Origin of the sequence: Shuttleworthella satelles DSM 14600 (genome assembly GCF_000160115.1) — a bacterium.
In the GTDB taxonomy this organism is placed as follows: domain Bacteria; phylum Bacillota; class Clostridia; order Lachnospirales; family Lachnospiraceae; genus Shuttleworthia; species Shuttleworthia satelles.
In genome coordinates this window covers 173,014-288,356 of sequence record NZ_GG665867.1, presented here as the reverse complement: position 1 = coordinate 288,356, position 115,343 = coordinate 173,014, and the positions used below count along the sequence as shown (strand labels likewise).

Genomic DNA, 115,343 nt, shown 5'->3' with positions numbered 1-115,343 from the left:
TGTATCAAGAATGGAATAAAGAGCAATTTGAAGATTTTATTGAGGAATATGGCTTTTCAGTAGTTGAAATGAAATTTGTATATGGAGGTCTGGCGCCGATTGGTGTGATGATTGCTCGAAGAAGCTTTTGATAAGCCGGAGGTGAAACAGCTTCCGAAGAAGAAAGAACTGTTGAAGGGGCGATGGGACTTATCCGGTAAAGATTCTTTCGTCCCATCAAATCGCCTGTTCCAACGCATTAGGGAGGCTTTGGAAATCTTGTATCTACGACAGACAAAACTGATATCGTGAGAGGATCGATACAATTTAACGATTTCCCTCTCAGGGGTGTCGCATAGGTTTTAGGAGTGTCGGTTTTACAGACCGGCTATTTTTTGAAAAACATGTAATAAAACTATTGACAAGTTTGCACCGGGTTGCTATAGTGCACTTATAATGATAAATATTACAAGTGCAAAAACGAATTTCACAAGGAGGATTTCATCATGAAGATCGCAGTAGTAGCAGCAAACGGCAGAGTGGCAGGAAAGGTTATCACCGAGGCGGTGAACAGAGGTTTCGAGGTTACGGCTTTCGGCCGCAAGGAGAACAACACCGATGCGAAGGATTATGTTCAGAAGGACTTGTTTGATCTGACCGCAGAGGATTTGAAGGGCTTTGACGCAGTGGTTGATGCATTCGGAGTATGGACGGAGGATACCCTTTCCCAGCACAGCACTTCTCTTGCGCACCTTTGTGACATCCTTTCCGGTACGGATACCCGTCTTCTCATTGTTGGCGGCGCGGGCAGCCTTTATGTTAATCCCGAACATACCGCGCAGGTTTCTGACGGTCCTGATTTCCCGGATGCGTTCAAGCCTCTGGCGGCGGCTATGGCGAAGGCTCTCACCGAGCTTCGTGAGCGTAAGGATGTGAAGTGGACATATATCAGCCCTGCTGGAGATTTCCAGGCTGACGGCGAACGCGGCGGTAAGTACATTCTTGGCGGCGAGGAGCTTACGCTTAACAGCAAGGGTGAGAGCATCATCAGCTATGCGGATTATGCCATTGCCATGATTGACGAGATCGAGAAAGGCAATCATATCCAGCAGAGAATCAGCGTGGTAAGGGAATAATGACACCGAAGCTTGTAATGTCTGCATGGACATCTTTCTTGTAACGATTTATATTACAAGCAGGAGGAATGGGCAATGCAGATTACAAGTAAATTCACGATAGCGGTTCATATTATTACTGCCATCGATTATTTCAAAGACAGCGAAAAAGTCACGAGCAACTTCCTCGCGGGAAGTGTTGGAGCGAATCCCGTCATTGTAAGAAATGTGATGGGAAACCTTAAGGAGTCCGGCATCATCGAAATCAGTCAGGGCAAGAGCGGCATCAGCCTTGCGAAAGGCCTTGACGAGATTACATTTTATGATGTGTATAAGGCTGTAGACTGTGTAGACGGCGAGGGACTTTTCCGTTTCCACGAGAATCCGAATATCAAGTGTCCCGTTGGCAGGAATATTCATCTGGCTATGGATGAAAAACTGCAGCGGGTACAGGATACGATGGAAAATGAACTGCGCCATATCACGATTGCCGATGTTGCGGCGGATATAAAAAAGGAAGTCGACTCCGCCGATTGATTTAACATCAGGCGCAAGACAAAACGGCGGGCTGTTGTCGGAATGACGATAGCCCGCTTTTTGGGTAAAGAGGTGTTGCAGATGGATACGAAGGAATATCTGGAATATATTGTAAAGGTCATCCACACAACCGTTGTTGCAACAGCTGATGATGAGGGACTGCCTGTTACGGCAGCCATCGATATGATGGATGCGGATGAGAGCGGTCTGTATTTTCTGACAGCGAAAGGCAAGGGTTTTTATGATCGCCTGGTCAAGCGGCAGTATCTTGCGCTGACCGCTATGAAGGGAAAGGGCACTATGTCCAGCGTGGCGGTATCCATTCGCGGCAAGGTGCGTGAACTTGGGAACGAAAGGATGCCCGAATTGTTTGAGAAGAATCCCTATATGAAAGAAATCTATCCGACAGAAGAATCCATGCGGGCACTGACGGTTTTTCAGATTTATGAAGGAACCGGCGAGTGGTTCAACCTGTCGAAGAAACCGATAGAAAGAGCTTCCTTTACCTTTGGCGGAGCAGAGAAAAAAGCGAAGGGTTATTTCATTACTGATGCCTGTATCGGCTGCGGAAGCTGTGCGGCAGTCTGTCCGCAGAATTGCATCGTGACAGACAGTATTCCCTATATTATCGAACAGGAACATTGCCTGCATTGTGGGAACTGCCTGACAGCCTGCCCTGTCGGTGCGGTGGAAAGAAGGTAACCACATGAATGAGAGAATGACGCAGGATCAGCGGCTTGACTACCTGGTAGAAGAATTCAAAGCTGATTCCGATGAATATAAAGACTTGCAGACACCGAACGATGAGAACGGGAAACGGCGAGTTCTCCGTTCGCTGATGAATATCCGTATGCCAAGAAAGATGGACGAATCTGTCCTCCGTGTTCAGGACGATTATCTGAAGGAACGCATCTATGAAAACGGGATCGTGGAGCTTTCGGACGTTCCTGTGATACGGGACGGGCTTTCCATCTGGCAAGGAGATATTACACGGCTTGCCGTGGATGCTATTGTAAACGCTGCCAATTCGCAGATGCTCGGCTGTTTCTATCCGTGTCATACCTGCATCGACAACTGCATCCACACCTTTGCCGGTGTGCAGCTTCGAGCTGAGTGCAACCGTCAGATGAATCTGCTGCGGGAAAGATGCGGCAGAGATTATGAGCAGCCTACCGCTGTTCCGATGCTGACGCCAGGCTATAATCTTCCGGCAAAAAAGGTCGTACATATTGTGGGACCTATCGTTCAGTATAGACTGATGCCGGAATTGGAAAAAGACCTTGCAGACTGCTATCGGAACACACTGGATATGTGTATGGAAAACGGTCTTGCAAGCGTGGCTTTTTGCTGCATCTCCACGGGCGTATTTCATTTCCCGAATAAGCGGGCTGCGGAGATTGCGGTACAAACAGTGACAGACTGGATGAAGGAGCATCCCGGATACATGGAAAGGGTGATCTTTAATGTCTTTAAGGACGAGGACAAAAAATACTATGAAGAACTTGTATGATGAAATGCCTAACGGATATCTGGAGAGCATTCAGAAGGGACTCGCCGCAGTAAGGTGCTTCAGCAGGCATATGGCTTTAGGAACAGGGACAAAGGAAGAAAGAATTGCAAGGCTGAAACAGGAAATCAAAACGGTGGACGCTGTCGTGATCGGATCCGGCGCGGGGCTTTCCACGTCTGCGGGACTCACCTATAGTGGGGAGCGGTTTGAAAGATACTTCTTTGACTTTGCAAGGAAGTACGGTATCCGCGACATCTACTCCGGCGGTTTCTATCCCTTCCCCGATGATGATACACGCTGGGCATGGTGGGCAAGGCACATCTATTTCAACCGTTTTATTGAACCGCCTAAGCCCGTGTATCAGGAGCTTCTTGCGCTTGTGAAAGATAAAGACTGGTTCTCCATTACCACAAATGTGGATCATCAGTTCCAGAGAGCGGGGTTTGATAAAAAGCGTCTCTTCTATACGCAGGGAGACTACGGACTTTTTCAAACCGCGGACGGCAGGAACGGCAAGACCTATGACAATGAGGAATGGACAATGAAAGCGATGGCGGCACAGGGGTTTGTGAAAGATGGGGACAACGTGTTCCAGGTGCCGGAGGACGGAAAGATAACCATGCGTATCCCGGCAGAGCTTATACCGAAAAGCCCGGAGGACGGCTCGGATGTTACAATGAATCTCCGCGCCGATGATTCCTTTGCGGAAGATGAGGGATGGCACAGTGCGTCTGCGGCATATTCCGACTTTCTGCGCAGGCACGAAAATCTTCATGTGCTTTATCTTGAACTTGGTGTGGGAGCCAATACGCCTGTCATTGTGAAATATCCGTTCTGGCAGATGACGCTGGCAAACAAAAACGCGGTGTACGCCTGTGTCAATTACGGAGAGGCGTTTTGTCCCGGCGAGATCGCGGACAGGAGCATATGCATTGATGGGGATATTGGAGAAGTGCTGAAAGCATTACTGTAAAGCAAAATAAAACTCCCGGCCATCGGCACAATACCGATGATCGGGAGTTTGCTTTGGGTCAGGATCAGGCTTTGATTTCCTGACCGTTTTTGAAGGTGAAGCGGATGTCGTATTCGCTGTAAACGGTGGCGTAGTCCACCAGCCCATGCCAGCTGTCCACGGTGTTGCGGGCAAAGCGGCTGACCGATTTTGTGATAATCAGGTCAATCTGGCCGTCCAGCGCATCTGCGACCATCTGCTTAAAGCCCTCGCGCTTTTTGGTGCTGGTGCCAGTGATGCTTTCGTCGGTATACATGTGGACAAACTGCCAATCGTCGCGGCTCTGTATGTATTGCTTCTTGGTGATGTGCGAGAAAATGGAACCACGCAGAATTATCTGATTCAGCACAGCGCTGGCTCAGGCAAAACAAATAAAATCCGTCCTACAGGCAGCAAAGGCCAAAAATCCATTGGATATGGAGCATATCAAGCTGGCCTTACAAGGCTATAACTTTGGCGGAGGGTATATCACTTGGGCAGTAGACAAGTATGGAGGATACTCTTATAGCAATGCCGTGGAATTTTCTACCATGCAGGCAGCAAAGCTTGGATGGGAGCGATACGGTGATACTCAGTATGTCAGCCATGTGCTTCGCTACTACCCTTATGGCCGTGCATTTACGACAGGAGGCGATACAGCAATCGTCGAGGTGGCATTATCACAGGTGGGAAATGTAGGCGGACAGCCTTACTGGTCATGGTACGGATTTTCCGAGCATGTGGATTGGTGCGCCTGCTTTGTGTCGTGGAGTGCAGAGCAATGCGGCTATATCGACTCCGGGATCTTGCCTAAGTTTGCGCTATGCACCTCTGGGGAGGCGTGGTTCAAGGAGAAAGGACAATGGGCAGATAGAACCTATGAGCCGAAAGCCGGAGATATTATCTTCTTCGATTGGGACGGAAACGGCGTGACAACCCATGTGGGTATCGTCCAAAAATGCGAAGACGGAACGGTCTATACGGTAGAAGGCAACTCCGGAGATGAATGTCGGACGAGAAGCTATCCCGTTGGGGGAAAAGCGATTTACAGATATGGTTTGCCGAGGTATTAAATGAGGTAAAAGTATGAGCGTTGGCTTGACAGGGACTAAGACGTATTTTGCAGAAATTTTAAAAAGAGGGAGTTACTTGCATAAGGTAGGCAACCCCCTCTCCGTATGTGTTGAGCACTTTTGGCAGTGTCTACGAAAATAGTGGCGGAGTCTTCATTATGGAGTACAATGTTCTTTTTTCAGAGTAGTAATATGCGGATGGGAATTGAGATCCTTGTTCATTTGTTAACAATAACATTTGATGTGTGCTTATGCATGATGATGTACATCCGAGCAAGACAATGTGCATTATGACTAAAAAATAATAAATTTTAAAAAAATTATTACATATTACACAAATGAGAGTACAATAAATTTAAGTTGAGGATAGTCACACACACGGAGGGAGGAAAAAGATATGCTTATTAAACTAGAAGTTAATGAAAATACTAGCAAAGATGAAGAAGAACTTAAGGTTAATGGATACATTGGTGGATGTTGGTCAGACTGTCAGGTGTATTTTGCTAACAGAAGCGCTGGAGATGGCTGTAGCTGAGACTGGACGGCTCATAAAGCTATAGAATGGTTACAATGCCTATCAAATTCTAGGCGCGAAATACCAATGTCTGATATAGGAAGGGAGACAGAAAGAAAAAAATACAAAGAATGAGCCAGTAATAGACGGAATATCAATCCATAGAGGGTAATCCCGTGTAGGAGTTTAGTTGACACTCTAATTATGGATAGAAAGAACGAATTCAGTGAGGATCTCTGTAGGCAACGATGCTTCTGGTAAACATAGGGGTGTAGTTGCCGTAGAGGGCTGGGGATAAACAAGGCCATGTAGAACAGAAAGGAAGACGTTCTATTTCGTGTATCCTTCAGTCACTATTTCAGTACTTGACTTAACCAATTAATATGAGGCGGAATATGAAAGATGGATAGTAAAGGCAAAATAATTATACATCGGGTAATATGTATCTTAACAATTTTTCCGGTTGTAGTCACTGTATGTTTGCTACCATTCATTGGTAGTAAAATCCCTGTACATTACGATGCATTAGGAAATATTAATCGATGGGGGAGTAAATACGAACTATTATTGTATCCAATTGTTATAATTGCTTTTGGCTATTTTATACGTGTAATGATAAATTTGAGTTATAGGTATTTAGGAAAAACAAAAGTTGAAAAATTTTTACTCTCTCTTATTATCATAATTTCAGTTCTAGTGATTATATTAGTAGATTATGATTGTCTTAGATTCTTATATAAAGGATTTAGCAAGGGAAACTGAGGTTAATATTCTTAGCTGAAGTGAAAAGTTTATTTCCACTCTGAAAAGCCCCCGAGGGGGTGCGGACAAAAACCTAGACACCATAATACCCTTGTGAGAACAGATGAGGTACACCAAGGAGCAGATTATCGTCGCACTGACATTATATAGTGCAACGGGCTCGGCAAATACGGTCGCACAAACACTAGGATATCCTTCAAATCCAATGCTTTATCACTGGGTTGAAAAGTATCCGGAATATTTATCTAAGCCGCATGTTCGACACCATAATTTACAGGGAGCAGCTTAGGGTTGTAAATCCTTGAGGAAAATCTGTCAACTATTATTGACAACATCAATACGATATAGAGAGCCAGGATGCCTGTAGTACCCTTTTTGTGTGCGCAGCTTACCGTAAAGCTCGCAAGCGGAAATAGATTACGGCAGTGATAGTCACGAATCCATTTCAACGCTTTCTCTGTGTGGGCACTGGGATAAGGTGTTTTCAGGGCGATATTTTTATAGTTTGTTTATATTTGTTTTTGGAAGCTTATCGACTTAAACACAATTTGAACACGAAATCCAACTAACATAAATACTGTCAAATGAAACCGACATTCATTTCGACATTAATCTTTTTCATAACTCCCTTTTCGTAAGTCCCCGTTCCCCGGGGACTTATTCTTTGTTCGGCTTTATTACAAGCTTTATAGCACGCAGCGCCCGCTGGCGTTGTTACCGCCGTCAACGGCAAATAGATATTGATTGCCGCATAAGCCTTATTCTCAAAGTGTGTGGTTTCTGATAATTTACCTCATTTCTTTTTTCCCAAACTGGGTAACCGCCAAAACGAAACACAGAACAAACATTACAACCGCACATGGCAGGAAGGGAAGCATCTCAAAAGCAGCAGCGCCGGATGTTTCTGCCGTAAAGTCATAGAGCAAGCAAGATACAAGATAACCACTGTAACAATACGGGTAAACAATCCACAGCGGCGTGTTCGCAACCAATACGCCAGGAATAATAAGTAACAAATTCAATCCCACAGAAAGAATCGGCTTTTCAAACAGTACAGTAATTGCCCACATAGCTGCAATGCTCGGCAGCATTGTCAGAAACAAGCCCAGGCACCGTTGCAGCAGATAGAGGATTGGTAAGGCCTCTGTCACTCCCATTGTCCGTGTTGCAAGCATCCCGGCAATTAGGAAAACGACAAGAAAGACCACTACTTCCATGAACAGATAAAATACCAGCACGCAGAACTTGGCAATGGAAAGCGCATATCGGCTGATTGGCAAAGCCAGCATTTTCAGAATACCATTATTTCCAGTTTCCCGACCTGCAATCATCACACAGACAACGATCATACTGAGTGGTAACAGATAATACGCATAAAGCAGTGTACTTTGAATGAACATGGCAGACCATGCATTTGTAGATTCCGGGGTAAAATGGTGGCTTAGGCTTGCAACACCGGTTGTAACCACTAGCAGAGGTGCAATAAAGATCAGGGGTACGATCTTTGATCGTTTTACTTTTATAAACTCGATTTTGAGTAAATCACAAAAGCTCATTTTCTCAGTCCTCCTACTCGTAGCGTCTATACTTCGCCAACCACAAACCCATGGCAAGGAAAAGTAGTGTTTCCGCCAAAGCGACAAGTGTAACCGTCGGATCAGGCTGGGCGCTCATGGCTACCGCCGGTTTGAGAATGACCACAAAAGGATGTAGCAACAGAAGAGTCAGATCGGAATTTGCAAGAGCCATACCGCTTAAAAACCCGGCGATACCAATGCCAAGCGGCACCCACATATTTTCGAAACGCGAGGAAACCAACAGCATAAATGACAACACCGGCATGGATGTGATAAAAGAATATCCGGCAAAGCAAAGCAAGGCACTCATTTTAAATGTTCCGTCCGGCAGATCCACCATGCCGATTCGTGCAAGCGTCAAGTTTTGCAGCACGATTGCAAGCAAAAACATAATCGTCAGAAGTAAAAATTTGCATAGATACATTGTCGGGACACTTACAGGAAGCATATACATCTTCCTGACAGCATTTCCCTTAAACTCCATGTTGTAGATTATGCAGGCAGCAACAACGATACCGAACAGATTCAAAACCAGAATCATGCCGTAAAGCTGGGTCAGCAGGACATCCATCGGAGCCAGCGGAAGATTTAGAAGTGCCTCTTTCCGCACAAGGAAATTAACAAACGCGTAGAGGGCTCCCAAAACACCAACAGCCAGCAGGACAGGAATCACGCCGGTACGCTTTTCTTTCCGAAGTTCGATTGCCAGAATTTTCATAATCTAGCCCTCCGTTTTCTCTCTGTATTGTCCTTTTCAACGATAGAAAGGAAAACATCTTCCAAATTGTCCGCAGTGAAACCGGATTGCAGGGCATATTGACGCAGATCATTCATACTTCCCTCAAACAAAAGTCGTCCGTGGTTTAGAATACCAATATCATCCGCAATTAATTCGATTTCAGACAACATATGGGACGAGATCAGCACCGTACAGTTATAAAGACTGGGCAAGGATTTTACCAGATTGCGGATTTCGTGAATACCGGACGGATCAAGACCGTTGGTGGGTTCATCCAGAATCAGGATTGGCGGGCGCCCCAGAAGTGCTCCGGCAAGACCCAAACGCTGTTTCATACCAAGTGAATATTTTTTGGCCAGCCGGTCACCGAATTCGGTCAACCCTACCAGGTCCAGGGCATCCTCCACATCGGTTTTCGACAAGTCTAAAATGCGGCGAATAATATCGAGATTTTCCCGACCGGTCAGATTTGCATAGAAGGACGGCGCTTCAATGAAAGAACCGATTTCTTTGAGAATGCTAATCCGATCAGCCGGAAACTGCTTATTATCAATGGTAAAGTTGCCCTTTGTCGGTGCCGTCAGGCCCAGCAGCATTTTCATAGTTGTGGATTTTCCCGCGCCATTGGGACCAAGGAAACCATAAATACTGCCCTTGCGAATATGGAGTGAAACATTGTTGACCGAAGTAAAATTCTTATACTTCTTTGTCAACTGTTCCGTTGTCATGATATAGTCCATAGAAATATCTCCTTTCGATGCTTTTATGGTTTTATGGTATAACTGCAACCTGACATCTACATTCTCCCGTCCTTACTTTTACCTTACTTTTTAAGGGATGAGACCGCAGAATATACGCCGATGATATAATGAAAATCAGGGAATCAGATTGGAGAAAACGCTATGGACAATTCCTTTTTGCACACTAAGAGGCTCCTGTTGGTAGATGATGAACAGGAGTTATTGAAGATGCTAACAGATATATTGAAAGATGCAGGATTTGAAACTATTTTTACGGCTGCGTCTGTCAAAGAGGCTATTTTAATCGCAAAAAAAGAAAATCCTGATTTCATTGTTCTGGATGTCATGCTGCCGGATGGAGACGGCTTTTCTTTGATGCAGCAGCTTCGTACGATTAGTAATGTACCGATCATTTTCCTGACAGCAAAAGACGAGGCAACAGATAAATTATCGGGCTTGGGTCTTGGTGCAGATGATTATATTTCAAAGCCTTTTTTGCCGCAGGAATTATTGCTGCGTATCTATGCGGTACTGCGTCGCGCCTATAAAGAGGATGCGCCGCTGCTTGTTTTAGATGGATGTACGATTGATTTTAGCCGGGCCGAAGTTCATAAGGGCAGCGAAATTATTTCCTTAACTGCCAAAGAACACACCTTACTCGAAACACTTGCCCACAATGAAGGAAAGATTGTTACCGTGGATGCGCTTTGTGAAGCGCTATGGGGAGATAATCCCTTTGGCTATGAAAACAGCCTTAATGCTCATATCCGGCGCGTCCGGGAAAAGATCGAAACCGACCCGTCAAAGCCTGTGTCCCTGATAACGATTAAAGGGTTGGGTTACAAATTGACAGCAAGAAAGTGATGTTATGAGATCATTTGCAAATTATATATCGAAACACCTCATATCTTTTGCCGCCTTTATCTTGATATTGCTGTTGCTTAACGCAGTAATATTCACTTTGACATTTCAAAAGATGGTGACCGAGGATTATGGAGATTCATCGCCGCAATCCATGTTGAAAATGACTGCTGCTGCCGCCACGCCGGAACAAGTGTCGGAAAATGCGCTGCAAAAGCTCCGGCAGAATCATATTTGGGCGCTTTATCTAAACGCAGATGGAAAATGTTATTGGTCGATTGATCTGCCCGATGAAGTACCGAAAAGCTATACCATCCAAGATGTTGCACTGTTTTCAAAAGGATATATTGAGGATTACCCGGTTTTTGTCTGGAACACCGATGACGGGCTGCTGATATTGGGGTATCCAAAAGACAGTTATACAAAACTTACCAGCAATTATTATTCTATTGCTATACTCAGGCGATTCCCTGTCTTTGCCTTGGGAATGTTTGCATTGGATGTTCTATGTCTCTTTTTGGCCTATTATTTTTCTAAACGTAAAATCATTCGCAGCACCGAACCGATTGTGTCTGCTATAGAAACTCTAGCGGACGGAAAAACAGTTTCCCTTCACATCAGCGGCGAACTATCGGAAATTGCCAGTAGCGTGACCAAGGCTTCTTCTATTTTGAACAGACAAAATGAGGCACGCGCAAACTGGATCAGCGGTATTTCTCACGACATCCGCACACCTCTCTCCATGATTATGGGGTATGCGGGCCGCATTGCAGAAAATGAAACTGCCAGCAGGACCATTCGGGAACAGGCAGAAATCGTACGGAAACAAAGCGTAAAGATCAAAGAGCTGGTAAGGGATTTGAATTTAGTATCGCAGTTGGAATATGAAATGCAACCGCTTCATAAAGAAGAAATTCGCTTATCCAAATTACTGCGCTCCTATGTAGCTGACTTGTTGAATACAGGAGTTGCCGACAGCTATCATATTAGAATTGAGATTACTCCTGATTCCGAAAATACGGTATTAAAATGTGATACCAGATTGATTTTACGAGCTGTGAACAACCTTGTTCAGAACAGCATGAAATACAATCCGCAGGGCTGTGAAATCTGCCTTTCTCTTGCAATATCCAACAATAAACTTATCCTGGCGGTTACAGATAACGGAATAGGAATGTCTGCGGAAAAACTGCAGGAGATGGAAGAAAAGCCTCATTATATGAAAAGCACAGATGAACGACTTGATTTGAGGCATGGACTTGGGCTGCTGATTGTCCAACAGATCGCCGAAGCCCATCAAGGAGATTTTGCGATTGTATCTGTTTTCCCACACGGGTGCAGAGCAACATTGACTTTCCCCTCCTCATGAAAAACAAGCCCAAAGAAGTATCTGTTTTCCTGCAAATATCCTTGTATTTCAAACGATTTGAGGGTCAGTTCCCAAAGTTTACAGGTAAATTTACAGGACTCTGTGTTACTCTTATTCATATCAAAGCAATATCTGTGAGAGATCATTTCATCGTTTATGAAAACTGAAGTTTTTATGGAGGAAATTTTATATCATATAGGAAATCATATCGGAACAATGAGGCAGATTAGAAATGAGGTGAAGAGTGGCGAAACTTTACGCAAGCAGAAGTCCAGAGGTCTCTGAGAGGGAGAGACGCAACGGAGAACGTTCCAGGCGAATTGCAAGCCAGGGAATGGTGCTCCTGGAGAATAACGGTACCCTTCCTCTGCGGGAGGCATCTGGGAATATCGCTCTCTATGGCAATGGAGCGCGGCGCACGATTAAGGGAGGAACCGGATCCGGCGATGTCAACAGCCGTGAGATCGTCAACGTTGAGATGGGACTGGAGGATGCCGGTTATCAGGTTGTCACGAAGGAGTGGATTGATCGCGACTGTCAGAATGTGGCAGGTGCGCTGCGCCAGTATCAGGAGAAAATCATTGCCAATCTGCGCGGGAATGGTCAGAGCGCAATTATGGATATTTTCACGAATCCTTTTATTGAGCCGGCAATTGTGTCTGTTGAGGATGACGATATCAAGACGGATTTGACAGATACGGCCATATTTGTCCTCTCAAGGAATTCAGGAGAGGGAGCGGATCGCCGGCTTGATCCGGGACAATATTATCTCTTCGAAGAGGAGGTTGAGGCCCTGAAGAAGCTGGCCGTCGCATATGAGAATCTGATATTGGTTCTTAATGTAGGCGGTGTCATTGATATGAAGGAAATCAAGTCTATTCCGGGGATAGATGCGGTTCTCCTTATGTCCCAGGCCGGCAACTATGGGGGGTATGCTCTGGCCGATGTCCTGACCGGCAAGGAAACACCCTCTGGTCATCTGACCACAAGCTGGCCGGTCAATTATGAAGATACGCCGATTGCGGACAGCTTCAGCTATCGGAATGGAGATCTGGATGATGAGTACTACACCGAGGGAATTTACGTGGGTTATCGGTACTATGACAGTTTTAATGTGACCCCGCAATATCCCTTTGGCTATGGTAAGTCCTATACAAAGTTCCGGCTGGAGGCAAATGACATCGAGCTTGATGGAGATAGCATTCGCCTGCAGGTAAGAATAATCAATGCGGGAGATCGCTATGCGGGCAGGGGCCTGGCGCAGGTCTATGTTTCCGCGCCTGCCGGAAGGCTGGAGAAGCCCTACCAGGAGTTGAAGGGCTATGCCAAATCCGCTCTTTTAGAGCCAGGCGCTTATCAGGATCTGTCTATCGAGATCCCAACCAGATCGCTGGCCTCTTATGATGAGGAGAAGGCCGCCTGGATCCTGGAGCCCGGGGATTATCTGATCCGCCTTGGTCAGCACTCCAGAGACAGCCGGGTTGTCGCAAGAATTCACCTGGGTCGGGAAGTAGTTACGGAACAGCTGTCCAATCGCCTGCCTCTGGATTGCCGAATGCAGGAGCTGTCCAGAACAGGTGTCAGGCCCTATTCCTATCCTGATGAGGAGGCTGAGATTGCCAATGCCCTGGTTCTGGAGCTTATGGCAGAGGAGATAGCCAGCCGCAGGGTGACTTATTCCAAACCACCGAAGGAGATTCCCCTGCGCGCAGCCCGGACAGAGCGGTTGACTTTAAAACAGGTGAGAGAGGGGCAGATTTGTCTGGAGGATTTCCTCGGGCAGCTGCGTCCGGAGGAATTGGCCGCCCTTTGCGTCGGAAGTCAGCGAGGACAGTTTGGCGCCTCAGGTCCTCAGATCGGCGCATCATCGACTGCGGTTGCCGGCGCGGCCGGGGATACGACATCTCTTCTGATTGATGATTGCGGAGTCCGCAATCTGGTGACTGCGGATGGGCCGGCAGGACTTCGCCTGTCCAGCAGCTTCAAGGCAGATACGAAGGGGAATGTCCTGACCTCCGGTATGGCAATCCCAGGCTTTGAGTTTCTGGAGACTCTGGCTCCCAAGCCAGAGATACCCGCTGACGCGATAGACTACTATCAATACACGACGGCGATTCCCATCGCGACGCTCCTGGCACAGACCTGGGATCTGCATCTGATTGAAGAGGCAGGCGATATTGTGGGTGAGGAGATGGAGGAGCTGGGCGTCGACCTCTGGCTTGCTCCCGGCATGAATATTCATCGCTCTCCCCTCTGCGGTCGAAATTTCGAATATTATTCAGAGGACCCGCTGATCACCGGGAAATGCGCTGCGGCCGATACCCTGGGCGTGCAGAGACATAAGAGCGCAGGTACGACGATCAAGCATTTTGCCTTTAACAATCAGGAGGATAATCGAAATCATGTCAACTCTCATGTCAGTGAGAGGGCTGCTCGCGAGATCTACCTCAGGGGCTTTCAAATTGCGGTCGAGACTGCACACCCCTGTTCGATTATGACCTCCTATAACCTGATCAATGGGGAGCATACGGCGAACAGCTACGATCTTCTGACGGCCATTGCTCGAGATGAGTGGGGATTTGACGGAATCATCATGACGGACTGGGGGACGACAGGCAGTATGGGGCAGTTGGATCCCAGCGGTAATTCCAGCGAGAGAAAGTATGGCGATTCCTATGCGTCAGGCTGTGTCAAGGCTGGAAATGACCTGACCATGCCTGGCAGTCAGGAGGATGTCGACGATATTTTGAATGCCCTTGGAAAGAAGGAGGGGGAAGTTCCCTATCCTTTGACGCTGGCGGAACTGCAGAGAGCCGCGGGCAATATGCTGAAGCTGATTCTGCGTATGGACCGGCCGATGTAATCTGGGCAGACTTCCCGTCTATAGCCCCCTTCTCCTTCTCGCGGCAGTGCTTACAGGCGGTCTGGTTGCGAAGAAGAGAAGACAGGCAAGATAAGAGAGTATGTAAATATGTAAAGTCGCAAAAAGAGAATTTAGTTGTGATCAGAAAGAGCGTTTGAGTCGTTTGACTTAAGCGCTCTATTTTTTGGCCAGGGAGTATTCGCTTTAAGGTTCATTTAAGGGCGGGCGTCTAGTCTATGTACAAGTCAATTCGGATCGCGCGATGACGGATGAAGAAATATGAGGAGCGACCAGCTCATATCATACTGACTCCGGAGCGCGGGAAGAGGGCGAGACTTGGAAAGGAGGACGCTATGGATGACTATTTCATCTTGATCCCGGCCTATGAGCCGGACGATAGGCTCTTGGAACTTGTGGAGGAGCTGCGGGGCAGAAGCGGCTCTTTGGAGGCAAATCTGCATGTGCTTGTTGTGGATGACGGAAGCAGGAGGCCGGAAGCCCAGGCAGTCTTTCGCCGTCTTGAGGAACTGGCCGGCCAGGCTGGACCGGACTCCGATTCTATGCCTGAGACGGGTGAGAACAGGACAAAGACGGGATTTCGCCTGATGCTCCTTCGGCATCCGCAGAATCGAGGAAAGGGAGCTGCTCTTCGCACAGGTCTTGCCTATTTGAGACGGCTGGTTGAGAAGCCCGGCGTTGTGGTCTTAATGGACGCGGATGGACAGCACAGACCGGACGATGCTCTGCATCTGGCTCACCGCTGCCTGTATGGGGCCAACGGACTCTATCTGGGGAGCCGACATTTTTCCGGGGAAATCCCACTGCGCAGTAAGCTGGGAAACCGGTTGACCTGTCAGGTCTTTGCTCTGGTGACGGGGCAGAAGGTCTCGGACACGCAGACAGGACTGCGGGCCTTCTGTACGGCCTACATTCCGAAAATGTGCAAGATCGGCGGAGAGCGGTATGAGTACGAGATGCGCATGCTCTTAGAATTTGCCGGAGATCGGATCCCCATTTATGAGATCCCGATCGAGACAATCTATGAGAACAATAATGCCGGCAGTCACTTCCACGCGGTGAGGGACTCCATTCGCATCTACAGGGTGATTTTCGAGCAGATCATCTCCTTTGCCGGAGTTTCTCTCGCGTCCTTTGGACTGGACTATCTGCTCTATGCCCTGATGACATTGATGATTCCTGTCGTCGGGGCTAACGTCCTGGCCCGTCTGATCAGCGCGGCCTTCAATTACAGTCTGAACCGGAAGCTCGTTTTCCATCATCGGGGCAGGCTGGGAAGAAGTCTCAGCCGCTATGCGTTGACGGCTGTCCTGGTGCTTTGCGCTGACACATGTCTGGTCTATGGGCTGACCGCGCTTGGGCTGGGGGCACTGACCGCCAAGCTGATCGCGGAACCGACCATCTTTATCCTCAGCTATCTGGTCCAGAAGAACTTTGTATTTGTGAGAAAGGAGGTGCCCTATGTGGCCTGAGAAGAAAAAAATGGAGGATGAATTTCAGGAGGGCAGAGAAGGTAAGAATCCCGGATCAGGGACTCAGAAGAAATCAGACGGCGGAAAGGGCCGGGGACTGGCAGGAAGAAGATTTCGTATCGCTTCGACGGCCCTTTTGATCGCCTTCAGCAGCTACTTCCTCCTGGATACCTTTGTCCTGGCCCGTTCCTATGCCGCGTCCAGTCAGAGCTCTCTCAGCAGCTCGGAATTCGCCAGTCTGAAATCGTCAGGCAGCTCCGGGAGCTCTTCATCCTCCTCAGGGAGTTCAAAGAGCAGCTCCAGTCAGACGACCGGGACCTTGACGGAGGGGAGCAGCGGAAGCGGAGTGTATGCTGACGCGACGGTTGTAGGGACTTATTCGGACGACAATGTGACCATTACGGTATACCGCTTCTATGAGAACAGCACCTATATCTATGTGGCGGATGTTCAGGTCAGCTCAGCGGAATACATCAAGAGCGCCTTCGCCCAGGGGACCTACGGAAAGAACGTGACAGCCAAGACATCCAGCATCGCTGACAGCGTCGGAGCGATCCTCGCGATTAATGGCGACTACTACGGGGCCCAGGAATCCGGCTATGTGGTCCGCAACGGCACTGTCTACCGGTCGACAGCTGACAGTGACGACCAGGTTCTGGCCATTGGGACGGATGGATCCATGAAGGTGGTTAATGCCTCCGACGCGACAGCGCAGGAGCTGGTCGATCAGGGGGCCTGGCAGGTCTATAGCTTTGGACCGGGTCTGATTCAGGACGGCAAAGTCACTGTGACGGCCAATTCCGAGGTGGGCAAGGCCATGGCCTCCAACCCGAGAACCGCGATCGGCCAGGTCGGACAGGGTCACTATGTCTTTGTGGTCTCCGACGGGCGCAGCAGCGAGAGCCAGGGACTATCCCTCTATCAACTGGCCCAGTTCATGAAATCGCTGGGAGCCACAACAGCTTATAATCTGGACGGCGGAGGATCCTCCACCATGGTCTTCCAGGGTAAGGTAATCAACAATCCCACAACAACGGGACACGGAACGAGTGAGAGGAGTGTGAGCGACATTGTCTACATCGGAAGCTAAGAAAAGAAGCAGAAACTATGGACTTATGACCGGATTTATCCTGGCCTTCGGACTGATTTACGAGTGTTTCAGCTATGGAGTGTATGCCCCGACCATGTATTTGGCCTTCCTGATTCCCCTTTTGGGAGGTCTGCTTCCAAGCCTGATTCTCTGGTCCGGGATCAAGGGTCATCGCAGAGGCCGAATCGGAGCTGATCCCGGAGAAGACGCGGATGCGGGGACAATGGCCGGCTTGAGGCAAAAAGGAGACCATGGCGTCGGAAGGGCGATTTCTTCCCTGACCAGAAGTATCTGGGACGCCGCGGTACTGACTCTGACCCTGGGAAGCCTTATGAGCGGAGTCCTTGCTATTTACGGGACAAGCAACCGCCTTATTCTGGCATACTGGCTGGCCGCAGGCGGATTGACAGCACTGGCTCTTTTCTCTCTCGCCCGGGATCTGAGGGCAAAGAAAACCCCGGATGTCTCCCTGTCTCTGTCGAGAGCCTACTCCCCGAATCCGGGCCGGGCAGACAAAAGGGATCCCGCGAACCTGGAATACGTCTGGGAACAGGCGGATTGACTTTGCCCAATCGATTGATTAGAATGGGTTCTATTCACAAAACATTCATAAATGCAATTGATTGGAAGTTCTATGAGAGAAATAAAGCAGGAGCCAAAGAAGGAGAAGAGGAAGAAGTCGGGAATTGTCTATAACATCCTGATCGCTGTCTGTTTCCTGGTAATCGTATATTCAGGGGGGAGGATCCTCCTGACGCTGAAGGATTATCATGACTCGGAGCAGGTGTACCAGAACGCCAGGGGCGCGGTCACTGTGGCGGATTCATCGAAAGGGCAGGCCAAGGAGTGGTATCAGCAGGTGATGGTCGACTTCCCCGAGCTGCTCAAGCAGAATGACACGGTCAAGGCCTGGATCTATATGGAGAATAATGACCACGTCAATTATCCGGTGCTTTACAAGGAGAATGATGATAATTACTGGCTGCGAAAGTCCATGGACGGCAAGTACGCGATTGCCGGCTCCATCTTCCTGGAGGGGAAGAATCGGCCGAACTTCGAGGACTACCACTCCCTGGTCTACGGGCACCAGATGAATAACAAGACCATGTTCGGGAGTCTGAGCGACTACAAGGATGATCCGAATTATTACCAGGATCATCAGTATTTTCAGATTATCCGGGGAGATGTGGTCTACCGCTATCAGGTCTTTGCGTGGTCCGACCAGAACGAGGACAGCGATGTCTATGCTGTCTTTAAGGACAAGGGAGAGGATTACGCCAACCATCTGAAGCTTCTAGAGAAGGACGCCATGACTAAGACGGACGTGCAGGTCAGTGCGGATGATAAGGTGGTGACCCTGTCTACCTGCTCTAAGACGTCTGACCGCTTCATTGTCAGCGGCAAGCGGGTGGCCGCCTATGTATACGCGTCCGGACAATTGTTAGATGAAGCGCAGGCCAATGCCTACGAGAGCCAAAATCCCTGATGGCTGGCCAGACACCTCTGTGTCGTGGCTTTAAAATTGAATAGGAAGCCAGGGGCTGTGAGAATTGCGCGAACGCGTTTTTCACGGTCCCTTTTTCTTGTGTCCCGGAGGAAATGATGTCTATAATAGACAGTAAATCAGCGGAGGACAGCCTGCCGGGAAAGCATATCAGACAAGGCCAGGGGCTGTACAGACCGGGCGGGGGTTTGGAGGCAGCAGGCCAGAAGCCTGGCGCGGAAGATGGAAGGTTGGAGGCAGCAGGCGGGGGTTTGACATCAGCCTGGAATCCTGGAATATCGTGAGGCTTATTATGAAGGCGAGATTCATACAGTTTTGGAAGAAGCACAGGAAATTGCTTGTTTTTCTGATCATCGTTTTAGCTCTGGTCATCGCTGCCATCGTCCGCGCGCAGTTCGGTAAGAAGGCAGCAGATAAGGAGCCGAAGACAGAGACGATTTCCAGGCGGACGATCGTCAAGTCGGTCACGGGAAGCGGCAAGGTGACCTCTGTGCAGAGTCAGGATCTGACCAGTGATCTTCTGGCCAGCCCGATCAAGACCGTAAATGTCAAGGTGGGGGACCGGGTCAGGGCCGGTCAGCTGATCGCGCAGATGGATACCAGCCGCCTGGAGGCCAGCCGCGACAGTCTGAAGGAGCAGATCCGGTCTGCCCGTCAGGCACAGAAGGAGACGGAGACACAGCTGGCTCAGCAGGCAGCCCAGGCGGCCCAGGCGAAGCAGAGCCAGCTGCAGGGAATCGAGGAGAAGCTGGAGGAGGTCAGGAGCAGAGAAGACCAGGCAGAGAAGAGTCTGAGCCAGGCCCAGGACAAGCTGAAGCGGGATTTGGAGACAGGAAGCGGAGCGGACGCGGCCACGCTGGCGGCAGACCGGGTCCGGGTTGAGCAGAGCCAGGCTGCCCTGACGGCTCTTCAGGCACAGGAAACAGCGCTGCAGGCTCAGTTGGAGGCTCTTGAAAATGCACCGTCTGCCGACTTGTCCTCTCTGGGGAATGCCGGATCCTCTGTCACAGAGTCAAGTATATCAAGCTTGCAGAATCAGCTGGATCAACTGCAGCAGCAGATTGACAAGGGCGCGATACGAGCCTCTATGGACGGACTGGTGACGCAGGTGAAGGCGGAAGCGGGCAAGACCTACAGCGGCGGCACCATTGCCAGGATCGAAGACGACTCCTCCTTCCAGATTTTAGCAACGGTCGCGGAGGCGGATATCCCCGATGTTCAGGCGGGGATGGCGGTCAAGGTCAAGACGGGCGCGACTGGGGAGGCGGAACTGGACGGCAATGTGACGGCGGTCGCCCCGGCGGCCGGATCTTCCTCCTCCGGGACAGGACTTGGTGGGCTAGGCTCGATCGGAGGACTGGATCTGGGAAGTCTCAGTGGCCTGGGAGATCTTGCGGGAGCTTCTTCCGGATCTTCCTCCTCCGGTTTTACAGTGACAATTGCCCTTCCTGCCGGAAATGATCGCCTGCGCCTGGGGATGAATGCGGATGTCAGCATTATCACCTCTTCGGCGCCTGACGCCCTCAGCGTCCCCTTTGAATCCGTGCAGAAGGCGGAAGACGGTAGCTCCTTCATTGAGATTGTCGAGCACAAGAAGACAGGAGAGAGCGGGGATAAAAAGCAGGAGGAGATCAGCGTCAGACGGATCGCGGTCACGACAGGTCTGGAGGGCACCTACTATACCCAGATTGTCTCTGATCAGGTTCAGGAGGGGATGCAGGTCGTGGTTCCGGAGACAAAGAGTGACAATTCCGTCAATCAGCTGCTCAACTCCATGGGGGCAGGCGGAGGAGTAAACTGATGGGAGAGGTCATCCGCTTAGAGCACATTGTAAAGAGATTCTACCTGGGCCAGCCCAATGAGCTGGAGATTCTGCACGATATCAATTTCTCTGTACAGGAGGGAGAATTTGTCTCCATTGTCGGGCCCTCCGGATCCGGCAAGTCTACACTCATGAATCTGATTGGGGTCTTAGACCGGCCCACAGAGGGGCGGTATTTTCTGGACGGGATCGATCTGAGCCGGGTTACGGACAACGAGCTGTCCGATATCCGCAACAAGAAGATCGGCTTCGTCTTTCAGACCTACAATCTGATCGCCAAGACAAATGCCCAGAAGAATGTGGAGCTTCCCATGCTCTATGCCGGACTGGGACGGAGCGAGCGCAGAGCCCGGGCCAGGGAGCTTCTGGAGATGGTGGAGATGACAGACCGGGCCAGGCATTTGCCCGAGGAGCTGTCCGGCGGACAAAAACAGAGGGTGGCGATTGCCCGGGCCATGGCCAACGATCCAGCCATTATTCTGGCGGATGAACCCACCGGAGCTCTTGATACCAAGACCGGACGTCTGGTCATGGATCTGTTTCACAGGCTGCACAGGGAGCAGGGCAAGACCATTATCCTGATCACCCACTCCCCGGAGCTGGCGGCGGAAACCGATCGGATCATCGCGATTCGCGACGGTCAGATCATGGATCAGGGAGGGAGAGACTGATGCTCCTGGGAGAGAATATCCAGCTGGCATTTGCCAGTCTTAAGGCCAACAAGATACGAGCCTTCCTTACCATGCTCGGAATTATCATCGGAATCTCGGCTGTCATCGCCATTTTCACCGTGGGAAATTCCCTGACGCTCTCCATATCCGACAATATGCAGAGCGCGGGCGCCAACGACATCTATGTCAATGTCATGCCGCGCTCAGAGGAGAAGGGGGAGAGAGATCCCAGGCAGGCGGTGGATGGGATCCGCTTTGCCGGCCGGCAGACAAGAGAGAGCATGCAGGAGAGCGATTACATCAGCGACGCCATGGTCAAGGGACTGGTCGACTACCTGGGGGACAGGGTCCGGGCCGTCGTGGTCTGGGGACAGAGCGGGAATGTAAAGCTGAGTCAGAAGACGGGCAGACAGAGCGCGGACGTCAATCTTTTGGGGGTAAATGCCGGGTTTTTCTTAAATCATCCGAACAGTATCCAGGCCGGGCGAATGTTCTCGGCCGAGGATTTTACCAATCAACGCCGCGTAGCCCTGATCGCAAAGGAGACGGCGGAAAAGATGTTTGGCGACAGGATACAGGACGCTTTGAACCAGGAGATTGAGATGTCCCTGGACGGTAAGACTTACGGCGTTACGATCGTGGGAGTCTATCAGAGCGAGAGCAGAAACGCGGCGACACAGACGGCCTTCGCGGGTTCCTCTTTCTATATACCGATCGGAACCTACAATCAGATGGTGGGCAAGACGGGCGGTCGCTACCGCATGATTCAGGTTATCGCGGCGACGGGGCATGCCGGTCAGCAGATGGATCAGAAGCAGAACCAGGAGGAGCTGACTGCGGCAATTGATACGTATTTTAAGCCCTACTATCGGAACAATCCGAATTACCAGGCCAAAGCGGTCACCTTCGGCGGTCTGGTCAACATGCTGATGACTATGCTTGGGACGATTACGACAGCCATTTCCATTATTGCGGGAATTGCCCTTCTGGTGGGAGGCATTGGAGTCATGAATATCATGCTGGTCTCCGTCGCGGAGCGAACCAGGGAAATCGGGACCCGCAAGGCCCTGGGAGCCAGGAATTCCTCTATCCGGGCTCAGTTTATCGTAGAAGCCACGATCATCTGTCTGATCGGAGGCCTGATCGGGGTCATTCTGGGAATCACCCTGGGCGTAGCGGCCTCTCAGCTTCTGGGCTATCCGGCCAGGCCGTCCCTGGGAGGGATTTTGATCGCCCTGGGATTTTCCATGGGAATCGGAATCTTCTTCGGGTATTTTCCCGCCAGCAAGGCAGCCAGGATGAATCCGATCGATGCCCTCAGATACGAGTGAGAATTCCCCGGCGGGAACAGGCAGGCAAGGTGATGGCCGGACTTGCTGGCCACAGGATCGATGAGAGCATCCCTGCGGTAGAGACAGGAAAGATACTGACCGCCCTTGTTGCCCATCGGGTCAATGAGAGAATCTCCGACAGGGTAAGCAGATAGAGGCAGTTTCTGTCAGATCACAGAGAAGGCAAAGACGGTTCGGCTGTGCACAGGCTGTCCCGCGTAGATCAGAGGAGAGGTGAAGCTCTCGACATTGATGGCATTGGGGAAGTACTGGGTCTCAAGGCAGACCCCGCCCTGCCTGGGATAGTGACAGCCGCCCTTGCCGATTTCACTTTCATCGATGTAGTTGCCGGTGTAGAACTGGATTCCGGGCAGGTCGCTTGAGACGGTCATCCGGCGGCCGGAGACGGGATCCAAGAGAGTGGCCACGGGGCGAACCTGGCCATTGCAGTCTCGCAGAATCCAGTTGTGGTCATATCCGCCCGCATATTTCAGCTGATCATAATCAGCTTTCAAATCCCGGCCGATGGGCTTTGGCACGCGAAAGTCCATGGGACTGTCCTCGACGGAACGGATCTGTCCGTCGGGGATGGAAGCGGCGTCAGCATAGGTGAAAGAGTCGGATGAAATCTGCAGCAGCTGATCGAAGACCTGACCGGAATTGTGGCCGGCCAGATTGAAGTAGCTGTGGTTGGTCGGATTAAAGAGAGAAGTGCGATCGCAAATGCCCTCGTAGTCGATGATCAAGCGGTTGTCCTCGCTCAGCTGATAGGAAACGGTCAGGGTCAGATTGCCGGGGAAACCAAGGTCCATATGAGGGCTTGTGATGGCAAATGAGATGGAATTCTCACCGGCCTCTGCCAGCTGCCAGACGCGGTGGTGAAAAGAGTCGGAGCCGGAGTGCAGATTATTGACGCCGTCATTTGCCTCCAGCTGATAGCGCCTTCCCTCCAGCTCAAAGGCTGCTTGGCCGATCCGGTTGGCGTTTGGGCCGACAGTGGCGCCAAAACAGGCGAAATTGCGGAAGTAAGATTCCAGATCCCGGTAGCCCAGGACGATGTCCGCTGTCTCTCCCCTGCGGTCCGGAACATCCAGCTCCAGCAGGACAGCCCCCAGATTCATGAATTTGGCGCGCAGACCCTTCCCGTTGGAAATCGTCCAAATTCTCACTTCCTCTCCATGGGGACCTCTGCCCCAGATCTCTGACTCAGTCATTTTCCCCTCCTCGAACTTTGATTCATCGACCCCCACAGACTTTTTGCTACCGGCTCATTTTCGGTCGACCCTGCCTTTTTATATCGTCCGGCCGGCTGTCCTTTGGCAGTGCGTTTGATTCTATTTTAAAAAGAAGCTGGGCGGGCGGCAAGAGGAGAATCCATCGACGGAAAAGGATACAGTCGCCATATGAAAGGATCGACGCCGGGTCAGGGGAAATACGCAGGGTTTCGTCGATCAGGAAAACGCAGGCTTTTGCCGGTCAGGAAAAAGTTGCTTATATTGAGGGTAGAAGGTAAAATACGGGCTATGAGTGAGATTAAAAATAATGAACAACTGCATAGAGTCGGGAGTTCTGAGCACAGGAGCCCTGAGCACAGGAACCCCAAGCCCAACAAGCCCAAAAAGAAGAAGCGCAGAGTCTGGCGTGTGGTTCGTCTGATTCTTCTCATCCTCCTGATCATGATTGCGTTCGCCGCGATCTACCTGGTAGCGGGAGGCTACGCGAGTAAAATCATAGCCATGCACGACGAGGCGGTTCAGCTGGTGGCCAATTCCTCGGAGGAGACCTTCGAGGCCTCCCGATCCAGCTTTGTCTACGACAAGGACGGAAATGAACTGGCGGAGCTGGGGGGCAAGAAGAAGATTCAGTATGTGACCAGCGATAAGATGCCCAAGCAGGTCAAGGAGGCTTTTGTCGCCATTGAGGACAAGAGCTTCTACAGGCATCCCGGCGTCAGCCTCAAGGGAATTGCCCGCGCGGCTCTTGCCATGGTCAGAAACCACAAGGTCTCAGGGGGCGGATCCACGATTACCCAGCAGCTGGCGAGAACGGTCTTTCTGACCCAGGATAAGACCTGGGAGCGCAAGGTGGAGGAGATCTTTGTTGCCCTGGAAATGGAGAAGAAATACTCCAAGGACCAGATCCTCAATTTCTACATCAATAATGTCTATTTCATGAATGGTTTCTACGGCATCGGCACCGCGTCCCAGGGCTATTTCAGCAAGGATATCGGCGAGCTGAGCCTGGCGGAGATCACTTATCTGTGCGCCATTCCCAATCGCCCGAGCTATTATGATCCGATCAATCACCCTGAGAACACGGTCGTGAGGCAGACTCTGATTCTCAAGAACATGCTCAAGGACAAGAAGATCAGCCAGGAGGAGTATGATCAGGCCACCGGGCAGCAGATCGCCCTGAATCTGTCCCAGGATCAGAAGGAGTTCCATAATTATGAGACAACATTCGCCGAGTACTCCGCCGTGCGGGCTTTGATGACGGCGGACGGATTTGACTTCCAGTATCAGTTCAACAGCGATGATGAGCGCAAGGCCTATGAGGACAAGTACGGCAAGGAGTACGACAGCTACGCCTCCGAACTCTACACAGGCGGCTATAAGATCTACACCAGTCTGGACGCGAATTTACAGCAGGCCCTCCAGACCGCAGTGGACAAGAACATGAGCAAGCTGAGCGAGACGACGGATAAGGGCATATATGCGGCCCAGTCCGCGGGGACTGTCATTGATAACACGACCGGGAATGTGGTTGCTATTGTCGGCGGCCGAAGCCAGGATAACATCACGACCTACACGCTGAACCGCGCCTATCGCTCCTACCGTCAGCCCGGTTCTTCCATCAAGCCCATTTTGGTCTATACGCCGGCGCTTGAGACCGGAAAGTATACGCCCGACACCCGCGTGCAGGACGCCCCCATTACCAATGGACCTCAGAACTACGGCAATTCCTATATGGGCAATGTCACATTGACCCAGGCCGTGGCCTATTCGCTGAATACGGTTGCCTGGAAGGTCTTTAAGGATGTCAAGCCGGCCAAGGGCCTGCAGTATCTCTACAAGATGCATTTCGCGGAGATATCCAAGAACGATGAGAATCTGGCGGCGGGGATCGGCGGACTGACGAACGGGGTCACAACCGTAGAGATGGCCTCGGCATACGCGGCGCTTGAGAATGACGGCAAATACCGTGAGCCGACCTGCATCGATCATATTGACGACAAGAATGGCAACACCATTTACAGGAACAACCACGGGGAGACACAGATCTATAAGTCGGATGCCGCTCATCAGATGATCACTATGATGAAGGCGGTCCTGGATTACGGAACCGGCGCAGGTCTGAAGCTGAATAACCAGGTGGCCGCGGCCAAGTCAGGAACGACCAACGACTATAAGGACGGCTGGTTCTGCGGCTTCACACCCTATTACACCACGGCGATCTGGACCGGCTATGATACGCCCAGGTCCATGCAGAATCTGACCGGGGCCAATTACCCGGGACGGATCTGGAGGGACTTCATGACCGCGGCCCACAAGAAGCTGACTTACAAGAACTTCTCCTGGGAGACATCGAAGACGTCTTCTGACAGCAAGTCCAGCGGAAGCAGTTCAAGTCAGGAGACTGATGGGCAGAAGGAGGATAAGAAGAATTCCGCGGACAGCAACAGCAAGTCTCAGACGGATTCCACCGGGCAGGAGTCGCCCGCGTCGGAGGACAGCTCTTCGTCCAGCAGTTCAAAGGGGAAATCTTCAGAGTCAAACAGCACGAACCAGAGAGGCGGGGGCGAAACGGACAGTCCCGCCAGTCCGTCCAGCGGTCATTGACAAAATAGCCTCTGACAGCGGTTGTTGATGGAATACCTCCCCCTTGCTATTTGGGGGAGGATTTGTTATTATTCAAGGGCTGATTTCCCAAGGAGGAAATCATCGGCGTGTGGCTCAGCTTGGTAGAGCGCTACGTTCGGGACGTAGAGGTCGCAGGTTCAAATCCTGTCACGCCGACTGCTGTTAAGGAAGAGGAGTTTCGGAGGGGATCCGGAGCTCTTTTCTTATTCATGGAGATGGAATGCTCGCGGCGCGACCGCTTCATTGTCCGTGAGGATAATGCGCCTGCCTGACGTCTGTGGGCCTGTATGCGGCAGAGATTTTGGAGAGAGACCTGGAAGATGGTGTCAGGCGCAGGGAGCTTCAGGAAAAGCGGATATCATATTCGCCAGACAGAGAGTGGGAGGAGAGATGCGGATACTGCTCTTCGCGGCCCTGTGGCCGGAGGTCAGAGGACTGGTTCGAATGATGGGAATGCGCGCAAGGCAAAGCCAACTGCCATATCGCCAGTATCAGGATGAGAGGGGGGAAGTCCTTTTGACCCTGACCGGACCGGGGCCGGTGGCTGTGGCGGCAGCAGTCGGCGCTGTCCTGGCTGTGCACGGCCCAGCTTCGCTTGTCCTGGTCGGAAGCGCGGCGGGGAAGATGACCGGGCAATATGTCGGTCCCTATCGGGTCAACCGACTGATCGACGCGGACGGGAGAAGGAGCTTCTACCCGGACCTGATCTATCCTTATGCCTTCCCCCTGCCGGAGGCTGCTCTGTACAGCCGATCCAGGATCTGGACTCCGGAAGAAATCAGGACGGTTTGTGGCCAAAAAGAGGGCCTGAGCGGGGAAAGCCCTGCGGAACGAGGACCAAATAGAGGAGCTGGCGTCTCGCTCTTTGACATGGAGGGGGCGGCCTTTTTTCAGGCAGCCAACAGCTACCTGGGGCCTCAGCAAATTCATATTCTGAAGATGGTCTCTGACAGGGGACAGGCAGAGGGAGAGAGGATGACCGCGCAGCTCCTGGAGACTCGCATGCGAAGCGGGCTTTCGCAGATAGAGACCTATCTGAGGGCCCTGATGAAGGAGGCCCGGGAGGAAGAAGAGACAGCAGATCGGATGGCAGCTGTCCTGCCCGGTCAGGAGGAGCTTGTCAGAAGAGCCGGTGACCTCTGCTGCTCCGCCAGCATGAAAGAGCAATTGAAGCAGCTTTTGACCTATGCCGGTCTGGCGGGAAAGGACTGGAGAGGCCGCCTTAAGCAAATGGAGGTAAAGGAGAAGCTTCCCGCGGCGGACCGGCGACAGGGCAAGCTTCTCCTGAGGGAGCTTGCAGACTGGGTGATGCGGGATGAGTGAGCAGTTTCGCCATATTTACATCGAAAAAAGGGCTCTGGACTGGCCGAGAACCGGACAGATCCTGAGGCATTTTCCCGGGGCCGAACAGATCCTGATTGACCACTATAAGGATGTCTTCAATCGCAGGCGGCAGGATGTTGGTCTGCAGATCAATCACCGGAGTCTGATTCTGGCTGTCCGCCAGGGGGAGGCGGTATACCCGGGGGCGCCGGTCTGCCAGAGCTTCGGAAGGAGTCATTTTTATTACGCGTCTTCCGTCATGAACTGCCCCTTCAACTGTGAGTACTGTTATCTCAAGGGAATGTACCCCTCCGGGAATATCGTTATCTTCGTCAATCTGGAGGAGATTATGGAGGAGGTGGACCGGCTTTTGACAGAGCATCCGGTCTACCTCTGCGTCTCCTACGACACGGATCTGCTGGCGCTGGAGGCGGTGACAGGGTATGTCTCTGCCTGGGCCGATTTCGCGGCTGATCGGCCGGGCTTAAGCCTTGAGGTTCGGACCAAGGCGGCTCTGCTCTCGGGCTGGGATCACTACCGGGGGCGAAAGGATCTGATCTTCGCCTGGACCCTGTCCCCGGAGACCTATATCAGACAGATGGAGATGGGGGCTGCCAGCCTGACTGCCCGGCTCAAGAGCGTCCGGGCTGCTGTCGAGGCCGGCGCGACTGTCCGGCTGGCCCTGGACCCCATGATCTTTCAGCCCGGCTGGAAAAAGGCCTACGCAGACCTGGTGGACCGGATTTTTACAGACCTGTCTCCCGGACAGATCATGGACGTCAGCATAGGGAGCTTTCGCGTCTCCGCGGATTACTTAAAGCGATTGCGCCGCAATCAGCCCCTTGCCGCCAGTGTGCAGTTTCCCTTTGTGACAGAGGGAGGCTACTGTCACTATCCGGCCCCTCTCCTGGAAGAGATGGAGAGCTTCCTGCGGGAGAAATTGCTGGCCTACGTGGAGGACAAGCAGATCTTCTCCTGGGAGGAGGGCTTGACGCAGGCAAGGCCGATTGACGGCAGTCATACAGGGGAGTAAACTGCAAGGAAGTCAATTTGAAACAATGAAACACCCAGGGAGCATCCAAAATGAACATCAGACAATGGATCAAACCGACCTTCACCCAGGGAGGATTTGGTCTGGAAGAAGAAAATCAGCGGGTGACTCCGGAGGGATTCCTGGCACAGACGGATCATCCCTTTGGGGATGATCCGGTTCTGGACCGGGATTTTTGCGAGAGCCAGCTGGAGATCATTACCGGGGTACACCATAATCCCCGGGAGCTGGTCAAGGCGCTAGGGGACAAGCGGCGGGAGGTAGCCCGCTTTCTGGCGGGGCAAAACACACCGGAGCTGCTCTGGCCCTTCTCCAACCCTCCCTGCCTGCGCTCAGAGAAGGATATCCGAATCGCGCAGTTCGTGGGAGAGAAAGCGGAGAAAACCGTCTATCGCAACTATCTGGCGGGCAAGTACGGCAGAAAGAAGCAGTCTCTGTGCGGCATCCACTTCAACTTCTCCTATCCACAGGCTTTCCTGGACTGCCTGAGGGAAGAGGGCGTCTCTGCGGATCAGATCTACCTGAACCTGGCGGAGAAGCTGCTGGCTTATTCCTGGCTGATTGTCGCCCTGACGGCGGCCTCCCCCCTGATGGATGCTTCCTTCGAAGGTGGAAAGCCGGGGGAGATTCTGGCCGGCATATATTCCTCCTACCGCTGCTCGGACAGGGGCTACTGGAATGAGTTTGAACCCGTCCTGGACTTCGACGCAATCCCGAATTATCTGGACTCCATGAACTACTATGTGGAGACCGGCAAACTCTATTCCGCGGCGGAGCTCTACTATCCGGTCCGCCTGAAGCCAAAGGGCACCAATGCCCTGGATAAGCTCCGGGAAGGCGTGAACCATATCGAGCTGCGCATGCTGGATATCAATCCCCTGCGGGATGAGGGGATTGACCCCTCGGATCTGGAGTTTTTGACTTTGCTCCTGCTCTATCTGACTGCCAGGCCCAAGATGGATCTGTCTGTCATGCGTCAGAGGCGGGCCATGCGGAATATGAAGCAGGCGGCATCCTATCCCCTGGAAAAGGTGTCCCTCTTCTGGACGGACGGGCAGATGCACCCTCTGCCTGAGCTGGCGCTGGAAATCCTTGCGGATATGGAGAATGTGCTGGGAGCTCATGAGGCGATCAGCCGGCAGATCGATAAGATTAAAGATCCCGACAGGTGTTATGCCAGTCAGATTCTGGATCGCTATGGAGAGGACTATATCGGCGGAGGACTGGCCCGGGCGCGCGAACTGGCGGGGATAAGCGAAGGAGATCTGAGACAGAAGGGCAGAAAGTAACAGAAGGCAGGAAAGAAGCGTAAGAGACAGATAAAATCTGAGATAAAAGGATGCGGCTGTGTCCGAAAATAACCGGAGAAAAGGAGATTCAATGACGAAAATTGATTTGATTACCGGGTTCTTAGGCTCCGGAAAGACGACCTTTCTGCGGCATTACGCCAGGTATCTGATAAATCGGGGAATGAATATCGCGATCCTGGAGAATGACTTTGGAGCCATCAATGTGGATCGCATGCTCTTATCCGATCTGGAGGGAGAGTCCTGTGATGTGGAAATGGTTCTGGGAGATAAGGACTATGAGACCCATCAGAGACGCTTTAAGACCAAACTCATCACGCTCGGTATGCTGGGCTATGACCGGGTTCTTGTGGAGCCGTCGGGTATTTATGACGTGGATGAGTTCTTCGACACCCTCCAGGAGGAGCCGCTCAATCGCTGGTATCAGATAGGAAGCGTTATTTCTATCCTGGATGCTCATCTGCCGGAGAACACGGATGAGGAGACCGACTATCTTCTGGTATCGCAGCTGGCCAATGCCGGAAAGGTGGTGTTATCCAAGAGCCAGGAGGTGGATGAGAAATCTTTTTCCCGGACAGTGGACCATATAAACCGTGCCTTAGAGCATTTTCACTGTGACCGGCGGCTGACGCTGGGCGAGATAGAGACCAAACCGTGGGATCAGCTTACAGACGCTGATCTGGAGGGGATCTGTCGGGCAGGTTATCAGAGAGCGGACCACCTCAAGCTGCCTGTCAGCCGGGAAGACCAGTATGACCAGCTCTTCTATATGAATGTAGAGGCGACAAGAGAGGAACTGGCGGAGGACCTGCGGCAGATCTTCGCGGATCCCGCTTGTGGCCATGTGATCCGGGTGAAGGGCTATTTGAATTTGCGCGCGGATGGCAGAGGGCGTGGGGAAACAAATCATGCCGAGGAAGAGGTCAAGCGAGCCGGTCAGGCCGGCTGGCTTAAGGTCAATGCCACTGCGGATGGAATCGAGCTGAGTGACAGCGCGCAGGGACAGGAGGTTCTGATCGTGATCGGAGAGGGCCTGGATCAAAATCATATTGGCGGGTACTTTCATTACGCGTTCGGGACAGACAAGACGCAGTAAAAATGGAGGAGCCTTGTGCCACTCTGGTCAAATATGGCCACCCTGAAATTGTAGAAAAAACGGCACTGTAAGGAAGTTAAAGGAGCAAATATGAAGTACAAGGCGGCAATCTTTGATATGGACGGAACTGTACTAAACACGCTGGATGACCTGGTGACTGCCCTCAACTGGGCTCTGGAGCAGAGCGGCCATCGCCACGATTATCAGGGCAATATGGTTCGGCAGTTCTTTGGCTCCGGTGTTAATGTGGCCATTCAGAGGGCTTTAGCCTATGAGAAGGGTATGCCGGAGGAGGATCTGGTCAGGATAGGAACCCCGGGCTTTGAGAGTGTTGAGGGAGTATCTGATCAGGAAGTGGAGGAGATCGCGACGATTTATAAGCCCTTCTATGCCGAGCACGCCAACGACAAGACCGGCCCCTACCCCGGAATTCTGGATCTTCTGAAGACCCTTCGCGCGAAGAAGATTCCCACGGCTGTGGTATCCAACAAGCCTGATGAAGCGGTCAGAATTCTGGCCGAGGAGGTCTTCGCCGGCCTTTTTGATACCTGTATCGGCGAGCAGGATGGCATCCCGAGAAAACCGGCCCGGGATATGACCGATCTCGTCCTGAAGCGGCTGAACGTTGTCCCCGAGGAGGCGGTCTATATCGGTGATTCCGAGGTGGATATGCAGACGGCAGCCAATGGAGGAATGGACTGTATCAGTGTTGACTGGGGATTTCGCAGCCATTCTTTTCTGGAGGAGAGAGGGGCAGGTCCCATTGTCTCTGACGCAGGGGCGTTGGAGGCAGAGATCCTGAGGAGCTAATGGCCGGCAAAATGAAATGCTGCAGATATAGGCTGCGGGATCCGATTGTCCGGCAGAAAAGCTTTATGCTGCGAGCCGTAGGTACTTATAAAAAAGCGGGAGAGACAGAGAAAATCAGACAAAGAAATGACTGAAAAGCAGAGCAATATTGGTAAATCATTCCAAAGTTGAGCTACTATAATAAGCGCATAACAAGCAATCACAGACGTGCTTTGCAGATATTCTGTTGTGAATAGAAGAAAGACCTCATTTCATGGCAACCGGCAGAGGCAGAGTTCAATACCATGCAGAATGGTAGAGGAATTTCGGTACTCACCCCAAGGGGGCTGGCCGATTTTGCAGTGCCAGACAAATTCTGCTGGATGTCTTAGCGAAAGAGGAGTGAAAGTGCTAAAATGACAATTGATTTTTGTGATTTTTCGCGAGGAGGATCGCGGCATTGGGAATGGGATTTCCCGGAAGCTCTGCTGCGTGAGTTTGGTAAGGGAGTCTGCAATGGCCCAGGAGTTAGTTGAGAAATTACAGGTACAAAAGGCGTTTACCATCCCGATCTTCGGGGGGATTGATATCTATGAATCGCTCCTGATCACATGGGTGGTTATGGCTATTCTGATCGTTCTGTCCCTGTGGCTGACCAGTCACATGTCCGTGGAGCATCCGTCCAAAAAGCAGCTCTTCGTCGAGAGCGCGGTGACCTGGCTGGACAATTTCGTCAAGGGGATGCTGGGCGAGGGAGCAGCGGAATACTCTACCTATCTGGAGACCATTCTTCTCTATATCGGTCTCTCCAATATCATCGGACTGCTGGGGCTTAAGCCGCCCACCAAGGATTTAAGCGTTACGATTGCGCTTGCGGCCATGTCCATTGTTCTGATTGAAGCGGCCGGCATTCGGAAGAAGGGAGTAGGCGGCTGGCTCAAGGCCTTTGCCAAACCCATCGCCATCATCACGCCCATCAATATACTGGAGGTCTTTATCCGGCCTCTCTCTCTGTGCATGCGACTGTTCGGCAATGTCCTGGGCTCTTACGTCATCATGGAGATCATTGAGTACATTGTGCCTGTGGGCCTGCCCCTGGTCTTCAGCGCGTACTTTGATATTTTCGATGGCTTTATTCAGGCCTATGTATTTGTTTTCCTGACCTCCCTCTTTATTGCGGAGGCGGTTGAGGATTAGCGGGACAGGCGTCCTGCCAAGTGAAGATAATAGCGGCGGATGCCGATATTATAGAGCCCCAGGGGGCATTTAAACGTGGAATTCGTTCCAAAATCAATATTCTGGCTTTCAGGAGGAAAAAATCATGAGTGTTACAGCAATCGGAGCAGGTATTGCAGCCATCGCATGCATCGGAGCCGGTCTCGGTATCGGTATCGCAACCGGTCACGCAGCGGACGCAATCGCAAGACAGCCTGAGGCGGACAAGAAGATTCAGTCAAATCTGATCCTGGGCGCAGCGCTTTCCGAGGCGACCGCGATCTACGGATTTGTGTTGGGCATCCTGATCATTTTCATGCTGGGCTGATCCGCGCAGAGACGGCGCCCGCGGGGCGGGAACCGCGGATGTGGAAGCAGCAAGTTAGGAGAAGCAATGTTACACATTGATTTGACAATTCTGTGGGTCATCATTGACCTGATCATCCTCTATTTTATTCTGAAGAAATTCCTCTTCGGACGGGTGCGCGACGTTATTGCCAGGCGCGAGGGACAGATCAAAAAGTCCTATGACGACGCGGCCAGCGTCAAGGCGGACGCGCAGGCCCTGCATGAGAAGTACGAGGCCCAGCAGCAGTCAGCGCAGGCGGAGGCGGCCAATATCCGCATGGAGGCGATCAAGAAGGCCAATGCCGAGTATGACCGCATCCTGGGCGAAGCCAGCGATCGCTCTGATCAGATGATTGAAGAGGCGCAGAAGAAGGCCAGAGCCGCGGCGGAGATCGAGCGCCGTGAGGCGGAGGAGAAGATCACCGATCTGGTCAAGAACGCTGCGGCCAAGCTGGTGGATTCTCAGACCGATGAGCAGATGTATGACGCCTTCCTGAAGGAAGTGGAGAAATAAATGAGCGAGACCAATACAAGGGATGTGAGCACAATGCTTCAGGCCAGGCTGCGGTGTGTGACGCCGCCTTCCGAGAGGCAGGTTGCTCAGTTCAAGGAGTTTTTATCAAAGCGTTATCATACCGCCAGTGCAGCGGATGTGGATCTGACTGTTGAGACGGACCCCTCGGTCGGCGGAGGTTTCATTCTGGCTGTGGGCTCCGATGAGTTTGACTGGTCCACCCGGGGCAGGGAGCGCCAGTTTGAAGACCAGATCGATGAAGCCCGTCAGAGAGCCTCGCGGGGCGCGGATCAGGGCAAGATCGTATCGATCATGCAGGAGGCCGTGGAGGCCTTCCATCTGGCGGCCAAGGCCTCTGAAGTGGGAACGGTTGAGACTGTGGGAGACGGGATTGTCACCATCAGCGGCTTTGACCACGTCCAGTACGGGGAGATTGTTCTCTTTGACAATGGCGTCAAGGGTATGATCCAGGACATCAAGTCCGATAGCGTGGGCGCCATTCTCTTCGACCAGGAGGGGACAATCGGCGAGGGAAGTCATGTGACCGGGACCGGTAAGCGGGCCGGGATACCTGTATCTGACGCATACCTGGGCCGCGTCGTCGACGCGCTTGGCAATCCCATTGACGGAGGAGTTGCGATCAAAGCGTCGGACTACCGCCCGATTGAGAACGAAGCCCCCGGTATCATTGACCGTCAGCCGGTCAATGTTCCCCTGCAGACCGGTATTCTTGCCATAGACTCTATGTTCCCGATCGGCCGCGGTCAGCGTGAGCTGATCATCGGAGATCGGCAGACCGGTAAGACAGCCATTGCGACGGATGCCATTCTCAATCAGAAGGGCAAGAACTGCATCTGTATCTATGTGGCGATCGGACAGAAGTCATCTACGATTGCGGGGATTGTCAACACCTTACAGGCGCATGACGCCATGGACTACTCCGTCGTCGTCGCCTCGACGGCTTCTGACCCGGCGCCCCTGCAGTATATCGCACCCTATGCCGCAACAGCTCTGGCTGAGTACTTCATGCACAAGGGCAAGGACGTGCTGATCGTCTACGATGATCTGTCCAAGCACGCGGTTGCCTATCGGGCCCTGTCCCTTCTTCTCGGACGGTCGCCCGGACGGGAAGCCTATCCCGGAGATGTCTTCTACCTGCATTCAAGGCTTTTGGAGCGCTGCGCCCGTCTCTCTGAGGAACTGGGAGGAGGATCCATTACCGCCCTGCCCATCATTGAGACCCAGGACGGAGATGTATCCGCTTATATTCCGACCAATGTAATCTCCATTACGGACGGTCAGATTTTCCTGGAGCAGGATCTCTTCTTCGAGGGACAGCGTCCCGCCGTCAATGTCGGCCTGTCCGTATCCCGTGTGGGAGGCGCAGCGCAGACCAAGGCAATGAAAAAGGCCACCGGGTCCCTGCGTATTGATTTGGCCCAGTATCGGGAGATGCAGGTCTTCACCCAGTTCTCCTCCGATTTGGATGAGGCGACGAAGAATCAGCTGGCGCAGGGGGCGGTTCTCATGGAATTGCTCAAGCAGCCGCAGGGATCACCGCTGTCTATGAGCGACCAGGTGATCAGTCTTCTGGTCGCTGAGAATGGGAAGATGATTCATGTGCCGGTCAAGGAGGTCAAGGAGTATCAGAGACAGCTCCTGGACTTCTTCGCCGACAAGCATCCGGAAATCGCGGGAGAGATCGATAAGAGCGGCCGCCTGACAGATGTCCTGACACAGTCTGTCTTAGAGGCTGCCGATGAGTTCGCTCCCCTATATGAGAAGGCCCAGGCTTAAGCGCCTGGCATTGCATTAGTACAGAGGAATTCCATGGGCCAGATACGTGAGATCAAAGATCGTATCAGCAGCATTGATAACACGATGAAAATTACCAATGCCATGTATATGATCTCATCTACGAAAATGAATAACGCCAGGAGGTCCCTGGCAGCCACCGAGCCCTATTTCTACGCTCTGCAGGACATGTTCGCCCGCGTTATGCGCCATCTGCCGGAGGGCTTCCACCATCCCTATCTGGATAACCGCGAGAAGCGGCAGCAGGAGGGGGGACTGCGCAGGGCAATCATCTGTGTGACTGCGGATAAGGGATTGGCCGGCTCTTATAACCACAACATTATCAAGCTGACAGAAGAGCTTCTGGCGGATCATCCCAACGGCATGCTCTTTACCGTCGGCGAAGTGGGAAGACAGTATTTTTTGCAGCATCACATCGAGGTTGACGGCGAGTTCCACTATACCGCCCAGAAACCCACCCTGGCCCGGGCCAGAAGCATTGCTTTCGAGATGCTGGATCTCTTTGAGGAGAAGAAGATCGATGAGGTCTTTATCGTCTTCACTTCGATGAAGAATTCAATGGAGACCCAGTGCAACATGACCCAGCTGCTTCCTTTGATCCGGCTGAATGCCAAGCCCTTTAACCAGGAGGAGGCGATGACGGCCATGGGAATTCAGGAGGATTTTGAGCTGGAGCCCAATGCCTCGGAGCTTCTGTATAATATCGTTCCGGATTATCTGAACGGATATATTTACTCCGCCTTAGTCGAGGCCTTCTGCTCCGAGCACTCCGCCCGCATGCAGGCTATGGACAGCGCCAACAAGAACGGACAGGAGCTCTTGCAGGAACTCAATATCCGCTATAACCGGGAGCGCCAGGCGCAGATCACCCAGGAGATCACAGAGGTTGCGGCGGGCGCCAAGGCCAGAGCTCAGCAGCTGGCGGCTGCCGCCGGGCGCAAGAAGCTTAAGAAAGGAGTCATGCCGGATGCAAATCGGTAAGATTGTACAGGTCATGGGGCCTGTTGTAGACGTGGAATTCGCAGAAGAGCCCCTTCCGCTGATCAAGTCAGCCCTGCAGGTTGACAATCACGGCAAGAAGGCAGTGATGGAGGTCTCCCAGCATCTGGGAGGGAATCTGGTTCGCTGCATTATGCTGTCCGCCTCAGAGGGGCTGCAGAAGGATATGCCCGTTCTCGCTACCGGCGCCGGGATCGAAGTGCCGGTGGGAGAGCAGAATCTGGGCCGCCTCTTTAATGTCCTCGGGGATACCATTGACGGAGGGGAGCAGATCACAGGCGCAGAAGAGTGGGAGATCCACCGCAAACCGCCCAAGTTCACAGACCAGAATCCGGTACAGGAGATCCTGGAGACCGGAATCAAGGTCATTGACCTGATCGCCCCCTATGCCAAGGGCGGTAAGGTCGGCCTTTTCGGCGGCGCCGGTGTCGGCAAGACCGTCCTGATCCAGGAGCTGATTCACAACATTGCCACACAGCACGGCGGCTACTCTATTTTCACCGGCGTCGGCGAGCGGTCCCGTGAGGGAAATGATCTCTTCTCCGAGATGAGCGCGTCCGGTGTCATCAAGAATACCGCCTTAGTCTTCGGACAGATGAACGAGCCGCCCGGAGCCCGTATGCGCGTGGCTGAGACCGGACTGACCATGGCGGAATACTTCCGGGATGTTCAGCACAAGGATGTCCTCCTCTTCATCGATAATATCTTCCGCTTTGTCCAGGCCGGTTCAGAGGTCTCCTCTCTTCTGGGACGGATGCCCTCCGCCGTGGGCTATCAGCCCACCTTGGCCAACGAGATGGGAGAATTGCAGGAGAGAATCGCCTCCACCAAGGCCGGGTCTGTCACCTCTGTCCAGGCGGTCTATGTGCCCGCGGATGACCTGACGGATCCCGCCCCGGCGACCACCTTCGCCCACCTGGACGCGACTACGGTATTGAGCCGTAAGATCGTCGAGCAGGGTATTTATCCGGCGGTTGATCCTCTGGGATCTTCCTCCCGCATTCTGGAGGAGAGTATCGTGGGCAAGGATCACTACGAGACGGCTCAGCGGGTTCTGCAGGTTCTGCAGAAGTACAAGGAGCTGCAGGATATCATCGCGATCCTGGGGATGGAGGAGCTGTCCGATGAGGACAAGCTGACCGTCTACCGGGCCCGCAAGGTGAGAAACTTCCTCTCCCAGCCCTTCTCTGTCGCCGAGCAGTTCACCGGAATTCCGGGCCAGTACGTGCCTTTGGAGGAGACCATCCGCGGCTTTCAGGCGATCCTGGACGGTCAGATGGATGATTACCCGGAGAACGCCTTCTTAAACTGCGGGTCCATCGATGACGTCGCTAAGAAGGCCCAGGAGGAAGCGTCTTAAAAAGACAGTATCAGAAAGTGGAACCGGGGAGGAGCTGAACCGGTCAGGGCGTCACAAGGCCTATAAGGAGTCTATCTATGGCTGATCAGGCAACCTTCTTTCTGCGCGTGATCGCGTCAGACAAAAAATTTTATCATGACCAGGCTGAGGCTCTGGTCGTGCAGACCGTGGACGGCCAGCAGGAGTTTCTGGCCCATCACAGCCAGGCCATTTTAGCCATTTCTCCCGGGGAACTCAGAATACGCACCAGAGACGGCGAGTGGATCGATGTCGTGGCGGGATATGGGTCCATGGTCTTCGCCAACAACCGGGCCACGGTTCTGGTGGACACCTGTGAGACGGAGGAGGAGCTGGATGCCAGAAGAGCGGAGGAAGCTCTGGAGCGGGCCAAGGAGCGCCTGCGGCAGCAGCAGAGTCAGAGGGAGTACCACATGACCCAGGCGGCTATGGCCAGGGCCCTCTCCAGGCTCAAGTTCAAGGGCAAGGAAATGCACTGAGAATGGATTGGGATTGATATAGAAAAGCCAGCTAAAAAAAGCGGATTCCTGCGGGGATCCGCTTTTTTTAGCTGGCTTTGCTTTTGAAAGAAAAAAGACAGCTTTGTTTTTTTAAGGGGAAACAGCTCTTCCTTTTTAGAGGGAAAAGAGGTTGACAGATACAGGGGCAATTCCTACAATATAATTCGACACCGAACTGTTCGACACCGAACTGTTCGAAGGTGAATAGTCCGGGGCCGGGCGTTTATCCTGCGGATACGAGGACCATGACCTGTAAGCTTATGTGAGCCGGGGTTGGCCGGGGCAGAAGGAGCATGTTATATGTGTGAGCCGAGAGAAGAGAGGTATTTGGGGCTGGCGATTTACCGGCTGTCCAAGCGGATTCGGGAGGAGATGCAGCGGGCGGATGCCGAGGATCAGATTCCCCAGGAGATTGCCAAGTGCGGTTGGCTGATCGGCCTGATTGCCAGGAATGAGGGAGACATTTATCAGAAGGATCTGGAGTCTATGATTCCCCTGGCCAAGTCGACAATCACCGGCATCGTTCAGACCCTGGAGAGGGGAGGCTTTCTGCGAAGGATTCCGGTCGAGAGGGACGCCCGTCTGAAAAAAGTTGTTCTGACGCAGAAAGGACAGGACTTTCAGAAGCGGTCCGCAGACCGTTTCAGGAAACTGGAGGATCAGCTGCGAGCCGGAATCTCCCCGGAGGATCTGGACTGCTTTTTTCGTGTGATCGATCAAATGAGTGAGAATTTTGAGGTGAAGCTATGATCAGAAAGTTGGCAGAGCAGGTGAAAGAGTATAAGGGAGCCTCCATTGCTACTCCCCTCTTCATGCTCTTAGAGGTCGCGATGGAGATGATGATCCCGCTGGAGATGGGGAACATTTTAGACAAGGGGATCCAGGGAAACAGTCTGCAGGCGATCTTCTTCTACGGGGGGATTATGATCCTCCTGGCCCTTGTCGGTCTTTTTGCCGGTTTTGCCGGCGGTAAGTACGGGGCCAGGGCCTCCGCCGGCTTTGCCCGCAATTTAAGAGAAGCCCTCTTCCGCAAGGTTCAGACCTTCTCTTTTGCCAATATTGACCACTTTTCCACCGCTTCTCTGGTCACCCGCATGACCACGGATGTCACCAACCTGCAGAATGCCTATCAGATGCTTTTGCGCATGGCGGTTCGGGCGCCGGCATCCCTGATTGTGGCTATGCTTATGGCCTTCTATATCAACGCCAGGCTGGCCAGCATTTACCTGGTGATTGTGCTGCTTCTGGGCCTTTTCCTCTTCGTGATCATCTCTGTCGTGCGTCAGATCTTCAGGCAGGTCTTCCGGGAGTACGACAACTTAAATGAGTCCGTCCAGGAGAATGTCACCGGGATTCGCGTGGTCAAGGCCTATGTCCGGGAGAGCAGAGAAAAGGAGGTCTTCTCAAAGACCTCGAAGGCTTTGCGCAAGATGTTCGTCAAGGCGGAGTCCATCATAGCTACGGGAATTCCTGCCATGTCTCTGGCGGCCTACGGGTCCATCCTTCTGATTTCCTGGTTCGGGGCCCATATGATCGTCTCCTCGGAGCTGACAACAGGAGAGCTGGTCAGTCTTCTGGCCTATTCCATGAACATTCTCATGTCGCTGATGATGCTCTCCTTCGTCTTTGTCATGATTACCATGTCCGCGGCATCCGCTGAGCGTATCGTCGCGGTTCTTGAGGAGGAGCCGGAGATTGTCAATCCCAAAGATCCTCTGATGGAGGTCCCGAACGGGGAGATTGTCTTTGACCATGTCAACTTCGCCTATAAGAAGAAGGCCGAGAATTTCGTCCTCTCCGACATCAATCTGACCATTCGCTCCGGCGAGACCATCGGGATCATGGGGGCGACCGGATCGGCAAAGACCTCATTGGTCAACCTGATTTCCCGCCTCTATGATATCTCAGGGGGAAGCCTCAAGGTGGGCGGCAACGATGTCAGAGACTATGATCTTAAGACCCTGCGGGACGCAGTCTCGGTCGTTCTTCAGAACAATGTGCTCTTTACGGGAACGATTGCCGAGAACCTTCGCTGGGGCAACAAGACGGCCACGGATGAGGAGCTGAGACGGGCGGCAAAGATGGCCTGCGCCGATGAGTTCATCGATCGCTTTCCCGAGGGCTATGATACTTTTATCGAGCAGGGGGGGACCAATGTCTCCGGTGGTCAGCGGCAGAGGCTCTGTATCGCCAGGGCTCTTTTAAAAAAGCCGCGTGTTCTGATTCTGGATGACTCCACCTCGGCAGTCGATACCACGACAGACGCCAGAATCCGCAAGGCCTTTCGGGAGGATATTCCGGATACGACCAAGATTATCATCTCCCAGCGTGTCTCCTCCGTCCGGGATGCCGACCGGATTATCATTATGGACGACGGAAGGGTCAATGCCTTTGATACGCCGGAGCACCTTCTTGAGAGCAATGACATCTACCGCGATATCTATGAGGCTCAGACCCAGGGAGGAAGCGGAGACTTTGATGAGAATGGAGGTGAGGACTGATGGCAAGAGCAGAAATAAGCGGCGGACCAAAAAAGAATATTCGCGGCAGCATAAATACCTTCCGACGCCTGATGAAATTTTTGTTTGCGAGCTACCCGGTGCATCTGCTGGTTGTACTGGCTTGTATATTCTTAAATGTCTTTGCCAATGTGCAGGGAAATCTTTTTATTCAGACCCTGATTGACAGTTATATTCTGCCCCTGACCAGGCAGGTATCCGCAGGCCAGGCGGCGGATTTCGGCCCCCTCTTAGCTGCCATGGCAAGGGTGGCAGGCTTCTACGGGATCGGGATAGTCTCTGTTTTGGTCCAGGGTCTGGTGATGGCCCGGGTGACGCAGGGAATGATGGATAAGGTCCGCCGCATGCTCTTTACCCATATGGAAGACCTGCCGATCCGCTACTTTGACACCCATGGTCACGGGGATATTATGTCTGTTTACACCAATGATGTAGATACCCTTCGGCAGATGATCTCCCAGGCCATTCCCCAGATGGTCAGCTCTGCGATTACGATTGTGGCGACGCTGATTTCCATGATTATCCTCTCTGTCCCGCTGACTCTGGTTACCTTGTCTATGGTCGCCCTGATGCTCTTTGTGACCGGAAAGCTGACCGGCCAGTCCGGCAGGTACTATGGAGCTCAGCAGAGGGATATCGCCAGAGTCAACGCCCATATTGAGGAGTATATGAGCGGGCAGAAGGTGGTTCAGGTCTTCAATCATGAAAAGGAGGCCATCGATCGCTTTGTCGAGCTCAATGACCAGCTTTTTCATTCTGCAGACAATGCCAATAAATTCGCCAATATCATCATGCCCATCAACGGACAGCTGGGCAATGTCTCCTATGTCCTGTCCGCAGTGATCGGCGGTCTTCTGGCCATGCGGGGACTGGCCGGAATGACCCTGGGCAGGCTGGCCTCTTTCCTGACCTTTAACCGATCCTTTACCATGCCAATCAACCAGGTCTCCATGCAGATGAATTTTATCGTCATGGGCATGGCGGGAGCGACCCGTATTTTTGCCATGCTGGACGAGGAGAAGGAGAGGGATGAGGGATATGTCACTCTGGTCAATGCCCGCGAGGACGAGAATGGCAATCCTGTAGAGAGTACAGAGAGAACCGGGCGCTGGGCCTGGAGGCATTATCACAGGGATGAGGGGACGACGACCTACACCTGGCAGAAGGGCCATGTGACCTTCGAGAAGGTCAACTTCGCTTATCTTCCGGGCAAGCAGGTCCTCTACGACATAGACATGTTCGCTGAGAAGGGACAGAAGCTGGCCTTTGTCGGGGCCACGGGCGCCGGCAAGACGACCATCCTGAATCTTCTCAACCGCTTCTATGATATTGAGGACGGCAAAATCCGCATCGACGGGATCAATGTCAATAAGATTAAGAAAGATGATCTGCGCCATTCCATGGGCTATGTTCTCCAGGATACCCATCTCTTTACCGGCAGCATCGCCGATAACATTCGCTTCGGCAAGCTGGACGCCAGCATGGAGGAGGTGGTCGCGGCGGCCAGGCTGGCCAACGCGGACGGTTTTATCCGCCGCCTGCCCGAGGGCTATGACACGGTGATCTCCGGGGATGGAAGCAACCTCTCCCAGGGACAGAGACAACTTCTGGCCATTGCCAGAGCGGCCATCTACAATCCTCCGGTTCTGGTCCTGGACGAGGCGACATCCTCCATTGACACTCACACGGAGAAGCTGGTGCAGAACGGTCTGGACGCCCTGATGAAGGGGAGAACCTCCTTTGTCATTGCCCACCGCCTGTCGACGATTCAGAATGCGGATTGCATCATGGTTATGGAGCAGGGGCACATTATTGAGAGAGGAAGTCACGAGGAACTAATTCAGCAGCATGGCAAGTACTATCAGCTCTACACGGGGAAAATCGTCAACGACTGAGATGACACCTTAATGAAACCTTAAAATATCCGGATAGAAAACCTTAAAACAGCTGGATTCTTTGCTTTTTGCCGGAATTATGTTACAGTGATGGGGCATTTTAGGAAAGAGAGGATCCAGTTTATGAGGAAGTTTTTAGCACTTTTCATGGCGTCGATGACCCTGATCTTCGCCCTCGCGGCCTGTGGACAGAAAGATATCTCAGGAGACTATACGGCCACGGTTAAGATGAGCGATATCAATGACGCTGCCGAGAAGGCGGATGACGCGATTACCAAGGGCTTCATGGAGAACATGAACGTCACACTGAAGATGAATCTGGACAAGAAGAACTACAGCATCTCCCTGGACAGCGACAAGCTGATCAGCGATGTCAAGCAGTACGCGACAGATCACTTCGACGAAATCGTCGATGAGGCGCTCAAACAGCAGAAGATGGACAGGAGTCAAATCACCGACGACCTGGCCAAGAAGGCGGGCTATGACAGCGCGCAGGCCTTCTATGATGAGCTCAAGAATCAGATGCTCAAGGCCATGGAAGACGCCATGAAGAAGGAAGTGGCAAAAGGAATTGACACCAATTCCAAGGGCAGCTATAAGGTTGCCGGCGGCAAGGTGATCTTTGCGGAAGGAGGCTCCAAACTGGGTCTGGGACAGGGCCAGATCAACAAGGATGGCAGCATTACCATCAAGATATCTGACAGCCAGCTGAAGATTGATCACATTGATTTCGTCAAGAACAATTGAGCTTCCGTCGCAATTGCAGGCTGAGAAGAGGCTGTGAAGAGAGGGCTGACCGCCAGAGACCGCACCTGTGCACGAGACGCAGATGCGGACAGGGCGGTCGGTCTTTTCTTTCACAGTTTTTTCCGCGAGGGGGTGATTTGAAGACAGGCTTCCCTTCCTCCCGCCATTCATCCTCTTCCATGGACTGTAATTCATCCTTTTCCGCGGATTATCATTCATCCTTTTCCGTGGAGAAAGGGGGCGCGTCCTTCGGAAATAAGCTACAATGAGCCGAGGCATTCGGCAGAGCAAGGAGCTTTTCATGTATATGATCGCGGGCCTGGGAAATCCGGGTGAGAAATACAGGCATAGCAGACATAATGCGGGATTTGATACCATAGACCGTCTGGCTGATCAATATGGGATCTGCCTGCGGGAGATGAAATTCGAGGCCCTCTATGGAAAGGGACTCATTGAGGGAAGACAGGTGCTGCTGGTGAAGCCGACGACCTATATGAACGACTCCGGCCGGTCGCTCCAGCAGTTTGTCCGCTTCTATCAATTGGATCCTCTGGAGGATATGCTCGTGATTTCTGACGATGTGACCTTAGACTGCGGAGTGATCCGGGTGAGAAAGCAGGGGTCGGCCGGTGGTCACAACGGCTTAAAGAGCATTATCGCCTGCCTGGGGACGGATTGCTTTCCCAGGGTACGTGTAGGGGTGGGGAAAGTTCCGACGGGGGGAGATATGATCGCCCATGTTCTGGGCAGGATCCGTCCTGAGGAGCGGGAGAACATGGCTCTGGGAGAGGAGCATGCGGCTGAGGCGGCTGTCATGGTCATGGAGGGGCAGATCGTAGAGGCCATGAACCGCTATAACGGGATGCGGCCGGAAGAGAACAGCCCTTGCAAGGCCAGAGGATGAGAGAAGAGATGAGAGCGTTTTTTGAGCCCTTTGAAACATTAGAAGAGATGCGCGAGCTTCGCCGGGACTTAAGGGACGGCGGAGCTTTCTATGCTGTCTTGGGATGTATCGATCCCGCCAAGGCCCAGCTGATCTATGGGCTGGGAGCCGGCTATTTGGTCAGGCTGGTTGTCACCCGCGATGAGAAAAGGGCCAGACAGCTGGCGGAGGAGCTGGAATTCTTCACGGAAAATGTCTTCTATTATCCGGCCAAGGACCTGCTCTTCTATCAGTCGGATATCCGCTCCAATGTGCTGACCCGTCAGCGTATGCAGGCGGTTGAGGCGCTGCGGGGGAAAGAGGAGACGGTCATAGTGACCACCTGGTCAGCCCTGATGAATAAACTGCCCCCTTTGTCCTCCTATGATAAAAACATCATTGAAGTGGCGCAGGGAGATGACATGCCGGTGGAGAAATGGCGCCTGGCTCTGATCGGAAGCGGCTATGAGCCGGTGGCCAGGGTGGAGCATCCGGGGGAATTCGCTGTCCGCGGGGGGATTATTGACGTCTTTCCCCTGACGGATGCAAACCCCATCCGGATTGAGCTCTGGGGCGACGAGGTGGATACCATGCGCCTCTTCGACCCTGACAGTCAGCTCTCTCTTTCGGATGAGGATCCCCTGCAGACCATCCGCATTGTTCCCTCGGCGGAGATTGTTCTGTCCCCGGAGGAGCTGCGGCGGGGCCTTGAGGGCATCCGCGCGGACGCGGACCGGGTCTGCGCCGGCTACAGGGAGAGCTTCAAGACCGAAGAGGCCGCCCGGATCAAGGCGGCGGCGGACCAGATCATTGAGGATGTCGAGGGGGGATTTGGGAGCCAGCAGGTTGAGTCCCATCTGACTTATTTTACCGACCAGACCCTTTCGCTGATCGACTACATCCCCGAAGACGGAGTGATCTTTCTGGATGGATTTCAGGAGCTGATGGCGTCGGGTAAGGTCATTATGGAGGAGTTCTCCGATTCGATGACGCGCCGTCTTGAGGAGGGCTATATCCTGCCGGGACAGATGCAGATGCTCTATGACAATGAGAGCCTGACAGCAAAGCTGCGGGGGAGACGGGGAGTCCTCCTCTCCGCCCTGGAGGGGCGCGACCAGGGCCTGGAAGTCAGAGAGCATTTTCATATTCGGATCAGACAGGGGAGCGTCTACAATAACAGCTATGAACTCCTGCTCAAGGACTTGCGGGAGTACAAGAAAAATCGCCGCAAGCTGGTCTACGTAGGAAACTCCAGGACCCGGGCCAGGCGTCTGGCGGATGACCTTCTGCAGGAGAATCTCAATGTCTTCTATACAGAGGATCCGGAGCATGAGGTCAAGGAAGCGGAGATTATGGTCACCAGGGGTTCTCTGTCGGCCGGCTATGAGCTGACAGATGCCGGATTTGTCCTCCTGACGGAAGAGGACCTCTTCGGAGGGCGAAGAAAACGCAGAAAGCGCGGCAGGCGGCACAGAGAGGGGGAGGCGATCGCATCCTTCGCCCAGCTGCACGAGGGGGATTATGTCATTCATGAGAACCATGGACTGGGTATCTACCGGGGCATGGAGAAGATCGAGGTTGACCAGGTCACCAAGGACTATATCAAGATAGAATACGCCGACTCCGGGATCCTCTATATCCTGGCCAGTCAGATGGACCTCCTGCAGAAGTATGCCGGGGCGGATGCCAGGAGACCCAGGCTCAATTCGCTGGGGAGTCAGGAATGGTCCAGAACCAAATCCAGGGTGAAGCGGGCTGTGGAATCTGTGGCCAGGGAGCTCGTGGAACTCTACGCGGTTCGCCAGGAGGACAAGGGATATGCCTATGGGCCGGACACGGTTTGGCAGAGAGAATTTGAGGAGGCCTTCCCCTACGAGGAGACAGAGGGACAGCTGGAGGCCATCGAGGCCGTAAAGAAGGATATGGAGAGTCCCAAGATCATGGATCGGCTGATCTGCGGGGATGTGGGCTTCGGCAAGACGGAAATTGCCCTGCGGGCGGCCTTCAAGGCCGCGCAGGAGGGCAAGCAGGTCGTCTATCTGGTTCCGACAACCATTCTGGCCCAGCAGCATTACGATACCTTTGTCCAGCGGATGGCGCCTTATCCGATCAAGGTGGGCCTGCTCTGTCGCTTCCGGAACAAGACACAGCAGGCGCAGACGGTGAGCGAGCTGGCCAGCGGCCGCGTGGATATTGTCATCGGGACCCACCGGGCCCTGTCCAGGGACGTGGTTTTCCGCGACCTGGGACTCTTGATTATTGATGAGGAGCAGCGCTTCGGCGTCAGGCATAAGGAAAAGATCAAGCAGATGAAGAAGAACGTGGATGTCCTCAGCCTGTCGGCGACTCCCATTCCGAGAACGCTGCATATGAGTCTGGTGGGGATCCGCGATATGAGCATCTTAGACGAGGCCCCTATGGAGCGAACCCCCATCCAGACCTTCGTCTTTGAGCACAATGACGAGATGATACGGGAAGCGGTTCTTCGGGAGATGGCCAGGGGCGGACAGATCTACTATGTCTTCAACCGGGTGGCACAGATTGCCGACATGACGGCCCGTCTGCAAAAGCTCCTGCCCGAGGCCCATGTCGCCTATGCCCATGGGAGGATGTCCCAGACAAGGCTGGAAAATATCATGGTGGACTTCATCGATGGGGAGATCGATCTTCTGGTCTCCACCACAATCATCGAGATCGGCCTGGATATTTCCAATGTCAACACGATCATCATTGACGACGCGGACAATATGGGCCTATCCCAGCTCTATCAGCTGCGGGGCAGGGTGGGAAGAAGCAACCGGACCGCCTACGCCTTCTTCATGTACCGCAGGGGAAAGCTGCTCAAAGAGGTCGCGGAGAAACGGCTGCTGGCGATAAAGGAGTTCTCCGATCTGGGGAGCGGCTTCAAGATCGCCATGCGGGATTTAGAGATCCGCGGAGCGGGAAATGTCCTGGGAGAGAGCCAGTCCGGACACATGGAATCCGTGGGCTATGACCTCTACTGCAAGATGCTGGGAGAGGCGGTTCGTCAGGAGAAGGGGGAGGAGATCTACGAGCCCTTCGAGACCTCAGTGGATCTGGACATGGACGCCTATCTGCCTGAGTCCTATGTGGCGGACGCCGGCCAGCGCATGGAAATTTACAAGCGTATCGCGGACATCCGCAGTGAGGAGGACCATGACGCCATGCTGGAGGAATTGATTGATCGCTTTGGAGAGCCGGCAAGGGCTGTACAGAATTTGCTCTGGATCGCCCTCTTTAAGGCTCGCGCCCACAGGGCCTGGATCAGGGATATCAGGCAGAAGGGCTGGCAGGTGAGCCTGACGCTCTTTCACCAGGCCCCGATCAATCCCGCGGTGATTCCGCAGCTGATCAGCCGCTACAGCCCTTATCTGCACTTTACGGCAGACCCGCAGGAGCCCCGTCTGGAACTTGATTTCGGCAGAAATTCCAGGATGGAAAAAAGACAGATTCCGGAGGCTTTGCGCAGCTTTGTAGAGGAGTTTCGGGAGCTGGCTGTGGACCGGGAGGCTTAAGGCGCATGAACCGGGAGGCCGGGAGGCAACTTGTCTGTGAGACGGCGGACGACTATAATAAGAGCATTAAATCATACGAGAGAGAACGGGATAGGCCCGTGGACAACAGGAGAATTGGGAATGAAGAGGATATTTGCTTCCCTGGCGGCTCTGGGGCTGGCAGGAGCGCTTCTGATCAGCGGATGCGGGATCAACGCGAAGGAGAATCTGATCAAGGTCAGTCAGGGAGAGGGAATAGAGCTTGGCTACGGTAATTTCGTGGCAAGGCTTATGCAGGCTCAGTATGACGCCAGCTATCGCAGCTACTATGGGGACCGTTACTGGACAACGGATATGTCCGGAAAGGGTAAGACCCTGGAGCAGCAGGTCAAGGAGACGGTGGCGGATTCCCTGAAGCAACAGTACGTTGCCCGTCAGCATGCTGCTGACTTCAATATCAGTATCAGTGAAGAGGAATCGAAGAAGATCGGCGAGGCCGCGGACAAGTTCCTGGCCGCCAACTCCGAGGAGGCTGTCAGGCAGCTGGGGGCCGAGAGGGATTACGTCGTTCGTTTCTTCGAGGATCAATACTATTACTATCATGTGGAACAGGCCTTAGAGGGGCAGGCTGACACGACGGTCAGCGACGAGGAGGCTAACCAGAAGAAGTTCTCTTATGTGAAGTTCGCCTTTCAGTCCACCGACAGTTCTACGGGTAAGACGAGTCAGGTGACGGAGGAGCAGAAGGCGGAGCTGATGAAGCAGGCCAAGACCCTGTCTACCTCTGCTGACTTCGATACGACGGCAAAGCAGATGAAGCAGACGGTGCAGACAGCGAATTACGGAAAGAGTGATGTGGGAGACAAGTCCTACAAGCTGCCTCAGGCGGTTCTGACCGCCCTGGAGGGGATGGAGGTCGGTAAGGTCTCTGATGTCGTCACGGTCGATAATGACGGTTATTATGTGCTTCGCTTAGACAGTCTGTCTGACGCGGACGCGACGGCCGCCAAGAAGAAGACACTGGAGAATAAGAAGAAAACAGAGCACGCCGAGGAGGTCTTCAAGCAGTGGGAGAACGAGGACGGCATGACCCTGAATGAAGCCGCCTGGAGCAAGGTCAAATTTAACAGTCTCTTCCAGACCAAAGGGCAGAAGCTCAAGAACCAGAGCGGAACAAACAGCGGTTCTAAGGGGGCTTCGTCTTGACAGTCATTACCCGCGCTCACTATAATTGTGAACTTGTAATGAATTCCTGTATGATAAGTGAAGAAAAAGAGCCAGTGCGCAGTGGCGTTCGCGGTGGTAAAACGGCGATATAGAGGTGTGAAAAGTATGGATCAATATGTAGTTCAAGGCGGAGTCGCTCTGCACGGCGAGGTGGATATTTCCGGCGCCAAGAATGCGGCTCTGGCGATCCTGGCGGCGGCCATCATGACTGACGAGACGGTTCGCATCGAGAATCTTCCGGATGTTCACGACGTGATTGTCATGAACGCGGCCATGGAGGATATCGGCGTTAAGATCAGGCATGTCGACCGGCACACGGTTGAGATCACGGCGGATCAGGTGAATCGCCTCACGGTGGATTATGAGTATATCAAGAAGATCCGCGCCTCCTATTATCTGCTGGGAGCGCTTCTGGGTCGTTTCAAGGAGGCGGAGGTAGCCCTTCCGGGCGGCTGCGATATCGGAAGTCGTCCCATTGATCTGCACATCAAGGGCTTTCGGGCGATGGGCGCCGAGTGCGAGGTCAGCTACGGACTCATGGGAGCGAGGGCGGACCGGCTCGTGGGCGCGCACATCTTCATGGATAAGGTTTCTGTCGGAGCCAGCATCAACGTGATGATGGCGGCTGCCATGGCAGAGGGGAAGACGGTGATCGAGAATGCCGCCAAGGAACCCCACGTAGTTGACGTGGCCAACTTCCTCAACAGTATGGGAGCCAATATTCGCGGGGCCGGGACGGACGTCATCCGCATCCAGGGAGTGGAGAGGTTGCACGGAACGACCTACTCCGTGATTCCCGATCAGATTGAGGCCGGAACCTTCATGTGCGCCGCTGCGATCAGCCACGGGGATGTCACGGTGAAGAATGTCACGCCCAAGCACCTGGAGGCAACCAGTGCCAAGCTCATGGAGGCCGGCTGTGAGATCGTCGAGTACGATGACGCGGTTCGGGTGATCGCCAAGAGTCCCCTGACGCCGACCTCTGTCACGACTTTGCCTTACCCGGGCTTCCCGACAGATATGCAGCCCCAGATGACCGCTGTTTTGGCTCTGGCTTCCGGGACTTCGACCGTGACCGAGACGATTTTTGAGAACCGCTTTCGCTATGTGGATGAGCTGGCCCGCATGGGCGCCTGCATCAAGGTAGAGGGCAATATTGCCATTATCAGAGGAGTGAATCAGTTTACCGGGGCCCGCATCTCCGCCCCGGACCTTCGCGCCGGCGCCGCCCTTGTGATCGCCGGTCTCGCGGCCGACGGGATTACGACGGTCGATGATATCCACTTCATACAGAGAGGCTATGAAAGCTTCGATCAGAAGCTTAGGGGCCTGGGGGCTCAGATCGAGTGCGTCTCCAGCGAGGAGGCCCTGCGCAAGTTTATCGGCAAAGTGGGATGACGGGTCGGAGAGCTCTTCCGGAAGGATGACAGAAAGCGGGATAAGACCCGTATACAGTTTCAGGGATATGTATGCCCGGTTGTCAGAAGTATTGACAGCCGGGCATTTTCTAGGCTATCGTAGGCACCGTTGAGACAGTCAGATCCTGTCAGAAAATACCGGCCCGCGCGGCAGGTTACATACAGTTCTCTTATTCAGAGTGGTGGAGATACATAGGATCCGTGAAGCCACGGCAACCCCCAAAGCGGTAGGTGCCAACCTGAGCGAGTATGTTCGAACAATAAGAGGATTTGATTATCTTCACTTGAGTCAGATCCGCAGTTACATGCGGATCTTTTTGCGCATGGCAGTTCCACGCGCACCCGATTGTTCATGGCCATTAAGAATGATTTGTAAATTGTTGCCGGTCTGACCCCGGCTCTGGAAATGGCCGAGCCACAGCTCGATGGATGAGCGGAAAGGAAAATATGGAGAGAAGAATCTTTACCTCTGAGTCAGTGACGGAAGGACATCCGGACAAGGTCTGCGACGCGGTGTCCGACGCGATCCTGGACGCCTGCATGGCCCAGGATCCTATGAGCCGTGTCGCCTGCGAGACCGCGGCCTGTACCGGATTCATCCTGGTGACCGGGGAGATCACGACCAAGGCCAGGCTGGACATCCCGTCCATTGTCAGAGAGACGGTCAAGGAGATCGGCTATGATGACGCGAAAACCGGCTTTGACGGCAATACCTGCGCCGTTCTCGTCGCTTTGGACCAGCAGTCCGCGGATATCGCCATGGGTGTTGACAAGGCGCTTGAGGCCAAGGAGGGGAGCCTGACCGACGACCTGGATACCGGGGCCGGAGACCAGGGGATGATGTTCGGTTACGCCTCGAACGAGACGGATGAGTATATGCCTTATCCCATTGAGCTTGCCCACAAGCTCGCCCTGCGGCTGACAGAGGTCCGCAAGGAGGGAAAACTCTCCTATCTTCGCCCTGACGGCAAGACCCAGGTCTCCGTCGAGTATGACGAGGAGGGCAGACCCGCCCGCCTGGATGCCGTTGTCCTCTCCACCCAGCATGACGATGAGGTCAGCCAGGAGCAGATTCACAGTGACATTATGAAATACGTCTTTGATCCTGTCATTCCCAGGGAGATGGTGGATGAGAGAACCAAGTATTTCATCAACCCCACCGGCCGCTTCGTCATCGGCGGCCCTCACGGAGATGCCGGACTGACGGGGCGCAAGCTGATCGTCGATACTTACGGCGGCATGGCCCGGCATGGCGGCGGCGCTTTCTCCGGCAAGGACTGCACCAAGGTAGACCGGTCCGCGGCTTACGCCGCCCGCTATGTGGCCAAGAATATCGTGGCTGCCGGTCTGGCGGACCGCTGTGAGATTCAGCTGAGTTACGCCATCGGCGTCGCTGAGCCGACCTCCATCAATGTCGATACCTTCGGCACCGGGAAAATCTCTGATGAGAAGCTGGTGGAGCTGGTTCGCAGGCATTTTGACCTGCGCCCGGCCGGCATTATCAAGATGCTTGACCTTCGCCGCCCCATCTACCGCCCCACGGCTGCCTATGGTCATTTCGGCCGTAACGACGTGGCCTTCCCCTGGGAGGCCTTAGATAAGGTGGAAGTGCTCAAGAAGGCCCTCTGAGCGCACAGGATATAGTATAATAAAAGCCGCAAGCTCTGCTTGCGGCTTTTATTACGACTGTGGGATGCTAGCGACGCGCGTATTCCCGCGTATTTCATCGTTGACTTGGAACACATGACAATAAAAGGCCCGTTGGGCCGGGGAGAGAGGATGAATTTTCGCAAGAGACTGATAATTTCCTTCGCCATTGTCATTGTGGTTCCCATTCTTTTGGCCATCCTTCTGCTCTATGGAGTACGCTTCCTGGGCCGGGGGTCCGACCAGGGACTGGTGACAGATTCCATGCAGATCATGAACCGCTACTCCAGGAGGGCCTATGAGACCATTCTGGAGCAGGCCAGGACAGATCCGTCCGTTTTGCTGAACACAGATTATCTGCAGAAGGAGAACGAGAACCTGAAGAAGAGCTATACCAGCCTCCTGGTTCGCTATCGGGATCAGGTCTATTACAATGGCCTGTCCGAGCACAGCAATCTGGATCCGGAGCATCTGCCATCCTTTGGGACGGGAGCCAGGGACGCCAATAATTTTACCTACCTGGAGGGAGACGCCTCTACGATCGTCCGGCAGATTGATTTCTACACGATCAACGGCGCCGTGGGGAGCGTCTACCTGCTGACTTCCGCCAGCGGAGATCTGCCGGAGGCAAAGAGACTGATTATTCAGTATATCCTGGCAGTGCTGGCCATCCTGATTTTGACCGCCGTTTTCCTGACAGCCTGGATCTACTCCGGCATGGTTCCTCAGGTCCGCAAATTGACAGAGGCGGCCGAGAATATCCGGGAGGGCAACCTGGACTTCAAGATCGAGATGGAGGGGAAGGATGAGTTTGCCCGGCTTGGCAGCGCCTTCGAGGAGATGCGCGCCCGTCTGGAGGATTCCTCCAGACAGAAGTTAGAGAACGAGAAGGAGCAGCTGGCTCTGATCTCCAATATCGCGCACGATCTCAAGACCCCGATCACAGCCATCAAGGGCTACGCGGAGGGGATCTTAGACGGGATCGCGAGAACGCCGGAGAAGCAGGAGGCCTATGTTCGGACCATCTACAATAAGGCGGGGGAGATGGACAAGCTGATCAATGAGCTGACCACCTACACCAAGATTGACACCAGCGGGATCCCTTATAACTTCCGCCACATGAGCGCCAGAGACTACTTCGACGACTGCGCCGGGGAGCTCACCGTGGAGCTGTCCAACCAGCAGATTCGTCTGGGCTATGCCAACCAGTTGCCCGAGGAGACAGAGGTCATCGCTGACCCGGAGCAGCTGCAGAGGGTCATTTCCAATATTGTCGGCAACTCCGTCAAGTACATGGGACATGCCGATGGTCATATCAACATGCTGGTGAAAGATGTAGGCGATTTCGTCCAGGTGGAGATGTCTGATGACGGACAGGGCATCACAGCGGCCGACCTGCCCTATATTTTTGACCGGACCTTCCGGGCCGATTCCTCCCGCAACTCCAATACGGGAGGCAGCGGGATCGGTCTGGCCGTTGTCAAGAAAATCATCGAGGATCACGGGGGCAAGGTCTGGGCCAGGTCGACTCCCGGCAAGGGAACCTGTATTTATTTCGTTCTGCGCAAGTATCAGGAAGAGGAAGTCAGATGAGCAAAGTACTGATTATTGAAGATGAGCGCTCCATTGCGGAGCTGGAGAAGGATTACCTGGAGTTAAGCGAGTTCTCGGTGGATATCGAGACCGACGGAGCTGCCGGGCTGAAAAAGGCCCTGGAAGGGGACTACGATATTTTTATTCTGGACCTGATGCTGCCGGGCGCGGATGGCTTTGAGATCTGCCAGAAGATCCGCGAGGTCAAGGACAGGCCGATTCTCATGGTCTCTGCCCGCAAGGACGATATCGATAAGATCCGGGGTCTGGGTCTGGGGGCCGATGACTATGTGACAAAGCCCTTTTCCCCCTCGGAACTGGTGGCCAGAGTCAAGGCGCATCTGGCCCGCTATTCCCGCCTGGTGGGAGCGTCCCCAATCAAGAATGACTGCCTGGAGATCCGAGGTCTCAAGATCGACAAGTCCGACCGGCGGGTCTGGATCAACGGGGAGGAGAGGACATTTACCGCCAAGGAATATGAGCTGCTCCTCTTTCTGGCGGAGCATCCCAACCATGTCTTCTCCAAGGATGAGCTCTTCCGGGAGATCTGGAATATGAGCTCCAATGGGGAGGTCGCCACAGTGACCGTTCATATCAAGCGGATCCGGGAGAAAATCGAGATGGACTCCTCTAAGCCCCAGTATATCGAGACGATCTGGGGCGTGGGATACCGCTTCCGCGTCTGAGGGGCAGAGGCGCGGACCGGCGAGTGGGGACAGATCAGGAGAAGAGACGCGGATCGGCCGATCGGAGAGGAGTGATATGTCCAGGAAATTGTATATCTCAGACTGTCATTTCTTCCATAAGGCCCTGCTGACGTCGATGGACCGCAGGCCCTTTGAGGATCTGGACCAGATGCACGCCTGTATGATCCGCCAGTGGAAGGCGGCGGTCGGCCCCAGGGACGAGGTCTATATCCTGGGGGACTTCTCCTATGGGAAGGGGCAGGAGACCATGGAGATCCTGGATCAGCTGCCTGGCCGCCTGCACCTGGTCATTGGGAATCACGACCAGTGGTTTCGGAAGTTGGATCAGAAACACCTGTCTCGTTTTGTCTGGGCGGCTCCATACAAAGAGATTCGGGATCAGGGGCGGCATGTGATTCTCTCTCACTATCCCACCTTTTGCTACAACGGGCAGTATCATGTGGGGAAGGACGGATCGGCCAATGTCTATATGCTCTATGGACATGTGCATGACACGAGGGATGAGCGCCTGGTCCACCATTTCCTGCGGCAGAGCCAGCAGATGGAGGTGCGGGGCAGGGATGGCACAGTCCGCCAGCTGCCCTGCCAGATGATCAACACCTTTTGCGTGTTCAGTGATTACCGGCCAAGGACTCTGTCAGAGTGGATTGCGATTGATGCCGAAAGACGAAAGAAGCTGGATCTTGAGACGGCTGACATGGAAGAGATCCTGCGCCCCGACTGGGGAAAGCGGGACAGGGGAAATCAAGGGAAGACACAAGGATGATGCGGACGGAAATTATATATGAGGACGCAGACATCTTTGTCTGCTATAAACCGGCGGGATTTGCCACACAGACAGCCTCTGCCCTGCAGGCAGACCTGGTCTCGGAATTGAAGAACTACCGCAAGAGCCGGGGAGAGTCAGACTATATCGGCTTGATTGGCCGCCTGGATCAGCCGGTCGAGGGCCTTATGGTGATCGCCAAGAACCCGCGGGCTGCCGGGAAGCTGGAGGCGGCGCAGGCGAAAGGCAGGATCGACAAGTACTATCTGGCGCTGACACAGGGACTGCCGAAGGGGCCCGACTGCGGGCAGGAGGCGGATTCCCTCCATCGGAAGGGAGAATGGATTTTCCTGGAGAACGACATGCTGCCAGCTTCCCGCGGCAAGAATGGCCGCCTGCTTGCGCCGGAGGACAAGGGGACCAAGAATGGCCACCAGCCTGCGCCGGAGGACAAGGGGACCAAGAATGGCCACCAGCCTGCGGTGAAGGACAAGGGGGCGAAGAAGACCCGCCTGCCTGCGCCGGGGACTGGGGAAGCTAAGACGGCTTGCCAACTTGCGCCGGGGACTGGGGAAGCTAAGAAGGCTTGCCTGCTTGCGCCGGGGATCAAGGGAGCCAGGAAAGCCCGCCTGGAATATCAGATCCTGGACCATTCAAAGACAAAAGACGGCCGGGCATTAGCCCTGCTTCGCGTTCACCTGCTGACGGGACGCCGCCACCAGATTCGCCTGCAGTTGTCAGGTCTGGGCAGTCCGATCCTGGGAGATGCCAGGTACGGGGCCGATCCCAACGGCCAGCCCCTGGCCCTCTGTGCCTGTCAGCTGTCCTTTCCCCATCCAGGGACGGGAGAGCGGATCTCCTATGAGATTTTGCCGAGGGGGACAGCCTTCGGCCGATTTAAAAACTGTCTCGAAGAAGGATCGGATGGAATCTGATATCGACCTGTCATGAGATCAGAGCCGGTCTGACAGTGTCTTTGCAGACGCCAGGGCTTGCCAGGAAATGAGGAGAACATGAACTTATATATCATTCGGCACGGACAGACCGATATGAACGTCCTGCACCGCATGCAGGGCAGGACAGATACCAGACTCAATGAAAAGGGAAGGCAGCAGGCCAGGGAGGCGGCGAAATTCCTCAAAAAGGAGAAAATCGTCCCGGACCGCGTGATAGTAAGCCCTCTAGATCGGGCCAGGGAGACGGCGGAGATTGTCTCCGGCAGGCCCAGAGACCTTCAGGAGCCGGATGACCGGATCATTGAGATGTGCTTCGGAGAGGCGGAGGGCAAACCCAATGAGGAGCTGGCCCAGGGCTTCTATGAATCTTTCTTTCGCACGGTCGTCGACTATGAGCCGCCGGACGGAGCGGAGAGCTACGAGGACCTCTTCGACCGCATCGCGGACTTCGTGGAGGACTTGAGAGATCAGTATGTTCTGTGTGCAAATAGGGGGGCTGTGGTAAGCGATTGCGAAGAGCCTGTACAAGAAGATGCCGGAGAATGTCATATTAGGAAAGACAGAAGGTGTCAGGATCGTAAGACAGGGCCCACAATTTTCGTCGTCTCGCACGGGGCGGCCCTGCACGCCCTTTTGGCCTATGTCGGCCATGTGGAGAGAAAGGACTTCTGGAAGATCGACGTCAATAACTGCGCTGTCTTTCAGGTCTTCCTCTCCGATCAGAGGCGTGATCCCGACGGCAGGCCGGGAAGCGATTATCAGGATCATTTCACCCGGCTCTATGAGGGCTTCGGGCATGGACACTACCTGAATATGACGGCTCAGATTGACAGAAAATAGAGCATTTTCTAGAATAGGGCAGTGAATGCCCGCGAGGATTGCCGGGGAGCTGGCCGCTGTGTGCCAGTCGAAGGCGAAGGAGAGGGGCGTGTGAGGAGATATCATGGCTAAGGATAAGAAGTTTGTCGAGGAGATTACACCCAGAAGTGAGGATTTCGCCCAGTGGTATACCGATGTGGTTAAGAAGGCGGAGCTGATGCAGTACTCCTCTCTCAAGGGATTTATGATCTATAAGCCCCTCGGCTATGCCATCTGGGAGAATATCCAGAAGAATATGGACGCGATGTTCAAGGAGACAGGGGTGGAAAACGTCTACATGCCCCTGCTGATGCCGGAGAGTCTCCTGAAAAAAGAGGCGGAGCATGTCGAGGGCTTCGCCCCGGAGGTGGCCTGGGTGACCCAGGGCGGCATCCAGCCCCTGCAGGAGCGACTGGCCATCCGGCCGACATCAGAGACCCTCTTCTGCGATCTCTATTCCACCATTGTCCAGTCCTATCGGGACCTGCCAAAGGTCTACAACCAGTGGTGCTCTGTTGTCCGCTGGGAGAAGACCACCCGTCCCTTCCTCCGCTCTTCCGAGTTCCTCTGGCAGGAAGGTCATACCGCGCATGCGACTGCGGAAGAAGCTGAGGCCAGAACCATTCAGATGCTGAATGTCTATGCGGATTTCTGCGAGAAATATCTGGCGATTCCCGTGATTAAGGGGCGCAAGACCGATAAGGAGAAGTTTGCCGGAGCAGAGGCGACATACACCATTGAGACCTTGATGCATGATGGCAAAGCTCTCCAGTCAGGAACCTCCCACAACTTCGGAGACGGATTCGCAAGAGCTTACGGGATTCAGTACACGGACAAGAATAATCAGCTGCGGTATGTGCATCAGACCTCCTGGGGGGTATCTACCCGCCTGATCGGGGCCATTATTATGGTGCATGGAGACGACTCCGGCCTGGTGCTTCCTCCCCGTATCGCCCCCGTCCAGATTGTCATTGTGCCTGTCATGCAGCAGAAGGAGGGAGTTCTCGAGAAGGCCGAAGAACTCCGTCAGCAACTGCAGAAGGCCGGATTCTCCGTCAAGCTGGACGACTCTGAAAAGAGCCCCGGCTGGAAGTTTGCCGAGGCGGAGATGAGGGGAATCCCCCTTCGCATTGAGGTCGGACCCAAGGATATTGAGAAGGAACAGGTAGTCATGGTTCGCCGTGACAACCGCAAGAAGGTCTTTGTGCCCATGCGTGAGCTCACAGAGAGGGCGGAACAGCTTCTTGAGCAGGAGCAGGAGGATATGCTTGCAAGGGCAAAGGACTTCCTGAACAGCCATATTTCAGATGCGCACACTTATGAGGAATTCAAGGACGCTGTTGCAAACAGGCCGGGCTTCATCCGCGGCATGTGGTGCGGAGACGAGGCCTGTGAGGACAGGATCAAGGAGGATACGACAGCGACCAGCCGCTGCATGCCATTTGACGAGGATACCATTGATGACAAATGCGTCTGCTGCGGGAAGCCCGCGCACAGGCTGGTCTACTGGGGTAAGGCATATTGATGAGAAGAGGTCAGAAGCTGTCAATTGATCTGCCGGCCCCTGTGCGGCAGATCATTCATACTCTGGAGGCGGCCGGTCATGAGGCTTATGCCGTCGGTGGATGCGTCCGGGACTCTGTCCTCGGGCGCATTCCGGACGATTGGGATATTACCAGCTCGGCCTGTCCCCGGGAGATCAAGGCCCTCTTTTCCCATACGATTGATACGGGGATTCAGCACGGGACTGTGACCGTCATGCTGGATCATATCGGCTATGAACTGACGACCTACCGCGTCGACGGGGAGTATCTGGACGGACGTCATCCCAGGACGGTCCGCTATACGCCCAGTCTCACGGAGGATCTGAAGCGCCGTGACTTTACAATCAACGCCATGGCCTACCATCCCGATCGCGGCCTGGTGGACGAATTTGACGGGATCGGCGATCTAAAGCGAAAGCTGGTCCGCTGCGTGGGGGATCCCCATCAGAGATTTACCGAGGACGCGCTTCGCATGCTCAGGGCGGTCCGCTTTGCGGCCCAGCTGGGCTTCGGGCTGGACGCGGACACAGCGTCAGCCATCCGGGACCTGGCCGAGAACTTAAAGAAGGTCTCGGCGGAGCGCATTCGGGTGGAACTGATGAAGACCATCTGTTCCCCTCATCCGGCCTGCCTTGAGATGGCTTATGAGCTGGGGCTCACAGCAGTTTTCCTCCCGGAGTTCGACGCCTGTATGAGGACGCCGCAGAATACCCCCCACCACTTTACCGATGTGGGCCACCATACCCTGCTTGTCATGCAGGGGGTGCCCGATGACCCCGTCCTGCGTTTGGCGGCCCTCCTTCATGATATCGCCAAGCCGGTCTGCAGAACGACGGATGAAAGGGGCGTCGACCACTTCAAGGGGCATCCAAAAGAGGGAGCCAGGATGGCCGGGGAAATTCTCAGGCGTCTGCGCTTTGACAAGGATACCACGGATCGGGTAGTACAGCTGGTGTGCTATCATGATGAGCGTCCCGGGGCTGATCTGCGGTCCGTCCGCCGGGCTATGGTTCGGGTGGGAGCACAGGCCTTTCCCCGGCTCTTTGCCTTGAAGCGGGCGGACATGCTGGCCCAGAGTGATTACAAGCGTGAGGAGAAGCTGGGGGAGATTGACGATTTCGAGCGCCTGCGGGAGCAGATTCTGCAAAAAAAGGAGGCCCTGTCCGTGGGAGACCTGGCTATTTCGGGAAGGGACCTTCTTGAGATGGGACTGCCCCAGGGAAGGCTGGTGGGAGAAGTCTTATCCGCCCTTTTAGAGGATGTCTTAGAGGAGCCGGAGCACAATCAGGCGGACTATCTGAGAAAGAAAAGCCGGGAAATTCTCTTAAATCTCGGGGAAAGCCCGCAAGACGGGGCTTTTTCTTGACAAGCAAAATAAAATCCATTATAAAGGGTTTATACGATTCGGGGGAGAACCCAAGGAGAATCGGAACTGTTAATATAGGAGGAATAGAAATGAACAAGACTGAGTTAGTTGCAGCAATTGCAGAGCAGGCTGATCTGTCCAAGAAGGATGCAGAGGCAGCGTTGAAGGCATTCACCGACGTTGTATCTAAGAGCCTTAAGAAGGGCGAGAAGATCCAGCTTGTCGGCTTCGGTACCTTTGAGGTTTCCAAGAGATCCGCAAGAACCGGACGCAACCCCCAGACCGGCAAGACCATGAAGATTGCTGCTTCTAAGGCACCTAAGTTCAAGGCCGGCAAGGCACTGAAGGATGCTGTAAACAAGTAATTCTTCGAATTGAGCGATTTGTAAGAAATTGCAGAAGACAGAGAGCCGATCGCCATATAGCGTATGTGCATGGATATGCAGGTGCGAAATATGGAGATCGGTTTTTCTTATTCATGATTGCGGGATGACTGCGGCTTAAGGATGCCTGCGGCCAGTCTTATTTTGCCGGACAGGAGTTCAAAGGGACGATATTTTAAAAGGAGAGGGATATGAGACTGGACAAGTTCCTCAAGGTTTCAAGACTGATCAAGCGCAGAACCGTGGCCAACGCGGCCTGCGATGCCGGACGCGTGCTTGTGAACGGCCGGCCGGCCAAGGCCTCTGCCAAGGTCTCGGTGGGAGATATCATAGAGATCGCCTTCGGGAATCGCACGGTCAAGGTTCGTGTTCTGGAGATACAGGATACGACGAAGAAGGAAGAGGCCAAGGAGCTCTTTGAGTACCTCTGACTTGCCAAATCCGGCTCGTGCTCCTATCATAGTTGTATTCAGAGAGCTTAATCTGCGAGCTGTCAGCAGGGGATCAGACCAGGAAAGAAATTCATGAGCGAAGAGATTAGACCAATCAAAAGGCAGGAAAGGCCACAGGCCAACAAGACCAGGCGGCGTCGGCGGGCAGTTTTTGCTCTGCTGACAGTGATCTTTGCTGTGACGATGTTGGTCCAGCTGACCCGTCTCTATCAGAAGCAGCGGAGCTACAAGGAGAAGGCTGCCGTCTACCAGAAGGAGCTGCAGCAGCAGGAGGAGAGGGCCAAAGAGCTTGAGAACCAGGTGAACTACACGATGACAGACGCTTACGCGGAGCATGAGGCCCAGAGCAAGCTGGGGATGGTTCATCCCAACGAGATCATCTTCCGCGAGAAGAAATAAGGACAGGAGGACTCGACATTGGCTTGTCGGGTTTTTTCTTGTCAGAGAAGAGAAGGGATGCGGCCGGCGGCCCGCAGGCAAGTGAGGGGATCCGTCGGAGCGATTGAAAGCCTGTTGCCGGGAGCGCGGGCCGACAGGAGAAGAGGGAGGAAGACGAGGCGGTGGACGATTTTGCGGAGAGGATCTGGTCTTATGCGGTGGGAGAAGAGATGCTTGCGCCCAAAGACCGTCTTCTTCTGGCGGTCTCCGGTGGGGCGGATTCGGTTGCCCTTCTGCGGCTGGCTCTGATCTGGAGGCGAAAATACGATCTGCTCCTGCGGGTTTTACATGTAGAACACGGCCTTCGGGGGAGGGAGAGTCTGGAGGATGCCGCCTGGGTCAGGAAGCTGTGCCGGGAGCACGGCCTGCCCTGTCAGGTCGTGCCGGTGGATGTGCGGGCTCTCGCGGAGACAGAAGGGCGGTCTGAAGAAGAGGCGGCCCGCATACTCCGTTATCAGGCCCTGGAAGAGGCGGCGGCCCGATGGGACGGGGCAAAAATCGTCCTGGCCCACAATTTGAATGACGCGGCGGAGACCCTTCTCTTTCATCTGGTCAGGGGGACCGGTCTGGAGGGATTGGCGGCAATCCCCCCCAAAAGGGGCAGGATTGTCCGCCCCCTTCTGGCCGCGTCCAGAAGAGAGATTGAAGACTGGCTGCGTGACCTGGGCCAGGAATGGAGAAGAGATCGAAGCAACGAGGAGGATACCTACAGCCGCAATCGGATCCGTCATCAGGTCCTGCCTCCCCTTTTGGGGGAGAACCAAAGAGCCCTGGAGCATATGGCGCGCACGGCGGGAATCGCGAGAGAGGCGTCAGGTTATATCCGAAGGCAGGCAAAGAGAGCCCTGGACCGGTATCTTCTGCCGGGAGGACAGGAGAGGGGAGATTTGACAGAGCGCCTTCTGCCCCGCCCCGCGAGCTGGATTCTCTCTCTTGACCTGAAGAGGGAAGACCCCTTTTTGCAGAGGGAGATTCTGCGTCTTGCCCTAGAGACGGCGGCCGGAGGGGCTAAAGACCTTGGCTGCGCGCATGTGCAGGCTCTACTCGACCTTTTGCGCGGCCAGGCGGGACGGCGGCTGGATTTGCCCTATGGCCTGCTCGTCATTCGGGGCTATAAGAGTCTTCAGTTCTTTTCGAGATCGTCCGGAGAAGAGGAGACAGACTCCGGATCGGAGACAGGCCCCGGACCGGAGACAGACCCCGGACCGGAGATAGGCCCCGGGCTTGAGACAGCTAACAGGGCGAAGATCCGTCAGGACCGCATTCCCACAGATCTTAGAATCGGTGACTCGGGGCTGATCGCGCTGGGGGAAGACCGCTATCATTACCGTCTGATCGAGGGCGGGGGAAAGGAGCAAGGTCGGCTGGCGCCCTATACGAAGGCATTTGATTATGATAAAATCAGGACTGCTCTTCAGATTCGCTTCAGAGAGCCGCATGATCGCGTCTGTATCGATGCGGCCGGCCACAGACAGAGCTTGAAGCGATTTATGATCAATCGAAAGATCCCCGCGGGACTCAGGGCCTCCTGCCCTCTTTTAGCGGATGGATCTGAGATTGTCTGGATCATCGGATACAGGCAGAGTCAGTTTTATCAGGCGAATCAGAACACGAAAAGAGTCTTGGAGATTAGGAGAGTGAAAGATGAGTGAGAAGATCAGAGTAATGCTTTCCGAGGATGAGCTCGACGCGAGGATCAGGGAACTGGGCGCGCAGATCAGCAAAGATTTTCAGGGCAGGGAAATTTTCCTGGTCTGCATCCTGAAGGGGGCTTCCTTTTTCGCCTGTGAACTGGCCAAGCGCATTAGGGTTCCTGTGACCATGGACTTCATGTCGACCTCAAGCTATGGAGCAGGCACCGTCTCCTCTGGAAATGTCGTCATTAAGAAGGGCTTGGATCTGGATCCTTCCGGTCAGAATGTGCTGATTGTTGAGGACATCATCGATTCCGGCAATACCTTCCAGTTCCTGCTCAACTGGTTCCGGGATAAGGGAGCCAAAAGCGTGCACACCTGTTGCCTTCTGGACAAGCCTGACCGCCGCGAGGTTCCGGTGGAGGTTGATTACACCGGATTTTCCATTCCGGATGAATTCGTTGTGGGTTACGGCCTGGATTACGATCAGAAATACCGCAACCTCCCCTATATCGGGGTTGTTGAACTGAATGGCTGAACCAAAGAGAAGCGATGAAAGCGACCGGATATTGTCCTGTGAGATAAGCCGGCCGCTTTCTGCACATGTATCGCGCCAGGCGCAGGAGAGGAGTAATTTTGGATAACGAGAACAGGCGCAGACGGGGAGCGGCCATCTATCTGCTGATATTGCTTGGCCTGATGATCGTCTGGTATTTCAACGCGCCCAGGCTCGGCAAGGCCATGAGCGACAGCCAGCTGCAGAGCGCGCTGCAGGCAGGACAGGTTAAGACCGTGGTGATCCACCAGAACGCGCAGGTTCCCACAGGGAGCGCCGATGTCGGATTGGCGGACGGACAGGAATACAAGCTGGCCGTGTCGGATGTGAAGACCCTTGAAAATACCCTTCGGACGGCGGGATTTGACAATTACACACTCAAGGATGTGAGGGACAATCAATGGCTTATGGCCGTTCTGCCATCTGCTGTGGTAGGGGTCATATTGATCGCCTTCTTTATCCTGATCATGAACATGCAGAACCGGGCCCAGAACGGCGTCAACGGTCAGATGATGGACTTCGGTAAGAGCCGGGCAAAGATGGCCAGAAAGGAAGACACGAATATAACTTTTGAGGATGTGGCCGGTCTTCAGGAGGAAAAGGAGAGTCTGGGAGAACTGGTTGACTTTCTCTCCGATCCGGGGAAGTTCACTCAGGTAGGGGCTCGTATTCCAAAGGGAGTGATCCTGGTAGGCCCTCCGGGAACGGGAAAGACCCTGCTGGCCAAGGCAGTGGCGGGGGAAGCAGGGGTTCCCTTCTTCTCAATCTCGGGTTCTGATTTCGTGGAGATGTTCGTCGGGGTCGGCGCTTCCCGCGTCAGAGACCTCTTTGCGGAGGCTAAGAAAAATGCCCCCTGCATTGTTTTTATCGATGAGATTGACGCTGTGGCGAGGCGCCGCGGAGCCGGTCTGGGCGGAGGTCATGATGAGCGGGAGCAGACCCTGAATCAGATGCTGGTAGAAATGGACGGCTTCGGAGTCAATGAGGGCATCATTGTTATGGCGGCGACCAACCGGGTAGATATCCTGGATCCTGCCATTATGCGGCCCGGGCGTTTTGACCGGTCGGTCTTCGTCGGCAGGCCTGATGTGAAGGGAAGAGAGGAGATCCTCCGTGTCCACACCAAGAATAAGCCCCTGGCAGAAGATGTGGATCTCGCGACAGTGGCGCGGACGACGGTTGGCTTTACAGGTGCGGATCTGGAGAATTTGATGAATGAATCCGCCATCGCCGCGGCCAGAGAGGGACGGGCCTATGTCAGGATGGAGGATATCCGCTCCTCCTTTGTCAAGGTCGGAATCGGGACAGAGAAGAAGAGCCGGATCATTTCCGAGCAGGAGAAAAAAATTACGGCTTATCACGAGTCGGGACATGCCATCCTCTTCCATGTTCTGCCTGATGTAGGGCCGGTCTATTCGGTCTCCATTATACCTACAGGCGCTTCAGCGGCAGGCTACACCATGCCGCTGCCGGAGAAGGACAATATGTTTGTCACCAGGGGGAAGATGTTCCAGGATATCGTGGTTGCCTTCGGCGGTCGTGTCGCAGAGGAATTGATTTTCGATGATGTGACGACGGGGGCTTCTGCTGACATTAAGCAGGCGACCCGCACAGCAAGGGAGATGGTGACCAGGTACGGATTCTCCTCCAAAATCGGGCCCATCGCATATGGCGACGATGATGATGAGGTCTTCATCGGCAGGGATCTGGCTCATGCAAAGTCTTACGCGGAGTCTACGCAGGCAGGGATTGATGCGGAAGTGCACAAAATAATCTCCTCAGCCTATGATAAGGCCAGGGAGATTTTGACAGCCAATATGGATGTCCTTCACCGGTGCGCGGACCTGCTGATCAAGCAGGAGAAGATTCACCGGGAGGAATTCGAGGCGCTCTTTGCAAAACACTACAGCCAGCCGGCGGAAGGCGGCGTGACGGTGGAGGAGATGTGAGCTGCAGCGCCTCCTGCGACTGGTCGGCAGACAGGGGGATCAAAGGCGGATGAGCTGTGGAGCGCGGGTCAGCGGCGGGAGGTCAGAGTCCTCTTGCATATCCATATGACGAGGGCAATTCCTGCGATAAGAGCCAGAATCCTGGTGATATCGGGTTTGCCATCCATGGCGTGGCAGTCGCTCGGATGATCTGGGTTGTAGGCGATGGTAAGGGTCTCGCCCACCTGGAGGCTGGTGTCCCTGTCAAAGGTCACCCAGGCCTGTACCTGCTTGCCATTGACCGTGTATTCCACTTGCAGTGTGCTTCCATACTTCGTGTCTGAGCCATCGCTTCGCCTCTGGTAGTTCTCCACCTTGAGGATGCGGGCCTCTGTCTTGGGGTAAGAGTTATAGGGAGAGGCCTTCATGCGCATGCCGATGATGACGACAGCTGCTCCCAGGAGGATGAAAATGATGACAAGTCCGATCCAGATTGCTTTTGTGGCGACATGTTTCATGGTCTGCTCTCCTTTCTGTCTTCTCATACAAGTGTAGCACAGATGGAAAGGGGCAGATGGATATTTCTCCGGTTCTGCCGAAGAGAAGCCTATTTGGATTCGGCGGGGAGAGTATCAGGAGGTTCTGCCATATTGGGGCTGACGCCGGACATAGACCGGTCGATCGGGGGAGGCGGTGGAAGATTTCTTTTGAAATTGTAAATAATAGACAAAAAACAGGTTATATAATTGGCAAATTTGTTGAGACTCATTGCCCAAGATGAGGTAGGATAAGTCTTGTAAAAACCCCAATACATTTTTACATTTTTTACTACCCCCATAGTAAAATACCTTCTCCTGAGAGCGGCTTCCCCAAGCCGCTCTCTTTTTCGTCTGGAATCAAATACAGGCAGAGCAGAAATTCTATTTTTTTCATTCGATTTCATAAACGTTTCATATAGGATCGATAGCATATGGTTTGTGAACAAAAGCGGCGGGAAAACAGACGCCTTACCTGCAGGGGGCGAGAAGGAAAGGAGTGGGGGGCAGCAGTGATCAAAAATGCCATCGCATATGTCTTGCGAAAAAAGACCCGAACATTGATAGTTTTTGTCATACTGACATTGGTTCTCTCCTGTCTGTATATATGCTTAAGCATTATGCGTACCAGTGAAAATCTGGAGCAGACCTTATATCAGTCTTCAAATTCATCCCTTTCGATCACGAAGAAGGACGCGGACGGATATTTTGAGATCAGTCCATTCGCGCAGACAGATCAGATCAAAGAGATTACCCAGTCGTCTCCTCAGTATGAGGGGCCGGCAAGACTGACCAATGCAAAAGCGGTCGAGGGGGAGCAGGCGATTACGAGAGACGATCTGACGGACGAATTCAAAAATCTGGTCTCGATTGAGGCCGGCGGTGAAACAGATAAAAACGTCCTCTTCAGCAGCGGGACATTCAGTCTGAAAGAAGGAAGAGGGATTCAGAGAGGTGATTCGGACGCTCTTCTCGTCCACGAGGAGTTCGCCAGGAAAAACAAGCTGAAGGTAAATGATGAAATTCGTCTGGAATACATTGACTCCAGGAATGCAGATCGCAAACTTGAGGAGCGCACCTACAAAATCGTAGGCATTTTTTCCGGGAAGAAGCAGGAGAGGTACACGGGGCTGTCGTCGGATCTGAGTGAGAACATGATGTTCGCAGACTATGCGTCAAGCCAGAAGGGGCTTGGCCTGTCGGAGAATCAGTGGATTGCCAGTAAGATCACTTTGTCCTGCGCGGGACCTGAGAAGATGGATGAGGCGATCAGGAAGATTCAGGAGCTCCCCGCGGATTGGTCCCAATATCGTGTTGACAAGAATACAAGCGCCTTTCAGGAGGCCATAGAGGCAATCGGCGGCGTCAGGCACATGATCGGGATGATGACCTACGCGATTATGGCTGGCGGCGTGGTTGTACTCTCCCTGATTCTGATCCTTTGGCTGAGAGAGCGAATCTATGAGATTGGAATCCTCCTGTCGATTGGAGTCAGCAAGGTCAAAATCGTGGGCCAGTTTCTTGTGGAGCTGATCCTGATATCCATTCCGACCAGCCTGGCCGCTTTTGTGGTCGGGAGTCTGGCAGTCAGGCAAATTGCAGGGGGATTGCTGGGGGCGGATCAGACAGCATCTCTTATGACAAACTTACCGACCGGTGCGGGCGGAGTCAGTCAGTTGCTGGTGTTTGTACAGAGCTATGGCGTTTTGGCTGCCGTTATCGCGGTATCAGTGATCATTGCATCCGCAATGATTCTGATCAAAAAGCCAAAAGAGATTTTATCCCAAATCAGTTAGGAGGCCAGTATGAGTATCTTAGAAATGAAGAATGTAACTTACAGCTATTCCGGCTCCAGAGAGCGGATTCTCTCATCCATCAACCAGGGCTTTGAGTGTGGGAATTTCTATGCAATCATCGGGAAATCCGGCGCTGGAAAGTCAACCCTGCTCTCTCTTTTGGCAGGACTGGATCGTCCCGATCGGGGAGAAATTCTGTTTAAGAATGAGAATATTGAGAAAGAGGGATACAGCAGGCACAGGAGAAATCATATATCGCTTGTCTTTCAGAACTACAACCTGATCGATTATCTCTCCCCCCTGGAGAATGTGAGGCTGGTCAACAGCAAGGCCTCTGAGGAAATTCTGCTGGAGCTCGGGCTGGATAAAAGCCAGATCAAAAGAAATGTCATGAAGCTCTCCGGAGGCCAGCAGCAGAGAGTCGCAATTGCCAGAGCCCTGGTGTCAGAAGCGCCGGTTATTCTGGCGGATGAGCCGACAGGAAATCTGGATGAGTCTACCGCCGGAGAAATCATAGGAATTTTAAAGAAACTGGCCAAAGAGAGGAATAAGTGCGTCATCGTGGTGACACACAGCAAGGAAGTCGCCGGCGCGGCAGACACAATTCTGGAATTGAGCAATAAGAAGATCAAGCAGGTGAAATATATCTAGGAGGGCGACAATGATCAGAAACGCATTTGCCTATGTCACAAGAAAGAGTCTGAAATCCTTCATCATACTTCTGGTGATTTTGTCCATGTCTGTCCTTAGTCTGATCAGTCTGTCGATCAGGGATGCGACCAACCGGGCCTCAGCGGAGACCTTTGGGACGATTACCAATAGTTTCTCCATGGAGATTAACCGGCGGGTCAACCAGGGAACACCGCGGGGAGGAGGAAATGTAAGAGGACAGGATATCAAGAAAATAGCTGAGTCCAAGGATATTGACGGCTATGTGAAGAGAATCAACAGTGTGGCCGATCTGGATGGCTATGATATCATTGAGACCAAGGAGACGCTGGCATCCCAGTCTGAAGAGCGCGCAAAGAATTTCAAGAGAACCGTTATGCTGACCGGAGTCAACGATTCATCCAAGGAGACGAAATTCGTATCCGGGGCATACCAGCTGGTTGAGGGACAGCACCTGACCGGGACGGATAAGAATAAAATCCTGATGCATAAGGATCTGGCAGCCAAGAACAATCTGAAAGTGGGGGATAAGTTAAAGATCAAGTCCAATCTCTTTGATGCGGATAATGAGAAGGGCGCCAATGAGACGGTGGAAGTGGAAATCAAGGGCCTGTTTGACGGACACAACAAGGGCGGCGTGAGCGCAGCCCAGGAGCTCTATGAGAACACGCTGATTACAGATCTGGACACGGCGGCGAAGGTCTATGGCAATACGGAAGACACCGCCACCTATCAGGACGCGACCTTCTTCGTGAAGGGGAATAAGAACCTGGATCAGGTGATCAAGGATCTGGGCTCTCTGGATATCAACTGGAAGGCCTATAACCTGATCAAGAGCTCGTCCAATTATCCGGCTCTGCAGAAGTCTATTTCCGGCGTATACGCAATTGCCAACCAGTTGCTGACAGGATCCTTAGTCTTTGCCGGTCTTGTCGTATCTCTGCTTCTGCTCCTCTGGATGAATGCCAGAAAGAAAGAAATCGCGGTTCTCCTGTCACTGGGCTTTTCCAAGATGAGAATTCTGGGGCAGTTTATGATGGAACTTTTGTTCATCGCGATTCCGGCCTATATCGGGGCTTACTTCCTGGCCGGACATGTGGGGAAAGCGCTCGGAAACCGCATCCTCCAGAGAGTTACGGGGAATATCGCGGATCAGATAGCCAAGCAGTCGGCATCGACCGGCCTGGGCGGCGGCGCGGAAGTGGACGGCTTCAATAAGACCCTGACCAGCCTGGATGTGATCGTCGGTCCGAATGCTCTGATCTATGTGGTACTGTTTATGTCGCTGATTTTGATTGTTTCCGTCCTCATATCCTCGTTTGCGATTTTAAAGAGAAGTCCCAAGGAACTGCTGACAGATACCAAGTAAGAGATCACGCAAAGCAGTGAAGCCCGGCTGGGTCGTAAAGAACTTTCGGATCGCTCTGCTGTCATACCTGTTGATGGGATCGGGGAATGGTCCATTCATAGGGGACAGGAATCATAAGAGCGGATCCAAGAATGAAGCGAGAGCTGATTGTCATAGGACGCATGCGCGTATTTGGAGCGCATGTGTCCTATGATGGTCGGCTCTCTTTATCTATTATTCACGACATGGAATGACAGTAATCTGGAGCGTCTTCTCTGCGAATGAGGGTTCCTTTCCTTCAGAGCGGCCGCCTGGCGGGGAAGCAGCGCGAATGCCCGGCTGTTTTGCGTGCCTTCATAGACATTGCCGGGTGTGGTCGGTAAAATAGGCTTTGACGGCAAATTCGAGGATATGCCGGCAGGGCCGGGGCGCTTGCGCAGGAAGGGGAGAGCCTATGAAAATACTTGTTGTTGAGGATGACCAGATGATCCGGGAGGGCGTCTGCGAATACCTGTCCGAATCCGGTTATGAGATGGTCGAGGCGGGGGACGGGAGAGAGGCGCTTGCCAGGTTTTATTCTGATGATATCGACCTGGTAATCCTGGATATACAGATTCCGCATATCAACGGCTTGGACGTACTCAAGGAGATTCGAAGAAAGAGCAGGCTGCCGGTACTGATCTTAACGGCCTTCAGTGATGAGGAGTATAAGATAGAGGCATTTACCAGTCTGGCGGACGGCTATATTGAAAAACCCTTTTCTCTGCCTGTGTTAAAGGCCCGCATTGACTCTCTGATAGAACGGCACTTCGGGCTGACAGATCGATTTGCCTACAAGGGAACGGAGGTGAATTTCAGCAGCTATTCGGCCAGAGTGGACGGGGAAAAGGTCGATGTGAACGCTAAGGAAGTGGAGATTCTAAAATTTCTGCTGGAACATGAGGGCTGCGCCCTGACAAGGGCGCAGATTCTGGACGGGGTGTGGAAGGAGACAGAGGAAATCCCCTTTGACCGGGTCATTGATGTCTACATCAAGGAACTGCGGAAGAAACTGGGACTGGACTGCATTATCACCGTTCGGAATGTGGGCTACAAGCTGGAGAGACAATGAAGAATCTGAAAATATTTCCCAAGATGTTCCTGCAGACCTTTGCGATCCTGAGCATTCTCATTGTTCTGATGCATCTGCTGATTTTTTTCGTCTTCCCCAAGACCTATCTGGAGACCAGAAAGCAGGAAGTATCTGCCAAGGCGGATGAAATTGCCAGCAATATTCAGGGGAGAGATCTGAATTTCGTCGAGCAGTCCCTGGATTTCTACTCCAAGACCAGCCAGATCAAGGCCTTTGTCAAAGAGCAGGGAGCTGATGACGGGATCAGAATCGAAGAGGAAGTGGGAGCTGACTTAAAGAGCAGCAGCAACTCTCTGGTTATTGAGGAGAGAGAGATCCAATTAAACACGGGGAGAAAGATATGGGTTCAGTTCGTCTCGACTGCGGATATGCAAAGAGATGCCAAAGAGCTGAGCCTGAAATTCCTGCCATATTCCCTGATCCTGTCTTTTCTTCTCTCTGTCGTCATTTCCCTGATCTATGCCAGGTCGATCACAAAGAGTATCCAGGAAATCAAGGACGTCACAGATCAGATGATGAAGCTGGACAAGGACGCCAGCCTGAAAGTGGATTCGACCAATGAAGTGGGGCAACTGAAGGGACAGATCAATGAATTGTATGAGACCCTTTTAAATTCCATGGAGCACCTGGAACAAAAGAATCAGGAGGTTCTGCGGCTGGAGAAGCTGAAATATGATTTCTTCAGAGGAGCCTCCCATGAGATGAAAACACCCCTGGCCAGCTTGAAGATCATCCTGGAAAATATGCAATACAATGTCGGAAAGTACAAGGACCGGGACAAGTACATCGGCAGCTGCCTTGCGATTGTGGATCAGCTGACCAGAAATATCTCCCAGATGCTGTCCGTCTCATCCCTTGACCAGCTCAAAAATGATGAGGAGGAGGTTCTGGTCAGAGATATTTTACAACCGCTTCTGGATCAGTACAGACTGCTGGCGGGCCAGAGGCATATCAGCGTGAGCGAGGAGCTGGGCGATGAGACCATGTATATCGGAAGGCGGGCGCTCAAGATGGTCCTGTCGAATCTGATCAGCAATGCCGTCAAGTACGCGAATGAGAAGGGAGAGATTCACATCGGAGCGGAAGACAACTGGCTCTATGTGGAAAATACGATTGATGAGGAGACAGAGGCGGATCCCAATCAGATTTTTGACGGCGGTTTTGACCTGAACAGCGAGAGGGGGAACGGACTAGGTCTGTATATTGTCCGAAACATCCTGTCCAACTATGAGATCCCATACCGGGTGACCGGGGACAAGGGGAGGATTCGCTTTCTGATCCGGCTGGCTTCACAGTGATTTCCGTTGCGGAGGACGGATAAGGTAGAATATAATAAATCTCGTGGAATTTTCGGGAGAGATGTTCTCTTCAATCAACCGCTGACGTGGGAATAGAAAGAGGTGAGAGGATGATCGAAGACGCGATTGTCAAGGTGAAAGAGGCGGAGGCCAAAGCCGATGAGATCGTCGCCTCCGCCAGGCGTCAGGCGGCGCAGATTCGCCGCCAGGCGGAGGAAGACGCGGCCAGAGCGAAAGAGGAAGCGCTTGCGAAGGCTGACTCTGATCGGAAGGAAGCCAAAAAAGCGGCCGATGCCCTGACCGCTGCGGCGGAGCATCCTGCTTCGACAGATGGAGAGACCCGGAAACTGCCGGAGGATCAGAGGAGAGCGGCGATCGACGCCGTGATCGGACTGGCGCTGAAGTAAGGAGGATGTTCCATGGCGATTGTGAAGATGCAAAAGATCAGCATCGCCGCCGCGAAGAAACACAGGAAAGCCATTCTCGAGCAGCTGCAGGACATGGGGCTGATGGAGCTCCATGAGGAACAGATTGAGGACGTCGATTTAGAACGCATGGATACCCAGGCGGCCCGCAATAACTTTGAGCGGGCGGCGCAGACCCTGGATATGGCGCTGAAGCTTCTCAAGGAGTACGCGCCGGAGAAAAACGCCGGACTCTCCCTCTTTTCCGAGAAAAAGCTGATCCCGCGCAGTGATTTTCAGGCGCATGACTCGCGGGCATCGGGCTTGTTGACCAAAGCCCAGAAGCTGGTGGACCTGGAGAAGGAGATTCATGAGCTTGGGGCGGCCAATCTCAAGGATCGGGCGACGATCAGCGGTCTGACCCCCTGGATGAGTCTGGATATTCCGATGTCGACCAGGGGAACCGCGAAGACGGAGGTCTTTATCGGAACCTTTCCCGAAGACCAGAGCGACGAGGCTCTGATCGCGGGGTTGACAGCGGATCTTCCGGCGGATGCTCCGCTCGATGTCAATATTCTTGCCAGAGAGAACCGGATGGTCTACGTCTGCCTGATCGCCGCCAAATCGATCAGCGAGACCCTGACAGAAAACATGCGCCAGATGGGCTTTGCCCGGCCTGCGGTCAGCTGCAGGCGGATCCCCGGGGACAAGATCAAAAGCCTGGAGGAATCCATCGAGCGGCGGAAGAGGAAAATAGAAGAAAACAAAAAGGAGATGGCCTCCTACGGGTTGTTGCGCCGGGACTTTTACATCAGCGCGGACTACTATCGCAGCCGCGCGCTCAAGTATGAGCTCCTGGGGAAGATCCCGCAGACCCGGCATATCTTCTTTCTGCAGGGCTGGGTGACAGACCAGTCGGCCGAGCCGCTTGCCAGGCTCTTAAGTGAGAAGTACGGAGCCTTTGTGCAGAGGGAAGAGCGGAACCAGGACGAGCTGGAGCCCACGGTTCTCGAAAATCCCCGGATTGCCAGGCCCGTCGAACCCATTTTGGCTTCCTACGGACTGCCGACGCACGGCAGATTTGATCCGACGAAAATCATGACCTTCTTCTATGTGATTTTCTTCGGAATGATGTTGTCCGATGCCGGATACGGGATCCTGGTCTCTCTGGGGACCGGTCTCATCCTCCTCCGCCACAGGCGCCTGGAAGAAGGACTCAGGCGGATGCTGCAGCTCTTCTTCATGTGCGGCCTGTCAACGACCTTCTGGGGCTTTATGTACGGCGGATTCTTCGGAAATGCCATAGATACCGTGGCTTCGACCTTCTTCGGCTATCAGGGAGACGCCATATTAAAGCCTCTCTGGTTTGAGCCGCTGAAGGATCCCATGCGTCTTCTGATCTGGTGCATGCTCTTCGGCCTGATTCATCTCTATACCGGACTGGCCATCAAGGGATATGAGACCCTGAAGGCCCATGATGTGGTGGGATTCATCTCGGACATCCTGTCCTGGTTCATGATGCTGACAGGTCTGGTGCTGATGCTTCTGCCGAGTGACCTCTACGGCTCCATTGCGGGGACGGCATATCAGTTCCCTGCCTGGCTGGTCGCATTCTCTAAAATTCTTGCGGGGGGAGGCGCCCTGATCATCCTTGTCATGAGCGGAAGAAGCAAGAAGAACTGGGCGCTTCGGATAGCCCTGGGGGCCTATGACATCTATGGGGTGACCGGCTGGCTGTCGGATTTGCTCTCCTACTCGAGACTTCTGGCCCTGGGGCTCGCGACCGGCGTCATCGCCAATGTCATTAACCTGATGGCCAGTATGGTGGGGGGAGGTCCTCTCGGACCGATTCTCTTTGCCGTCGTCTTTATCCTCGGCCACAGCCTCAACATCGGCATCAACCTGCTGGGCGCTTATGTTCACACCAACCGACTGCAATACGTCGAGTTTTTCAGTAAGTTTTACGACGGAGGCGGAAGAGCCTTCCAGCCATTTGGCAGACAGTATAAGTACATTCAAATCAAGGAGGACAAGTGAGATGAGTTTAGGAATGGTATTTGCATTAACCGGAGCGGTTCTGGCAACAATTCTGGCAGGCATGGGATCTGCCTGGGGCGTAGGTCTCGCCGGTCAGGCGGCCGCCGGCGTCGTCGCGGAGGATCCGGATCAGTTCGCCAAGGTTCTGCTCCTGCAGCTCCTTCCCGGTACCCAGGGTATCTATGGACTTCTGGTCACCTTTATCACGCTGACAAGGATCGGTGTCCTGGGGGGCAGCGCCATTACGGATACCTGGACGGGACTTCTGTACCTGGCGGCCTGCCTTCCCATCGCCATTGTGGGACTTGTCTCCGGCTACCATCAGGGCCGTACTTCTGTGGCCTCCATTGGCATTGTAGCAAAGAAGCCGGATCAGTTCGGTAAGGCCATGCTCTTCCCCGCCATGGTAGAGACCTACGCTATCCTGGCTCTTCTGGTCTCTATCCTCGCGGTTACGAATATTGGTTGAGCAGTTTTTCATTCATGACAATGGATTCCCCGCAGAGAGCGCATTCGATTGCTCATGAGAGAGGGTTTCGCCAGGCGAATATTCCATCGCTTATGGCAATGAAATGCAGGAAGAGCGTATCTTCCGTTGCTTGACAGAGTAAAGACAGGAGTAGCTATGGCAGGAATTGATAATATTCAATCTGAAATCCTGCAGGAGGCGCAGGCTGCGGCCGATGCCCTGATCGAGGATGCCAGGGCGGACGCAAAGAAGCTGGCGGCAGAATCCGCAGAAGAGCTGGATGCGATCCGCAGGCTGGCGGAGGGAGATTGTGAGCGCATCAGAGCGGCGGGACAGGTTCGCCTGGCGTCGAGGCAGGAGATGCTCAGAAGACAGGAAATCCTTCGCCGAAAACAGGATGCGGTCTCAGGCCTGATTGCGGAAGCTTACGATCAGCTGGCCAATGAAGACCAGGAGTCCTACTGGCAGATGGTGCTCTCTCTTCTGGACACCCATATCCGTCCGGAGAAGGGGAGGATCTGCTTCTCTCAGAGGGATCTGGACCGCATGCCAAAGGAGGTCAGAACGTCGATTGAGAAGAGGGCAGGGGAAGCGGGAGCCGACCTGACGATTGCGGCTGATGCGTCGGTCACCAACGGTTTTGTCCTTGATTTCGGAGGAATTGACGAGAACTGTACGCTGAAGGCGATTTTCGCGGAGCGGTATGAGCAGATGCAGGACGCGGTCTCCGCGATTCTGTGGCAGGAGTAAGTGTCTATGAGGGATGTGGAATATACCTTTGCGGTAGCCAGAATCCGCGTGCTGGAGAAGCATTTGCTCAGTGACGATGACATCAGCGCCATGATCAGTCTGAAAGATGTGCCTGCGGTCGTGGCCTACCTTTTGGACAGGGGCTGGGGCGACGGGAGCCAGCAGGATCCCGACCGTCTTCTGGCGGCGGAAGCGTCGAAGACCCTGGACCTGATGCGGGAGCTCAAGGTGGATCCGGAGATCTTTCGGATCCTGACCTATCCCCGTTACTTTCACAACTTAAAGGCCGCGATTAAGGAACTCTGCACAGAGGTCCGTGTGGCAGGGGCCTACTACGAATTAGAGGATTTTGGCAGAGAGAGACTTCTTGAGCTGCTTCGGGAGAAGGACTACCGGGCGCTTCCGGAGGATATGCAAAAGGTCGCCGCGGAGGCCTATGAGACCATGGCGTCTACCCAGGACGGACAGATCTGTGATCTGATGGTTGACCGGGCCTGCCTGGATGCCATGATGGAAATCGGCCGAAAGAACGGCAGCAGCCTGATCCGGGCATACGAGGAAATGACCGTCGCGGTGACGGACATCCGCATTGCCTACCGGGCGGCCAGGACGGGAAAGAGCCTTCGCTTCCTCAGGGAGGGGCTGGCAGAATGCGACAGTATTTCCGTCTCTGCTCTGGCTGACGCGGCCAGCCGGGGGAGTGAGGAACTTCTTACTTTCCTGAGGGGCGCGGGATACGGACAGGCCGCGGACGCGATTGAGGAGGGCCCGTCGGCGTTTGACCGCTGGTGCGACAATCGCCTGATCGAGACATTGAAGCCCCAGAAGACCAATACAATTTCGGTCGGCCCTCTTGTGGCCTATTATCTGGCTAAGGAGAATGAGATCAAGAGCGTTCGCATTCTGCTGACGGCTAAGGCCAATGGTTTCCCGGAGGAGGCAATTCGCGGAAGGGTGCGTGAGATGTATGGATAAGATAGCGGTCATGGGAGATTACGACAGCATTTACGGCTTCGGGGCCCTGGGAATGGAGCTCTTTCCCACGGATGAGGACGAGGATCCTGCCGGCACCCTGCGCAGGCTTGCCCAGAGCGGGTACGGCATCATCTACATCACCGAGGCGGTCTGTCTGGAGCTTGCAGAGACAATCGAAGAATACAGAGAGAGAGTCAGCCCGGCGATCGTTCCGATTCCCGGGATCAGCGGGGATACAAAAGTCGGTGTCGACGCGGTGAAGAGGTCTGTGGAGCAGGCGGTCGGAAGCGACATTCTCTTCTCCCAGAATTAAGACAGGAAAGCGAGGCGTGCGATGAGCACTGGAGTGATCAAGAAGGTTGCGGGACCTCTGGTTATCGCGACCGGAATGCGCGATGCCAACATGTCTGACGTGGTTCGCGTCAGCGATGAGCATCTGATCGGAGAGATCATTGAGATGCATGGAGACGAGGCCTCCATTCAGGTATATGAGGAGACCCAGGGACTTGGCCCCGGCCAGCCTGTGGAGTCGACCGGGATGCCCATGTCGGTCGATCTGGGGCCGGGTCTGATCGGCTCCATCTACGATGGGATTCAGCGTCCCCTCAACAAGATCAGGGAGGTGTCCGGGTCTGATCTCCTCCACCGGGGGGTACAGGTACCTGCTCTGGACGAGGAGAAGGTCTGGAACTTTGTCCCGACGGTCTCTGTAGGAGACGAGGTGGAGGCCGGCGATATCATCGGCACGGTTGAGGAGACGGCGGTCGTCACGCAGAAGATCATGGTTCCTTACCGCCTTTCCGGGAGGATCAAGCGCATTGAGTCCGGACAGCATACCATCCGGGAGACGATCGCGGTCATTGAGACGGATGCGGGAGACGTGGATGTGACCATGGTTCAGAAATGGCCTGTCCGCCGTCAGCGCCCCTATGCCAGGAAGCTGGCTCCCAATATGCCTCTGGTGACGGGACAGCGGGTCATCGACGCCTTCTTCCCCATTGCCAAGGGCGGTGTGGCAGCGATCCCCGGCCCCTTCGGCTCCGGAAAGACTGTCACCCAGCACCAGCTGGCCAAGTGGGCCGAGGCGGATATTGTGGTCTATATCGGCTGCGGTGAGCGCGGCAATGAGATGACAGACGTTTTGAACGAGTTCCCCGAGCTGGTTGACCCCAAGACCGGGGAGTCCCTGATGAAGAGGACCGTTCTGATCGCCAACACTTCTGATATGCCCGTTGCGGCGCGCGAGGCTTCGATCTACACGGGAATTACCATCGCGGAGTACTTCCGCGATATGGGTTACTCTGTCGCCCTGATGGCGGATTCCACCTCCCGCTGGGCAGAGGCCCTGCGCGAGATGTCCGGGCGCCTGGAGGAAATGCCGGGTGAGGAGGGCTATCCCGCTTATCTGGGATCCCGTCTGGCTCAGTTCTACGAGCGGGCCGGCCGGGTGATTTCTCTCGGCAGGGAGGGACGCGAGGGACAGCTGTCCGCCATCGGAGCCGTTTCTCCTCCGGGAGGAGATATTTCCGAGCCTGTCTCCCAGGCGACCCTGCGCATTGTCAAGGTCTTCTGGGGACTGGACGCCAACCTGGCCTATCAGAGACATTTCCCGGCCATCAACTGGCTGAATTCCTACTCCAACTACCTGGATGATATGGAGCCCTGGTTCAATGAGAACGTCAAGTCGGACTGGATGCAGGTCCGGCAGAATCTGATGTCCCTTTTGACAGAGGAGGCCTCGCTCAATGAGATCGTAAAGATGGTCGGAATGGATGCCCTCTCGCCCCAGGACCGCCTGAAGATGGAGGCGGCCAGAAGTATCCGCGAGGACTTCCTGCACCAGAATTCCTTCGATGAGATCGACACCTATACCTCTCTGCCCAAGCAGTACGACATGATGAAGCTGGTATACGCCTTCTACGAGGAGGGGAGCAAGGCCCTGAAGGCCGGAGCCAATATTGAAGATATCGTCAGCATGCAGGTCCGCGAGCGGATCGGCCGTTTCAAGTATACGAAGGAGAGCGATATCGCGGAGGAGTACAGCTCGGTTCAGGAGGCTCTGGCCACCGAGATCGCCACGCTGACCCAGGACAAGGAGGACTAAATTATGGCGAAGGAATATCGCACGATAGAGGAAGTCGCCGGACCTCTGATGCTGGTACAGGGGGTATCAGGCGTCAGCTATAATGAGATGGGCGAGATCGAGCTGGCGGACGGAAGCATCCGCCGCTGCAAGGTCCTGGAGATCGACGGGTCAAACGCCCTGGTACAGCTCTTTGAGACCGCAACCGGAATCAACCTGTCCAATTCCAAGGTCCGCTTTCTGGGCAAGTCTCTGGAGCTGGGCGTGTCCGAGGACATGCTGGGCCGCGTCTTCGACGGTATGGGGCGGACCATCGACGACGGGCCGCAGATCCTTCCGGAGAAACGGATGGACATCAACGGTCTGCCCATGAATCCGGCGGCCCGTCAGTACCCGTCGGAGTTCATTCAGACCGGGGTCTCATCCATCGACGGCTTAAACACCCTGGTTCGCGGACAGAAGCTGCCCATCTTCTCGGCTTCCGGTCTTCCCCACGCGCAGCTGGCTGCCCAGATTGCCCGTCAGGCCAGGGTCCGCGGGACTGACGAGCCCTTTGCCGTTGTCTTCGCCGCGATGGGAATCACCTTCGAGGAGGCTAACTTCTTCCAGGAGTCCTTCCGGCAGACCGGGGCCATTGACCGGACGGTTCTCTTTGTCAATCTGGCCAATGATCCGGCCGTCGAGCGTATTTCCACCCCCCGTATGGCCCTGACCGCCGCGGAATATCTGGCCTTTGAGAAGGACATGCATGTCCTTGTCATCATGACGGATATCACCAACTACGCGGACGCCCTGCGCGAGGTGTCAGCGGCCCGCAAGGAGGTTCCCGGCCGCCGTGGTTACCCCGGTTACATGTACACGGACCTGGCGACCATGTATGAGAGAGCCGGCCGCCTGCGGGGGCACAAGGGATCGATTACGATGATTCCCATCCTGTCCATGCCGGAGGATGACAAGACTCATCCCATTCCCGATCTGACCGGGTATATCACGGAGGGACAGATTATTTTGAGCCGTGATCTCTACCGCAGGGGAATTACCCCCCCTGTGGATGTCATGCCCTCCCTGTCCCGTCTGAAGGACAAGGGAATCGGAGCCGACAAGACCCGTGAGGACCACGCGGCGACGATGAACCAGCTCTTTGCTGCTTATGCCAGGGGTAAGGACGCCAAGGAACTGATGGTGATTCTGGGCGAGGCGGCCCTGACAGAGATGGACCTGCTCTATGCCAGGTTCGCGGATGAATTCGAAAGCCGCTATATCTCCCAGGGATATCAGACCGACCGGTCCATTGAGGAGACCCTGGATCTGGGCTGGGATTTGCTGCGCCTGCTCCCAAGGTCGGAGCTCAAGCGAATCAGCGACGATATGCTGGATAAGTATTACGAGAAGTAGAGTCGCCGGGGATTCCACCGGCGGAGTGCGCATCTCATCAGACAGGGCCGCTCCTCGGAGTGGATTGAGGAAGGATAAATAGATGGCGGGAACGAATGTGAATCCCACGCGAATGGAGCTGACCCGGCAGAAGCAGAAGCTTGCGACCGCCGTTAAGGGCCATCGTCTGCTCAAGGATAAGAGAGACGAGCTGATGCGGGAATTTTTGGACCAGGTTCGCGAAAACATGGATCTGCGCCTGAAGGTGGAAGAGGGGATCAAAAAGGCCAATGCCGGCCTGGTCTTAGCCAGGGCGGGGATGTCGGAGGAGCTTCTCAAGGAGGCTCTGATGGCTCCCAAGCAGGAGATCTGCTTAAAGAGCTCCAGGCGAAACGTCATGTCTGTCGATATTCCCCAATATGAGATCGACATGCGCACCAGCGATCCCAATGACATCTACGCCTATGGCTTCGCCTTTACTTCCGGGGAACTGGATTCGGCGGTCAGAGAGCTGGCGGATCTGACGGAGGATATGCTTCGCCTGGCGGAGCGGGAGAAGGCCTGTCAGCTGATGGCAGCCGAGATCGAGCGCACCAGACGGAGGGTTAACGCCTTAGAGCATGTTATTATTCCGGAGGCGCAGGAGAATATCAGGACCATTTCCATGAAGCTGGACGAGAATGAGAGGTCTACTCAGGTTCGCCTGATGAAGGTTAAGGACATGGTCTTAAAACAGGCCAGAGAGGCGAAGAAGAAGGAGAGAGCTTCCTGATGGGCCGATGAAAATCACGGCAGAGAGCATTTCAGTCCTTGGCTTCGTCAAGGGCTGGAATGATCGGCCTGAAAAATCAACAATAGAGCGTTGTATGCGGAAGTTCCCGGGTGTTTGCGAACAGAGCGCCCGGGGATCTTTTTATAACAATCAGAATGCCGGCGAACCGGATTCTCCGCGGCTGTCATATCATACCGGGAGAGCGTGCGGAAGAAGGCATACTTTTTATTATAATTCTTGCGTTAACGTTAGCTTTCAGTTGTAAAATCTTCTTGAGACCAGGCGTGATTTTTAAGACGCCTTCGCGCTGGCAGGTGAGTTCGCGAGGTGTCGCCACGGCACATAAGTCAGGAGGTTTTTATGTATCATTTTAAGTTTTATGCGCCGACTAAGGTTGTCTTTGGAAGGAATACCGAGGAGCAGCTTACCGATCTGGTTTGGGAGTTCGGCGGAAAGAAGCTGCTCATTCACTATGGAGGGGGCAGCGTCATCCACTCTGGTCTCCTGCAGAAGGTGAAGGATCAGTTGGATTCGTCGGGGATTTCCTACGTGAGTCTGGGTGGATATGGCGCACAAATGCGCGGTTGGCGCAGGCGGCTCAATTGGTTCTGCCAGAAAGCTGAGCGAGAAGGATATGCTGGCCATCTATCAGGCGAGCAGGTGAATTGAGGGGAAAGCAAGAGGAGAAGCGCTTGCAAAGAAGCCGAGGATTCATGATAAAGGAATACGTACGAAGCGTATGGTTTGTGCCATAGCCTCTCATCATCTATAATAAGTGTTCCAGGTTGTTTGCGGAAAACACAGGGAAAGGAGAAGCCGGCATGGCCTATCAGGCGCTCTATCGCAAATTCCGGCCCCAGACCTTCGAAGACGTCAAGGGGCAGGATCATATCGTCACAACCCTGAAGAACCAGTTGAAGAACGACCGCATCGGCCACGCCTATCTCTTCACGGGGACCCGGGGAACCGGCAAGACAACCGTCGCCAAAATCCTGGCCAGGGCAGTCAACTGCCAGCATCCCGTTGACGGCAGTCCATGCGGCAAGTGCAGCGTTTGCAGGGCGATCAATGCCGGCAGCTCCATGAATGTCATCGAGATCGACGCGGCTTCCAATAACGGTGTGAACAATATCCGGGAGATCATCGAGGAGGTGGCCTATCCGCCGACGGAGGGCCGCTATAAGGTCTACATCATCGATGAGGTTCACATGCTCTCTCCCGGGGCATATAATGCCCTCTTAAAGACCCTGGAGGAGCCGCCGGAGTATGTCATTTTCATCCTGGCAACTACGGAGGTCAACAAGATCCCCATCACGATCCTCTCTCGCTGTCAGCGCTATGATTTCCATCGGATCAGCGTGGTGACCATTGCCGGCCGCCTGCGCCAGCTCATGGAGGAAGAGGGGCTGGCAGTTGAGGATAAGGCAGTGGATTATATCGCCAGAGCAGCGGACGGATCCATGCGGGATGCCCTCTCCCTTATGGATCAGTGCATCGCCTTCTACCTCGGGCAGAAGCTGACCTATGACGATACGCTCAAGGTCCTGGGAGCGGTGGATACGGATGTCTTCAGTCACCTCCTGCGGGCGATCATTGGCAGAGACGTCACAGAGTCGATCCGCATGATAGGGGAGATTATCGCGGAGGGAAGAGAGCCGGTTCAGTTCGTCAATGATTTCACCTGGTATCTGCGCAATCTGCTCCTGTTAAAGAGCGGGGATCATATGGAAGACGCCCTGGACATCTCCAGTGACAACCTGGCCCTGCTTCAGGAGGAGGCGCAGATGGTTGAGGATGAGATCCTCATGCGCTATATTCGTATCCTGAGCGATCTCTCCAGCCAGATCCGCTATGCCAGTCAGAAGCGAATTCTGATCGAAATCGCTGTGATCAAGCTCTGTAAGCCCCAGATGGAGACCTCCTATGATTCCCTGATTGACCGGCTGACGACTCTGGAGGAGAAGCTGGAGGAAGGAATCCCCGCGCAAGCGTCCGAGGGTAAGAGATCGGATGCCGGCGGTCAGATGAGCGGCCAGACGCAGGAGGCTCCTGTCAGGGCAGCAAAAAAGAACCTGCCGGCGGCTGTCCCGGAGGAGGTCAGGCAGCTGGCAGGCAGCTGGAAGAAGCTGATAGCGGCTATGGAAGATCGCATGCTGGCTTCCATGCTGAGCAAGGCCCTGGTCTCCGTCTCCGAGGAGGGAGAGCTCCTTTTAGTCTATGATGTGGAGGCACCTGATCAGAACCTGGCCAGAAAGAAGATGACGCAGGCTAAGACCATGGAGGAATTGCGGCAAGTCCTGTCTGAGACCACCGGCAAGGAGGTCAGGGTCAAGGTGGTCGGCAATGAGGACCGCCGACCTAAGGAGCAGATGTATACCGACGCGATTGACTATTTTGCCAAAACGGCCGGGGTCGAACTCGTCGAAGAAGACTTTTAAAACAAGCATTTCAAAGGATTTTAAGATCCTGGATTGGAGGACACAATGGCAAGAAGAGGCGGCGGTTTTCCCGGCGGCGGCAACATGAATAACCTGATGAAGCAGGCCCAGAAGATGCAAAAGCAGATGGAGCAGGCCCAGGCAGATCTGGAGGAGAGAGATTTCACCGCGACAGCCGGCGGCGGCGCGGTCAGTGTCGTTGTCAGCGGGAAGAGAGAGCTGAAGAGCATAGAAATTGACAGGGAGGTAGTAGATCCCGAGGATGTGGAGATGCTGCAGGATCTGATACTGGCAGCTGTCAATGAGGGCTTAAAGCAGGTGGATTCCTTCTCGCAGCAGTCCATGTCCCGCTTTACCGGCGGCTTTGGAATCTGATCAGAGGCGTTCATGGAATACTACAGCAGAGAAATCAGCCAGCTGATCGGGGCGCTCTCCAGGCTGCCGGGGATAGGCTCTAAATCCGCCCAGAGATTGGCTTTCCACATTCTGCGCATGCCAAAAGAAGAGGTGGATCAGCTGGGGAAAAGCCTGATGGACGCCCGGGCCAATGTTCGCTTTTGTAAGGAGTGTTTTACACTGACCGACCAGGAGATCTGTCCCATCTGTGCCTCAGACAGGCGCAACCACAGGCAGATCATGGTGGTGGAGTCCACCCGCGATCTGGCGGCCTATGAGAAGACGGGGAAGTATGAGGGAGTCTATCATGTTTTGCACGGGGCGATCTCACCCATGCAGGGGATCGGACCGGCGGATATCCGCATGAAGGAGCTCTTTGTCCGTCTGCAGAAAGAGGATGTGGAAGAGGTGATTATCGCGACGAATTCCTCTCTGGAGGGAGAGGCGACGGCCATGTATATCAGTAAGCTGATCAAGCCAACCGGAATCCGTGTGACTAGAATTGCCTCCGGAGTTCCGGTCGGTGGAGACCTGGAGTATATTGACGAGGTGACTCTGCTCCGGGCCCTGGATGGAAGGCGGGATTTATAGACCAGACAATTCCCGCACAATAACAAAAATATCCCGGTTATACACAGAAAAAGAGAGGATATCAAGGGGATTTCCACAGACGATCCACAGATGTATCAACATTTGTCTATATTGACAGGACGATATCCCGGGATCTGTCAATTGTGGAGGAAATCTCGTCCGAGACCCAGATAAAATAGAGCTAAGTAAGATCAATTCTATAGACATAAGAGAAAGTGACTATCCAAAGTAGACAGATGGACAGTCGCTTTTTTGTCGTCTCTGCACAGAAAAACAATTCGTACAAATCAACAGAAAAGAATCTTTCGTCAAACGATATGGAAGACAAAAAGGGGGCCTGATATATTTTTGGACACAAGAGAAAGGCAGCTGCGGGACCGACAAGAGGGAGGTGAGGAGAGATGAATGAAGTGGGATCAGACCGAGGCAAAAGCGGATGAGGAGGAAGAGAAGAAGAAAAGACAGGGGGAGGCCGGCATGTGCCTGCGATTGATATTGGGATCTGCTCTGCTTGCCCTGGCTCTGGGAGAGGATTTGAGGAGCGGAAGGATTCCCAACCGGCTCTTGCTGATGGGCGGATTTCTCGGCCTTGTCAGCTATGCCTGGCAGGTCGCAGATCCCTGGTATATCGGCATCGAGCGTGGCGGTCGGAGAGGAATCGGCATGTTTGATCCGGTCTGGTCGGACATGGGCGGAGAATATCTTTTGTCGGTCGCCCGGGACATGCTTTTGCCTATGCTGGCGGCAGGACTGTTTCTCGCGATCTTCTTTCTCCTTGGAGCGCTGGGAGCGGGGGATGTGAAATTACTAGCTCTTCTGGCAGGACTCTTACCGGCTGACCTTTACCGGCCAATGCTGGGAATCGCGCTTGGACAGGGAGCCTTGCTCGGGCTTATGAGTCTTTTAAGGAGAATGCGAACAAGCGGCAGAGGAATCGAGACCCTGGGCCATCTCCTGTGGTCAGGCCATCCGCTCGCGGAGGGAAGAGACTTGCAGACGAGGGTACATTTTACGATCTGCATCTGCAATGGTTTTTTAGTCTGCCTGGGTTGGCAACTTGCGGCGGATCTCTCGCGCCTGATCAATGTCTAGAAGAGAAAATGACTGCCGGACAGGCCCCGGCAGGCGAAAGAAAATGAATTGGGGGGAGTATGAGTCAGATACAGATTTTGATTGCGGACAGTGACGGAGCCTATGTGGAGGCTCTTGTCAACTTTCTGATGGGCCGGCAGGAGGAGTACGGAATTCGGACATTCACAGAGCCTCTGGCCTTTGAGGAAGAGATCCGTCAGTTGGATTGGACAGATTTTGACCTGACCATTCTGGGAAAGGAGTATCTTGCGATTGCGCAGGAGGCGGGATTGCTGGGAGAGATACGCCGCAAAACGGGATCTCTTCTGCAGCTGACCGAAGAAAAGGGGCAGGGGATGTTCGGAGTGGATGAGATGGAGAAGTATCAGCCCATGGACTTTCTTGTGAACTTGCTGGGAAGAGTCAAGTATCCGGGTTCCCTGCGGCTGCACGAAGCTTCTGACGGGGTCATGGGCGCTTATACCGGGGAGCTGCTTGCTGCCTCGGGCAAAGAGAGGGTCTGCGAGGGGAGGGACCGGAACTCTTTCTGGGCGGTATACTCTCCCATGCACCATGATTTGCTCCTGGCATTTACCCTGCTCATGTGTCGGTCTCTGGCGCAGGAGGGACCGGTTATCCTCATGGATCTAGAAGAAAATTCCAGGCTCGGGGAACTCCTTTCCTGCAAATGGAGGGGGACACTGACGGATTATCTGTATCTGCGAAGCACAGATGATGGAAAACTTGCAGATTTTCTGATATATGACGGGGCACTGGCAATCATGCCGCCGGTGGACAGCCCGACAGAGCTGGGAAGAATCAGTCCTGACCAGTGGCAGCTGGTTCTGGGCGATTTGCAGGAGACAGGGGCACGGATTGTATTGCTCTATGATTCTTTCCACCAGGGAGCCCAGCTCATGCTGGATCACTGCAGGAAGATGTTTCTCTTGAGCAAGCAGGAGCCCTATTATCGGCGGCTGACAGCGCGGACGGAGGGGGCTCTTCGCAGGCAGTTTCGGCATCTGGAGCTGGAGACGATGGATTTGCCGCTTTCTCTGGGAAGCCGGGGGGAATGGAACTTCAGCCTGGAGGAAATCGAAGCGGGAAACCTGGGCAATTATGTCGTGAGCCAGAAGTATCGCTGGGAGGAAGAGCATGCGTGCCGAAGTGTGGGATGAAGTTCGCGAGACACTGCATGACAAGGTTCTGGAGCATTTGCAGGAATCCTGTGCGGATCAGAGGAAGAGTGATCAGGAGATTTGCCGGGTCATACGGGAGATCCTGGTAGAGTATGCCAGGGATCATCCCATGGATTTGGAAGACCGGGTTCAGATGGAGCGGGAGCTCTTTAACTCCATGCGCAAGCTGGATATCTTACAGGATCTGTTGGAGGAAGACACCATTACAGAGATTATGATCAACGGGCATGAGAATATTTTCCTGGAGGAGCGCGGAAAGATTCGAAGGCTGAACAGGCATTTTTCCTCGGAGGAGAAGCTGGCGGACCTGGTTCAGCAGATGGTCGCATCGACGAACACATTGGTGAATGAGTCCAGGCCGATTGCGGACACCCGATGGAAGGACGGCTCCAGAATTCACATTGTCCTGCCTCCGGTCGCCGTGGATGGAATCATGGTGTCGATTCGCCGCTTTCCCAGGAAAGGGATCGGGATGGATCAGCTGCTGGAGCTGGGTTCGATTTCCGAGGAGATCAGGGATTTTCTGGCAGACCTTGTGAGGGCCGGTTACAACATCTTTATTTCCGGGGGGACGGGGAGCGGCAAGACCACTTTTCTGAATGCCCTGTCGGAGTTTATTCCCGGATCAGAGCGCGTGGTCACCATCGAGGATTCCGCAGAGCTGCGGCTGACCGGAATCGACAACCTGGTTCGACTGGAAGCCAGGGAGGCCGGCATGGACGGGAACCTTGAGGTGAGTATTCGGGAACTGGTCAGGACTGCTCTTCGGATGCGGCCGGATCGGATCATTGTCGGGGAGTGCAGGGGAAGCGAGGCCCTGGAAATGCTCCAGGCGGCCAATACCGGGCACGATGGAACGCTGGGGACGGGACACGCGAATTCGACTGCGGATATGGTCTCCCGACTGGTGACGATGGTTTTGATGGGGAACGTCTCTCTGCCCGTGCCGGCAATTTTAAGTCAGATTGCGTCGGGGATCGACATCTTCATCCATCTGGGACGACTGCGGGATGGAAGCCGTAAGCTTCTGGAGATCAACGAGGTTTTGGGAATGGAAGAAGGGCAGGTAAAGCTCTCTTGTCTCTACCGCTATGAGGCGGAGGCTGGAGAGGAGGTGAGAGGACAATGGAAACGCGTCAATGCTCTGCAGAGAAGGGGAAAACTGCAGCGGGCGGGAATGACAGAAGGAAGCGGGTGCTGATCAGCTGCGCCCTGGCCCTGCTTTTGGCATGGCTCTTCTACAGCAGTCCCCTGGCCCTTCTTTTGGTCATCCCCATTTATCTGGGGCTTGGCCCCTACCTGAGGAAACGGCGGGAGCAGAGAAGGTACGGGATTTTCCTCAGAGAGTTTCAGGACTATCTCAAACTGCTGGTCGCTGCCCTTCGCAACGGTTATTCCGCGGAAAATGCCTTCCGCCTTGCCGAGGAGGAGCTGGGGAAAATCACTCCGGCGGACAGCCCCCTTCTGACAGCGGTCCAAAAGCTGTCCGCCCGCATCCGACTGCAGATGCCACTGGAGGAAGGACTTGTGGAGATGGCCCGGGAACTGGGCTATGAGGAGGCGGTAAATCTGGCAGACCTGATGGCCTTTGCCAGGCGGCTGGGCGGGGATTACAGCCGCTTTCTGGAGAGAAGCGCCCGCTCCATCGCGTCGAGGATTGAGCTGAAGGAAGAGATGGCAGCCGATCTCGCGGCAAAAGAGTATGAACAGAGAGTCATGTCGGTTATGCCGCTGGCGGTATTGCTCTATGTTCGCCTGACCGCGGGAGCCTATCTGGAGCCGCTTTACAGGCCTCCTCTGGGGACAATTATGATGAGTCTTTGCCTGGGACTTTACCTGGGAATGTTTCTTCTGGGGGAGAGGATCATTTACCGGGTGATGCAGGTCTAAAGAGAGGAGGATCCAAACGGGGCCTGGTTGGATCAAGGAAGATCATGAAGAGATGGAAGACGGGTAAGGGAGGGAGAGATGATCAGTCTTATTGTTCTGCTGGGAAGCATCCTCTATTTGCAAAATCGCAGACGCCATGGCAAGACATACCCGAAGAAGATCTGCCGGATGCTTCTGGGGGCGGAACTTGCAGCTCTTATTCTCTCGGGGACAGAGCTTCTGCCGGCAGGCAGACTTGTCAGTGACCTGGTCCGGCCGGAGAACGGGAAGGCTGGACGGGAAGAATCACTGATTGCCGGGACGAGGGAGGGAGAAATTCGCTATCAGCTGACCCTGGAGGAGCGGGAGATGAGCGCCCGGGAGGCAGAAGACAAGATCACAGCGGCGAGGACGGAGCTGGCAGACTTTCTGAGAGAGAATACAGAGGCTCTGTCCGGGGAGAGTCCGGATCCGAAAGCCGGGGAAGAAAGGGCAAAGGCAGGCGGGGGGAAGGAAAAAGAGGAGACAGAGGGCTTGAGTAAGAGGAGCCAGGGGGAAGGAGATAAAGCTGATATCCGCGAGATTGACAGGGATCTTCGTTTTCCGCAGAGCCTGCAAAAGGGCCAGGTTGCCCTTCACTGGAGCATGCAGCCGGAGGGGATTCTTGAGCAGAACGGCCGGTTCCATCGGGATCTTTTATCGGAGGATCAGCTGATTGCAGCGAATCTGGTCTATATCTGCGGAAGCAGCCGCCGGGAGGAGACCATCCGATTTCTGGCCAGGGCTTATCCCGCCGACAGCAAAGAGGGGTATCGGAGCAGGATCAAAAGAGCCCTGGAGGAAAGAGAGAAAACGGACCGGCAAAATCAGAAGATGGATCTGCCCGAGCAGGATTTCAGAGGAGAGGCCATCCGCTGGATGCGTCCCTATTCCTGGCGCGGAGAGAAGCTCCTCGCGCTTGGATTTACAGGAGCCCTTCTGATGCTCTTCGCGCAGAAGAAAAGCCGAATGGAGGCCGTTAAAAGGCGGAGGGAAAACGCGGATCGGGATTATCCGTCGATCATCAGTGAAATCGCCCTATATCTTTCGGCCGGGGTCACAGTGAAAAACGCGCTGGAACGGATCAGCGCGGCCTACGAAGAGCGCAGGAAGCAAGGGCAGACCGGTCATGAGGGGTATGAGGCGCTCTCTCTTCTGGTTCGGCGCATGAAAGAGGGGATATCTGAGAGACAGGCCTATGAAGACTGGCCTGGTCTGTGTCCGACGGCGTCCTATCGCAAGCTCTCCATGCTGCTGATACAGAATCTGCAGAGAGGGAACAGACGATTGGCAGAGCTGTTCGAGGAGGAGAAACAGAGGGCCGAAGAGGCCGGCCGCCTGCGCTGCAAGAAGCTCGGGGATGAAGCGTCAACCAGGCTTCTGATCCCGATGGTGGGATTGCTGGCGGTAGTTCTGATGATCCTGCTGGCTCCGGCCCTGTTTATGCACCTATGAGGAGGTAGAAGAATGGATTGGTTACGAGAAAAAGGAAGAGAATTTATATGGGAGGAAGAGGGAATCGGCACGGTGGAGATCATCCTGATTCTGGTGGTCCTGATCGGGATTGTCATTATTTTTCAGAAGCAGATTACAAATCTGGTCAACAATATCTGGAAGACCATTACCCAGCAGAGCAGGAGTCTTATTGGCTGACTGCCTCCGTGACGGTTTTCCTGAGCCTGATCTTGATGCTGATTATGACTCTTTTGCTGACTCTTGCGGAGGGAGTTCATCTCCTGGGCCTTGCCGCCGGGCAGAAGCAGTTATCGACTTATGCGACAGAAGGAGCCCTGGGGGAATACAATCGGATCCTCTGGGAGGAGTATGGGATTCTCGGGATGGATGCCGGATATGGACAAGACCGGTTTGACCCGTCAGAGCTGGAGCAGAGACTTCGGGTTCGCCTGGAGGAAGAACTGGGGGACACGCTCTATCAGACCAGTCTGACCTCTTGCGCGATACGCTCCTATCAGTTGCTGACGGATCAGAGGGCAGGACCCTTCATTCGTCAGGCGGCGCGACAGGAGGTTGGTCAGCTGGGACAGACCGGCATTGATCGAATCATAGACTATGTCCGGGGAGCGGAGTCCACGTCTGATAAGCGTGATCTTTCATCCATGCTGCAGGAGGGGCAAGGGGCCCTGGAGCAAGTGCAAAAAGAGAAGAGGGAAGAGGGAAAATCGGCGAAGGACAGCCCGGACATCTCAGAGAAGAAAAGCGAAGAAAAGAGCGGGGATCAGGCGGAATCAGGAGAAAAAGAGCGTTCCCCGTCCAATGGAAGAAAGCCAAAGGCGAATCCGATACGGACTGCCCTGGAGTGGAAGAGCAAGGCGATTCTCGCCCAGGTTCTGCCTCCGGACAATAAGCTGTCAGAGGCGAGCCTGCCGGACGGGAAGGACTGTCCGTCGAAGAGGAAGAGGCTCCAGGGGACCTCTGAGGAGAAGATAGAGACAGACCTGAAAGATCAGGGGCTTTTTCGCCTCTACCTGCGGGATCATTTCTCCCGCTTCGGAAAGGAGCAGGGAAAGGGGCATGCCCTCTCTTATGAGATGGAGTACATCCTCTGTGGGAAAGAGAGCGACAAGCGGAACCTGGAGGCTATGGTGGGTCGGCTGCTGGCCCTTCGCGAGTTGGATAACTGCAGGTGCCTCCTGGGAGATCCAGCCCGGATGGCGCAGGTTGAAGAGCTGGCAGTGCTTTTGGCGGGAGCGACGTTAAATCCGGCAGTCCTGCAATTGGTCAAGGGAGGAATTGTCGCGGCCTGGGCCTATCTGGAGAGTATTCTGGATATCCGCCTGGTTCTGACCGGGGGAAAGGCCGCGCTTCTTAAAAGCCCGGCAGAGTGGACCAGTGATATCTATGAGTTTCCGATCTATCTGGACACGGCAGTCAAAGCCAGAGAGTCTTCCGCAGGGATTAGTTATGAGATGTATCTGATGGCCCTGCTCTTGCTCGCGGACAGTGGAGATCTCGCTTTAAGGGCGATGGATCTAATGGAGGCCAGCATTCGGCAGGAGGAGGCATATGGGGGGACACGGATGGATCATATGATTTGCGGACTGAATATGCACTATGGATATGAGGCCAGAACGTATTTTCAGATTCTGCCGAAGAAGACCATGCTTCCCTGGTATCAGAGGGAGTATGAAGAGACTTGCGCCTATCAGTAAGTCTCCTGTGAGCGGTTGACAGGAATCTGAAATCACGCTGTATATGCTGATCTTATGGAAGATATCCCGCATCCGGGATTCATAGAAGACTGTTCTGCATATGAAATTCATGGAATGTTGGCCTGTATTTAGCGTTTGCCCTATGAAATAAGGAAGAAAGGAGGTGTGTCGAGGTGTCTCTACATCTGTTATGGAATCATTTCAGAACCCTATTCACCCTAAATTCAAAAATCTCTCTTTTCACAAGATCGTGTCATCGACCAGCTCATTCAAAATCACATCATTTGTTCCATATAGAGGCACCTCGACACACCTTCGCGGAAAATACAGACAGGAGCGAAGGGGGCTTTCGCTGTCGATGGGGGAAGACCGGACTTTCTGCGTCCTATACCCTTGAGGCCAGCATCCTTCTTCCCCTTTTTATCGCGGCTATAGCCATGGCTATCTGCCTCATCCAGATCTTTACTCTGCAATTTCAGATACAGACCTCTCTTCGCCAGGCGACCAGACAGATGGCCCTTCTCCCCGGGAAGGGGGAAAACGCCCTGGAGATCGGTGCTCTGACAGAGGCCGATTTGCTGAAAAAGGGGGTCAATCCCGGGCTGATTCGGGGCAAATGGCTGGGAATTTCCTATGCGAAAAGCCGGATCGACGAGAGAGAGATTTGCGCTGTGGCAGAATATCAGATCGCTCTGCCGATTCCTCTCCTGGGACAAAGGAAAGCCAGGATGACAGCGACCGCAAGCCAACGGCGCTGGACAGGCTGGGATCCTATGGAGAAAAAAGAGACAGGAGAGATGGTTTATGTGACAGCCAGCGGCGTCGCCTACCACAGGGATCCCGCCTGCGTTTACTTGAATCCGCGGATTCACTCGATTTTGGGAAAGGATCTGTCCAAGGCGAGAAATGATGCCGGGGCAAAATATAAGCCGGGGCCCTCCTGTCCCAAACATATCGGAAAAGAGGAGGAAAATCGCATCTTTTATATCACAGAGGACGGGCTGGTCTATCACGATCGCCTGGACAGTCCGGCCCTGAGACGGCATGTCTGTCATATATCTCTCTCAGAGGCCCTGGCGCGGGGCTATCATGCCTGTCCCCGTTGTGCGGGACAGGGTGGGACCGAGGCAGGGCCCACAGGAGCTGCGAGAGGAGCAGGAGCCGCAGGATCTTAGAGATAGGCAGGAGCCGCAGGAGCTTAGAGAGGGACAGGAGCTGCAGGGTCTGCGAGATAGGCAGGAGCCGCAGGAGCTTAGAGAGGGACAGGGGCTGCAGGGTCTGCGAGATAGGCAGGAGCTGCAGGATTTGCGAAATAAGCAAGGCCGCTGATCATCCTGGTGTGTAGATCGTCCTGGTGAGGAAAGGGAAGAAGGAGGACTATGGAAGGGAAATACATACTTGCGCGGTATCTTTTGCTTGGTCTCATTCTTGCCATAGCTTCCTGGCAGGATCTGCGCTATCGGCGGATTTTCTGGCCGCTTCCTGCGGCGGGGATTTTTCTGGCGGGGGCAGGGAATCTCCTGGTGGGAGAATTGACGGTTCGGGAAGTGGGAGGAGGGCTTCTCCTGGGACTTTTACTCATTCTGGTCTCGATTCTGAGTCGGAATGCGATCGGCATGGGGGATGCGCTTCTTGTGGCGCTTCTCGGAACAGCGCTGGGCTTTGGAGAGGCCCTGCTGATCTTTTGGTTTGCTTCGTTTGCGGCGGCAGGCCTGGGCCTTTTTGTCTGGCGGATGGGAAGAGGGAAGGAGAGAGGGAATCGACTGCGAAATTACGCGCTCCCCTTTGCTCCTGTTTTGAGTCTGACAGGCCTGGCCATAGAAGTGTTCTGTAGGATCCTTCCTGGTCTTTTGAGCTGAGCTTTTCAAATAAGGTCATTTCTTTTGTTTACAGCGTCTTTACAGCGAATAAGGGACAGTGAACAAAGGACAGTGAACAAAAGGCAACAAACAAAAGACATCAAAAAAAGATTCGGGAAGCGCAAATAGAGTCCTGTATCAGGCCTGCGCAGGGCTTGAATCAAGAGAAAAAGCTGAGATATGGGATATGGGACAGGATCGCTGTCAGGATTCTGAGAGGAGCAGAAGAGGAAATGAAATACAAGGATGATCTATGGGTACCTGCCGCATACACGATAGAAGCTTCGCTGATTATCTCGATTTCGCTGCTTTTGATCGCGGGAGGGATTTTGCTGTCCTTTGAGGTCTTTCGAGCCGGCGCAGAGTCGGTTCGCTCAATCGCGGGACAATTTCGCGGCAGAAGCCCGTCAGAGGCGGCGGACCGCTTTCGTCTGGCCAGGGCAGCGGCAGATGTCATCGGAAATCTTCGGGGGAAGTGATTATGAATTACCGCTATTCCAGAAACAGACAGAAGATTTATATGATCCTGGAGGGCAGACCGTCAGAGGAGGGGTATGAAGACCGGATGCTGCAGAGGCAGCAGTTGTCCTGCCTTCTTCCCTTTCACCTGGTTGACCAGAATGAACAGAGGCAGGTCTGGTACGATATCAGTGGGAAACGTGCGCTCAAGGACTATCTTGAACAAGAGGGAGGACTGGATCTGACTCTTTTGCGAAGGATTCTTCTCGGATTGGCACAGGCCTATGGAGAACTGGACCGCTATCTGATCTCGGAGCGATCCATCTATCTGTCCGCCGAAAGTCTCTATCTGGATCTTCATCAGGGGAGCGGGAGAGTGAGCCTCTGTTACTGCCCGATTGATATTCCCGAGGGGGAGGGAGGTCTGCTCTCCGTATTTGAGTATTTGCTCCTGGTTCTGGACCATGGAGATGAGAGACTGCGCGAGACCTGCTATCAGCTGTACGAGATGCTCGCCGCGGATTCCTGTCGCATCCGGGATCTGCTGGAACAGATCCCGGCGGAGGAAGTGAGAGAAGAATGCGAAGAGGAAGAGGCAGAAGAGAAATCCCCGGGGGAAGAAGAGCCTCTCATCAAAGACATCAGTAACCGGGAAGACGTCTCTTCGGCGGATGCGGTCACCCGCCTTTTTCAGCGTCACTTAGAAGAGTCTGACCAGATGATTCCACTTGAGCTGCTGGAAGCGCAGTCTCCGCTGAAGGGGATGCTTCAGCGCCTGTTATCGGGCCTTGGTTCCGCTGTCAAGAGGAAGAAGGGGCTGACAGAACGCCTGAGTCAGAGGGCGAGTGTTTTGATTCCGCCGGCCAAAGAGGAGATTCCAGTGCATTTTGATGAGGATCGGCTGGAATCGGACGAGACGGTTTTGCTGGAGCCGGGAAGAAAAGAGAGGGAGGAGTCAGGAGAAGAGCCTCATTGTGCCCGGGGCTTTTTTGAATATCAGGGAAGAGGAGGATTCGAGAGCTTTCAGATGCAGGGGCTGACCTGTCACATTGGGTCAGGACCGGATAACCAGGTCATTTTAAAGAGCCCGGGGATCAGCCGCATGCACGCGGTTTTGTATCGAAAGAGAGACGGGGTCTATCTGGAGGATTTATCCTCACTGAACGGAACCTTCTGTCAAATACGGGGGGAGGAGGTCTGGCTCGCGCCCCATCAGGAGCACCGTCTTTCCATGGGGGAAGAGGTCTTCTTCGCCGGGGAACCGTTTGCCTTCCGCTAGGGCAAGTCCTATAATGAGCCTGTGAAATTCACCTGTGAGAGGATAGGACAATCGAGGAGCCAGGACGATGAAGAGAGACGACTGTATTTTCTGTAAGCTTGCCAACGGACAGATCCCCGCGAACACCATCTATGAGGATGAGGATTTTCGCGTCATCTTAGACGCCAATCCTGCCAGCGAGGGACATGCGCTGATTCTCCCCAAGGAGCATTATGCTGATATCTATGAACTGGACGATACCCTTGCCGCCAGGCTCTTTCCCCTGGCCCGGAAAATGGCCTGTGCCATGACGGAGACGCTTGGCTGTGACGGGTTTAACATTCTGCAGAATAATGGCGAGATTGCCGGTCAGACCGTGTTTCATTTTCACATGCACCTGATCCCCCGCTATAAAAATGCCCCCAATAACCAGGGCTTCCTGCTCTGGAAGCAAAGAGGACTCTCAGAGGAGGAGATTAAGGCGATCAGAGAAAAACTGGCCCGTCAAATCCGCTAGTCAGAAGAAGAGATCAGAGTTTTCAACCGGGAAGAAAAGCTGCCGGGGCCGGGGGAACCCCTATCAGGGGATCGAGAAGGTGGTTAAGACAATTTTTTTCCGTGAGCGTTTCAGGATCAGAGCGTTTCAGAGCGTTTTGGAATCGAAGAAATCTTATCGGGCGACGGTCTCAAACAGGTCCATAATCTTTCCGATGGAATCCATCTGACCGGAGTCCTCCATGGCGCAGATATAGTCAGAGGCATGCTCAGAGACATAATCAATGGCTTTTGCTAAGCTCTCCTCATTGCATGCCTCCTCCTCTATGACGTAGGAGAAGCCCTGCTTTTCGAAAGAGCGTGCGTTTAAAATCTGATCTCCGCGGCTGGCAGCGGCGGAGAGAGGAATCAGAATATTGGGCTTGCGCAGAGAGAGCAGCTCACAAATGGCGTTGGCGCCGGCTCTGGAGACGATCAGGCTAGCAGCCGCGAAAAGATCGGGCAATTCTTCAGAGATATATTCATATTGGCGATAGCCTTCGCGATTGTCCAGGGAGGCATCCAGGTTTCCCTTGCCGCAGAGGTGGATGATCTGATACTGGTCCAGGAGCTGATCCAGAGAACCGCGCACGGCGCGATTGATGAAGACGGAGCCCAGGGATCCTCCGATAATGAGAAGGACGGGCTTGTCATGGGAAAAGCCGGTGAAGGCGTAAGCTCTGGAAGGATCGCCATGCAGCAGTTCCTGACGAATGGGAGATCCTGTCAGCACGGCCTTGTCTTTGGGCAGGTACTTGAGCGTTTCCGGGAAGTTGCAGCAGACCTTGACGGCCCCCCGCATGGCGATGCGGTTGGCCAGGCCCGGCGTCATATCGGATTCATGGATGATGGCGGGAATATGAAGGGTTTTGGCCGCCAGGACGACGGGGACAGAGACAAAGCCGCCCTTGGAAAAGACGAGATTGGGGCGAAGCCGCTTCAGAAGAAAGAGAGCCTCAAAGTAGCCCTTGGCGACGCGGAGAACATCGGTGGCGTTTTTCAGGGAAAAATAGCGGCGCAATTTGCCGGAGGAAATGCCATGATAGGACAGGCCGGCCTTCTGAACCAGCCCTTTCTCCATTCCGTGATAAGAACCGATGTACTCTACCTGATACCCTTCTTCTCGCAGACGGGGAAGAAGGGCGATATTGGGGGTCACATGACCGGCTGTTCCGCCGCCGGTCAGTACAATTTTCTTCATATGAAACACTCCTTTTTCGCGGGACTGCCACAATCATTGATATAGCAAAAGGTCATTTGAATCGCTGCCATCAGAGAGAAGAGGGACAATCAATATCTTAAGTCTATCCGGGGTTGGATAAAAGTCAATTTTTCAGTTTTTGTTAAGGAATATAAAGGACCTGTCTGATATAATGGGGACAGTGATCTTCCAATATGTGATGGAGCAGAGACTGGAAACGAGGAGGTAAGATATGTCACAAATTATAGGAATTGTCATCCTTATCATTGTTCTGGCGCTGTTGGTGTCCAACGTACGTATCGTACCGCAGGCCCACGCAAATGTGATTGAGCGCCTTGGCCGTTACAAGGCGACCTGGGATGCCGGCCTTCATCTGAAGGTACCCTTTATTGAGAGGGTGGTCAAGAACATTTCGCTCAAGGAGCAGGTGTTTGATTTCCCGCCCCAGCCCGTTATCACCAAGGATAATGTTACCATGCAGATCGACTCCGTCGTCTTCTGCAAGGTCTTTGATCCCCAGCTCTATACCTATGGAGTTGAGAATCCCCTGGCAGGTCTGCAGAATCTGTCAGCGACTACCCTTCGTTCCATCATAGGAGAGATGGAGCTGGACGCGACCCTGACCTCCCGCGAGCAGATCAACGCCAAGATGCAGGCCGTTCTGGATGAGGCGACTGATGCCTGGGGAATCAAGGTAACCCGTGTTGAGATCAAGAATATTCAGCCGCCCCGCGAGATCGAGGAGGTTATGACCAAGCAGATGCGGGCGGAGAGAGAGAGGCGGCAGACCGTCCTTGAGGCGCAGGCGCATCAGGAGGCCGTTGTCAGTCGCGCCGAGGGAGATAAGAAGGCCAAGATCCTGGCCGCCGAGGCGGAGAAGGAAGCGCAGATCGCTTTGGCAGAAGGCCGCGCCAAGTCAATTGAGCTTGTATATGAGGCAGAGGCAGCCGGTGTCAAGATGTTAAATGAGTCCAAGGTCAGCGAGGGCGTCCTCAAGCTCAAGGGACTGGAGGCCCTGAAGGATGTGGCGGACGGCCGCGCCACTAAGATCTTTATGCCCTCTGATATCAGCAGTACCATTGCCAATTTGGGACTTGCCGGCGAGGCGCTGGGGATCGGAGATTATACGCCTGTCGATAAGGCACCAAACCCCAATGTCGACACGACTGCAGATCCGTGCATTCACTCCGATACCGGGAAAGGAGGCATAGAGGCTTCTGTGACCACTCGTTCCATTAATCATGAGGTAACTACCAAGTCTGCCAGTGAGGCCGCAAAGACCGATATCCGTTCACCTCGTCTGAAGTGATATAAGAGCGGATCGCATAGGGCTTTGCCGGGGACGAATGAAAATGCGAGAGCAATGAGAAAGACTGTGTGGAAATGGGGACCAGTGGTGCCGTTTTCATGCAGTTTTTCCTTTGCTCTACAGAATTCACAGAAAAGCGGAACTGGGATATAATGAAGCGGAATTTAACCGGACCGCGAGCCAAAAGGGACGTAGGACAGGTCAACTGCGGGCAGAGGGAACAGCCTGAAGCCGCGCTGATTTTTACAGGAGTAGAACATGAATTTACAGGGAAGAAATCTGCTGAAGATGAAGGATTTTTCCGGGGAAGAAATCAGGAGTCTGATTGATCTTGCCATTCGTCTCAAGAGAGAGAAGCGAGAGGGGATTGACCAGAGCGCAGAGCTTTTCGGCAAGAATATTGCCCTGATTTTCGAGAAAACTTCGACCAGAACCCGCTGTGCCTTCGAGGTGGCTGCGGCGGATCTGGGCATGCATACAACCTATCTGGATCCATCCGGCTCCCAGATCGGCAAGAAGGAGTCGATCAAGGATACCGCCCGTGTCCTGGGAAGGATGTTTGACGGGATTGAGTATCGGGGCTTTGGACAGGAGATTGTCGAGGAGCTGGCCAAGTACGCGGGAGTTCCCGTCTGGAACGGTCTGACGGACGAGTCTCATCCCACGCAGATGATTGCGGATATGATGACAATCAAGGAGCGTCTGGGAGAGCTTGAGGGAAGGAAATTCGTCTTTATGGGGGATGGTTCCTTTAATATGGGCAATTCTCTCATGGTGACCTGTGCCAAGCTCGGCATGCACTATGTCCTCTGTTCTCATCCCAACTGCTTTCCTTCCCGGGAGCTGGTTGATTACAGCAAGAAAATCTGTGAGGCCAGCGGCGGAAGCGTGACTCTGACAAGTGATGTAGAGGCGGGCTGCAGGGACGCGGACGTGATATACACGGACGTCTGGGTCTCCATGGGGGAACCCTTTGAGATCTGGGAGCAACGGATTTGTGACCTGCTTCCCTATCAGGTGAACGCGAAAGCGATGTCCTACGCCAGGGATACCTGTCTCTTTATGCACTGCCTGCCTGCCTTCCATGATCTTGGAACCGGACTGGGCCGCCAGATTTACGAGAAATTTGGCCTGAGTCAGATGGAAGTGACAGACGAAGTCTTCGAGAGCCCTGCCAGTGTGGTCTTTGAGGAGGCGGAGAATCGTATGCACTCGATCAAGGCCATCATGTACGCGACCATGCCGCGATGAAAAGAGATCAAGCATGCAGATTTCCTATGACTGGATTGAGAAAATCGACTCTACCAACAGTGAATTGAAGAGGAGGAGCAGTCAGAGCGTTCTTCCGGAGGGATATGTTGTCTCCGCCAATCAGCAGACCGCCGGTCGGGGGAGAAGCGGCCACAGCTGGCAGTCTCCGGCGGGAACGTCGATATCGACATCCATGCTCCTGCATCCGGATACACTGCCCATGGAGGCTGTCCCCAGATTAACCCTCTTGGCGGCCATGGCGACAGTCCTCGCAATTGAGGAGGAGACAGGAATTGAAAGCCGGATCAAATGGCCCAACGATATTGTGATCGCGGGCAGGAAAGCGGCAGGCATTCTGACAGAGATGGCGGCCGAGGGGGGCAGAGCCCGCTATGTGCTTGTCGGCATTGGGATCAATGTTCACCAGAGAAGCTACGACCCGCAGATCGCAGACAAGGCGATCTCCTTAGATGAGGCGGTTCTCCTGCGGGAAGGAGCAGATTTTGGGCACAGGGAATCTGTGCATGCGGACAACCGGGAGACGGGTGATCGTGCCGGTATTTCTCATATCAGCCGCAGAAAGCTGATTCGGTCCATTTGGGAGCATTTTTCCGACCTCTACCGGGAGTTTTCGCAGACGGCCGATTTGGAATTCTTTCTCTCGGATTACAATGAACGTCTGGTCAATCGGGAACAGAGGGTCAGGGTTATGGATCCGGCCGGGGCCTATGAGGGCATTTGCCGGGGAGTCAACAGCCGGGGAGAACTGATTGTTGAAAGCGAGGGAAGACGCCGAATGATTAATTCCGGTGAGGTTCATGTGCGCGGGCTCTATGGCTATGTCTGAGCTATGTGCCTCTGGGGAGCGGATAGGAATTGTGATGAGCTGCCCGGAATGAGATGAGCTACCCGGAATGATTGGATATGTCCGAGAGATGTGTCGCTTTTGGAGGGGCGGATGCATGTCATCTCGGGATCAATGAAAAAACAGATGAAGGGTGAAAAAATGGCGGATATAACGAGGGGGACTGTTCTCTGTGGAGCAAGTTCCTACAGCAGGAAATTCTATTTCAATCCGGAATTTGCCTCTCTGCCCAAGGGCATTCAAGAGGATCTGAAGATTATGTGTGTGATGTACAGCTCGGAGGTCAGCGGAGAGATAGAGCTGGTCTTCACACCGGATGGAGACCTGCTGATTCGCGCTGATCACAGGGAGGATGACGCCCTCTTTGACGAGATCGGGAGCGGGCTTAAGATCAGAGAAATGCAGCGCAAGCGGAGGGAACTTCTGGAATCTTTAGAGAACTACTATAAGGTCACACGGCTGGGACAGGCAGTCCCTGAGGAAGCGTAAGAAATTCGTTACAGGGCATACGATAAACAGAAGAGTTCGACTGCCTCATGAGACAGTTGGAAAGTTGCAGTCAGAGAAGGAATCCTTTCATAATCAAATTTAGTGATCAAATTGAGCGGAGTGAGAGGAAGAACAGGAGAGGGGACAGCAGGATCATTTTCTGTTGTCACTGAGGAAATTGCTATGTTGCTTTGCGTTGATGCTGGAAACACAAATATTACTCTGGGAGTTTTTGACGGTGAGGAGATGAGGGGGCCCTACCGGATGACGACCCGATCAGACCGGACCAGTGATGAGTACGGGGTGATTCTGACAGATATTCTGCAGTACAATGGGATGAATCCCTCCTCTGTCGAGGATTGTATCCTGTCCTCGGTTGTACCAAAAATCAACTACTCTTTAATCAACGGCATCTACAAATATTTCGGAATTCATCCGCTTCTGGTAGAGGCCGGCATTAAGACAGGCATCAGGATCGTCACGGAGAATCCGAAGCAGATCGGCGCAGACCGCATTGTGGACGCTGCCGGGGCCTATGAGATCTACGGAGGCCCCTGTCTGGTTTTGGATTATGGAACGGCGACCACCTATGACCTGATTGGAGACGACGGGGCCTTTGAGGCGGCAGTCATAGCACCGGGGATTCGCATCTCCGCCTCAGCTCTCTGGGAAAGGGCGGCCAAGCTGCCCGAGGTGGAGCTGACTAAGCCAAAGAGTATTCTTGCAAAAGAAACCATTTCCTCCATGCAGGCGGGCTTGATCTTCGGACAGATCGGCCAGACCGAGTATATCGTCAGGGAGATGATCCGCGCGTCCGGTTATCAGAAGGTCAAAGTCATCGCTACCGGCGGCCTGGGGGGGATGATCGCCAAGGAGACCGACTGTATAGATATCTATGATCCCAACCTGACTTTGCTGGGATTAAAGATCATATATCAGAAGCAGAGAAGACGGGTTCAAAAATAGAGGGTATTTGACATATGAACCCGCTGTATATGACGGCAGCTGCATATGAGATGGTATATGAAAAGCGGCAGTCAGAAAGATAACAAAACCGACCGGGGATAGGAAATAGGGACTGCGGGAGAGCAGGCGGATTCGGCGGTTGATTGGGTATGCGAGAGGACTGCCTGATGGCGTATGCAAGAGGAATGGCTGATGGCGCATGCGAGAGGACTGCCTGATGGCGTATGCAAGAGGAATGGCTAATGGCGCATGCGAGAGGGCTGTCTGATGGCATAGGTAAGAGGAATGGTTGATGTCGGGGACGAACGGGATCGCTGATGCAATTTGTGAACGGGTCGCTCAAGACATAAAAGAGAAGAGGAGGACGGATGACAGAGAGGGCACAGGCGAAGGAAAGGAAGGATGGGAGAGAAAATGCAGTGATTCATCCTCTGACCATCGGCAGTGTCAATCTGGCCAATAATCTGATCTTGGGGCCGATGGCGGGGGTGAGTGACCTCCCTTTTCGTCTGCTCTGTCACGAGCAGGGGGCGGGGCTTGTCTGTACCGAGATGGTCTCTGCCAAGGCGATTGCCTACAAGAACAGAAATACGAAGGAGCTCCTGAAGGTTTCGGACGAGGAACGGCCGGTTTCCCTGCAGATTTTTGGGTCTGACCCTGTCATTATGGCGGAACAGGCCAGACAAATCGAAGACCTGCACTGGGACATCTTAGATATCAATATGGGCTGCCCGGTCCCAAAGGTCTTCAATAACGGAGACGGGTCGGCCCTGCTCAGGAATCCGCTTCTGGCGGGGCAGATTATCGAGGCCGTGGCAGGCGCCATTCATAAGCCCCTGACCGTCAAAATTCGTCTGGGAGTCAGCCCGGACACGATCAATGCTGTGGAGATGGCACATATCGCCCAGGAGTCCGGGGCGGCGGCGGTGGCGGTTCATGGGAGGACCAGAGATCAGTTCTATATGGGGGCGGCTGATTGGGAGCAGATCGCAAGAGTCAAGCAAGCAGTCTCTATCCCGGTCATTGGAAACGGCGATATCAAGAGTCCGGCCGATGTGCAGGCCATGTATGAGCAGACCGGAGTGGACGCTTACATGATCGCCCGCGCGGCCCAGGGAAATCCCTGGATTTTCAGGCAAATCCTCCACTTCTATCAGGAGGGAGAGGAGCCTGTCAAACCCGGTCCTCAGGAGATGTGCGACACAATGCTGCGCCAGGCCAGGATGATGTGCGATCTGAAGGGGGAATATTTAGGAATCCGGGAGATGCGAAAGCAGGCCGCCTGGTATACAGCGGGCTATCCCAGGTCGGCCAGGCTCAGGGGCATGGTCAACGATGTGGAGACCTACGAGGACCTGGAGCAGCTGTTTCGGGCGTACTTTGGCCTTTCGTGAAGCCTGGCGGTTTGTGTGTATCTGGAGGAGACCGATAGAGATAAAGACACGAGGTATATCATTGTGATAGTGGCAGCCCGTGAGCGTCGAGAGGAGATCAATCGGGACCATCGGGATCGAGGCGGTCAGGGAACGCCCGTACTCAATCGGCCCGGGAACGCTATCTTGACATTTGTTTGGCATCTTCCTATAATTTTGAGCATATATAACCCTGTGCTTACGCGTAGGGGTATTTTTATGAGATGCGGGCGAGAGCGTGCAAGGGGGCAGGAGCCCGGGTGAGGAGAGATCATGGCAGAAGCAAAAAAGAATCTGATGACCTATGAGGGTCTGCAGAAGTTAGAGGCAGAGCTTGAGGATCTGAAGACTAATAAGCGTAAGGCGAATTCCAGAGATATCGCTGAGGCGCGTGAGCAGGGAGACCTGTCCGAGAATGCCGAGTATGAGGCGGCCAAGGAGGAGCAGCGGCAGATCGAGAACCGGATCAATGAGATCACAAAGATCTTAAAAAATGCAGAGATTGCGGACGATATCGTGGACAAGTCCATTGTCAATATCGGCTCCACCGTAACCCTTTTGGATCTGGAGTACGATGAGGAACTGACCTACAAGATTGTGGGTTCGACAGAGGTCAACAGCCTGGGCGGAAAGATCTCCAATGAGTCTCCCGTAGGGGCGGCCATCCTTCACCACAAGGCAGGCGAAACAGTTACCGTTGAGACAGAGGCAGGAAGCTTCAAGTACAAGATCCTGTCCATTTCACATGACGAATAAAGGGAAAGATCAGAGACAGGTCATCAGGGCCGAAAGAGAAGGCCGGCCACCATATTCGCGCCTGCGGGATATGCAGCGACGAATTATGGCGGTCGGCTTCATTCATGGAGATGAAATCTTCCGTCACGATTATAAATTCCCGGTTCATATAAGGAGAGATTATGGAAGAGCAGAATAAGAAGCAGGATACCAACCAGCTCAGGAAGGTGCGCCGCGAGAAGGTCGCCATGCTGCGGGAGATGGGCAGGGATCCCTTTGTGATCACAAAGTTCGATCAGACACATCACAGTGTCGATATCCGCGAGCATTTTGAGGAGTTGGAGGGAAAAGAGGTCAAGATTGCAGGCCGTATGATGTTTAAGCGGGTCATGGGCAAGGCCTCATTTGCCAATATTCGTGACCTCAAGGGAGACATGCAGATCTATGTGACTCGTGATGATCTGGGTCAGGAGGACTACGCGCTTTTCAAGAAGTACGATGTGGGGGATATCCTGGGTGTTGTCGGGGTGGTTTTCCGCACCAGGATGGGAGAGATTTCCGTTCATGCCAGTCAAGTGACGCTTTTGTCCAAATCCCTGCAGCCCTTGCCGGAGAAATTCCACGGCTTGACGGATACGGATACCCGCTACCGGCAGAGATATGTGGACCTGATCATGAACCCAGAGGTCAAGGATACCTTTGTCAAGAGATCCCAGATCATAAAGGAGATCCGCAATTTCCTGGATGGCCGCGATTTCATGGAGGTTGAGACCCCCATGCTGGTATCAAATGCCGGTGGGGCAGCAGCGCGTCCCTTTGAGTCCCATTACAATGCCCTCGACGAGGATGTTAAACTCCGTATCTCCCTGGAACTCTACTTAAAGAGGCTGATTGTGGGCGGCATGGAGCGCGTCTACGAGATCGGCCGCGTCTTTCGTAATGAGGGTGTTGACACCCGGCATAACCCTGAGTTTACGCTCATGGAACTCTACCAGGCTTACACTGACTATAACGGAATGATGGAACTGACGGAGTCCATGTTCCGCTATCTGGCTGAGAAGGTCTGCGGCAGTACCAGGATCACTTACCAGGGGACTGAGATTGACCTGGGCAAGCCCTTTTGCCGTCTGACGATGATTGACGCCATCAGGGAGAAGACGGGGATTGACTTCGATCAGGTGAAGACTCTGGAGGAGGCCCGGAAGCTGGCTGATGAGCATCACATCGCTTATGAGCCCCATCACAAGAGGGGGGATATCATCAATCTCTTCTTCGAGGAGAATTGCGAGGAGTCTTTGATCCAGCCCACTTTTATCATGGATCACCCTGTGGAGATCTCTCCTTTGACCAAGAAGAGCACCAAAGACCCGTCCAAGGTAGAGCGCTTCGAACTCTATATCTATGGCCGCGAGATGTGCAATGCTTACTCCGAACTCAATGACCCCATTGATCAGAGAGAGCGTTTCGCGGAGCAGGATGCCCTGGCAGCAGCCGGTGACGAGGAGGCCAACCACACGGATGAGGATTTCTTAAATGCCATGGAGATCGGCATGCCTCCTACAGGCGGCATCGGCTACGGGATTGACCGTCTTGTGATGCTTTTGACCGATAGCCCAGCCATTCGCGATGTTCTTCTATTCCCGACACTCAAGAGCGATCGTAGGGATAACACTCAAGTACATAAGGACAAAAAGAACGACGAAGCAGCATCTGACAATAATGGATTCTTCACTCCAAATAACAGGATCGACTTCTCCAATGTGAAGATCGAGCCTCTGTTTGAGGAAGAAGTAGACTTCGATACCTTCAGCAAGTCTGATTTCAGAGCAGTTAAGGTTAAGGCTTGTGAGGCTGTTGCAAAGTCCAAGAAGCTTCTTCAGTTCACACTGGATGATGGAACAGGCACAGACAGAACGATCCTTTCTGGTATTCACGCTTATTATGAGCCTGAAGAGCTGGTTGGAAAGACTCTGATCGCAATCACAAACCTTCCACCTAGAGCAATGATGGGTATTGAGTCCTGTGGTATGCTGCTTTCTGCAGTAAACAATAAGAAGGACAGCGATGAGGAAGAACTTCACCTTCTCATGGTTGATAACCACATCCCTGCAGGTGCTAAGCTGTACTAAAACGTACTTGATTTGTGTAACAAGTTGCAGACATAGATAAAGTCTTGGACGAGAATTACAACGAAATTGTAACGAATCCGCATTTTTAGATGAAAACGGATAAGTCCAGATAAGTTACATAACGAATATTTCATGAATGCCAAGAGGCACTTTCTTAGAAGAAATTCTAGGAAGGTGCCTCTTTTTTTGTTTGTTTTGAATCCATGGCAACAGATATCACAAATCTAACGTAAAGGAGAACAGCAATGAGTAAAACCAAGATAGGCGAAGAGCAGATATCAGATGAGTTTCGTGCCACCTCAGCATACGGCACCAATCCACATGCTACTGCGAATATGTACCTGTGTTTTGCTATGATTTTTAACAGGATTGCTTAATGAATGTTAACTCCTCTTGCTAGACTGAGAGGAGTAATTATTTATATAATGATGTTAAGAATAATGGCAAAGGTGGTATTATTATGAGAAAGACATACCTTGATAATATACGGTGGATCACAATATTAATCGTTGTAATATATCATGTTATTTATATGTTTAATGGTGTAACTACATATGGCGTAATTGGACCATTCAGCGAAAAGCAACCTCAGGATATTTTTCAATATATTGTATACCCATGGTTTATGTTTCTGCTATTTGTCGTCTCGGGAATGGCTGCTCGTTTTGAATTAGATGCTAAGGGTGAAAGTGGATTTATTCGCAATAGAACTAGAAAATATCTTGTGCCTTCCACAATAGGTCTTTTTGTGTTTTGGTGGATCCTAGGCTATTTTAATATGCTTATCGGTAGAGCATTTGAGACAATGGGAACTGTGCCCAAGCCTATTTTATTCTTGATAATGTGTATCAGCGGTATAGGGCCTCTGTGGTATATCCAGATGCTGTGGTTATTTAGTGTTATTTTGATCTGGATTAGAAAAATAGAAAAAGACAGATTATATAATCTAGGTAAAAAGACTAATGTTTTTATAATTGTATTACTTGGAATTTCTGTATATGGTGCGGCGCAGGTATTGAATACCCCCATTATTGTTGTATATAGATTTGGAATATATGGATTGGGATTTTTACTGGGATATTTTATCTTTTCACACGAAGAGGTAATGGAAAAATTAGAAAAATACTGGATAATTTTTAGTTTACTGGCTGTTGCTTTCTGTATTTTGTTTGTAGTATTTAACCTGGGAAAACCATATCCGGATCATGAAGTGCTCGATACATTTCTTTGTAATATGTATGCCTGGTTTGGAACAATTGGTGTTCTTACTTTTATGAAAAAATGGGGCAATTCGGAAAATGACTTTTCAAAATGGATGTGTAGAAAATCCTGGGGAATGTATATTTTTCACTATTTGGGAATTGCTATCAGTAGCTGGTACATTAAAATGTATCTACCTCAGATGCCGGTGTTTTTAGTATATCTGTTGGTGTTGGTATCAGGAATTACAGGAGCATTATTTTTATATGAGATTATAAGTCGTATTCCTGTTTTACGATGGTGTGTTTTAGGGATAAAACAAAATAAAATCAAGGAGTGAATAATAAAAATGAGCTTTGCAGATAATTTGATAGAACTTAGAAAATATCATGATCTTTCCCAGGAAGAGCTGGCAGAGAAAATTGGAGTTTCTAGACAAACGTTGTCTAAATATGAGACCGGCGAATCTCTTCCGGATATTGAAAAAGGCAAGTTACTGGCAGATGCATTCGGGGTTAGTATAGATGATCTAATTTCTTATGATAAGAACAAAGAAGATAATCTAGGGCTTGGAGTACCACCAAAGGGAAAACATATTTTTGGAATGGTTAAGGTAGGTGATAAAGGACAGATTGTAATTCCAGCTAAGGCTCGTAAGATATTTGATATTAATACAGGTGATAATCTTATTGTTTTAGGCGATGAGGGTCAGGGACTTGCCATTATCAAGGAAAAGGGACTACTTAGCTTGTTAAACAATGCGAGGAAGAAATAAGAGTATAAAAATACCGAGATATTGGTACGTTAAGTTAACTCGCAATTCAATATAAATGATATGTTTTTTATGTACCACGTTCTAATATTAAAATGAACATCGATGGTGATGTCTATTTTGGTAGAATAGGAGGAACGCTATGGTTACACGTGAAGAGATAAACATAATCATTCAGAAGATATCTGTATACTTGGACAATGTTCAGATGGTTAAGCTACAAGAGATTTTGGCTGGAGTATCGGATAATACTGATATAGAGGATGTAAAATCGTCTGAAGAATTATTGGAATTATTTATAGCAGTAAAGCGATTGGAAGGTAGATCTGAGCTCACTCTTGGACTGTATAAACATAATATTGAGAAACTATTAGCATCGGTAGATAAGAATGTGTGTCTGTTAAATACTGATGATATAAGAGCTTTTCTCTCTGACTATAGGAGGGAAAAGGGAATAAGCAAGGTTACGTTGGATAATATGAGACGTAACCTTCAACTATTAGGTCATGAGAAAATAGATACAACATTGAGATATGCGCAGGTTAAGCAGAATAATGTAAAAACGTCGCATAAAAAGTACTTCGGATAGTAGGGGTGCGTGATATACTTTGAATTATAAACCGACAAAAAAATGTCGGTATAAATCATAAAATGTCGGTAGAGGCGTTTATGGAATATATTGAGTCTGAGACATTAGAATTAAAAGAAAAATATACAGATGTAATTTGCAAGGAAATCGTATCCTTCTTAAATACTGAGGGAGGAACCTTGGTAATTGGTGTTAAAGACGATGGTACAGTGATTGGAGTAGAAAAGGTCGATGAAACCTTGAAAAAAATATCTGATGTAATCACTATGCAGATTGAACCTAATCCCCAGGATGAAATCCGTTCAGAATTGAAATTTGAGGATGGAAATACACTTATTTATATCCACGTAAACCAAGGCAGTAAAAACATATATTGTCAAAAAAAGTATGGCTTTTCATCTAGTGGATGTTCTGTTCGAATAGGTACTACTTGCCGAGAAATGACACCTGAACAGATTCGAATTAGATATGAGAGAAACTTTACCGATTTGGAATATATGCTTAAAAAGAAGTCTGGATTTGCAGACCTATCTTTCCGCGAATTGAAGATTTACTATGAAGAAAAAGGATTTCATACTGATCGAGGTGATTTTGAATCAAATCTAAGCCTGAAGAATGATAATGGTGACTATAATTTATTGGCTGAATTATTGTCAGATAAAAACAATATTCCTTTTATTTTTGTAAAGTTTCAAGGTGATAACAAGGCAGCTATTTCTGAAAGGAATGATTATGGCTGTGGATGTTTGTTAACCACTTATAACAAAATAAAAACGCGTTTACTTGCTGAAAACATATGTATATCGGATACTACGGTGCGACCAAGGGTAGATAAGTATTTGTTTGATTATGATTCTGTTAATGAAGCTGTAATTAATGCACTTGTGCATAATGATTGGACTATTACAGAACCTCAGATTTCCATGTACTCTGATCGTATTGAAATAGTTTCTCATGGAGGGCTTACAAAAGGATTAACGGAGAAACAATTTTTTGAAGGTGTCAGTAAGCCAAGGAACGCAACTTTGATGAGAATCTTTTTAGCGATGGGATTGACTGAACATACCGGACATGGTGTTCCTACAATAGTAGAGAGATATGGAACAAATGTATTTGAAATCGAAGAAAATTTAATTCGATGTACAATTCCTTTTGATAGCAAGGTGTTGGAACTTTCAAAGAAAAATGTCGGTTTGAATGTCGGTTTGAATGTCGGTTTGAATATCGGTTTAAATAAAACAGAAAAAGCGACAATTGGCATACTTCTGGAAGACGCTTACGTTACAGCAGACGATATAGCTCAAAAGTTGGAAGTGACAAAGAGGACTGCTGAGAGGGCGTTGTCTGGGTTACAAAAGAAAGGATATATCGAACGTATAGGTTCTAAACGAGATGGTTCTTGGAGAGTGGTGAAGCAATAACTTATAAGTTTCTTGACTATGTAGTATCTGCGCACCAACAACTATACTGCATGGATTCGGCTGCTCAAATTCATCTATAACCGGGGACAGGAACGATTAAAAATCGGTAGAAAGAAGACCAGCACAGATGACCGGTATATGAAAATGGCGGAGGAGGCTTTATATACAGAGCTTGGATTCGCGTTGGGCATTCCTGATAGTGAAGTTTCGAATTATATTGCATCCGCTCTGGATTCGTGATATAATTTCAACAATTGAATAAAATACATATGAACAGACGTACAAAAATCGGGCATGCCCAGAACCAGTCTAACCAAGGCAGTGGTTTGCAGATTTTTGACGTCTGTTTTTTGGGGAAAATCTCGCTCTCCGGTATTCCAGCACTCTTTTCCGGAAGGCTTCCGCTTTGGAAGGCACCGGAAAGGTGCGGGAATGAATCAGAAGAACACAGAAATCGACACAAGTACCATGGGCGGAAGGATCAAGGCAATACGGATCCAGAAGGGATGGTCCCAGGAGGAGATGGGGTTCCGGATCGGGGTGAATAAGAAGTCCGTCATCTCGGAATATGAAAATGACAAGAGAGCAGTCACGCTGGCAATGCTCCCAATCCTGGCAGATGTTCTCGGATCCACCATGAATTACCTGGTGACCGGACATGCTGCTAAAGAAGATCCGGATATAGTCCTGGCAATTCAGCTGCCGAAGGACCTGAAGACAGAGAAGGGAAGAAAGGCAGCAATCGAACATATTCGGATTGTCGCATTGATGGAATGACGAGATAAACGGAGGCCAATTGTTCGTGTTTTGTGTATTTACTTTTGTGCTAATGCTAGATATGATATTAGCACGAAAGTTGGTGATACACATGAAATCAATTGAGCAACTGGTTGATCCCTCTGGAGTTATTTTAACCAGAGATGCAGAGGAGTCAGGAATCAGCAAATACGCATTATATGCCTTCCTTGAAAAAAACTCTTTTGAAAAGGTAGGGCAGGGAATTTATGTCTCGCCCACTGCCTGGGCTGATGAACTGTATATTTTGTCTCTGCGCTGCCCCAAGGGGGTTATTTCGCATGATGAAGCACTGTACCATTACGGATTAATTGACAGAGAGCCTTTGCAGAGAACAATTACGGTTTATACAGGATACAGTACATCCAGACTCACAAGGGGTGGAATAAAAGTCTTTACCGTCAAGAAAGAACTTCTGGGTTTGGGGAAGATAGTTGTTTCAACGTCATTTGGACATAATATCCCGATGTACGATATGGACCGGACAATCTGCGATTTGATACGAAACAGGAGCCGGTTTGAAATCCAGGATTATCAGATGGCCCTGCAGTCATATATCAGAAATAAGAATAAGGATCTTAACAAATTAATGGGGTATGCAAAAGCATTTCATGTTGATGCGAAGGTAAGGGAGTATATGGAGGTAATGCTTTAATATGTTAACGCAGGCACAGCTTAAAGGGAAAATCAAAAGCCTGGCAAAAAACAAAAATGCCGATGCAAGAACTCTAATGCGTTTATACATGATGGAGCGTTTTCTGGAAAGAATATCCAGATCTCCTTACGCAGACGACTTTGTTATTAAGGGAGGGATCTTGGTCACTTCTATGCTGGGAATAGCTCAGCGATCCACTATGGACATTGACACGTCGATACGAAATTTTAATTTGACTGAAAATGATGCCCTCCAGATAGTGAAAGAAATTGGTGAGATAAATTTGGACGATGGGGTTACATTTGAGATCAAACATGCAGAACGGATCATGGATGACATGGAGTATCCGGGAATTCGACTGGCTGCAGATGCCATCTCAGATGGGATGATCACACCAATCAAGATCGATATATCGACAGGTGATGCCATTACGCCAAGGGTTATAGAGTATCAGTACAAATTATTGCTGGAAGATCGCTCAATTCGCCTTTTGTCTTATAACCTGGAAACAGTGCTTGGTGAAAAACTTCAGACAATCCTTGTTCGAGGTGTCTTAAATACCAGGATGAGAGATTTCTATGATGTTTACACGCTGCTTCTGTGTTATGGAAGAGACGTGGATATTGATGTATTTAGGGAAGCGTTTGCCGCAACATGCCGCAAACGAGAGACTGTCGGACTTATCCATGCCGGTCAGAAAATCATTCAAGGAATCCGGGACGATGGAAACCTCAGAAAATTATGGGAAGCCTATTGCAGGAAATATAGCTATGTAGCAGATATTTCCTATGAGAAAGTCATGGACAGCATAGTAAAGTTATTCGATTTGCTGTAATCAAAAGGGCATCTGTCCAAAGAATCGGATAATAATGCAAACTTAATGCTCGATTAGTGAAATACAGGAATCTGTCTGGGTCTGGTCGTAATGACCGGGCCCTTTTTCTATGTTCGGATTTTGTGAACCCGGGTTCACGGATTAGGGAACGAGAAATATCGGAAGATAACTTAATATAGATCATGTCAGAGAGATACAGACATGAAGCAGCGAGCAGCTTCGGTGTCACTACATCAGAGACAGGAGGATGGAGATGGCAGATGGAGCAATCAGAATCGTAGAAAAATACGCCATGGCAGACATGAAGGGGAAGATAGAGATCATCCTGGATAATTATCCGAATTTCCTTGAGATCATGGACAGCTTCGAAGAGAGCCTGAAGTATTTGATCCTCAATGACCGGCGGGCGGCAAGACGCAGAAGCATGGGGATCTTGGAGTAAGAGTACAGAAAACCGGCATCAGTGATCCTACAGCAAATGAAGCAATTGACAGGGTTATGCTTTTGGAGGCAATTAAAACAGGAAATCTTGACGAGGAGCTGAAGGGGATTGAGTGTCCGGAGCAATACAGAAGAGAAGCGGAAGTGATCCGGGAAATGCACAATGACTATTTTCTGGTAAGGGCTCAGATTAAAACGCTGCCCTGGTCGGATTTCAAAGTTCTGGATTCTTATTTGAATGGGTCACACAATCTTCTGAAACTGGCAGATGAGACGGACTGCACTTACGACGGAGTGAAGAACCGGTTAAAGAGGGCCAGAAACCGGATCCGGCAGTCAACGGCATCATACCGTTTCGAGTGTGCTATATTATTCATGGTGGTTGAAGCTCCTTTCGATGTTTTTTGTGGTGATTAATATCTGAAAGGCTCAACCGCTTTTTGTATATCGTATGGTCTCACATCAATTGTAACCCTACAATGCGAACAAAAACCTGGATATCATGATACCCTTGTGAGAATAGATGAGGTACACTAAGGAGCAAGATTATCGCTGCACTGATATTATAAGCAAGCAACGGCCAAATTGAGGGAGCTGGCATACGGATGCAAACGAAGTCACCAGGTATAAGGCAAAACTGACGGATCAGCAGCGCGCAGAGTCACTGGAACAGATCGCCTTTTTTGATTACTACCATCCGGCGAATCACTGGTCGGATCTGATGAACTATAATGGAAAGATGAGAATTAACGTATGTTGAAGTCCCTAATAAAAGAACATCCATTTCGCTTTAGTGTTCTATGCTCAATAGTTGTCGGATGCATAATTTTTCTGGTGATTATGGTATCAGGTAAAGTCCGGGCAGATGAGATTGTGTTAGCCTTCCTGTTTTCGCTGGTTGTAAGTGCATGCATTTTTTATCCCTTTCTGATCCTTGTAATGGAAGTCACGTACCTGATCCTGGCTGCCATGAACAAAGAGAGCCCGTGTGCATGGCAGGTTGATCAGGTGGCTCTATGGTATGTAATGCTTCTGGAATATATATATGTGAGACTTATTGGTGCGACCGGGTCGGACTGGATGATTCAGCTTACCAATGGGGAGAAGCATACGCCGGTATATACTGGGTCCTGGCCGATTATTTTCTTGATTGCTGTTCTGGCGATTGTCGGATACTACTACCTGAGCTTCAGGCCAATGAAAAAAATGCCGCCGCTGATGGCGGTCATATCTATCTCTGCCATGTATCTTGGTATTGTTGAACTGATTGTATTTTCGGTTCAGGTCATTGGAGTACAAGGTGATGATCTGGCTTTTATGCTTCTGATCTGGCCTGCTAGTCTGGTGCTGATGTGTGCAAGAACGATTCTTGCAAGGGTCCGTGAGTGGGAAGTGCTCCCCATGGAAAAGAGGAAAATCCACCAGAACCGAATTTTAAATACAATGGACGGGTTGTTGTCGAAAGCATCATTCTGGCCATTATGGGGGCTGATTCTGGTACTGCCTCTTCTTGGAATCCTCATCGCAATTCTTATGCTGTTCGGACAGGCTCCGGATTCAGTCATCAAGGCATGGACGGAGACTGCAGACTGGAGACTTTCCACAAAGCAGGCACCGCAGAATATCTTCCACGATGAACATTACCTGTGCACGGTGGCTGCAGGTGGTCATCAGAAGATTGTGAAACCGATCCGGATGGGCGTTCGACATGGGCATCCGGTGATCGTAAACCGGCAGCTATGCGTTGCAAATGCCTTCGAGCAGGTGTTGGAAGAGAAGACGCCACATTTTCATAAAGCGGTAAGAGCTTTTTATGATCGCTATGGATTTCCAATTGCGAAAATGATCCGGAAGAGCTGGGTTGCGGATCTGGTCTATATTTTGATGAAGCCTCTGGAATGGGTATTCCTCATCATATTATATCTGACTGATGTTCACCCGGAAAACA

General features: G+C 52.7%; 110 protein-coding genes, 1 tRNA gene, 2 pseudogenes and 1 riboswitch (2 of these 114 only partly in view). Of the genes and pseudogenes, 105 read left to right on the top strand and 8 right to left on the bottom strand.

Annotated features, from left to right (window positions below):
* A protein-coding gene (locus GCWU000342_RS08120) for a class I SAM-dependent methyltransferase (RefSeq protein ID WP_045000944.1) crosses the window boundary here: on the top strand, window positions 1–131 show its final stretch. Its footprint begins 448 nt before the window's first position; only the last 131 of its 579 coding nucleotides appear in the window; its start codon lies beyond the left edge, outside the window; the stop codon is at window positions 129–131.
* A gap of 45 nt (window positions 132–176) precedes the next feature.
* Here GCWU000342_RS08120 and GCWU000342_RS10540 read toward each other — a convergent pair.
* A pseudogene (locus GCWU000342_RS10540) lies at window positions 177–311 on the bottom strand (IS481 family transposase); the annotation flags it as partial.
* A 174-nt stretch (window positions 312–485) separates the two neighbouring features.
* Here GCWU000342_RS10540 and GCWU000342_RS08115 point away from each other — a divergent pair.
* From GCWU000342_RS08115 to GCWU000342_RS08095, 5 genes are all read left to right on the top strand, one after another.
* Window positions 486–1,115: an NAD(P)-dependent oxidoreductase gene (locus GCWU000342_RS08115; RefSeq protein ID WP_006906915.1), complete on the top strand. Its 630-nt coding sequence runs from the start codon at window positions 486–488 to the stop codon at window positions 1,113–1,115.
* A 75-nt stretch (window positions 1,116–1,190) separates the two neighbouring features.
* Window positions 1,191–1,631: an Rrf2 family transcriptional regulator gene (locus GCWU000342_RS08110; RefSeq protein ID WP_006906914.1), complete on the top strand. Its 441-nt coding sequence runs from the start codon at window positions 1,191–1,193 to the stop codon at window positions 1,629–1,631.
* 81 nt (window positions 1,632–1,712) lie between these two features.
* Window positions 1,713–2,333, top strand: a complete 621-nt coding sequence (locus GCWU000342_RS08105) for a 4Fe-4S binding protein (protein WP_045000942.1) — start codon at window positions 1,713–1,715, stop codon at window positions 2,331–2,333.
* A gap of 4 nt (window positions 2,334–2,337) precedes the next feature.
* Entirely contained in the window at window positions 2,338–3,141 is an 804-nt protein-coding gene (locus GCWU000342_RS08100) for a protein-ADP-ribose hydrolase (protein ID WP_006906912.1), read from the top strand.
* Window positions 3,125–4,114 carry an SIR2 family NAD-dependent protein deacylase gene (locus GCWU000342_RS08095; RefSeq protein ID WP_006906911.1) on the top strand — a complete coding sequence of 330 codons (990 nt, stop codon included), beginning with the start codon at window positions 3,125–3,127 and terminating at the stop codon, window positions 4,112–4,114. The genes GCWU000342_RS08100 and GCWU000342_RS08095 overlap by 17 nt, the downstream gene beginning before the upstream one ends.
* Before the next feature lie 151 nt (window positions 4,115–4,265).
* On the opposite strand, the pseudogene GCWU000342_RS11000 reads toward GCWU000342_RS08095, so the two are convergent.
* Window positions 4,266–4,445: pseudogene (locus GCWU000342_RS11000) on the bottom strand (recombinase family protein); the annotation flags it as partial.
* A 124-nt stretch (window positions 4,446–4,569) separates the two neighbouring features.
* On the opposite strand from GCWU000342_RS11000, the gene GCWU000342_RS08085 reads away from it, so the two are divergent.
* From GCWU000342_RS08085 to GCWU000342_RS11055, 3 genes are all read left to right on the top strand, one after another.
* Window positions 4,570–5,205 (top strand): CHAP domain-containing protein, encoded by a 636-nt coding sequence (locus tag GCWU000342_RS08085; RefSeq protein WP_006906909.1) that lies wholly within the window; start codon window positions 4,570–4,572, stop codon window positions 5,203–5,205.
* 397 nt (window positions 5,206–5,602) lie between these two features.
* A complete protein-coding gene (locus GCWU000342_RS10535; protein ID WP_156784536.1) occupies window positions 5,603–5,740 on the top strand; it encodes a hypothetical protein in 138 nt (45 codons plus the stop codon).
* A 381-nt stretch (window positions 5,741–6,121) separates the two neighbouring features.
* Window positions 6,122–6,481: a DUF1648 domain-containing protein gene (locus GCWU000342_RS11055; RefSeq protein ID WP_045000940.1), complete on the top strand. Its 360-nt coding sequence runs from the start codon at window positions 6,122–6,124 to the stop codon at window positions 6,479–6,481.
* A gap of 788 nt (window positions 6,482–7,269) precedes the next feature.
* On the opposite strand, the gene GCWU000342_RS08075 is transcribed toward GCWU000342_RS11055, so the two are convergent.
* From GCWU000342_RS08075 to GCWU000342_RS08065, 3 genes are read right to left on the bottom strand one after another with little or no spacing between them, the layout of a single operon-like run.
* On the bottom strand, window positions 7,270–8,037 hold the full coding sequence (locus GCWU000342_RS08075; protein ID WP_006906906.1) for an ABC transporter permease: 768 nt from the start codon (window positions 8,035–8,037) through the stop codon (window positions 7,270–7,272).
* 13 nt (window positions 8,038–8,050) lie between these two features.
* A complete protein-coding gene (locus GCWU000342_RS08070; protein ID WP_006906905.1) occupies window positions 8,051–8,776 on the bottom strand; it encodes an ABC transporter permease in 726 nt (241 codons plus the stop codon).
* Window positions 8,773–9,537, bottom strand: a complete 765-nt coding sequence (locus GCWU000342_RS08065; RefSeq protein ID WP_006906904.1) for an ABC transporter ATP-binding protein — start codon at window positions 9,535–9,537, stop codon at window positions 8,773–8,775. The genes GCWU000342_RS08070 and GCWU000342_RS08065 overlap by 4 nt, the downstream gene beginning before the upstream one ends.
* 162 nt (window positions 9,538–9,699) lie before the next feature.
* Here GCWU000342_RS08065 and GCWU000342_RS08060 point away from each other — a divergent pair, with 162 nt between their 5' ends.
* The 11 genes from GCWU000342_RS08060 to GCWU000342_RS10855 all read left to right on the top strand — a co-directional run bounded on the left by GCWU000342_RS08060 (window position 9,700) and on the right by GCWU000342_RS10855 (window position 22,693).
* Window positions 9,700–10,401 carry a response regulator transcription factor gene (locus tag GCWU000342_RS08060; RefSeq protein WP_006906903.1) on the top strand — a complete coding sequence of 234 codons (702 nt, stop codon included), beginning with the start codon at window positions 9,700–9,702 and terminating at the stop codon, window positions 10,399–10,401.
* Between the two features lie 4 nt (window positions 10,402–10,405).
* Window positions 10,406–11,767: a sensor histidine kinase gene (locus GCWU000342_RS08055; RefSeq protein ID WP_006906902.1), complete on the top strand. Its 1,362-nt coding sequence runs from the start codon at window positions 10,406–10,408 to the stop codon at window positions 11,765–11,767.
* 244 nt (window positions 11,768–12,011) lie between these two features.
* Window positions 12,012–14,630, top strand: a complete 2,619-nt coding sequence (locus GCWU000342_RS08050) for a glycoside hydrolase family 3 protein (protein ID WP_045000938.1) — start codon at window positions 12,012–12,014, stop codon at window positions 14,628–14,630.
* A 353-nt stretch (window positions 14,631–14,983) separates the two neighbouring features.
* Window positions 14,984–16,120: a bifunctional glycosyltransferase family 2/GtrA family protein gene (locus tag GCWU000342_RS08045; protein ID WP_045000936.1), complete on the top strand. Its 1,137-nt coding sequence runs from the start codon at window positions 14,984–14,986 to the stop codon at window positions 16,118–16,120.
* Window positions 16,110–17,210: a phosphodiester glycosidase family protein gene (locus GCWU000342_RS08040; protein ID WP_006906897.1), complete on the top strand. Its 1,101-nt coding sequence runs from the start codon at window positions 16,110–16,112 to the stop codon at window positions 17,208–17,210. Before GCWU000342_RS08045 ends, GCWU000342_RS08040 begins: the two co-directional genes overlap by 11 nt.
* Window positions 17,191–17,772: a hypothetical protein gene (locus GCWU000342_RS08035; RefSeq protein WP_156784535.1), complete on the top strand. Its 582-nt coding sequence runs from the start codon at window positions 17,191–17,193 to the stop codon at window positions 17,770–17,772. The genes GCWU000342_RS08040 and GCWU000342_RS08035 overlap by 20 nt, the downstream gene beginning before the upstream one ends.
* 72 nt (window positions 17,773–17,844) lie before the next feature.
* Entirely contained in the window at window positions 17,845–18,696 is an 852-nt protein-coding gene (locus tag GCWU000342_RS08030) for a class B sortase (protein ID WP_049921678.1), read from the top strand.
* Between the two features lie 310 nt (window positions 18,697–19,006).
* Complete coding sequence (locus tag GCWU000342_RS08020) at window positions 19,007–20,515, top strand: efflux RND transporter periplasmic adaptor subunit (RefSeq protein WP_006906893.1); 1,509 nt, start codon at window positions 19,007–19,009, stop codon at window positions 20,513–20,515.
* On the top strand, window positions 20,515–21,207 hold the full coding sequence (locus GCWU000342_RS08015) for an ABC transporter ATP-binding protein (protein ID WP_006906892.1): 693 nt from the start codon (window positions 20,515–20,517) through the stop codon (window positions 21,205–21,207). The genes GCWU000342_RS08020 and GCWU000342_RS08015 overlap by 1 nt, the downstream gene beginning before the upstream one ends.
* Window positions 21,207–22,538, top strand: a complete 1,332-nt coding sequence (locus tag GCWU000342_RS08010; protein WP_006906891.1) for an ABC transporter permease — start codon at window positions 21,207–21,209, stop codon at window positions 22,536–22,538. The genes GCWU000342_RS08015 and GCWU000342_RS08010 overlap by 1 nt, the downstream gene beginning before the upstream one ends.
* A gap of 32 nt (window positions 22,539–22,570) precedes the next feature.
* Entirely contained in the window at window positions 22,571–22,693 is a 123-nt protein-coding gene (locus GCWU000342_RS10855; RefSeq protein ID WP_278081759.1) for a hypothetical protein, read from the top strand.
* A 12-nt stretch (window positions 22,694–22,705) separates the two neighbouring features.
* On the opposite strand, the gene GCWU000342_RS08005 is transcribed toward GCWU000342_RS10855, so the two are convergent.
* The gene (locus GCWU000342_RS08005) at window positions 22,706–23,752 is read right to left on the bottom strand and encodes an aldose epimerase family protein (protein WP_045000933.1); all 1,047 of its coding nucleotides are present in this window, start codon (window positions 23,750–23,752) and stop codon (window positions 22,706–22,708) included.
* A 309-nt stretch (window positions 23,753–24,061) separates the two neighbouring features.
* Between GCWU000342_RS08005 and GCWU000342_RS08000 the strand changes: the two genes are divergently transcribed.
* From GCWU000342_RS08000 to ftsH, 36 genes are all read left to right on the top strand, one after another.
* On the top strand, window positions 24,062–26,377 hold the full coding sequence (locus GCWU000342_RS08000; protein WP_169304671.1) for a transglycosylase domain-containing protein: 2,316 nt from the start codon (window positions 24,062–24,064) through the stop codon (window positions 26,375–26,377).
* Between the two features lie 103 nt (window positions 26,378–26,480).
* Window positions 26,481–26,554: transfer RNA gene (locus GCWU000342_RS07995), tRNA-Pro, on the top strand.
* A gap of 234 nt (window positions 26,555–26,788) precedes the next feature.
* Window positions 26,789–27,721 carry a phosphorylase family protein gene (locus GCWU000342_RS07990; protein ID WP_169304670.1) on the top strand — a complete coding sequence of 311 codons (933 nt, stop codon included), beginning with the start codon at window positions 26,789–26,791 and terminating at the stop codon, window positions 27,719–27,721.
* A complete protein-coding gene (locus tag GCWU000342_RS07985; RefSeq protein ID WP_006906885.1) occupies window positions 27,714–28,754 on the top strand; it encodes an SPL family radical SAM protein in 1,041 nt (346 codons plus the stop codon). Before GCWU000342_RS07990 ends, GCWU000342_RS07985 begins: the two co-directional genes overlap by 8 nt.
* A 50-nt stretch (window positions 28,755–28,804) precedes the next feature.
* The gene (locus tag GCWU000342_RS07980; RefSeq protein WP_006906884.1) at window positions 28,805–30,061 is read left to right on the top strand and encodes a hypothetical protein; all 1,257 of its coding nucleotides are present in this window, start codon (window positions 28,805–28,807) and stop codon (window positions 30,059–30,061) included.
* A 91-nt stretch (window positions 30,062–30,152) separates the two neighbouring features.
* A complete protein-coding gene (locus GCWU000342_RS07975) occupies window positions 30,153–31,175 on the top strand; it encodes a GTP-binding protein (protein WP_006906883.1) in 1,023 nt (340 codons plus the stop codon).
* A 90-nt stretch (window positions 31,176–31,265) separates the two neighbouring features.
* Window positions 31,266–31,985, top strand: a complete 720-nt coding sequence (locus GCWU000342_RS07970; RefSeq protein WP_006906882.1) for an HAD family hydrolase — start codon at window positions 31,266–31,268, stop codon at window positions 31,983–31,985.
* A 495-nt stretch (window positions 31,986–32,480) separates the two neighbouring features.
* Window positions 32,481–33,161 carry a F0F1 ATP synthase subunit A gene (locus tag GCWU000342_RS07965; RefSeq protein ID WP_006906879.1) on the top strand — a complete coding sequence of 227 codons (681 nt, stop codon included), beginning with the start codon at window positions 32,481–32,483 and terminating at the stop codon, window positions 33,159–33,161.
* Window positions 33,162–33,285: 124 nt separating this feature from the next.
* Window positions 33,286–33,507, top strand: coding sequence for an ATP synthase F0 subunit C (atpE, locus tag GCWU000342_RS07960; protein WP_006906878.1), 222 nt, complete (start codon window positions 33,286–33,288; stop codon window positions 33,505–33,507).
* A gap of 66 nt (window positions 33,508–33,573) precedes the next feature.
* Entirely contained in the window at window positions 33,574–34,041 is a 468-nt protein-coding gene (locus GCWU000342_RS07955) for a F0F1 ATP synthase subunit B family protein (RefSeq protein ID WP_006906877.1), read from the top strand.
* Entirely contained in the window at window positions 34,042–35,838 is a 1,797-nt protein-coding gene (gene atpA, locus GCWU000342_RS07950) for a F0F1 ATP synthase subunit alpha (protein WP_006906876.1), read from the top strand.
* Between the two features lie 33 nt (window positions 35,839–35,871).
* Entirely contained in the window at window positions 35,872–36,837 is a 966-nt protein-coding gene (gene atpG / locus GCWU000342_RS07945; RefSeq protein WP_006906875.1) for an ATP synthase F1 subunit gamma, read from the top strand.
* A complete protein-coding gene (gene atpD, locus GCWU000342_RS07940) occupies window positions 36,824–38,215 on the top strand; it encodes a F0F1 ATP synthase subunit beta (protein ID WP_006906874.1) in 1,392 nt (463 codons plus the stop codon). Before atpG ends, atpD begins: the two co-directional genes overlap by 14 nt.
* A gap of 77 nt (window positions 38,216–38,292) precedes the next feature.
* Window positions 38,293–38,712 (top strand): ATP synthase F1 subunit epsilon, encoded by a 420-nt coding sequence (atpC, locus tag GCWU000342_RS07935; RefSeq protein WP_006906873.1) that lies wholly within the window; start codon window positions 38,293–38,295, stop codon window positions 38,710–38,712.
* 321 nt (window positions 38,713–39,033) lie between these two features.
* Window positions 39,034–39,483: a MarR family winged helix-turn-helix transcriptional regulator gene (locus GCWU000342_RS07930; protein WP_006906872.1), complete on the top strand. Its 450-nt coding sequence runs from the start codon at window positions 39,034–39,036 to the stop codon at window positions 39,481–39,483.
* Window positions 39,480–41,234 carry an ABC transporter ATP-binding protein gene (locus GCWU000342_RS07925; RefSeq protein WP_006906871.1) on the top strand — a complete coding sequence of 585 codons (1,755 nt, stop codon included), beginning with the start codon at window positions 39,480–39,482 and terminating at the stop codon, window positions 41,232–41,234. The genes GCWU000342_RS07930 and GCWU000342_RS07925 overlap by 4 nt, the downstream gene beginning before the upstream one ends.
* The gene (locus GCWU000342_RS07920) at window positions 41,234–43,147 is read left to right on the top strand and encodes an ABC transporter ATP-binding protein (protein WP_006906870.1); all 1,914 of its coding nucleotides are present in this window, start codon (window positions 41,234–41,236) and stop codon (window positions 43,145–43,147) included. The genes GCWU000342_RS07925 and GCWU000342_RS07920 overlap by 1 nt, the downstream gene beginning before the upstream one ends.
* A 123-nt stretch (window positions 43,148–43,270) precedes the next feature.
* Entirely contained in the window at window positions 43,271–43,894 is a 624-nt protein-coding gene (locus GCWU000342_RS07915; protein WP_045000930.1) for an LptM family lipoprotein, read from the top strand.
* A 301-nt stretch (window positions 43,895–44,195) separates the two neighbouring features.
* Window positions 44,196–44,798, top strand: coding sequence for an aminoacyl-tRNA hydrolase (gene pth / locus GCWU000342_RS07910; protein WP_045001118.1), 603 nt, complete (start codon window positions 44,196–44,198; stop codon window positions 44,796–44,798).
* Between the two features lie 8 nt (window positions 44,799–44,806).
* Window positions 44,807–48,352 (top strand): transcription-repair coupling factor, encoded by a 3,546-nt coding sequence (gene mfd / locus GCWU000342_RS07905; protein WP_045001116.1) that lies wholly within the window; start codon window positions 44,807–44,809, stop codon window positions 48,350–48,352.
* A 120-nt stretch (window positions 48,353–48,472) separates the two neighbouring features.
* Window positions 48,473–49,537 carry a peptidylprolyl isomerase gene (locus GCWU000342_RS07900; RefSeq protein ID WP_006906864.1) on the top strand — a complete coding sequence of 355 codons (1,065 nt, stop codon included), beginning with the start codon at window positions 48,473–48,475 and terminating at the stop codon, window positions 49,535–49,537.
* Window positions 49,538–49,663: 126 nt separating this feature from the next.
* Window positions 49,664–50,956: a UDP-N-acetylglucosamine 1-carboxyvinyltransferase gene (locus tag GCWU000342_RS07895; RefSeq protein WP_045000928.1), complete on the top strand. Its 1,293-nt coding sequence runs from the start codon at window positions 49,664–49,666 to the stop codon at window positions 50,954–50,956.
* 187 nt (window positions 50,957–51,143) lie between these two features.
* Window positions 51,144–51,243: riboswitch (SAM riboswitch) on the top strand.
* Window positions 51,244–51,423: 180 nt separating this feature from the next.
* Window positions 51,424–52,605 carry a methionine adenosyltransferase gene (metK, locus tag GCWU000342_RS07890; protein WP_045001114.1) on the top strand — a complete coding sequence of 394 codons (1,182 nt, stop codon included), beginning with the start codon at window positions 51,424–51,426 and terminating at the stop codon, window positions 52,603–52,605.
* Window positions 52,606–52,755: 150 nt separating this feature from the next.
* The gene (locus GCWU000342_RS07885) at window positions 52,756–54,216 is read left to right on the top strand and encodes a sensor histidine kinase (protein ID WP_045000926.1); all 1,461 of its coding nucleotides are present in this window, start codon (window positions 52,756–52,758) and stop codon (window positions 54,214–54,216) included.
* The gene (locus tag GCWU000342_RS07880) at window positions 54,213–54,902 is read left to right on the top strand and encodes a response regulator transcription factor (protein ID WP_006906860.1); all 690 of its coding nucleotides are present in this window, start codon (window positions 54,213–54,215) and stop codon (window positions 54,900–54,902) included. The genes GCWU000342_RS07885 and GCWU000342_RS07880 overlap by 4 nt, the downstream gene beginning before the upstream one ends.
* Window positions 54,903–54,978: 76 nt before the next feature.
* Window positions 54,979–55,689: a metallophosphoesterase family protein gene (locus GCWU000342_RS07875; RefSeq protein ID WP_006906859.1), complete on the top strand. Its 711-nt coding sequence runs from the start codon at window positions 54,979–54,981 to the stop codon at window positions 55,687–55,689.
* The gene (locus tag GCWU000342_RS10010) at window positions 55,686–56,624 is read left to right on the top strand and encodes an RluA family pseudouridine synthase (RefSeq protein ID WP_006906858.1); all 939 of its coding nucleotides are present in this window, start codon (window positions 55,686–55,688) and stop codon (window positions 56,622–56,624) included. Before GCWU000342_RS07875 ends, GCWU000342_RS10010 begins: the two co-directional genes overlap by 4 nt.
* Before the next feature lie 78 nt (window positions 56,625–56,702).
* Complete coding sequence (locus tag GCWU000342_RS10005; RefSeq protein ID WP_006906857.1) at window positions 56,703–57,485, top strand: histidine phosphatase family protein; 783 nt, start codon at window positions 56,703–56,705, stop codon at window positions 57,483–57,485.
* 103 nt (window positions 57,486–57,588) lie between these two features.
* A complete protein-coding gene (gene proS / locus GCWU000342_RS07855) occupies window positions 57,589–59,028 on the top strand; it encodes a proline--tRNA ligase (RefSeq protein ID WP_006906856.1) in 1,440 nt (479 codons plus the stop codon).
* 17 nt (window positions 59,029–59,045) lie between these two features.
* Entirely contained in the window at window positions 59,046–60,413 is a 1,368-nt protein-coding gene (locus GCWU000342_RS07850; RefSeq protein WP_045001107.1) for a CCA tRNA nucleotidyltransferase, read from the top strand.
* 89 nt (window positions 60,414–60,502) lie between these two features.
* Window positions 60,503–60,778, top strand: coding sequence for an HU family DNA-binding protein (locus GCWU000342_RS07845; protein WP_044959174.1), 276 nt, complete (start codon window positions 60,503–60,505; stop codon window positions 60,776–60,778).
* Window positions 60,779–60,987: 209 nt separating this feature from the next.
* A complete protein-coding gene (locus GCWU000342_RS07840) occupies window positions 60,988–61,227 on the top strand; it encodes an RNA-binding S4 domain-containing protein (RefSeq protein WP_006906853.1) in 240 nt (79 codons plus the stop codon).
* A gap of 93 nt (window positions 61,228–61,320) precedes the next feature.
* The gene (locus GCWU000342_RS07835; RefSeq protein WP_006906852.1) at window positions 61,321–61,647 is read left to right on the top strand and encodes an FtsB family cell division protein; all 327 of its coding nucleotides are present in this window, start codon (window positions 61,321–61,323) and stop codon (window positions 61,645–61,647) included.
* Window positions 61,648–61,808: 161 nt separating this feature from the next.
* Window positions 61,809–63,338: a tRNA lysidine(34) synthetase TilS gene (gene tilS / locus GCWU000342_RS07830; RefSeq protein ID WP_006906851.1), complete on the top strand. Its 1,530-nt coding sequence runs from the start codon at window positions 61,809–61,811 to the stop codon at window positions 63,336–63,338.
* Complete coding sequence (gene hpt / locus GCWU000342_RS07825; RefSeq protein ID WP_006906850.1) at window positions 63,331–63,858, top strand: hypoxanthine phosphoribosyltransferase; 528 nt, start codon at window positions 63,331–63,333, stop codon at window positions 63,856–63,858. The genes tilS and hpt overlap by 8 nt, the downstream gene beginning before the upstream one ends.
* Before the next feature lie 65 nt (window positions 63,859–63,923).
* A complete protein-coding gene (ftsH, locus tag GCWU000342_RS07820; RefSeq protein WP_006906849.1) occupies window positions 63,924–65,825 on the top strand; it encodes an ATP-dependent zinc metalloprotease FtsH in 1,902 nt (633 codons plus the stop codon).
* A 68-nt stretch (window positions 65,826–65,893) separates the two neighbouring features.
* Here ftsH and GCWU000342_RS07815 read toward each other — a convergent pair whose 3' ends face one another.
* Entirely contained in the window at window positions 65,894–66,322 is a 429-nt protein-coding gene (locus tag GCWU000342_RS07815) for a DUF3592 domain-containing protein (protein ID WP_045000904.1), read from the bottom strand.
* A gap of 638 nt (window positions 66,323–66,960) precedes the next feature.
* Here GCWU000342_RS07815 and GCWU000342_RS07805 point away from each other — a divergent pair.
* The 30 genes from GCWU000342_RS07805 to GCWU000342_RS07660 all read left to right on the top strand — a co-directional run bounded on the left by GCWU000342_RS07805 (window position 66,961) and on the right by GCWU000342_RS07660 (window position 96,313).
* A complete protein-coding gene (locus GCWU000342_RS07805) occupies window positions 66,961–68,136 on the top strand; it encodes an ABC transporter permease (protein WP_456299938.1) in 1,176 nt (391 codons plus the stop codon).
* 9 nt (window positions 68,137–68,145) lie between these two features.
* The gene (locus GCWU000342_RS07800) at window positions 68,146–68,787 is read left to right on the top strand and encodes an ABC transporter ATP-binding protein (RefSeq protein ID WP_006906845.1); all 642 of its coding nucleotides are present in this window, start codon (window positions 68,146–68,148) and stop codon (window positions 68,785–68,787) included.
* 10 nt (window positions 68,788–68,797) lie between these two features.
* Entirely contained in the window at window positions 68,798–70,174 is a 1,377-nt protein-coding gene (locus GCWU000342_RS07795; protein ID WP_006906844.1) for an ABC transporter permease, read from the top strand.
* A 433-nt stretch (window positions 70,175–70,607) separates the two neighbouring features.
* On the top strand, window positions 70,608–71,264 hold the full coding sequence (locus GCWU000342_RS07790; protein WP_006906843.1) for a response regulator transcription factor: 657 nt from the start codon (window positions 70,608–70,610) through the stop codon (window positions 71,262–71,264).
* Complete coding sequence (locus GCWU000342_RS07785) at window positions 71,261–72,583, top strand: sensor histidine kinase (RefSeq protein WP_006906842.1); 1,323 nt, start codon at window positions 71,261–71,263, stop codon at window positions 72,581–72,583. Before GCWU000342_RS07790 ends, GCWU000342_RS07785 begins: the two co-directional genes overlap by 4 nt.
* Before the next feature lie 110 nt (window positions 72,584–72,693).
* The gene (locus GCWU000342_RS07780) at window positions 72,694–72,990 is read left to right on the top strand and encodes a hypothetical protein (RefSeq protein WP_006906841.1); all 297 of its coding nucleotides are present in this window, start codon (window positions 72,694–72,696) and stop codon (window positions 72,988–72,990) included.
* Window positions 72,991–73,002: 12 nt separating this feature from the next.
* Window positions 73,003–75,024 (top strand): V-type ATP synthase subunit I, encoded by a 2,022-nt coding sequence (locus tag GCWU000342_RS07775; RefSeq protein WP_006906840.1) that lies wholly within the window; start codon window positions 73,003–73,005, stop codon window positions 75,022–75,024.
* Between the two features lies 1 nt (window position 75,025).
* Complete coding sequence (locus GCWU000342_RS07770; protein ID WP_044959196.1) at window positions 75,026–75,493, top strand: V-type ATP synthase subunit K; 468 nt, start codon at window positions 75,026–75,028, stop codon at window positions 75,491–75,493.
* Between the two features lie 156 nt (window positions 75,494–75,649).
* Window positions 75,650–76,243 (top strand): V-type ATP synthase subunit E, encoded by a 594-nt coding sequence (locus GCWU000342_RS07765; protein WP_006906837.1) that lies wholly within the window; start codon window positions 75,650–75,652, stop codon window positions 76,241–76,243.
* 6 nt (window positions 76,244–76,249) lie between these two features.
* Window positions 76,250–77,218: a V0D/AC39 family V-type ATPase subunit gene (locus tag GCWU000342_RS07760; RefSeq protein WP_006906836.1), complete on the top strand. Its 969-nt coding sequence runs from the start codon at window positions 76,250–76,252 to the stop codon at window positions 77,216–77,218.
* Window positions 77,211–77,531: a V-type ATP synthase subunit F gene (locus GCWU000342_RS07755; protein ID WP_006906835.1), complete on the top strand. Its 321-nt coding sequence runs from the start codon at window positions 77,211–77,213 to the stop codon at window positions 77,529–77,531. The genes GCWU000342_RS07760 and GCWU000342_RS07755 overlap by 8 nt, the downstream gene beginning before the upstream one ends.
* A 21-nt stretch (window positions 77,532–77,552) precedes the next feature.
* The gene (locus tag GCWU000342_RS07750; protein ID WP_006906834.1) at window positions 77,553–79,322 is read left to right on the top strand and encodes a V-type ATP synthase subunit A; all 1,770 of its coding nucleotides are present in this window, start codon (window positions 77,553–77,555) and stop codon (window positions 79,320–79,322) included.
* A gap of 3 nt (window positions 79,323–79,325) precedes the next feature.
* Window positions 79,326–80,696: a V-type ATP synthase subunit B gene (locus GCWU000342_RS07745; protein WP_006906833.1), complete on the top strand. Its 1,371-nt coding sequence runs from the start codon at window positions 79,326–79,328 to the stop codon at window positions 80,694–80,696.
* 82 nt (window positions 80,697–80,778) lie between these two features.
* Window positions 80,779–81,447, top strand: coding sequence for a V-type ATP synthase subunit D (locus GCWU000342_RS07740; RefSeq protein ID WP_006906832.1), 669 nt, complete (start codon window positions 80,779–80,781; stop codon window positions 81,445–81,447).
* 360 nt (window positions 81,448–81,807) lie between these two features.
* A complete protein-coding gene (locus tag GCWU000342_RS07735) occupies window positions 81,808–82,116 on the top strand; it encodes an iron-containing alcohol dehydrogenase (protein WP_006906830.1) in 309 nt (102 codons plus the stop codon).
* Between the two features lie 152 nt (window positions 82,117–82,268).
* The gene (dnaX, locus tag GCWU000342_RS07730) at window positions 82,269–83,885 is read left to right on the top strand and encodes a DNA polymerase III subunit gamma/tau (RefSeq protein ID WP_045000896.1); all 1,617 of its coding nucleotides are present in this window, start codon (window positions 82,269–82,271) and stop codon (window positions 83,883–83,885) included.
* A 45-nt stretch (window positions 83,886–83,930) separates the two neighbouring features.
* Complete coding sequence (locus tag GCWU000342_RS07725; protein WP_006906828.1) at window positions 83,931–84,260, top strand: YbaB/EbfC family nucleoid-associated protein; 330 nt, start codon at window positions 83,931–83,933, stop codon at window positions 84,258–84,260.
* 12 nt (window positions 84,261–84,272) lie between these two features.
* A complete protein-coding gene (gene recR, locus GCWU000342_RS07720; RefSeq protein ID WP_006906827.1) occupies window positions 84,273–84,872 on the top strand; it encodes a recombination mediator RecR in 600 nt (199 codons plus the stop codon).
* A gap of 405 nt (window positions 84,873–85,277) precedes the next feature.
* On the top strand, window positions 85,278–85,964 hold the full coding sequence (locus GCWU000342_RS07715) for a prepilin peptidase (protein ID WP_006906825.1): 687 nt from the start codon (window positions 85,278–85,280) through the stop codon (window positions 85,962–85,964).
* A gap of 59 nt (window positions 85,965–86,023) precedes the next feature.
* Window positions 86,024–87,121, top strand: coding sequence for a hypothetical protein (locus GCWU000342_RS07710; protein ID WP_006906824.1), 1,098 nt, complete (start codon window positions 86,024–86,026; stop codon window positions 87,119–87,121).
* A complete protein-coding gene (locus tag GCWU000342_RS07705; protein WP_006906823.1) occupies window positions 87,099–88,343 on the top strand; it encodes a CpaF family protein in 1,245 nt (414 codons plus the stop codon). The genes GCWU000342_RS07710 and GCWU000342_RS07705 overlap by 23 nt, the downstream gene beginning before the upstream one ends.
* The gene (locus GCWU000342_RS07700; protein WP_006906822.1) at window positions 88,337–89,032 is read left to right on the top strand and encodes a type II secretion system F family protein; all 696 of its coding nucleotides are present in this window, start codon (window positions 88,337–88,339) and stop codon (window positions 89,030–89,032) included. The genes GCWU000342_RS07705 and GCWU000342_RS07700 overlap by 7 nt, the downstream gene beginning before the upstream one ends.
* Before the next feature lie 78 nt (window positions 89,033–89,110).
* Window positions 89,111–90,505, top strand: coding sequence for a type II secretion system F family protein (locus GCWU000342_RS07695; RefSeq protein WP_006906821.1), 1,395 nt, complete (start codon window positions 89,111–89,113; stop codon window positions 90,503–90,505).
* A 12-nt stretch (window positions 90,506–90,517) separates the two neighbouring features.
* Window positions 90,518–90,703: a Flp1 family type IVb pilin gene (locus GCWU000342_RS07690; RefSeq protein ID WP_006906820.1), complete on the top strand. Its 186-nt coding sequence runs from the start codon at window positions 90,518–90,520 to the stop codon at window positions 90,701–90,703.
* Between the two features lie 35 nt (window positions 90,704–90,738).
* Window positions 90,739–92,220 (top strand): DUF5702 domain-containing protein, encoded by a 1,482-nt coding sequence (locus GCWU000342_RS07685; RefSeq protein ID WP_006906819.1) that lies wholly within the window; start codon window positions 90,739–90,741, stop codon window positions 92,218–92,220.
* Window positions 92,221–92,657: 437 nt separating this feature from the next.
* Window positions 92,658–93,395 carry a hypothetical protein gene (locus tag GCWU000342_RS07680; protein WP_156784532.1) on the top strand — a complete coding sequence of 246 codons (738 nt, stop codon included), beginning with the start codon at window positions 92,658–92,660 and terminating at the stop codon, window positions 93,393–93,395.
* A gap of 204 nt (window positions 93,396–93,599) precedes the next feature.
* Complete coding sequence (locus tag GCWU000342_RS07675; RefSeq protein ID WP_006906816.1) at window positions 93,600–94,079, top strand: prepilin peptidase; 480 nt, start codon at window positions 93,600–93,602, stop codon at window positions 94,077–94,079.
* A gap of 233 nt (window positions 94,080–94,312) precedes the next feature.
* A complete protein-coding gene (locus tag GCWU000342_RS07670) occupies window positions 94,313–94,558 on the top strand; it encodes a hypothetical protein (protein ID WP_156784531.1) in 246 nt (81 codons plus the stop codon).
* Between the two features lie 2 nt (window positions 94,559–94,560).
* On the top strand, window positions 94,561–95,817 hold the full coding sequence (locus GCWU000342_RS07665; RefSeq protein WP_006906813.1) for a DUF6382 domain-containing protein: 1,257 nt from the start codon (window positions 94,561–94,563) through the stop codon (window positions 95,815–95,817).
* Between the two features lie 67 nt (window positions 95,818–95,884).
* Window positions 95,885–96,313, top strand: a complete 429-nt coding sequence (locus GCWU000342_RS07660) for an HIT family protein (RefSeq protein WP_006906812.1) — start codon at window positions 95,885–95,887, stop codon at window positions 96,311–96,313.
* Between the two features lie 153 nt (window positions 96,314–96,466).
* Here the strand turns inward: GCWU000342_RS07660 and GCWU000342_RS07655 are convergent, their stop codons facing one another.
* Window positions 96,467–97,531 carry an undecaprenyldiphospho-muramoylpentapeptide beta-N-acetylglucosaminyltransferase gene (locus GCWU000342_RS07655; protein WP_045000890.1) on the bottom strand — a complete coding sequence of 355 codons (1,065 nt, stop codon included), beginning with the start codon at window positions 97,529–97,531 and terminating at the stop codon, window positions 96,467–96,469.
* 232 nt (window positions 97,532–97,763) lie between these two features.
* On the opposite strand from GCWU000342_RS07655, the gene GCWU000342_RS07650 reads away from it, so the two are divergent.
* The 19 genes from GCWU000342_RS07650 to GCWU000342_RS07560 form a co-directional block, all read left to right on the top strand.
* Window positions 97,764–98,840 (top strand): SPFH domain-containing protein, encoded by a 1,077-nt coding sequence (locus GCWU000342_RS07650; RefSeq protein ID WP_006906809.1) that lies wholly within the window; start codon window positions 97,764–97,766, stop codon window positions 98,838–98,840.
* A 258-nt stretch (window positions 98,841–99,098) separates the two neighbouring features.
* Window positions 99,099–100,091 carry an ornithine carbamoyltransferase gene (gene argF, locus GCWU000342_RS07645; RefSeq protein ID WP_006906808.1) on the top strand — a complete coding sequence of 331 codons (993 nt, stop codon included), beginning with the start codon at window positions 99,099–99,101 and terminating at the stop codon, window positions 100,089–100,091.
* A gap of 13 nt (window positions 100,092–100,104) precedes the next feature.
* A complete protein-coding gene (locus tag GCWU000342_RS07640) occupies window positions 100,105–100,938 on the top strand; it encodes a biotin--[acetyl-CoA-carboxylase] ligase (protein ID WP_006906807.1) in 834 nt (277 codons plus the stop codon).
* 144 nt (window positions 100,939–101,082) lie between these two features.
* On the top strand, window positions 101,083–101,445 hold the full coding sequence (locus tag GCWU000342_RS07635; protein ID WP_045001103.1) for a DUF6145 family protein: 363 nt from the start codon (window positions 101,083–101,085) through the stop codon (window positions 101,443–101,445).
* A gap of 183 nt (window positions 101,446–101,628) precedes the next feature.
* Window positions 101,629–102,411, top strand: a complete 783-nt coding sequence (locus tag GCWU000342_RS07630) for a type III pantothenate kinase (RefSeq protein ID WP_006906804.1) — start codon at window positions 101,629–101,631, stop codon at window positions 102,409–102,411.
* 368 nt (window positions 102,412–102,779) lie between these two features.
* Window positions 102,780–103,805 (top strand): tRNA dihydrouridine synthase DusB, encoded by a 1,026-nt coding sequence (gene dusB, locus GCWU000342_RS07625; protein ID WP_006906802.1) that lies wholly within the window; start codon window positions 102,780–102,782, stop codon window positions 103,803–103,805.
* Between the two features lie 291 nt (window positions 103,806–104,096).
* On the top strand, window positions 104,097–104,579 hold the full coding sequence (gene greA, locus GCWU000342_RS07620; RefSeq protein WP_006906801.1) for a transcription elongation factor GreA: 483 nt from the start codon (window positions 104,097–104,099) through the stop codon (window positions 104,577–104,579).
* Window positions 104,580–104,740: 161 nt separating this feature from the next.
* Entirely contained in the window at window positions 104,741–106,687 is a 1,947-nt protein-coding gene (lysS, locus tag GCWU000342_RS07610) for a lysine--tRNA ligase (protein ID WP_006906799.1), read from the top strand.
* A gap of 245 nt (window positions 106,688–106,932) precedes the next feature.
* A complete protein-coding gene (locus tag GCWU000342_RS10850) occupies window positions 106,933–107,064 on the top strand; it encodes a hypothetical protein (protein ID WP_278081713.1) in 132 nt (43 codons plus the stop codon).
* An 83-nt stretch (window positions 107,065–107,147) separates the two neighbouring features.
* Window positions 107,148–108,227 carry an acyltransferase family protein gene (locus GCWU000342_RS07605; RefSeq protein ID WP_006906798.1) on the top strand — a complete coding sequence of 360 codons (1,080 nt, stop codon included), beginning with the start codon at window positions 107,148–107,150 and terminating at the stop codon, window positions 108,225–108,227.
* Window positions 108,228–108,236: 9 nt separating this feature from the next.
* A complete protein-coding gene (locus GCWU000342_RS07600) occupies window positions 108,237–108,662 on the top strand; it encodes a helix-turn-helix domain-containing protein (protein ID WP_006906797.1) in 426 nt (141 codons plus the stop codon).
* A 139-nt stretch (window positions 108,663–108,801) separates the two neighbouring features.
* Entirely contained in the window at window positions 108,802–109,248 is a 447-nt protein-coding gene (locus GCWU000342_RS07595; protein ID WP_006906796.1) for a phage integrase N-terminal SAM-like domain-containing protein, read from the top strand.
* Between the two features lie 80 nt (window positions 109,249–109,328).
* Window positions 109,329–110,669: an RNA-binding domain-containing protein gene (locus GCWU000342_RS07590; protein ID WP_045000888.1), complete on the top strand. Its 1,341-nt coding sequence runs from the start codon at window positions 109,329–109,331 to the stop codon at window positions 110,667–110,669.
* A 432-nt stretch (window positions 110,670–111,101) separates the two neighbouring features.
* Entirely contained in the window at window positions 111,102–111,446 is a 345-nt protein-coding gene (locus GCWU000342_RS07585) for a helix-turn-helix domain-containing protein (protein ID WP_006906794.1), read from the top strand.
* 91 nt (window positions 111,447–111,537) lie between these two features.
* Entirely contained in the window at window positions 111,538–112,119 is a 582-nt protein-coding gene (locus GCWU000342_RS07580; RefSeq protein ID WP_045001100.1) for a type IV toxin-antitoxin system AbiEi family antitoxin domain-containing protein, read from the top strand.
* A gap of 1 nt (window position 112,120) precedes the next feature.
* Window positions 112,121–112,954 (top strand): nucleotidyl transferase AbiEii/AbiGii toxin family protein, encoded by an 834-nt coding sequence (locus GCWU000342_RS07575; protein ID WP_006906792.1) that lies wholly within the window; start codon window positions 112,121–112,123, stop codon window positions 112,952–112,954.
* Window positions 112,955–113,207: 253 nt separating this feature from the next.
* Complete coding sequence (locus GCWU000342_RS07570; protein WP_045000886.1) at window positions 113,208–113,396, top strand: hypothetical protein; 189 nt, start codon at window positions 113,208–113,210, stop codon at window positions 113,394–113,396.
* A 62-nt stretch (window positions 113,397–113,458) separates the two neighbouring features.
* Window positions 113,459–113,812 (top strand): hypothetical protein, encoded by a 354-nt coding sequence (locus tag GCWU000342_RS07565; RefSeq protein ID WP_156784530.1) that lies wholly within the window; start codon window positions 113,459–113,461, stop codon window positions 113,810–113,812.
* Between the two features lie 336 nt (window positions 113,813–114,148).
* Window positions 114,149–115,343, top strand: partial view of a DUF6688 domain-containing protein gene (locus tag GCWU000342_RS07560; RefSeq protein ID WP_006906788.1) — the 5' portion only. The gene runs 59 nt beyond the window's last position; the window shows 1,195 of its 1,254 coding nt (coding positions 1–1,195); its start codon is at window positions 114,149–114,151; its stop codon lies off the right edge, out of view.

Excerpts from the sequence above, each read along its gene's own strand:
- GCWU000342_RS08115 (WP_006906915.1), top strand. The coding sequence starts at position 486 with ATGAAGATCGCAGTAGTAGCAGCAAACGGCAGAGTGGCAGGAAAGGTT.
- GCWU000342_RS08110 (WP_006906914.1), top strand. The coding sequence starts at position 1,191 with ATGCAGATTACAAGTAAATTCACGATAGCGGTTCATATTATTACTGCC.
- GCWU000342_RS08105 (WP_045000942.1), top strand. The coding sequence starts at position 1,713 with ATGGATACGAAGGAATATCTGGAATATATTGTAAAGGTCATCCACACA.
- GCWU000342_RS08100 (WP_006906912.1), top strand. The coding sequence starts at position 2,338 with ATGAATGAGAGAATGACGCAGGATCAGCGGCTTGACTACCTGGTAGAA.
- GCWU000342_RS08095 (WP_006906911.1), top strand. The coding sequence starts at position 3,125 with ATGAAGAACTTGTATGATGAAATGCCTAACGGATATCTGGAGAGCATT.
- GCWU000342_RS08085 (WP_006906909.1), top strand. The coding sequence starts at position 4,570 with ATGGAGCATATCAAGCTGGCCTTACAAGGCTATAACTTTGGCGGAGGG.
- GCWU000342_RS10535 (WP_156784536.1), top strand. The coding sequence starts at position 5,603 with ATGCTTATTAAACTAGAAGTTAATGAAAATACTAGCAAAGATGAAGAA.
- GCWU000342_RS11055 (WP_045000940.1), top strand. The coding sequence starts at position 6,122 with ATGGATAGTAAAGGCAAAATAATTATACATCGGGTAATATGTATCTTA.
- GCWU000342_RS08075 (WP_006906906.1), bottom strand. The coding sequence starts at position 8,037 with ATGAGCTTTTGTGATTTACTCAAAATCGAGTTTATAAAAGTAAAACGA.
- GCWU000342_RS08070 (WP_006906905.1), bottom strand. The coding sequence starts at position 8,776 with ATGAAAATTCTGGCAATCGAACTTCGGAAAGAAAAGCGTACCGGCGTG.
- GCWU000342_RS08065 (WP_006906904.1), bottom strand. The coding sequence starts at position 9,537 with ATGGACTATATCATGACAACGGAACAGTTGACAAAGAAGTATAAGAAT.
- GCWU000342_RS08060 (WP_006906903.1), top strand. The coding sequence starts at position 9,700 with ATGGACAATTCCTTTTTGCACACTAAGAGGCTCCTGTTGGTAGATGAT.
- GCWU000342_RS08055 (WP_006906902.1), top strand. The coding sequence starts at position 10,406 with ATGAGATCATTTGCAAATTATATATCGAAACACCTCATATCTTTTGCC.
- GCWU000342_RS08045 (WP_045000936.1), top strand. The coding sequence starts at position 14,984 with ATGGATGACTATTTCATCTTGATCCCGGCCTATGAGCCGGACGATAGG.
- GCWU000342_RS08040 (WP_006906897.1), top strand. The coding sequence starts at position 16,110 with ATGTGGCCTGAGAAGAAAAAAATGGAGGATGAATTTCAGGAGGGCAGA.
- GCWU000342_RS08030 (WP_049921678.1), top strand. The coding sequence starts at position 17,845 with ATGAGAGAAATAAAGCAGGAGCCAAAGAAGGAGAAGAGGAAGAAGTCG.
- GCWU000342_RS08020 (WP_006906893.1), top strand. The coding sequence starts at position 19,007 with ATGAAGGCGAGATTCATACAGTTTTGGAAGAAGCACAGGAAATTGCTT.
- GCWU000342_RS08015 (WP_006906892.1), top strand. The coding sequence starts at position 20,515 with ATGGGAGAGGTCATCCGCTTAGAGCACATTGTAAAGAGATTCTACCTG.
- GCWU000342_RS08010 (WP_006906891.1), top strand. The coding sequence starts at position 21,207 with ATGCTCCTGGGAGAGAATATCCAGCTGGCATTTGCCAGTCTTAAGGCC.
- GCWU000342_RS10855 (WP_278081759.1), top strand. The coding sequence starts at position 22,571 with ATGGCCGGACTTGCTGGCCACAGGATCGATGAGAGCATCCCTGCGGTA.
- GCWU000342_RS08005 (WP_045000933.1), bottom strand. The coding sequence starts at position 23,752 with ATGACTGAGTCAGAGATCTGGGGCAGAGGTCCCCATGGAGAGGAAGTG.
- GCWU000342_RS08000 (WP_169304671.1), top strand. The coding sequence starts at position 24,062 with ATGAGTGAGATTAAAAATAATGAACAACTGCATAGAGTCGGGAGTTCT.
- GCWU000342_RS07990 (WP_169304670.1), top strand. The coding sequence starts at position 26,789 with ATGCGGATACTGCTCTTCGCGGCCCTGTGGCCGGAGGTCAGAGGACTG.
- GCWU000342_RS07985 (WP_006906885.1), top strand. The coding sequence starts at position 27,714 with ATGAGTGAGCAGTTTCGCCATATTTACATCGAAAAAAGGGCTCTGGAC.
- GCWU000342_RS07980 (WP_006906884.1), top strand. The coding sequence starts at position 28,805 with ATGAACATCAGACAATGGATCAAACCGACCTTCACCCAGGGAGGATTT.
- GCWU000342_RS07975 (WP_006906883.1), top strand. The coding sequence starts at position 30,153 with ATGACGAAAATTGATTTGATTACCGGGTTCTTAGGCTCCGGAAAGACG.
- GCWU000342_RS07970 (WP_006906882.1), top strand. The coding sequence starts at position 31,266 with ATGAAGTACAAGGCGGCAATCTTTGATATGGACGGAACTGTACTAAAC.
- GCWU000342_RS07965 (WP_006906879.1), top strand. The coding sequence starts at position 32,481 with ATGGCCCAGGAGTTAGTTGAGAAATTACAGGTACAAAAGGCGTTTACC.
- atpE (WP_006906878.1), top strand. The coding sequence starts at position 33,286 with ATGAGTGTTACAGCAATCGGAGCAGGTATTGCAGCCATCGCATGCATC.
- GCWU000342_RS07955 (WP_006906877.1), top strand. The coding sequence starts at position 33,574 with ATGTTACACATTGATTTGACAATTCTGTGGGTCATCATTGACCTGATC.
- atpA (WP_006906876.1), top strand. The coding sequence starts at position 34,042 with ATGAGCGAGACCAATACAAGGGATGTGAGCACAATGCTTCAGGCCAGG.
- atpG (WP_006906875.1), top strand. The coding sequence starts at position 35,872 with ATGGGCCAGATACGTGAGATCAAAGATCGTATCAGCAGCATTGATAAC.
- atpD (WP_006906874.1), top strand. The coding sequence starts at position 36,824 with ATGCAAATCGGTAAGATTGTACAGGTCATGGGGCCTGTTGTAGACGTG.
- atpC (WP_006906873.1), top strand. The coding sequence starts at position 38,293 with ATGGCTGATCAGGCAACCTTCTTTCTGCGCGTGATCGCGTCAGACAAA.
- GCWU000342_RS07930 (WP_006906872.1), top strand. The coding sequence starts at position 39,034 with ATGTGTGAGCCGAGAGAAGAGAGGTATTTGGGGCTGGCGATTTACCGG.
- GCWU000342_RS07925 (WP_006906871.1), top strand. The coding sequence starts at position 39,480 with ATGATCAGAAAGTTGGCAGAGCAGGTGAAAGAGTATAAGGGAGCCTCC.
- GCWU000342_RS07920 (WP_006906870.1), top strand. The coding sequence starts at position 41,234 with ATGGCAAGAGCAGAAATAAGCGGCGGACCAAAAAAGAATATTCGCGGC.
- GCWU000342_RS07915 (WP_045000930.1), top strand. The coding sequence starts at position 43,271 with ATGAGGAAGTTTTTAGCACTTTTCATGGCGTCGATGACCCTGATCTTC.
- pth (WP_045001118.1), top strand. The coding sequence starts at position 44,196 with ATGTATATGATCGCGGGCCTGGGAAATCCGGGTGAGAAATACAGGCAT.
- mfd (WP_045001116.1), top strand. The coding sequence starts at position 44,807 with ATGAGAGCGTTTTTTGAGCCCTTTGAAACATTAGAAGAGATGCGCGAG.
- GCWU000342_RS07900 (WP_006906864.1), top strand. The coding sequence starts at position 48,473 with ATGAAGAGGATATTTGCTTCCCTGGCGGCTCTGGGGCTGGCAGGAGCG.
- GCWU000342_RS07895 (WP_045000928.1), top strand. The coding sequence starts at position 49,664 with ATGGATCAATATGTAGTTCAAGGCGGAGTCGCTCTGCACGGCGAGGTG.
- metK (WP_045001114.1), top strand. The coding sequence starts at position 51,424 with ATGGAGAGAAGAATCTTTACCTCTGAGTCAGTGACGGAAGGACATCCG.
- GCWU000342_RS07885 (WP_045000926.1), top strand. The coding sequence starts at position 52,756 with ATGAATTTTCGCAAGAGACTGATAATTTCCTTCGCCATTGTCATTGTG.
- GCWU000342_RS07880 (WP_006906860.1), top strand. The coding sequence starts at position 54,213 with ATGAGCAAAGTACTGATTATTGAAGATGAGCGCTCCATTGCGGAGCTG.
- GCWU000342_RS07875 (WP_006906859.1), top strand. The coding sequence starts at position 54,979 with ATGTCCAGGAAATTGTATATCTCAGACTGTCATTTCTTCCATAAGGCC.
- GCWU000342_RS10010 (WP_006906858.1), top strand. The coding sequence starts at position 55,686 with ATGATGCGGACGGAAATTATATATGAGGACGCAGACATCTTTGTCTGC.
- GCWU000342_RS10005 (WP_006906857.1), top strand. The coding sequence starts at position 56,703 with ATGAACTTATATATCATTCGGCACGGACAGACCGATATGAACGTCCTG.
- proS (WP_006906856.1), top strand. The coding sequence starts at position 57,589 with ATGGCTAAGGATAAGAAGTTTGTCGAGGAGATTACACCCAGAAGTGAG.
- GCWU000342_RS07845 (WP_044959174.1), top strand. The coding sequence starts at position 60,503 with ATGAACAAGACTGAGTTAGTTGCAGCAATTGCAGAGCAGGCTGATCTG.
- GCWU000342_RS07840 (WP_006906853.1), top strand. The coding sequence starts at position 60,988 with ATGAGACTGGACAAGTTCCTCAAGGTTTCAAGACTGATCAAGCGCAGA.
- GCWU000342_RS07835 (WP_006906852.1), top strand. The coding sequence starts at position 61,321 with ATGAGCGAAGAGATTAGACCAATCAAAAGGCAGGAAAGGCCACAGGCC.
- hpt (WP_006906850.1), top strand. The coding sequence starts at position 63,331 with ATGAGTGAGAAGATCAGAGTAATGCTTTCCGAGGATGAGCTCGACGCG.
- ftsH (WP_006906849.1), top strand. The coding sequence starts at position 63,924 with ATGTATCGCGCCAGGCGCAGGAGAGGAGTAATTTTGGATAACGAGAAC.
- GCWU000342_RS07815 (WP_045000904.1), bottom strand. The coding sequence starts at position 66,322 with ATGAAACATGTCGCCACAAAAGCAATCTGGATCGGACTTGTCATCATT.
- GCWU000342_RS07805 (WP_456299938.1), top strand. The coding sequence starts at position 66,961 with ATGCGTACCAGTGAAAATCTGGAGCAGACCTTATATCAGTCTTCAAAT.
- GCWU000342_RS07800 (WP_006906845.1), top strand. The coding sequence starts at position 68,146 with ATGAGTATCTTAGAAATGAAGAATGTAACTTACAGCTATTCCGGCTCC.
- GCWU000342_RS07795 (WP_006906844.1), top strand. The coding sequence starts at position 68,798 with ATGATCAGAAACGCATTTGCCTATGTCACAAGAAAGAGTCTGAAATCC.
- GCWU000342_RS07790 (WP_006906843.1), top strand. The coding sequence starts at position 70,608 with ATGAAAATACTTGTTGTTGAGGATGACCAGATGATCCGGGAGGGCGTC.
- GCWU000342_RS07785 (WP_006906842.1), top strand. The coding sequence starts at position 71,261 with ATGAAGAATCTGAAAATATTTCCCAAGATGTTCCTGCAGACCTTTGCG.
- GCWU000342_RS07780 (WP_006906841.1), top strand. The coding sequence starts at position 72,694 with ATGATCGAAGACGCGATTGTCAAGGTGAAAGAGGCGGAGGCCAAAGCC.
- GCWU000342_RS07775 (WP_006906840.1), top strand. The coding sequence starts at position 73,003 with ATGGCGATTGTGAAGATGCAAAAGATCAGCATCGCCGCCGCGAAGAAA.
- GCWU000342_RS07770 (WP_044959196.1), top strand. The coding sequence starts at position 75,026 with ATGAGTTTAGGAATGGTATTTGCATTAACCGGAGCGGTTCTGGCAACA.
- GCWU000342_RS07765 (WP_006906837.1), top strand. The coding sequence starts at position 75,650 with ATGGCAGGAATTGATAATATTCAATCTGAAATCCTGCAGGAGGCGCAG.
- GCWU000342_RS07760 (WP_006906836.1), top strand. The coding sequence starts at position 76,250 with ATGAGGGATGTGGAATATACCTTTGCGGTAGCCAGAATCCGCGTGCTG.
- GCWU000342_RS07755 (WP_006906835.1), top strand. The coding sequence starts at position 77,211 with ATGGATAAGATAGCGGTCATGGGAGATTACGACAGCATTTACGGCTTC.
- GCWU000342_RS07750 (WP_006906834.1), top strand. The coding sequence starts at position 77,553 with ATGAGCACTGGAGTGATCAAGAAGGTTGCGGGACCTCTGGTTATCGCG.
- GCWU000342_RS07745 (WP_006906833.1), top strand. The coding sequence starts at position 79,326 with ATGGCGAAGGAATATCGCACGATAGAGGAAGTCGCCGGACCTCTGATG.
- GCWU000342_RS07740 (WP_006906832.1), top strand. The coding sequence starts at position 80,779 with ATGGCGGGAACGAATGTGAATCCCACGCGAATGGAGCTGACCCGGCAG.
- GCWU000342_RS07735 (WP_006906830.1), top strand. The coding sequence starts at position 81,808 with ATGTATCATTTTAAGTTTTATGCGCCGACTAAGGTTGTCTTTGGAAGG.
- dnaX (WP_045000896.1), top strand. The coding sequence starts at position 82,269 with ATGGCCTATCAGGCGCTCTATCGCAAATTCCGGCCCCAGACCTTCGAA.
- GCWU000342_RS07725 (WP_006906828.1), top strand. The coding sequence starts at position 83,931 with ATGGCAAGAAGAGGCGGCGGTTTTCCCGGCGGCGGCAACATGAATAAC.
- recR (WP_006906827.1), top strand. The coding sequence starts at position 84,273 with ATGGAATACTACAGCAGAGAAATCAGCCAGCTGATCGGGGCGCTCTCC.
- GCWU000342_RS07715 (WP_006906825.1), top strand. The coding sequence starts at position 85,278 with ATGAAGTGGGATCAGACCGAGGCAAAAGCGGATGAGGAGGAAGAGAAG.
- GCWU000342_RS07710 (WP_006906824.1), top strand. The coding sequence starts at position 86,024 with ATGAGTCAGATACAGATTTTGATTGCGGACAGTGACGGAGCCTATGTG.
- GCWU000342_RS07705 (WP_006906823.1), top strand. The coding sequence starts at position 87,099 with ATGCGTGCCGAAGTGTGGGATGAAGTTCGCGAGACACTGCATGACAAG.
- GCWU000342_RS07695 (WP_006906821.1), top strand. The coding sequence starts at position 89,111 with ATGATCAGTCTTATTGTTCTGCTGGGAAGCATCCTCTATTTGCAAAAT.
- GCWU000342_RS07690 (WP_006906820.1), top strand. The coding sequence starts at position 90,518 with ATGGATTGGTTACGAGAAAAAGGAAGAGAATTTATATGGGAGGAAGAG.
- GCWU000342_RS07685 (WP_006906819.1), top strand. The coding sequence starts at position 90,739 with ATGCTGATTATGACTCTTTTGCTGACTCTTGCGGAGGGAGTTCATCTC.
- GCWU000342_RS07680 (WP_156784532.1), top strand. The coding sequence starts at position 92,658 with ATGGCTATCTGCCTCATCCAGATCTTTACTCTGCAATTTCAGATACAG.
- GCWU000342_RS07675 (WP_006906816.1), top strand. The coding sequence starts at position 93,600 with ATGGAAGGGAAATACATACTTGCGCGGTATCTTTTGCTTGGTCTCATT.
- GCWU000342_RS07670 (WP_156784531.1), top strand. The coding sequence starts at position 94,313 with ATGAAATACAAGGATGATCTATGGGTACCTGCCGCATACACGATAGAA.
- GCWU000342_RS07665 (WP_006906813.1), top strand. The coding sequence starts at position 94,561 with ATGAATTACCGCTATTCCAGAAACAGACAGAAGATTTATATGATCCTG.
- GCWU000342_RS07660 (WP_006906812.1), top strand. The coding sequence starts at position 95,885 with ATGAAGAGAGACGACTGTATTTTCTGTAAGCTTGCCAACGGACAGATC.
- GCWU000342_RS07655 (WP_045000890.1), bottom strand. The coding sequence starts at position 97,531 with ATGAAGAAAATTGTACTGACCGGCGGCGGAACAGCCGGTCATGTGACC.
- GCWU000342_RS07650 (WP_006906809.1), top strand. The coding sequence starts at position 97,764 with ATGTCACAAATTATAGGAATTGTCATCCTTATCATTGTTCTGGCGCTG.
- argF (WP_006906808.1), top strand. The coding sequence starts at position 99,099 with ATGAATTTACAGGGAAGAAATCTGCTGAAGATGAAGGATTTTTCCGGG.
- GCWU000342_RS07640 (WP_006906807.1), top strand. The coding sequence starts at position 100,105 with ATGCAGATTTCCTATGACTGGATTGAGAAAATCGACTCTACCAACAGT.
- GCWU000342_RS07635 (WP_045001103.1), top strand. The coding sequence starts at position 101,083 with ATGAAGGGTGAAAAAATGGCGGATATAACGAGGGGGACTGTTCTCTGT.
- GCWU000342_RS07630 (WP_006906804.1), top strand. The coding sequence starts at position 101,629 with ATGTTGCTTTGCGTTGATGCTGGAAACACAAATATTACTCTGGGAGTT.
- dusB (WP_006906802.1), top strand. The coding sequence starts at position 102,780 with ATGACAGAGAGGGCACAGGCGAAGGAAAGGAAGGATGGGAGAGAAAAT.
- greA (WP_006906801.1), top strand. The coding sequence starts at position 104,097 with ATGGCAGAAGCAAAAAAGAATCTGATGACCTATGAGGGTCTGCAGAAG.
- lysS (WP_006906799.1), top strand. The coding sequence starts at position 104,741 with ATGGAAGAGCAGAATAAGAAGCAGGATACCAACCAGCTCAGGAAGGTG.
- GCWU000342_RS10850 (WP_278081713.1), top strand. The coding sequence starts at position 106,933 with ATGAGTAAAACCAAGATAGGCGAAGAGCAGATATCAGATGAGTTTCGT.
- GCWU000342_RS07605 (WP_006906798.1), top strand. The coding sequence starts at position 107,148 with ATGAGAAAGACATACCTTGATAATATACGGTGGATCACAATATTAATC.
- GCWU000342_RS07600 (WP_006906797.1), top strand. The coding sequence starts at position 108,237 with ATGAGCTTTGCAGATAATTTGATAGAACTTAGAAAATATCATGATCTT.
- GCWU000342_RS07595 (WP_006906796.1), top strand. The coding sequence starts at position 108,802 with ATGGTTACACGTGAAGAGATAAACATAATCATTCAGAAGATATCTGTA.
- GCWU000342_RS07590 (WP_045000888.1), top strand. The coding sequence starts at position 109,329 with ATGGAATATATTGAGTCTGAGACATTAGAATTAAAAGAAAAATATACA.
- GCWU000342_RS07585 (WP_006906794.1), top strand. The coding sequence starts at position 111,102 with ATGAATCAGAAGAACACAGAAATCGACACAAGTACCATGGGCGGAAGG.
- GCWU000342_RS07580 (WP_045001100.1), top strand. The coding sequence starts at position 111,538 with ATGAAATCAATTGAGCAACTGGTTGATCCCTCTGGAGTTATTTTAACC.
- GCWU000342_RS07575 (WP_006906792.1), top strand. The coding sequence starts at position 112,121 with ATGTTAACGCAGGCACAGCTTAAAGGGAAAATCAAAAGCCTGGCAAAA.
- GCWU000342_RS07570 (WP_045000886.1), top strand. The coding sequence starts at position 113,208 with ATGGCAGATGGAGCAATCAGAATCGTAGAAAAATACGCCATGGCAGAC.